The organism is Streptomyces sp. NPDC006879 (genome assembly GCF_042869595.1).
Taxonomy (GTDB): Bacteria; Actinomycetota; Actinomycetes; order Streptomycetales; family Streptomycetaceae; genus Streptomyces.
The window spans coordinates 56,572-169,522 of the sequence record NZ_JBIAGC010000009.1 but is presented as its reverse complement, the minus strand read 5'-3'; the positions used below and the strand labels follow the sequence as shown (position 1 = coordinate 169,522).

The 112,951-nt window shown below is 69.8% G+C and carries 99 protein-coding genes, 2 tRNA genes, 2 pseudogenes and 1 riboswitch (2 of these 104 running past the window's edge); of the genes and pseudogenes, 57 read left to right on the top strand and 46 right to left on the bottom strand.

Annotated elements, in window-relative coordinates; translation table 11 throughout:
* From ACFYMC_RS10390 to moeZ, 7 genes are all read left to right on the top strand, one after another.
* On the top strand, positions 1-719 hold the 3' portion of the coding sequence (locus ACFYMC_RS10390; RefSeq protein WP_388521774.1) for an alpha/beta fold hydrolase. The gene continues 253 nt to the left of window position 1, outside the view; the window shows 719 of its 972 coding nt (coding positions 254-972); its start codon lies beyond the left edge, outside the window; the stop codon is at positions 717-719.
* Between the two features lie 7 nt (positions 720-726).
* Positions 727-2,046 carry a DUF3152 domain-containing protein gene (locus ACFYMC_RS10385; protein ID WP_388521864.1) on the top strand — a complete coding sequence of 440 codons (1,320 nt, stop codon included), beginning with the start codon at positions 727-729 and terminating at the stop codon, positions 2,044-2,046.
* 291 nt (positions 2,047-2,337) lie between these two features.
* Positions 2,338-3,945 carry a DUF3492 domain-containing protein gene (locus ACFYMC_RS10380; RefSeq protein WP_388521771.1) on the top strand — a complete coding sequence of 536 codons (1,608 nt, stop codon included), beginning with the start codon at positions 2,338-2,340 and terminating at the stop codon, positions 3,943-3,945.
* The gene (locus ACFYMC_RS10375) at positions 3,942-5,078 is read left to right on the top strand and encodes a hypothetical protein (protein ID WP_388521768.1); all 1,137 of its coding nucleotides are present in this window, start codon (positions 3,942-3,944) and stop codon (positions 5,076-5,078) included. The genes ACFYMC_RS10380 and ACFYMC_RS10375 overlap by 4 nt, the downstream gene beginning before the upstream one ends.
* Before the next feature lie 171 nt (positions 5,079-5,249).
* On the top strand, positions 5,250-6,233 hold the full coding sequence (locus ACFYMC_RS10370; RefSeq protein ID WP_388521765.1) for an NAD-dependent epimerase/dehydratase family protein: 984 nt from the start codon (positions 5,250-5,252) through the stop codon (positions 6,231-6,233).
* Positions 6,221-6,964, top strand: a complete 744-nt coding sequence (locus tag ACFYMC_RS10365) for a spherulation-specific family 4 protein (RefSeq protein ID WP_388521762.1) — start codon at positions 6,221-6,223, stop codon at positions 6,962-6,964. The genes ACFYMC_RS10370 and ACFYMC_RS10365 overlap by 13 nt, the downstream gene beginning before the upstream one ends.
* A gap of 63 nt (positions 6,965-7,027) precedes the next feature.
* The gene (moeZ, locus tag ACFYMC_RS10360) at positions 7,028-8,206 is read left to right on the top strand and encodes an adenylyltransferase/sulfurtransferase MoeZ (RefSeq protein WP_388521758.1); all 1,179 of its coding nucleotides are present in this window, start codon (positions 7,028-7,030) and stop codon (positions 8,204-8,206) included.
* Positions 8,207-8,397: 191 nt separating this feature from the next.
* On the opposite strand, the gene ACFYMC_RS10355 is transcribed toward moeZ, so the two are convergent.
* The 5 genes from ACFYMC_RS10355 to ACFYMC_RS10335 form a co-directional block, all read right to left on the bottom strand.
* Complete coding sequence (locus ACFYMC_RS10355; RefSeq protein WP_388521755.1) at positions 8,398-9,102, bottom strand: hypothetical protein; 705 nt, start codon at positions 9,100-9,102, stop codon at positions 8,398-8,400.
* 411 nt (positions 9,103-9,513) lie between these two features.
* Positions 9,514-9,957: a hypothetical protein gene (locus ACFYMC_RS10350; protein WP_388521752.1), complete on the bottom strand. Its 444-nt coding sequence runs from the start codon at positions 9,955-9,957 to the stop codon at positions 9,514-9,516.
* Entirely contained in the window at positions 9,954-11,615 is a 1,662-nt protein-coding gene (locus tag ACFYMC_RS10345; RefSeq protein WP_388521749.1) for a hypothetical protein, read from the bottom strand. Before ACFYMC_RS10345 ends, ACFYMC_RS10350 begins: the two co-directional genes overlap by 4 nt.
* A 197-nt stretch (positions 11,616-11,812) precedes the next feature.
* Positions 11,813-13,354, bottom strand: coding sequence for an alpha/beta hydrolase (locus ACFYMC_RS10340; protein WP_388521746.1), 1,542 nt, complete (start codon positions 13,352-13,354; stop codon positions 11,813-11,815).
* A 93-nt stretch (positions 13,355-13,447) separates the two neighbouring features.
* Entirely contained in the window at positions 13,448-16,222 is a 2,775-nt protein-coding gene (locus ACFYMC_RS10335) for a lysylphosphatidylglycerol synthase domain-containing protein (RefSeq protein WP_388521743.1), read from the bottom strand.
* Between the two features lie 188 nt (positions 16,223-16,410).
* On the opposite strand from ACFYMC_RS10335, the gene ACFYMC_RS10330 reads away from it, so the two are divergent.
* The 5 genes from ACFYMC_RS10330 to nudC all read left to right on the top strand — a co-directional run bounded on the left by ACFYMC_RS10330 (position 16,411) and on the right by nudC (position 26,498).
* Positions 16,411-16,743, top strand: coding sequence for an MGMT family protein (locus ACFYMC_RS10330; protein ID WP_388521861.1), 333 nt, complete (start codon positions 16,411-16,413; stop codon positions 16,741-16,743).
* 327 nt (positions 16,744-17,070) lie between these two features.
* Complete coding sequence (locus ACFYMC_RS10325; RefSeq protein WP_388521740.1) at positions 17,071-20,439, top strand: ATP-dependent helicase; 3,369 nt, start codon at positions 17,071-17,073, stop codon at positions 20,437-20,439.
* A 65-nt stretch (positions 20,440-20,504) separates the two neighbouring features.
* Positions 20,505-24,029 carry an ATP-dependent helicase gene (locus ACFYMC_RS10320; RefSeq protein WP_388521737.1) on the top strand — a complete coding sequence of 1,175 codons (3,525 nt, stop codon included), beginning with the start codon at positions 20,505-20,507 and terminating at the stop codon, positions 24,027-24,029.
* Between the two features lie 10 nt (positions 24,030-24,039).
* Complete coding sequence (locus ACFYMC_RS10315; RefSeq protein ID WP_388521735.1) at positions 24,040-25,446, top strand: M20/M25/M40 family metallo-hydrolase; 1,407 nt, start codon at positions 24,040-24,042, stop codon at positions 25,444-25,446.
* A gap of 101 nt (positions 25,447-25,547) precedes the next feature.
* A complete protein-coding gene (gene nudC, locus ACFYMC_RS10310; protein ID WP_388521858.1) occupies positions 25,548-26,498 on the top strand; it encodes an NAD(+) diphosphatase in 951 nt (316 codons plus the stop codon).
* A gap of 115 nt (positions 26,499-26,613) precedes the next feature.
* Here the strand turns inward: nudC and ACFYMC_RS10305 are convergent, their stop codons facing one another.
* Positions 26,614-27,477, bottom strand: coding sequence for an NAD(P)H-binding protein (locus tag ACFYMC_RS10305; RefSeq protein WP_388521732.1), 864 nt, complete (start codon positions 27,475-27,477; stop codon positions 26,614-26,616).
* Positions 27,478-27,517: 40 nt separating this feature from the next.
* Here ACFYMC_RS10305 and ACFYMC_RS10300 point away from each other — a divergent pair, with 40 nt between their 5' ends.
* The gene (locus tag ACFYMC_RS10300) at positions 27,518-27,931 is read left to right on the top strand and encodes a winged helix-turn-helix transcriptional regulator (RefSeq protein WP_388521730.1); all 414 of its coding nucleotides are present in this window, start codon (positions 27,518-27,520) and stop codon (positions 27,929-27,931) included.
* A gap of 208 nt (positions 27,932-28,139) precedes the next feature.
* Here the strand turns inward: ACFYMC_RS10300 and ACFYMC_RS10295 are convergent, their stop codons facing one another.
* A complete protein-coding gene (locus ACFYMC_RS10295; RefSeq protein WP_388521727.1) occupies positions 28,140-28,397 on the bottom strand; it encodes a mycoredoxin in 258 nt (85 codons plus the stop codon).
* 155 nt (positions 28,398-28,552) lie between these two features.
* Between ACFYMC_RS10295 and ACFYMC_RS10290 the strand changes: the two genes are divergently transcribed.
* The 4 genes from ACFYMC_RS10290 to ACFYMC_RS10275 all read left to right on the top strand — a co-directional run bounded on the left by ACFYMC_RS10290 (position 28,553) and on the right by ACFYMC_RS10275 (position 32,073).
* Positions 28,553-30,715: an ATP-dependent DNA helicase UvrD2 gene (locus ACFYMC_RS10290; protein WP_388521725.1), complete on the top strand. Its 2,163-nt coding sequence runs from the start codon at positions 28,553-28,555 to the stop codon at positions 30,713-30,715.
* A 178-nt stretch (positions 30,716-30,893) separates the two neighbouring features.
* Positions 30,894-31,214: a hypothetical protein gene (locus ACFYMC_RS10285; protein WP_388521722.1), complete on the top strand. Its 321-nt coding sequence runs from the start codon at positions 30,894-30,896 to the stop codon at positions 31,212-31,214.
* Positions 31,215-31,384: 170 nt separating this feature from the next.
* On the top strand, positions 31,385-31,753 hold the full coding sequence (locus ACFYMC_RS10280) for a WhiB family transcriptional regulator (RefSeq protein ID WP_388521719.1): 369 nt from the start codon (positions 31,385-31,387) through the stop codon (positions 31,751-31,753).
* A complete protein-coding gene (locus ACFYMC_RS10275; RefSeq protein ID WP_388521716.1) occupies positions 31,750-32,073 on the top strand; it encodes a hypothetical protein in 324 nt (107 codons plus the stop codon). The genes ACFYMC_RS10280 and ACFYMC_RS10275 overlap by 4 nt, the downstream gene beginning before the upstream one ends.
* Before the next feature lie 352 nt (positions 32,074-32,425).
* On the opposite strand, the gene ACFYMC_RS10270 is transcribed toward ACFYMC_RS10275, so the two are convergent.
* Together ACFYMC_RS10270 and ACFYMC_RS10265 are read right to left on the bottom strand one after the other, a co-directional pair.
* A complete protein-coding gene (locus tag ACFYMC_RS10270; protein ID WP_388521713.1) occupies positions 32,426-33,787 on the bottom strand; it encodes an ABC1 kinase family protein in 1,362 nt (453 codons plus the stop codon).
* A 41-nt stretch (positions 33,788-33,828) separates the two neighbouring features.
* Positions 33,829-34,968: a TOMM precursor leader peptide-binding protein gene (locus ACFYMC_RS10265; protein ID WP_388521856.1), complete on the bottom strand. Its 1,140-nt coding sequence runs from the start codon at positions 34,966-34,968 to the stop codon at positions 33,829-33,831.
* Between the two features lie 237 nt (positions 34,969-35,205).
* On the opposite strand from ACFYMC_RS10265, the gene ACFYMC_RS10260 reads away from it, so the two are divergent.
* The 4 genes from ACFYMC_RS10260 to ACFYMC_RS10245 all read left to right on the top strand — a co-directional run bounded on the left by ACFYMC_RS10260 (position 35,206) and on the right by ACFYMC_RS10245 (position 38,960).
* A complete protein-coding gene (locus ACFYMC_RS10260) occupies positions 35,206-35,805 on the top strand; it encodes a M48 family metallopeptidase (protein WP_388521710.1) in 600 nt (199 codons plus the stop codon).
* 145 nt (positions 35,806-35,950) lie between these two features.
* The gene (locus ACFYMC_RS10255) at positions 35,951-37,495 is read left to right on the top strand and encodes a TerD family protein (RefSeq protein WP_388521707.1); all 1,545 of its coding nucleotides are present in this window, start codon (positions 35,951-35,953) and stop codon (positions 37,493-37,495) included.
* An 11-nt stretch (positions 37,496-37,506) separates the two neighbouring features.
* Complete coding sequence (locus tag ACFYMC_RS10250) at positions 37,507-38,187, top strand: AIM24 family protein (protein WP_388521704.1); 681 nt, start codon at positions 37,507-37,509, stop codon at positions 38,185-38,187.
* Positions 38,188-38,204: 17 nt separating this feature from the next.
* Positions 38,205-38,960 (top strand): AIM24 family protein, encoded by a 756-nt coding sequence (locus ACFYMC_RS10245; protein WP_388521702.1) that lies wholly within the window; start codon positions 38,205-38,207, stop codon positions 38,958-38,960.
* Between the two features lie 168 nt (positions 38,961-39,128).
* Here the strand turns inward: ACFYMC_RS10245 and ACFYMC_RS10240 are convergent, their stop codons facing one another.
* Entirely contained in the window at positions 39,129-39,653 is a 525-nt protein-coding gene (locus tag ACFYMC_RS10240; RefSeq protein ID WP_388521699.1) for an NUDIX hydrolase, read from the bottom strand.
* Positions 39,650-41,041, bottom strand: a complete 1,392-nt coding sequence (locus ACFYMC_RS10235) for a zinc-dependent metalloprotease (protein WP_388521696.1) — start codon at positions 41,039-41,041, stop codon at positions 39,650-39,652. Before ACFYMC_RS10235 ends, ACFYMC_RS10240 begins: the two co-directional genes overlap by 4 nt.
* A gap of 194 nt (positions 41,042-41,235) precedes the next feature.
* Between ACFYMC_RS10235 and ACFYMC_RS10230 the strand changes: the two genes are divergently transcribed.
* From ACFYMC_RS10230 to ACFYMC_RS10215, 4 genes are all read left to right on the top strand, one after another.
* Positions 41,236-42,345, top strand: coding sequence for an SDR family oxidoreductase (locus ACFYMC_RS10230; RefSeq protein ID WP_388521693.1), 1,110 nt, complete (start codon positions 41,236-41,238; stop codon positions 42,343-42,345).
* 120 nt (positions 42,346-42,465) lie between these two features.
* Positions 42,466-42,927 (top strand): molybdenum cofactor biosynthesis protein MoaE, encoded by a 462-nt coding sequence (locus ACFYMC_RS10225; protein ID WP_388521690.1) that lies wholly within the window; start codon positions 42,466-42,468, stop codon positions 42,925-42,927.
* A 171-nt stretch (positions 42,928-43,098) separates the two neighbouring features.
* The gene (locus tag ACFYMC_RS10220) at positions 43,099-43,269 is read left to right on the top strand and encodes a hypothetical protein (RefSeq protein WP_388521687.1); all 171 of its coding nucleotides are present in this window, start codon (positions 43,099-43,101) and stop codon (positions 43,267-43,269) included.
* Between the two features lie 87 nt (positions 43,270-43,356).
* Complete coding sequence (locus ACFYMC_RS10215; RefSeq protein WP_388521685.1) at positions 43,357-44,445, top strand: PDZ domain-containing protein; 1,089 nt, start codon at positions 43,357-43,359, stop codon at positions 44,443-44,445.
* Between the two features lie 307 nt (positions 44,446-44,752).
* Here the strand turns inward: ACFYMC_RS10215 and ACFYMC_RS10210 are convergent, their stop codons facing one another.
* Positions 44,753-45,319 carry a PPA1309 family protein gene (locus tag ACFYMC_RS10210; protein ID WP_388521682.1) on the bottom strand — a complete coding sequence of 189 codons (567 nt, stop codon included), beginning with the start codon at positions 45,317-45,319 and terminating at the stop codon, positions 44,753-44,755.
* A 142-nt stretch (positions 45,320-45,461) separates the two neighbouring features.
* Between ACFYMC_RS10210 and ACFYMC_RS10205 the strand changes: the two genes are divergently transcribed.
* From ACFYMC_RS10205 to ACFYMC_RS10185, 5 genes are all read left to right on the top strand, one after another.
* Positions 45,462-48,380: a UPF0182 family protein gene (locus tag ACFYMC_RS10205; protein WP_388521854.1), complete on the top strand. Its 2,919-nt coding sequence runs from the start codon at positions 45,462-45,464 to the stop codon at positions 48,378-48,380.
* Positions 48,381-48,424: 44 nt separating this feature from the next.
* Positions 48,425-48,498, top strand: a tRNA-Met gene (locus ACFYMC_RS10200).
* A 205-nt stretch (positions 48,499-48,703) separates the two neighbouring features.
* Positions 48,704-50,590 (top strand): sel1 repeat family protein, encoded by a 1,887-nt coding sequence (locus ACFYMC_RS10195; RefSeq protein WP_388521679.1) that lies wholly within the window; start codon positions 48,704-48,706, stop codon positions 50,588-50,590.
* A gap of 89 nt (positions 50,591-50,679) precedes the next feature.
* Positions 50,680-50,753: transfer RNA gene (locus ACFYMC_RS10190), tRNA-Met, on the top strand.
* 365 nt (positions 50,754-51,118) lie between these two features.
* Positions 51,119-51,667, top strand: a complete 549-nt coding sequence (locus ACFYMC_RS10185; protein WP_388521852.1) for a hypothetical protein — start codon at positions 51,119-51,121, stop codon at positions 51,665-51,667.
* A 291-nt stretch (positions 51,668-51,958) separates the two neighbouring features.
* Here the strand turns inward: ACFYMC_RS10185 and ACFYMC_RS10180 are convergent, their stop codons facing one another.
* Positions 51,959-52,378: a Fur family transcriptional regulator gene (locus tag ACFYMC_RS10180; protein ID WP_388521677.1), complete on the bottom strand. Its 420-nt coding sequence runs from the start codon at positions 52,376-52,378 to the stop codon at positions 51,959-51,961.
* A 101-nt stretch (positions 52,379-52,479) separates the two neighbouring features.
* Here ACFYMC_RS10180 and ACFYMC_RS10175 point away from each other — a divergent pair, with 101 nt between their 5' ends.
* Positions 52,480-53,973 (top strand): catalase, encoded by a 1,494-nt coding sequence (locus ACFYMC_RS10175; RefSeq protein ID WP_388521675.1) that lies wholly within the window; start codon positions 52,480-52,482, stop codon positions 53,971-53,973.
* Between the two features lie 88 nt (positions 53,974-54,061).
* Here ACFYMC_RS10175 and ACFYMC_RS10170 read toward each other — a convergent pair whose 3' ends face one another.
* A complete protein-coding gene (locus ACFYMC_RS10170; protein WP_388521672.1) occupies positions 54,062-54,454 on the bottom strand; it encodes a cyclic nucleotide-binding/CBS domain-containing protein in 393 nt (130 codons plus the stop codon).
* 219 nt (positions 54,455-54,673) lie between these two features.
* Positions 54,674-55,474, bottom strand: coding sequence for a histidinol-phosphatase (hisN, locus tag ACFYMC_RS10165; RefSeq protein WP_388521669.1), 801 nt, complete (start codon positions 55,472-55,474; stop codon positions 54,674-54,676).
* 86 nt (positions 55,475-55,560) lie between these two features.
* On the opposite strand from hisN, the gene ACFYMC_RS10160 reads away from it, so the two are divergent.
* On the top strand, positions 55,561-56,193 hold the full coding sequence (locus tag ACFYMC_RS10160; protein ID WP_388521666.1) for a TetR/AcrR family transcriptional regulator: 633 nt from the start codon (positions 55,561-55,563) through the stop codon (positions 56,191-56,193).
* Here the strand turns inward: ACFYMC_RS10160 and ACFYMC_RS10155 are convergent.
* From ACFYMC_RS10155 to ACFYMC_RS10140, 4 genes are all read right to left on the bottom strand, one after another.
* Positions 56,169-56,492 carry a DMT family transporter gene (locus tag ACFYMC_RS10155; RefSeq protein ID WP_388521663.1) on the bottom strand — a complete coding sequence of 108 codons (324 nt, stop codon included), beginning with the start codon at positions 56,490-56,492 and terminating at the stop codon, positions 56,169-56,171. The two genes, ACFYMC_RS10160 and ACFYMC_RS10155, sit on opposite strands and share 25 nt — an antisense overlap.
* A 131-nt stretch (positions 56,493-56,623) precedes the next feature.
* The gene (rsgA, locus tag ACFYMC_RS10150) at positions 56,624-57,634 is read right to left on the bottom strand and encodes a ribosome small subunit-dependent GTPase A (RefSeq protein WP_388521660.1); all 1,011 of its coding nucleotides are present in this window, start codon (positions 57,632-57,634) and stop codon (positions 56,624-56,626) included.
* Positions 57,635-57,638: 4 nt separating this feature from the next.
* Positions 57,639-58,976 carry a 3-phosphoshikimate 1-carboxyvinyltransferase gene (aroA, locus tag ACFYMC_RS10145; protein WP_388521657.1) on the bottom strand — a complete coding sequence of 446 codons (1,338 nt, stop codon included), beginning with the start codon at positions 58,974-58,976 and terminating at the stop codon, positions 57,639-57,641.
* A 65-nt stretch (positions 58,977-59,041) separates the two neighbouring features.
* A complete protein-coding gene (locus tag ACFYMC_RS10140; protein WP_388521654.1) occupies positions 59,042-59,758 on the bottom strand; it encodes a M50 family metallopeptidase in 717 nt (238 codons plus the stop codon).
* Between the two features lie 52 nt (positions 59,759-59,810).
* Here ACFYMC_RS10140 and ACFYMC_RS10135 point away from each other — a divergent pair, with 52 nt between their 5' ends.
* The 6 genes from ACFYMC_RS10135 to def all read left to right on the top strand — a co-directional run bounded on the left by ACFYMC_RS10135 (position 59,811) and on the right by def (position 64,883).
* The gene (locus tag ACFYMC_RS10135) at positions 59,811-60,626 is read left to right on the top strand and encodes an SOS response-associated peptidase (RefSeq protein ID WP_388521651.1); all 816 of its coding nucleotides are present in this window, start codon (positions 59,811-59,813) and stop codon (positions 60,624-60,626) included.
* 79 nt (positions 60,627-60,705) lie between these two features.
* Entirely contained in the window at positions 60,706-61,386 is a 681-nt protein-coding gene (locus ACFYMC_RS10130) for an alpha/beta family hydrolase (RefSeq protein ID WP_388521648.1), read from the top strand.
* Between the two features lie 439 nt (positions 61,387-61,825).
* Entirely contained in the window at positions 61,826-62,470 is a 645-nt protein-coding gene (locus ACFYMC_RS10125) for a sigma-70 family RNA polymerase sigma factor (protein ID WP_388521850.1), read from the top strand.
* On the top strand, positions 62,467-62,769 hold the full coding sequence (rsrA, locus tag ACFYMC_RS10120) for a mycothiol system anti-sigma-R factor (RefSeq protein ID WP_388521646.1): 303 nt from the start codon (positions 62,467-62,469) through the stop codon (positions 62,767-62,769). Before ACFYMC_RS10125 ends, rsrA begins: the two co-directional genes overlap by 4 nt.
* Before the next feature lie 337 nt (positions 62,770-63,106).
* Positions 63,107-64,093: a tetratricopeptide repeat protein gene (locus tag ACFYMC_RS10115; RefSeq protein WP_388521848.1), complete on the top strand. Its 987-nt coding sequence runs from the start codon at positions 63,107-63,109 to the stop codon at positions 64,091-64,093.
* 133 nt (positions 64,094-64,226) lie between these two features.
* Positions 64,227-64,883, top strand: a complete 657-nt coding sequence (gene def, locus ACFYMC_RS10110; protein WP_388521643.1) for a peptide deformylase — start codon at positions 64,227-64,229, stop codon at positions 64,881-64,883.
* 140 nt (positions 64,884-65,023) lie between these two features.
* Here the strand turns inward: def and ACFYMC_RS10105 are convergent, their stop codons facing one another.
* The 5 genes from ACFYMC_RS10105 to ACFYMC_RS10085 form a co-directional block, all read right to left on the bottom strand.
* Positions 65,024-66,046, bottom strand: a complete 1,023-nt coding sequence (locus ACFYMC_RS10105; protein WP_388521641.1) for a ribonucleotide-diphosphate reductase subunit beta — start codon at positions 66,044-66,046, stop codon at positions 65,024-65,026.
* Positions 66,046-68,469 carry a ribonucleoside-diphosphate reductase subunit alpha gene (locus ACFYMC_RS10100; protein WP_388521638.1) on the bottom strand — a complete coding sequence of 808 codons (2,424 nt, stop codon included), beginning with the start codon at positions 68,467-68,469 and terminating at the stop codon, positions 66,046-66,048. The genes ACFYMC_RS10105 and ACFYMC_RS10100 overlap by 1 nt, the downstream gene beginning before the upstream one ends.
* A gap of 186 nt (positions 68,470-68,655) precedes the next feature.
* Positions 68,656-68,734, bottom strand: a riboswitch (cobalamin riboswitch).
* A 202-nt stretch (positions 68,735-68,936) separates the two neighbouring features.
* A complete protein-coding gene (locus ACFYMC_RS10095; protein WP_388521636.1) occupies positions 68,937-69,173 on the bottom strand; it encodes a YbdD/YjiX family protein in 237 nt (78 codons plus the stop codon).
* Positions 69,170-71,311 carry a carbon starvation CstA family protein gene (locus ACFYMC_RS10090; RefSeq protein ID WP_388521846.1) on the bottom strand — a complete coding sequence of 714 codons (2,142 nt, stop codon included), beginning with the start codon at positions 71,309-71,311 and terminating at the stop codon, positions 69,170-69,172. Before ACFYMC_RS10090 ends, ACFYMC_RS10095 begins: the two co-directional genes overlap by 4 nt.
* A 193-nt stretch (positions 71,312-71,504) precedes the next feature.
* Positions 71,505-72,275 (bottom strand): GntR family transcriptional regulator, encoded by a 771-nt coding sequence (locus ACFYMC_RS10085; RefSeq protein ID WP_388521843.1) that lies wholly within the window; start codon positions 72,273-72,275, stop codon positions 71,505-71,507.
* A 288-nt stretch (positions 72,276-72,563) separates the two neighbouring features.
* Between ACFYMC_RS10085 and ACFYMC_RS10080 the strand changes: the two genes are divergently transcribed.
* The 4 genes from ACFYMC_RS10080 to ACFYMC_RS10065 all read left to right on the top strand — a co-directional run bounded on the left by ACFYMC_RS10080 (position 72,564) and on the right by ACFYMC_RS10065 (position 77,342).
* Complete coding sequence (locus ACFYMC_RS10080) at positions 72,564-73,853, top strand: extracellular solute-binding protein (protein ID WP_388521634.1); 1,290 nt, start codon at positions 72,564-72,566, stop codon at positions 73,851-73,853.
* Between the two features lie 119 nt (positions 73,854-73,972).
* Positions 73,973-74,992, top strand: coding sequence for a carbohydrate ABC transporter permease (locus ACFYMC_RS10075; protein WP_388521632.1), 1,020 nt, complete (start codon positions 73,973-73,975; stop codon positions 74,990-74,992).
* 35 nt (positions 74,993-75,027) lie between these two features.
* Positions 75,028-75,846 carry a carbohydrate ABC transporter permease gene (locus tag ACFYMC_RS10070; RefSeq protein ID WP_388521840.1) on the top strand — a complete coding sequence of 273 codons (819 nt, stop codon included), beginning with the start codon at positions 75,028-75,030 and terminating at the stop codon, positions 75,844-75,846.
* A 2-nt stretch (positions 75,847-75,848) separates the two neighbouring features.
* Positions 75,849-77,342, top strand: coding sequence for a glycoside hydrolase family 3 protein (locus ACFYMC_RS10065; RefSeq protein ID WP_388521629.1), 1,494 nt, complete (start codon positions 75,849-75,851; stop codon positions 77,340-77,342).
* A 108-nt stretch (positions 77,343-77,450) separates the two neighbouring features.
* Here the strand turns inward: ACFYMC_RS10065 and ACFYMC_RS10060 are convergent, their stop codons facing one another.
* The 4 genes from ACFYMC_RS10060 to nagB all read right to left on the bottom strand — a co-directional run bounded on the left by ACFYMC_RS10060 (position 77,451) and on the right by nagB (position 81,726).
* Complete coding sequence (locus ACFYMC_RS10060; protein WP_388521626.1) at positions 77,451-77,948, bottom strand: Pycsar system effector family protein; 498 nt, start codon at positions 77,946-77,948, stop codon at positions 77,451-77,453.
* Positions 77,932-79,101: an adenylate/guanylate cyclase domain-containing protein gene (locus ACFYMC_RS10055; RefSeq protein WP_388521624.1), complete on the bottom strand. Its 1,170-nt coding sequence runs from the start codon at positions 79,099-79,101 to the stop codon at positions 77,932-77,934. Before ACFYMC_RS10055 ends, ACFYMC_RS10060 begins: the two co-directional genes overlap by 17 nt.
* Positions 79,102-79,272: 171 nt before the next feature.
* Complete coding sequence (locus ACFYMC_RS10050) at positions 79,273-80,163, bottom strand: serine hydrolase (protein ID WP_388521621.1); 891 nt, start codon at positions 80,161-80,163, stop codon at positions 79,273-79,275.
* A 777-nt stretch (positions 80,164-80,940) separates the two neighbouring features.
* The gene (gene nagB, locus ACFYMC_RS10045) at positions 80,941-81,726 is read right to left on the bottom strand and encodes a glucosamine-6-phosphate deaminase (RefSeq protein ID WP_388521619.1); all 786 of its coding nucleotides are present in this window, start codon (positions 81,724-81,726) and stop codon (positions 80,941-80,943) included.
* Between the two features lie 185 nt (positions 81,727-81,911).
* Here nagB and ACFYMC_RS10040 point away from each other — a divergent pair.
* Together ACFYMC_RS10040 and ACFYMC_RS10035 are read left to right on the top strand one after the other, a co-directional pair.
* Positions 81,912-82,968, top strand: a pseudogene (locus tag ACFYMC_RS10040) (SIS domain-containing protein).
* Positions 82,969-83,366: 398 nt separating this feature from the next.
* Entirely contained in the window at positions 83,367-84,836 is a 1,470-nt protein-coding gene (locus tag ACFYMC_RS10035; RefSeq protein WP_388521838.1) for a sensor histidine kinase, read from the top strand.
* A gap of 164 nt (positions 84,837-85,000) precedes the next feature.
* Here ACFYMC_RS10035 and ACFYMC_RS10030 read toward each other — a convergent pair whose 3' ends face one another.
* Both ACFYMC_RS10030 and ACFYMC_RS10025 read right to left on the bottom strand, forming a co-directional pair.
* Positions 85,001-85,258 (bottom strand): WhiB family transcriptional regulator, encoded by a 258-nt coding sequence (locus tag ACFYMC_RS10030; protein WP_003953983.1) that lies wholly within the window; start codon positions 85,256-85,258, stop codon positions 85,001-85,003.
* A 320-nt stretch (positions 85,259-85,578) separates the two neighbouring features.
* Positions 85,579-86,547 carry a diacylglycerol/lipid kinase family protein gene (locus tag ACFYMC_RS10025; protein ID WP_388521616.1) on the bottom strand — a complete coding sequence of 323 codons (969 nt, stop codon included), beginning with the start codon at positions 86,545-86,547 and terminating at the stop codon, positions 85,579-85,581.
* 94 nt (positions 86,548-86,641) lie between these two features.
* Here ACFYMC_RS10025 and ACFYMC_RS10020 point away from each other — a divergent pair, with 94 nt between their 5' ends.
* Positions 86,642-87,076: a hypothetical protein gene (locus ACFYMC_RS10020; RefSeq protein WP_388521614.1), complete on the top strand. Its 435-nt coding sequence runs from the start codon at positions 86,642-86,644 to the stop codon at positions 87,074-87,076.
* A gap of 56 nt (positions 87,077-87,132) precedes the next feature.
* Here the strand turns inward: ACFYMC_RS10020 and ACFYMC_RS10015 are convergent, their stop codons facing one another.
* From ACFYMC_RS10015 to ACFYMC_RS10005, 3 genes are all read right to left on the bottom strand, one after another.
* On the bottom strand, positions 87,133-88,044 hold the full coding sequence (locus ACFYMC_RS10015; protein ID WP_388521611.1) for an RNA polymerase sigma factor SigF: 912 nt from the start codon (positions 88,042-88,044) through the stop codon (positions 87,133-87,135).
* Complete coding sequence (locus ACFYMC_RS10010; protein ID WP_388521609.1) at positions 88,041-88,454, bottom strand: anti-sigma regulatory factor; 414 nt, start codon at positions 88,452-88,454, stop codon at positions 88,041-88,043. The genes ACFYMC_RS10015 and ACFYMC_RS10010 overlap by 4 nt, the downstream gene beginning before the upstream one ends.
* Positions 88,455-88,663: 209 nt before the next feature.
* Positions 88,664-88,924, bottom strand: a complete 261-nt coding sequence (locus ACFYMC_RS10005; protein ID WP_388521606.1) for a UBP-type zinc finger domain-containing protein — start codon at positions 88,922-88,924, stop codon at positions 88,664-88,666.
* Positions 88,925-88,970: 46 nt separating this feature from the next.
* Here ACFYMC_RS10005 and ACFYMC_RS10000 point away from each other — a divergent pair, with 46 nt between their 5' ends.
* The gene (locus ACFYMC_RS10000; RefSeq protein WP_388521603.1) at positions 88,971-90,578 is read left to right on the top strand and encodes a Na+/H+ antiporter; all 1,608 of its coding nucleotides are present in this window, start codon (positions 88,971-88,973) and stop codon (positions 90,576-90,578) included.
* A gap of 25 nt (positions 90,579-90,603) precedes the next feature.
* On the opposite strand, the gene ACFYMC_RS09995 is transcribed toward ACFYMC_RS10000, so the two are convergent.
* From ACFYMC_RS09995 to ACFYMC_RS09965, 7 genes are all read right to left on the bottom strand, one after another.
* On the bottom strand, positions 90,604-91,572 hold the full coding sequence (locus ACFYMC_RS09995) for a 1-aminocyclopropane-1-carboxylate deaminase/D-cysteine desulfhydrase (protein WP_388521835.1): 969 nt from the start codon (positions 91,570-91,572) through the stop codon (positions 90,604-90,606).
* A gap of 62 nt (positions 91,573-91,634) precedes the next feature.
* On the bottom strand, positions 91,635-91,925 hold the full coding sequence (locus tag ACFYMC_RS09990) for an SHOCT domain-containing protein (protein WP_388521601.1): 291 nt from the start codon (positions 91,923-91,925) through the stop codon (positions 91,635-91,637).
* A 32-nt stretch (positions 91,926-91,957) separates the two neighbouring features.
* The gene (locus tag ACFYMC_RS09985; RefSeq protein WP_388521598.1) at positions 91,958-92,446 is read right to left on the bottom strand and encodes a DUF6325 family protein; all 489 of its coding nucleotides are present in this window, start codon (positions 92,444-92,446) and stop codon (positions 91,958-91,960) included.
* A 185-nt stretch (positions 92,447-92,631) separates the two neighbouring features.
* Positions 92,632-93,300 (bottom strand): GAP family protein, encoded by a 669-nt coding sequence (locus ACFYMC_RS09980; RefSeq protein WP_388521596.1) that lies wholly within the window; start codon positions 93,298-93,300, stop codon positions 92,632-92,634.
* Between the two features lie 165 nt (positions 93,301-93,465).
* Positions 93,466-94,056 (bottom strand): N-acetylmuramoyl-L-alanine amidase, encoded by a 591-nt coding sequence (locus ACFYMC_RS09975; protein WP_388521593.1) that lies wholly within the window; start codon positions 94,054-94,056, stop codon positions 93,466-93,468.
* A 357-nt stretch (positions 94,057-94,413) separates the two neighbouring features.
* The gene (locus ACFYMC_RS09970; protein WP_388521590.1) at positions 94,414-95,613 is read right to left on the bottom strand and encodes a globin domain-containing protein; all 1,200 of its coding nucleotides are present in this window, start codon (positions 95,611-95,613) and stop codon (positions 94,414-94,416) included.
* A gap of 136 nt (positions 95,614-95,749) precedes the next feature.
* On the bottom strand, positions 95,750-96,250 hold the full coding sequence (locus ACFYMC_RS09965) for an RrF2 family transcriptional regulator (protein WP_388521587.1): 501 nt from the start codon (positions 96,248-96,250) through the stop codon (positions 95,750-95,752).
* Between the two features lie 220 nt (positions 96,251-96,470).
* Between ACFYMC_RS09965 and ACFYMC_RS09960 the strand changes: the two genes are divergently transcribed.
* The 6 genes from ACFYMC_RS09960 to ACFYMC_RS09935 all read left to right on the top strand — a co-directional run bounded on the left by ACFYMC_RS09960 (position 96,471) and on the right by ACFYMC_RS09935 (position 101,877).
* Positions 96,471-97,880, top strand: a complete 1,410-nt coding sequence (locus tag ACFYMC_RS09960) for a family 2B encapsulin nanocompartment shell protein (protein WP_388521584.1) — start codon at positions 96,471-96,473, stop codon at positions 97,878-97,880.
* Positions 97,881-97,938: 58 nt separating this feature from the next.
* A complete protein-coding gene (locus ACFYMC_RS09955; RefSeq protein WP_388521581.1) occupies positions 97,939-98,976 on the top strand; it encodes a family 2 encapsulin nanocompartment cargo protein polyprenyl transferase in 1,038 nt (345 codons plus the stop codon).
* A 155-nt stretch (positions 98,977-99,131) separates the two neighbouring features.
* Complete coding sequence (locus ACFYMC_RS09950; protein WP_388521578.1) at positions 99,132-100,430, top strand: MFS transporter; 1,299 nt, start codon at positions 99,132-99,134, stop codon at positions 100,428-100,430.
* Positions 100,431-100,443: 13 nt separating this feature from the next.
* Positions 100,444-101,061 (top strand): GNAT family N-acetyltransferase, encoded by a 618-nt coding sequence (locus ACFYMC_RS09945; protein ID WP_388521576.1) that lies wholly within the window; start codon positions 100,444-100,446, stop codon positions 101,059-101,061.
* Between the two features lie 13 nt (positions 101,062-101,074).
* Positions 101,075-101,656, top strand: coding sequence for a dihydrofolate reductase family protein (locus ACFYMC_RS09940; protein ID WP_388521573.1), 582 nt, complete (start codon positions 101,075-101,077; stop codon positions 101,654-101,656).
* Positions 101,657-101,670: 14 nt separating this feature from the next.
* Positions 101,671-101,877, top strand: coding sequence for a hypothetical protein (locus ACFYMC_RS09935; protein WP_388521570.1), 207 nt, complete (start codon positions 101,671-101,673; stop codon positions 101,875-101,877).
* Positions 101,878-101,968: 91 nt separating this feature from the next.
* Here the strand turns inward: ACFYMC_RS09935 and snpA are convergent, their stop codons facing one another.
* Positions 101,969-102,619, bottom strand: a complete 651-nt coding sequence (gene snpA / locus ACFYMC_RS09930; protein WP_388521567.1) for a snapalysin — start codon at positions 102,617-102,619, stop codon at positions 101,969-101,971.
* Positions 102,620-102,831: 212 nt separating this feature from the next.
* Here snpA and ACFYMC_RS09925 point away from each other — a divergent pair, with 212 nt between their 5' ends.
* Positions 102,832-103,788, top strand: coding sequence for a LysR family transcriptional regulator (locus ACFYMC_RS09925; protein WP_388521564.1), 957 nt, complete (start codon positions 102,832-102,834; stop codon positions 103,786-103,788).
* A 58-nt stretch (positions 103,789-103,846) separates the two neighbouring features.
* On the opposite strand, the gene ACFYMC_RS09920 is transcribed toward ACFYMC_RS09925, so the two are convergent.
* From ACFYMC_RS09920 to ACFYMC_RS09905, 4 genes are all read right to left on the bottom strand, one after another.
* A complete protein-coding gene (locus ACFYMC_RS09920; protein WP_388521562.1) occupies positions 103,847-104,809 on the bottom strand; it encodes a zinc-binding dehydrogenase in 963 nt (320 codons plus the stop codon).
* Between the two features lie 85 nt (positions 104,810-104,894).
* On the bottom strand, positions 104,895-106,460 hold the full coding sequence (locus ACFYMC_RS09915; RefSeq protein WP_388521559.1) for an alkaline phosphatase D family protein: 1,566 nt from the start codon (positions 106,458-106,460) through the stop codon (positions 104,895-104,897).
* Positions 106,457-107,041 (bottom strand): phosphoesterase, encoded by a 585-nt coding sequence (locus ACFYMC_RS09910; protein ID WP_388521832.1) that lies wholly within the window; start codon positions 107,039-107,041, stop codon positions 106,457-106,459. The genes ACFYMC_RS09915 and ACFYMC_RS09910 overlap by 4 nt, the downstream gene beginning before the upstream one ends.
* A 237-nt stretch (positions 107,042-107,278) precedes the next feature.
* Complete coding sequence (locus ACFYMC_RS09905; protein WP_388521556.1) at positions 107,279-108,490, bottom strand: NADP-dependent malic enzyme; 1,212 nt, start codon at positions 108,488-108,490, stop codon at positions 107,279-107,281.
* A 527-nt stretch (positions 108,491-109,017) separates the two neighbouring features.
* Between ACFYMC_RS09905 and ACFYMC_RS09900 the strand changes: the two genes are divergently transcribed.
* From ACFYMC_RS09900 to ACFYMC_RS09885, 4 genes are all read left to right on the top strand, one after another.
* Complete coding sequence (locus ACFYMC_RS09900) at positions 109,018-109,989, top strand: ABC transporter substrate-binding protein (protein WP_388521553.1); 972 nt, start codon at positions 109,018-109,020, stop codon at positions 109,987-109,989.
* Between the two features lie 28 nt (positions 109,990-110,017).
* Positions 110,018-110,959: an amino acid ABC transporter permease gene (locus tag ACFYMC_RS09895; RefSeq protein ID WP_388521551.1), complete on the top strand. Its 942-nt coding sequence runs from the start codon at positions 110,018-110,020 to the stop codon at positions 110,957-110,959.
* On the top strand, positions 110,956-111,717 hold the full coding sequence (locus ACFYMC_RS09890; protein WP_388521548.1) for an amino acid ABC transporter ATP-binding protein: 762 nt from the start codon (positions 110,956-110,958) through the stop codon (positions 111,715-111,717). Before ACFYMC_RS09895 ends, ACFYMC_RS09890 begins: the two co-directional genes overlap by 4 nt.
* A 364-nt stretch (positions 111,718-112,081) precedes the next feature.
* Complete coding sequence (locus ACFYMC_RS09885) at positions 112,082-112,762, top strand: CGNR zinc finger domain-containing protein (protein WP_388521545.1); 681 nt, start codon at positions 112,082-112,084, stop codon at positions 112,760-112,762.
* Positions 112,763-112,782: 20 nt separating this feature from the next.
* On the opposite strand, the pseudogene sodX reads toward ACFYMC_RS09885, so the two are convergent.
* Positions 112,783-112,951, bottom strand: a pseudogene (gene sodX / locus ACFYMC_RS09880) (nickel-type superoxide dismutase maturation protease); its annotated part runs 110 nt beyond the window's last position; the annotation flags it as partial.

Here is a 112,951-nt window from a genome sequence, read left to right as displayed (position 1 = left end):
ACCTGCCCGGGTTCGGCGATTCCCCGCCGCCGGCCGATCGGGACTACTCGGTCACCGCGCACGCCCGTGCGGTGATTCGTCACCTCGACGCCAGTGGCCGCGGCCCGGTGCATCTTTGTGGCAACTCGATGGGCGGCGCGGTCGCTACCCGCGTCGCGGCCGTCCGGCCCGACCTGGTGCGCACCCTCACCCTGATCTCCCCGGCCCTGCCGGAGTTGCGGGTACAGCGGTCGGCGGTGCCCACCGCGCTCCTCGCGCTGCCCGGGGCCGCCCCGCTGTTCGCCCGGCTCACCCGGGACTGGAGTGCGGAAGAACGCACCCGTGGGGTGACGGCCCTTTGTTACGGGGACCCCGCACGGGTGACGCCGGAGGGATTTCGGCATGCGGTGGAGGAAACGGAGCGTCGGATGGCACTCCCCTACTTCTGGGAGGCGATGTCCCGCTCCTCACGAGGCATCGTCGACGCCTACACCCTCGGTGGCCAGCACGGACTGTGGCGTCAGGCCGAGCGGGTGCTCGTACCGACCCTGCTCGTGTACGGAGGGCGGGACCGACTCGTCTCCTACCGAATGGCCCGCCGGGCAGCAGCTGCCTTCTGCCGCTCGCGGCTGCTGACGCTCCCGGACGCCGGACACGTGGCGATGATGGAGTACCCCGAGAGGGTCGCCGCGGCCTTCAGGGATCTGCTCGGTGAAGACCAAGACAGTGGCGGGAGCTGAGGTTCGGGTGGGACGACATAGTCGCAAAGGGCCGGTGCCCGAGCCCGGCCCCGCGCCGGTGGCGCCGCAACAGCCGGGGCCCTCGGAGTACCCCACAGCCGGTCCGGGCGGGTACGCGGGCCACGATCCGTACGACACGGGGCGGCAGAGTGCTCGCCTCGCCCCGTACGGGCAGGGCGGCGGCTACCCGCAGGACACGACCGGTGCGATACCGGTGGTGGACGGCTGGGTGGAGCCGGTTCGGGGCGGGCACCCCGAGATCCGTGAGCCCGGAGGTGGTTGGGGCACCGTCGCCGAGACGCCTTCGGGGGACGTCGGATCGGTCTACGGGGACTGGCGTGGCACACCGGTGCGGGCGCCTTCCGCGCCCGCGCCCTTCCCGCGGCCTCGGCGCGAGTCCCCGCCGCCACCCGCCCCGGAGAGCGTCGCCGCTTTCGACTCGGCCTTCGCCGAGCCGGCGGCGGTACCCGGGCCGCGTGCTCCCGTGGAGTCCGGCGTGCCGGCCAGAAGCCGGGGCCGGGGGCGCCTGTACACCGGGATGGCCGCTGCCGCCGTCACCACCGTGCTCGCGGTGGTCGTCGCCCAGCAGGTCGCCAGTGAGGAAGAGGGGCGGCTGAGCGCGCAGAGCAGCAACGCGGGGGAGGGGCGCACGGACGGGGGCCTCACCTCGCGCTCCGATCAGCGGACCGCCTCCGAGGAGGCGCAGTTGGGGACGGCGCCGGTCGAGAAGACCTACGAGGAGAAGCTCGCTGAGAGCAGTTCCATCGACCCCGGACTCAAGGGGTCGGGGCGCTTCGAGGTGGTACCGGGATTCGTGGCGGCGCCGGGTAAGGGGCGGCTAGTGCGGTACCGCGTAGAGGTGGAGGAGAACCTCGGTCTGGACGCGGCGCTGTTCGCCGAGGCGGTCCAGCGCACCCTGAACGACGAGCGCGGTTGGGCACACGGCGGGAAGCTGACCTTCGAGCGGGTCTCCTCGGGTGCGGCCGAGTTCGTGATCACCCTGGCCAGCCCGGGTACCACCGCGCACTGGTGCGCCAAGTCGGGCCTCGACACCACCGTCGACAACGTCTCCTGCGATTCCTCCGCCACCGAGCGGGTGATGATCAACGGCTTCCGCTGGGCACAGGGCTCGGAGACGTACGGCCCGCAGATCGCTGCTTACCGGCAGATGCTGATCAACCATGAGATCGGTCATCGACTTGGCCACGGGCACGTCAATTGCAGCACTCCGGGCGCGCTGGCTCCCGTGATGCAGCAGCAGACCAAGTCACTGGAGATCGGCGGCATCAAGTGTCGCCCCAACCAGTGGGTCTACCCGGGGAACTGAGCAGCCGTAACGGTGTCGCTGCCTCGCCGGGGCGGGGCCACGCCGTGGTCGGGGCGCCACGGGCCCGGATGACCGGGTCGCCGCCGGCGCACTTCGGTGCGCGTGGTCCGGGTGTGCGGTCCTACCGCGATCGAACGCGGCACGGCCGGGAAAGTTACGACTCTTCACCCCTTCCGGTGGCGCGACGGACAACCGTCCATCGTGTTACTCGCGGATCCGCTTGAGTTCTCCCGCAGCAGGTCGCCAGATCGACGGCGGACCTGCACGGAACGGGAGAACGGGGGTGCGCTCATGCGGATCGGACTGCTCACGGAAGGCGGCTATCCGTATGCCGTGGGGGAGGGGTGGCGCTGGTGCGACCGGCTGGTGCGCGGCCTCACCCAGCACGAGTTCGAGGTGTACGCGCTCAGCCGGAGCGCCGATCAGGAGCAGCAGCACCGCCTTGCGCTGCCCCCACAGGTGCGTGCCGTGCGCACCGCCCCGCTCTGGGCCCCCGAGGACGACGGCCGTAGCCATCGACGCTCCACGCGCAAACGGTTCGTGGGCCACTACCGGGCCCTGGCCGTCGGGCTGTGCACCGATTCCGCGGACCGGTTCGCTGACGGCCTGTACGGGCTGGCCCAGCTCGCCCGCGAGGAGGGCGGTCTGTACGCCGCGCTCCGCTCGGAGGTCGCCGTACGCGCTCTGGAGTCGGCCTGCCACGCGCCCGGTGCGCTCCCCGGTGTGCACGCCGCCCAGGTTCCTGACCTCCTCGTCTTCGCGGACCTGTTGGAGCGCGCGCTGCGACCGCTCTCCCTGGACTGGTACGACTCGCTGGGCGAGGTGGACATCTGCCATGCCGCTTCGGGCGGTGTCGCCGCGTTGCCCGGCCTGTTGGCCAAACGCTTCTTCGGGGTTCCGCTCCTGGTCACCGAGTACGGCGTGCAATTACGCGCGCACCACCTCGGAAGCGCTGAACACCCCGATGCCCTGAGCGCCCCCGTACGCGCCCTGCTCGCGGGATTCCACGGCCGGCTCGCGGCCGAAATCTACCGGCAGGCTGACCTCCTCACGCCCGGCAACGGCCACGCCCGCCGCTGGCAGGAGCGCGGTGGCGCTCCGCGCGCGAAGCTCCGCACCGTCCATCCGGGAGTCGAGGCGGACCGATTCGCCACCGTAGGTGAGGCGGCCGACCAGGGCGATCCACACACGCTGGTCTGGGTCGGCAGGGTGGAGCCGGCCAAGGACCTCATCGGTCTCCTGCACGCCTTCGCCGAAGTGCGCCGCCAACACCCCGAGGCCCGCCTGCGGATCTTCGCAGCCCCGACCCACGGTCCGCAGTCACCGACCTATCTCTCCCACTGCCGGGCCCTGGCCGCCCAACTCTTCCCCGATGAGGCCGTGGACGCGACGGCCGTCGGCGAGAACCCGGTCACCTTCGAGGAGATCGGTGGGCCAGATGCGCCCGAAGCCGCGGACGCCTACGCGTCAGGTCGGGTCGTGGTGCTCTCCAGCGTGGTCGAAGGCTTTCCCGTCAGCCTGGTGGAAGCGATGTTCTGCGCACGGGCCACCGTCTCGACGGACGTGGGTGCGGTCTGCGAGGTCATCGGCGGCACCGGGCTGGTGGTCCCCCCACGCAATCCGCGGGCCTTCGCCCACACCTGCCTCGCGCTGCTCCACGATCCAGCGCGCGCCCAACGCCTGGGCGCCGCGGCGCGGGCGCGCGCACTCGAACTCTTCAGCGTGGAACAGAACCTCGCCGCCTTCCGCGGCATGTACCTCGAACTCATCTCGCACAGCCCGGTCCGCAGGGACACCCTTGACGAGACCCCCTTCGCCCACCCGCCCGAGGCCTCCGTCCCCGGTCGCTGGACCGCGGGCGCACCTGACTGGGCCCCGAACCCGGAGGCGACCGTATGACCGACGACACCGCGTTGACTGCCGCACCCCCACACACCAGACCGCTTCCCGCGGCAGACCCTGCCCCCGCCAGCCGCAGGCGGGGCGTCGGAGACCCGGTCAAGGTGCTGATGCACCGTCACCGTGCCTTGTGTGAAAGGGCAGTGGACCCCCTCGAAATCGCCGCCGGGCTCGAAGCGCACGGTCTGACCGACCGTACGGCCGCCCGGTTCCGACACCGCGACGTCTTCTCCCTCGCGGAGGAGCTGTACGCCCGGGTACCGCGCGTGGAACCGAGCCTCGAAGCGAGCGCACCGGCCCACCGTGGTGGCACCCGAAAGGGCGGGAGCCACCCGACTGGCCGTGCCCACCTCCTCGCCCTGCTGCCGGGCGCCCTGGCCCTGCTCACAGCCGCCGCCGTCTGGCTGTCCACCGGCCAGACCCGGCTGTGGACGGGCCTCGGGGGAACACTCGTGGTCCTCGTCACCCTGGTGCCCGCACTACGTGCCGGGCCGTTGCGCTCACCGGCTCAGGGGGGACCGGCCGGCGGAATCTGCGCCTTCGGCCTGCTCGCCTACGCGGTGTGCGGCGACGGGCTCCTCGGCTCGGTGCTCCAGGGCGGCCCGGATCACCTGTGGCGCCCCGAGTTCCGCACCATCACGGCCCTCGTCCTCGCGCTGGCGCCGGCGGTGTGGTGTGCCGGCCTCTTCTCCGCCCTCGCCCGGCGGCGGCTGATCGGCAGTCGGGCGTTGGAGGAGTTCGCCAGCGGGGTGAGGCCACTGCTCCTCACGGTCTGCGCCCTGTACGTCGCGGCGCTGACCGGCCTGCTGTTGTTGGCCGGACGCACCGGAGGCCCACTCACCGCGGGAGTCGCACTGGGAAGCCTGCTCTTCCTCGCGAGGTTGCTGAGCGTCCACGGCTTCTCCGACGCGGCAGCCACCGGCCTCGGGGCGGCCTGCGCCTTCGAAGCGGCTGCCCTCACGGCCGCCCTGGCCAGCCGGGTTCCGGCGCTGTCCTGGGCCGCCCGGCCCGTCGAGGCGCTGACCGAGACGGCTGGCCCCGAAGCGGTGCCCGCCGTGGCGTGCGGGGTGGCGGCTCTGGCGCTGCTGGCCCGGGCCACCACGGCTCTCTCACGGGCCTCCGCCCACCACTGACGGCCCAGCCCCGGTGGTCCCGACCCACCCGGGGCGACCCGTCCCCTCCACCGCTCCCGCGGAGCCGACGCCGTGGGACCCCACCGAGCAAGCCATCACCAGTGACGAAGGAGAACGACAGATGACCGCCCAACCAACCGGCAGGAACCGTCGGCGCGCGGGGGCCGCGCGATGAGGGTGCTGCTGATCGGAGCCAACGGATACCTGGGTCGTTACGTAGCCGACAGGCTCCTCGCCGACCCGGCCGTCCAACTCACCGCACTCGGCCGCGGCGACGACGCCGACGTCCGCTTCGACCTCGCCGCCGGCAGCCCCGGAGCGCTCACGCGCTTCCTCGACGCCGTCCATCCCGGCGTCGTCATCAACTGTGCGGGTACCACCCGGGGCGGTGCCCGGGACCTGACCCGGCACAACACCGTTGCCGTGGCCACCGTCTGCGAGGCACTGCGCCGCAGCGGTTGCGGCGCCCGCCTGGTGCAGCTCGGCTGCGCCGCCGAGTACGGGCCCAGCCAGCCGGGGTCCTCCACCGCCGAGGACGCCGTACCACGCCCTGGCGGACCGTACGGCGTGAGCAAACTCGCCGCCACCGAGCTGGTGCTGGGCTCGGGTCTGGACGCAGTGGTGCTGCGGGTCTTCTCGCCCGTCGGGCCCGGGACGCCGGCGGGCTCGCCGCTCGGCAGGCTGGCCGAGGCCATGCGGCGCGCCATGCAGTCGGGGGACGGCGAGCTCAAGTTGGGCGGCCTCGGGGTGCACCGGGACTTCGTGGATGTCCGCGATGTGGCACGCGCCGTCCACGCGGCCTCGCTCTCGGCCGCCCAGGGGGTCGTCAACATCGGCACCGGTCGTGCGGTTCGGCTGCGCGATGCCGCGGCCGTGCTCGCCCGGGTAGCCGGATACGGCGGTTCCCTGCACGAGCTCGATTCCCCGCCCGCTCGGCCCGGCCTGATGGCTGCGAGCATCGGGGCCCAGCGGTCCGAATCCCCCGGCGAGCACCCCGGCGGCGCCCCCCTGCCCGCGTACCCCTACCCGGACGGGTGTGGAGCCTGGCAGCAGGCCGACGTCCGCACCGCCCGCGATCGGCTGGGCTGGCGACCCCGGATCAACCTGGAGGAGTCCTTGGCGGACATCTGGATGGAGGCGGCGTGCCGCATCTGACCACCCCGGGTGCCCGTCCCGCCGCCACCGGGGCGGGACGGCTCGGCCTGGGGGTGCCCGGTTACGCGCACCCCCTGGTCGCCCCCCTGGAGTGGGCGGAGCTGAGCAGGCCCGGAACGCCCCTGCACTGGGCGGTGCTCGACGTCGCCGACGGGCCGGGGCAGCGCCCTGACCCGCAGTGCCTGGCGGCGACGACCCGGCTGCGCGCCGCGGGTGGGCGGGTGCTCGGACGCCTGGTGATGGGTGACGGGGCGCGGCCCTTCGGCAAGCTGGTCTCCGATGCCCACCGCTTTCTGGACTGGTACCGGGTGGACGGCTTCTACCTGGATCGAGCACCGGCCGGCCGGGAGGGGCTGGCGGAGGTCCGTCGCCTCACGACCACACTGCGGTCGCTGCTGGACCGTTCCCACCTGGTGCTCGGGCACGGCACCCACCCCCATCCCGGCTACGCCGAGATCGCTGACCAGTTGGTCACCTTCGTCGGTTCCTGGTCGGACTACCGGTGGAGCCAGGCCGCCGAATGGACCGCCGAGCACCCGCCCGAGCGCTTCTGCCACTTCGTCCACGGAGTGCCGCGCACCCACTTGGAGGAGGCCGTCAGGGTCGCCCGCTGGCACGGGGCCGGAACCGTCTGGTTCACGAACCGGCCAGCGGGAGCTGATCCATGGGCCGGGATGCCCGCCTACTGGGACGAAATCGTCTCGCGCATCGGACATGGTGTCTCGGAATGAAGGAGGGCGTGGCAGTGTTACGGGGAGAACAACCGTTAAGACTTAACCATCTACGGAGTCCCCGTGTCGCTGCCACCCCTGGTCGAGCCAGCTGCTGAGCTCACCGTTGACGAGGTCCGCCGGTACTCCCGCCACCTGATCATTCCCGATGTGGGGATGGACGGGCAGAAGCGGCTGAAGAACGCCAAGGTGCTCGCCGTGGGTGCGGGCGGCCTGGGTTCACCCGCCCTCATGTACCTCGCCGCAGCCGGTGTGGGCACCCTGGGCATCGTCGAGTTCGACGAGGTCGACGAGTCGAATCTCCAGCGCCAGATCATCCACAGCCAGGCGGACATCGGCCGGTCCAAGGCGGAGTCCGCCCGCGACAGCGTCCTGGGCATCAACCCGTACGTGAACGTGATCCTCCACGAAGAGCGGCTTGAGGCCGAGAACGTGATGGAGATCTTCAGCCAGTACGACCTGATCGTCGACGGCACGGACAACTTCGCCACCCGTTACCTCGTCAACGACGCCTGTGTGCTTCTCAACAAGCCGTACGTGTGGGGTTCGATCTACCGGTTCGACGGCCAGGCCTCGGTCTTCTGGTCCGAGCACGGTCCGTGCTACCGCTGCCTCTACCCCGAGCCCCCGCCGCCGGGCATGGTGCCCAGCTGCGCCGAGGGCGGTGTGCTGGGCGTGCTCTGCGCGTCCATCGGCTCCATCCAGGTCACCGAGGCCATCAAGGTGCTGACCGGCATCGGGGAGCCCCTCGTCGGGCGACTGATGATCTATGACGCCCTGGAGATGCAGTACCGCCAGGTGAAGGTCCGCAAGGACCCCGATTGCGCTGTATGCGGTGAGAACCCGACGGTGACCGAGCTCATCGACTACGAGGCCTTCTGCGGTGTCGTCTCGGAGGAGGCCCAGGAGGCCGCCGCCGGCTCGACGATCACTCCCAAGCAGCTCAAGGAGTGGATCGACGGGGGCGAGGACATCGACATCATCGATGTCCGCGAGGTCAACGAGTACGAGATCGTCTCGATCCCGGGCGCCCGGCTGATCCCCAAGGGGGACTTCCTGATGGGCACCGCCCTGGAGGACCTACCGCAGAACAAGCGGATCGTCTTGCATTGCAAGACGGGTGTCCGCAGTGCGGAAGTTCTGGCGGTGCTGAAGTCCGCCGGTTTCGCCGATGCGGTGCACGTGGGCGGTGGAGTCATCGGCTGGGTGAACCAGATCGAGCCGCAGAAGCCGGTCTACTGAGCCAGGTGTTCCCGCTCCCCGTGGCTCCGGGAGTGGGAACCACCGAGCCGACGGCCCGTCGGATGTGACGGAGACTCAAGGGAACGGCCGCCGTGGAGGTGGCCGTTCCCGCCGCGTTGTGGGCCCGGACCAGGAGCGCTCGACCACGTCGCACCCGCGCACGACGCCAGCAACGGGACGGCCGGAGGCCCTCAGAGGTCCCCTGCGCAGAACCCGCTCACGCAGAAGCGCTCCACCGCGTTGTGGTGGACCTCGACCAGCTCGCTCCGCGGTTGGGCCGGTCCGCGCACCAGCACGCTGTAACGGGTGCCGTCCTCCGCGGTGAAGCGCTGGTCGATGACCCGCTGTGGCCCGAACTCCTGCCCGGCGAAGGTGTACTCGTGCAGGACCGCCCCCCTGGGGCCGGCGCCCGACAGGTCAAGGGCGATCTGTCGGTATCCCTGGCGGTCCTTGGCCAGGTCCACTGCCAGACGCATGGACGTGGCAGGGGTCGGTTCCTCCAGGGTGAACACCTGGAGCGCGGTGTCGCGCGAGGGGGTTCCGTAGAAGACGCTCTGTCGCTCGGTCCAACGCAGCCAACCGACAGGCGTCAGCAGCTGGAATCCGGCGGTGTCCGTCCGCAGCGCGTAGTCCGGCGGAACTGAGGCTTCCGGGGAGGCGGTGGGGCTGGTCGTCGGGGCGGCGGGAGCCGATGGGGACCGTTCCTCTTCCGGGGAGGCGAAGGTTTCGACGGCGGAGGGCGCGGCGGCGTTCTTTCCCACATCCAGGGACGGGCCCGCCGTCGGGGCACCATGCTCGCCCGCTCCGGCGAGGAGCCAGCCGGCGAGTCCGCCGCCCCCGGCGAGGACCAGCACGGCGACCGACACCAGAGCGATCCGGCGACCCTGACCGCTCATCCGCGCCATCGGGACCCGGTGCCAGCCCCGTGCCGCCGCCGACACGGCAATCCCCGCCGTGCCGGAGCCGCTGGCGGGGCCCACCTCCTGGCCGGGGTCTTGCCCAGGGGCCGGGACGGACGGCAGTGGTGGACGGGTGGGTGGTGCGGGCGCTTGGTCGACCGGTTCGGGAGTGGTCGACCCGGTCGATGGAGCAGGCGGCCCATCTGGTGCGTCGACCTCCGGCCGGAAGCCCTCCGGCGGGGGTCCGGGCGGCAGGGCCGGCCCCGGAGCGGTCGGGGCGCGCGGCGGCGCGGCTGGCGTCGGCGGTGCGGGTGCCTCCGACGGCGGTCGCGCGATCGGTTCGTGCGACGGCGCGGGGCTGCGAACCCACTCCTGGCGTTCCTCGTCCCAGTACACGGCGGGACCTCCTCAGCCCAGGAGTTCGGAGAGCGCCTGGGACACGGTTGCGGCGGCTCCGAGTACCGCCGCCGCGCTGCCGCCGGGGCTGAGCCACCGGATGAGGCGCTCCAGTCGGCCGCGTTCACCCTGGCCGCTCTCCTCGATCTCCCGGAGGGCGCCCGCCACCTCGCTCACGCCTTCTTGGTCGGGGGCCAGCAGCGCCAGCTGTGCCCGCAGTGCGGCCATCTGCTGGAGTAACTCCTCGGGAACCCGGAGCAGTTCGTCCGCCGCTGCCGACTGCAGGCGCGCGCCGCGCCCCACCGCACTGCCACTGACCGGCCCGTTCACGGCGGTGGCACCCGAGCCGACGGCCGCTGCGCCGTTGGTCATGGACCCGATGATCATGCTTCCGCCGGAAGCCGACATACTGCCCGGCTCGCGCCGGGCCCGCTCCTCGTCTCCGGTTCCGCTCATGCCCTGCTCCCTCCGTTGTTCACGGCGTACGCGTCTTTGCCCGTGGCCACCGCTCCGCCGCTCATCTCGCCGATGAACACGCTGCCCTCGGAGACGTTGATGATCTGCTGCTGGAACTCGTCGGTTTCGAAGCCCTTGACTCGCAACGCCTCCCGGGTGCCGCTCGCGATCCGGTCCTGGATGGTCTTCAGGTAGCGGCTGACGTCCATCTCCTGGAAGAGCGAGAGTCCGGCGGCGCTGCCCAGTTCGCGTACCGAGGCCTTGGGGCCCTCAGAGACCGAATGTCTCGGGGCGGCCAGCCAGGTGCGGTAGGTCGAGCCGATCGTCCGGCCCAGACTGCTGAGCGCACTGAACAGCGCCAGCGGGCTGTCCACCAGGGTTCGCACCACGGTTCGGGCGACGGTGTTGCGCCGCGGGTCCTCCAGGTCCTCCAGGGCCCGGAAGTCGGCTCGTACCGGAGGCAGCACATGCGGGACCACCTCCAGCACCAGCATGCCCCCCTGGGTGTGTACCCGGACCAGCACCGTGAGGACGACCTGTTCGTTCCAGGCGCCGACACGCACGCGCAGGAAGTGCCTGCGGCCCTCGCCGCCCTCGTTGACCGAAGTGAGTAGGTGCTCGTTGACGGTCGCCGCGTCCCGAGGCACCTCGGCCCGGTGAACGCCGCCGGGCACGTAGACGAACTCGTCGACTTCCAGGCTCCGCAGCCGGTCCCGGCTCTGGCCGTCGACTGCCGAGACCCGCAGCGCTTCCAGGCGCGGCCGGATCAGATCGACCACGTCCCGCCCGGTCAGGGTCGCAGCGCCCTGGGGGCCCTGCTTGCTCCGCTTCAACTCGATCGCGAACGACCACGGCTTGTGCGGTTCTCCGGCGCCCAGGAACGGTTCGAAGGGGTCGTAGATGTTCAGCAGTGAGTGCTGTTCGCGCACGATCGCCCGGCTGATGCGCTGGTAGCGGCCGTTGTCGGGCACCTCCACCTGTGGCGCGGTCCGGAATACCGACCGGCTCAGGCCGGTGCGCGCCAGGCGTTGGAGCTGGTCGCGCCGCCACCAGCCGGGCAGGGCGAGCAACACGGGGAAGATGAGGTCCAGCCAGGCCCGGCCTTCGCCGTTGGAGATGTGGTCCGTGACGGACAGGAAGTAGAAGAGGAAGGCCATCGGGGTCAGCAACATGAGGTAGCGGATCAGGTATCTGACCAGCCTGTTGCGAGGTCGCTCCCGCAACCAGGCGCGCGCCGCCCTGCTGAGCCAGAACAGCACGCAGCAGCCCAGGTAGAGGACGGGTGCACCGAGGTCCAGGTCGGGTGCCGTGGGCTCCGAGGACCCGAATGAGGAGGAACCTGAGGAGCGGTCGGTCGAGGTCGTGAGGTCGGAGCTGCTCGGAGTGCCCAGGAGGAAGAACATGATCCACAGGGCCAGCACCGCCGCGGAGGCGATCAGTTCCCGGTTCCTGGCCAGGACGGCGTGTGCGAGGACGGATGCGGCGTCGACGCCGAGGGAGGGGGCGACCGGGCGCTCCTCGTGTTCGACGAGTTCTTCCAGGACTCGGTCACGGAACTCCTGGTCGAGGTGGACTCCGGCGCACAGGAGCCGGGTGGCCTCGGTCCGCGCGTGTAGCCGTGGATCGGTGACGGGCCCAGGTTGGTGCGGTAGTGCCATGCGTTCCCCCGGTAAATGTCTGTGGCAGACGCAAGTTAGCGGCTGGGAGGCGCAGCGACAGGGCGCAAAGGGGGATCACTTGATGCGCGAAGCAAGGTGAGTGCAACCAGTTACGCAAGATCGAATACGGCTTACGGGGGCGACTCCATCAGCGGCGTGCTATTAGCCCCTGAGCCAAGTTCAGGGCCGACTCCGCCCTATCCGCAGACCGTTCCGGCTGTCGGCACCTTCCCTTCCAGTAGGTAGCCGTCCACCGCCTGCCGTACGCAGGGATCGCCACTGGTGTAGGCGCCGTGTCCTTCGCCGCGGTAGGTGAGTTCCACGCCCACCCCCGGCCCCAGCCGCTCCACCATCTTGTGGGCCCCCTCGTACGGCGTGGCCGGATCTCCCGTCGTGCCGATGACCAGGATCGGCGCCGCGCCCGGCGCGCTCACATCAGGGGTCTCCCAAGCGCCCGGCACCGGCCAGCCGGTGCAGCTCATCAGCGCCCAGCCGAGGAACTCGCCGAAGACCGCGGATGCCTTCTCGAACTCCGGTAGCCGCGCCTTGGTCTGCGGCATGCCGTAGCGCTCCTTGTAGTCGGCGCAGTTGATGGCCGCGTTCGCCGCGCCTTGGTTGCTGTAACTGCCGTCCTGATTACGGCCGTTCATCAAATCGGCAAGAGCCAGCAGGAGCTGGCCGTTGCCGCCCTCCGCCTCGTCGAGCCCCTGCTCCAACAGCGGCCAGAGCTCCTTGGAGTACAGCGCCTGGGCGATCCCCGTGGTCGCGGCGGTCTGGGTGAGCTTGCGGTCTGCGATGCCGGGGATCGGCTCCGCGTCCAACTGTTGCTGTAGGGCGATGATGTTGTCCTGGATCTCCTTGACGGTGCTGCCCTGCAGCCGGCACTCGTCCCCCCGGTCCACGCAGTCCTGCGCCCAGTTGTCGAGTGCCAGCTGGAAGCCCTCGGCCTGCCCCAACGCGCCTTGTGACGCAGTCTTGGTGGGATCGACCACGGCGTCGAAGACCGCACGGCCCACGTTCTGGGGGAAGAGGTGCGCGTAGACGCCGCCGAGCTCCGTGCCGTACGAGATGCCGAAGTAGTGCAGCCGGTCGTCGCCCAGCACCTGACGCATCAGGTCCATATCGCGGGCCGCGTCGAGGGTGCCCACGTGCGGCAGCACCTCGCCGGAGTTCGTCTCGCAGGCATCGGCGTACTTCCTGATGCTCTCGGTGAAGGCCTGCTCCTCCGCGGGGGTGTCCGGGGAAGCGTCCTGCGCGTAGTAGACGTCCAACTGCTGGTCGTCCTCGCAGCGCACGCCCGCGCTGCGACCGACCCCGCGCGGATCGAAACTCACCAGGTCGTAGCGCTCCCGAAGCCCCTCGAACTCCTCGCCGAAGCCGGGCAGGGTCGCCACCCCCGAGCCTCCGGGCCCGCCGAAGTTGAAGACCAACGAGCCGATGCGGTTCTCCTCGTCCTTGGCCCGGGCCCGGATCAGCGCGAGTTCGATGGTCTCCCCGCCCGGGTCCTCGTAGTCCAGCGGCACGTCCATCGCCGCGCACTCCCACTCCTGCGACGGGGCGTTCCCGCCTCCCTCGGCGGTGGACGGAGCGGGGCAGGTGCTCCAGTCGAGCTTCTGATCGGCGAGGTCCCTACCCGCGTCTTGGCCACCGTTCGAGCAGGCGGCACCGCCGCCCACCAGGGCAGCTGCGAGGAAGGCAGCTACGGCGGCCCGGTGAGCGCGGAGCAGGGTTCTCGACATGACCCCATCCTCCGTCCGGGGCCCCGGCGCCGCCGGTGGGGAGCGGCCATGTGGGCGTAGCCGCCGCGGCCCCTCCACCTCGGGCACCGTTCCTCAGAGCGAGCCCTTGCGGGTCAGGTGGTTGAACGACAGCCATCCGGGCAGCACCGGCAGCCAGAAGGTCATCGCCCGGAACAGCAGCACCGCGGAAAGCGCGATCTCCTTGTCCACGCCCACCGCGATCAGACCGAAGGTCAAAGTGGTCTCCACGGCTCCGACACCACCCGGCGTCGGAGCCGCCGACCCCAGGGCGTTGCCCGCCAGGAAGACCACCGCGATGCTCGCGTAGCTCACCGAACCGCCACCGCCGAACGCACGCACCGAAGCGTCCAGGCACATGACGAAACAACCCGTGAGCAACAGCATGCCGCCGATGCCGGTGAGCAGCTTCTGCGGACGCTGGAGCACGTCGAGCATGCGCGGCACGACGCCGGCGAACAGGGCCCGCACCCGGGTGGCCACGAACTTCCGCAGGAACGGGATCGCCGTCACCACCAGCACCAGGACCGCCGCGGTCAACAGCCCGGCGATCACGGTTCGGGACGGGGTCATCGACGGGGTCTTCTCGGTGCCGGTCAGGTAGCCGAACGCCAGCAGCAGCAGGATGTGGCTCGCCAGGCCGAACAGCTGGGAGGCGCCGACGCTCGCCACCGCCAGTCCCGGTCGGACCCCGGAACGCTGGAGGAAGCGGGTGTTCAGCGCCACACCGCCGACCGCGGCGGGGGCCACCAGCTTCACGAAGGAACCAGCCACCTGCGCCAGTACCGTCTTCGGGAAGGACACGCGCTCGGGTACGAAACCGAGCAGGCTCATCGCCGCCGCGAAGTAGCTGAGCGCCGAGAAGGCCAGTGCGACGGCCACCCAGCCCCACTCGGCGTCGCCGATCACCTGGGCGAAGTCGATGTGCGTGAGCTGGGACAGCAGGAAGTAGGCGGCGAACGCACCCGCGATGAAACTCACCAGGGTCCGCGGACGGACCCGCTCCAGCCGGGCCGGTTCCACTGGAGCCTGTGGTCTGATCAGCAGGACCTGACGTCGGATCTGGCTGAGCAGGTCCTCTTCCCTCGCCTCCTCCAGCGCCTCGTCCAGCGCCCGCTTCTCGGCCCGTTTCTCCGCCTTCTCGGCCCGCTTGAGCGCCTTTTCGCCCGGCACGACCGGCTGTCCGGACGGGGACCGGCCCCCCGATTCCTCACGTGCCTCTTTGGTCGAACGGGAGGCACCCAGCACCGCCTCGCGCTCGCGCTGCGCCCGCTCACGGGCCAGCCTGCGCAAGGTCGCACGGGTCGACCGGCTGAGCGCGATCGGCTGGAGCAGCGGCAGGCAGTCCGCCACCGCGTCGGGGCCGAGGACGTCCACGGCAGCCGCCACGCTTCGCTCCGCGCCGACCCGCAGCCCGAGGGTGGTGAGCAACTGGGCGATGTCCATGCGCAGGACCAGGTCACCGGCGGCGATCTCGCCGCCGCGCAGATCGGTGAGGATCACCCTGCCGGAACGATCCACCACCAGGGCGTCACCAGTCAGCCGACGGTGGGCGATCCGCCGTGACTGTAGGGCCCTGACCTGTTGCCAGGCACCGCGCACCAGATCGTCGGTGATCTCCTCGTCGGGGATCGTGTCGAGAGTCTGTCCGCCCAGGTGCTCGTACACGAGCATCACCGCGTCCGGGCCCAGCTCGGAGGTGGCGATCAACTTGGGCGCGTTCGCCCCGGCCGCGATGGCCGCGTAGGCCAGCAGCGCCTCCTGCTCCAACGCCTGGCGCAGGGACTGGAGGCTGCGGCGCGTGGTGATTCCGCGCAGGGTGAGTCGTCGCCACACCCGGTAGAAGAAGCCCTGGGCCTGCTGCTCACGGTCCACGACCGTCACGTCGAGGGGTGGCCCGTCCTCCAGGGTGACCAGGTAGCGCCGCCCCCGGTCGTTCTGCTCAGCCAGGTCCACCCGCTCCTCCGCGCGCCGGGTGGCCACCGGCGCGAACCCGACCCGTCGCAGCCCCGCCAACAGGTTCTGACCGGTGGGGCGCACATTGGGGGAGCCGACCGCGTACAGGGTGCCGTAGGCGACGCTCCACCCGATGAGCACCGTGAGGACGATCGAGAAAGGCGTGGTGTAGCCGCCGACCAACATCGCGAAGGCGTCGAGCAGCAGCACCACCCAAAGGATCACCCGCCAGCGTGGTCGGCGGGTCATGCCGACCGCAGTCATGTAGGCGATGACCGGAGCGAGGTAGCCGTGCACGGGATCGGTGTAGCCGCCGCCCCCGCCCGCCGTCTGGGTCAGCGCGTCCCGGATGGTGGCCGAGGCACTGCGCGCCACCCACAGGTCCGCCGCCAGGGTGACACCATGAGCGAGGACGGCGGCGAGTACGCCGTCCGCGATGCGCAGCCCGTCGCGCTTGATCAGTCGCTCGATGGCGAAGGCGACCGGAACGAGCAGCACGGCGATGCTGGACACCAGCCCCGCCAGTTTGATCAGCATGTCCGGTGCCTGGCCGGTGCCCTTGCTGATGTCCTGCTCCAGCCCCACCGTCGTGCCGTGCGCGAAGGCGGCGATCGCCAGCACGACGGCGATGCCGAGTGTGCCCACCAGCAGCCGCACCAGATCGGAGGGTCGGTGGACGCGGGCCGCTAGCAGCGGCTCGTCGACCTCCACCGCGTCCGGGTCCACAGCGGACGGCTGTTCGTCGGCGGTGACGGACGTCACCTCGGACTCAGCCGGTGCCGGTAGCGGAGCACCGGCCTTCGGCGCGCTCGACGAAGCGGCGTCCGAGTCCGCCTGCGGACCGGGTTCGGACGCGCCGAGGCCAGGCGTGGACTCCGCAGCGGAAGGATTCACATCCTGCTCCTTCGCCGTCGCAGCCGCCTTGGCCGTCTCTTCTTGATCTCGTATCACCGCTCACCGCCCGGCAAATGGTGGCACGGACCGACGGGAGCGGAAGGCATCAGGGTCGCCCGACAAGGCGTGCGATGTCCGACCGCCGTCTTGCGCAACGCGCTCACGGGCCGTCCACGGCATGCGGCACCATGGGGCGAATGGAGTTGGAGCTGCCGGAGTACGCGGAACGGGTGCTGGATGCGGTGGAGCGGATTCCGCCCGGCCGGGTGATGACGTACAAGGACGTCGCCGAATGGCTCGGGGAGGGCGGCCCCCGACAGGTGGGCCGCGTGATGGCCCTGTACGGCGGGCCGGTGCCCTGGTGGCGGGTGGTCCGTTCGGACGGCGTCCTGTTGGCCGGCAACGAACTGCGTGCGCTGGAGCACTACCGCATCGAAGGCACTCCGCTCCGGGAAGCCGGTCGCACGGCTGAAGGGCACCTGCCCCGCCTTGACATGAAGCGGGCCCGATGGGCTGGCTAGGTCCGTCCCGGGCGGTCCGCTCCGGCCCGCGGCGCAAGGCGGGCGCGCGTCCACTGGCGGGCGCCCGGGCCCGGTGCCCGTGGCCGGCCGCGGCAGCGGAGATGCGGTCATCCTCACACCCTTCAGCTTCCGCCATTCGGCAGCCGTACGGGAGATCGGTGTCCGCAGCAGGGGACCGGATGGCGTAGCGTCGACGGGTCCCGCCCCGTCACCCGGCCGGGTGAGAGCACTCGGCAAGCCGCCCACCGCACTTTCCCCCGCCGACGCGCGCAGGTCCCTGCGCGGTGGCGCCACCACCACCTCGACCCACCAGGACCGGCGAACCACGTGAGCACCTCCACTTCCACCCGTCGTACGCGGCCCCAGGGCGCGTACCGACTGGTGCGCGCCGCGCCGACGCTGAGGGACCTCCCTGTGCTGGACGCACCACAGCGCGCCGTGGTTGATCACGCGCGGGGACCGCTCCTGGTGCTCGCCGGTCCCGGAACCGGGAAGACGACCACCTTGGTGGAGGCGGTCGCGGCCCGGGTGGAGGCGGGCACCGACCCGTCCCGGATCCTCGTGCTCACCTTCAGCCGCAAGGCCGCCGTGGAACTACGCGACCGCACCACCCTCCGGCTCGGTGGAGCGCGCTCCCCACAGGCCACCACCTTCCACTCCTACTGCTACGCGCTGGTGCGCGCCCATCAGGAAGCCGACCTGTTCGCCCAGCCGTTGCGGCTGCTGTCCGGCCCGGAGCAGGACGTGGCCGTACGCGAGCTGCTCGCGGGCCAGGTGGAGCTCGGCGGCATCCGTTGGCCCGACGAACTACGGGCCTGCCTGACCACCCGCGGATTCGCCGACGAGGTGCGGGCGGTACTCGCCCGCACCCGGGAGCTGGGGCTCTCACCCGAGGAACTGGCCACTTTCGCGCGGGCCATCGGACGGCCCGACTGGATGGCGGCCTCCCGTTTCCTCGCCGAGTACCTGGACGTACTGGACCTCCAGGGCGTCATCGACTACGCAGAGCTGGTGCACCGGGCGGTACTGCTCGCCGAGCGCCCGGCGCTCGACCTGGCCGCCCGCTACGACGCGGTGTTCGTGGACGAGTACCAGGACACCGACCCCGCGCAGGTCAGGCTCCTGCGTGCGCTCGCCGGCGGTGGGCGCACCCTGGTCGCCTTCGGTGACCCCGACCAGTCCATCTACGCCTTCCGCGGCGCGGACGTGAACGGGATCCTCGACTTCCCCGAGTCCTTCCGCCAGCTCGACGGCACACCGGCGCCGGTCGCGGTCCTCGACGTTTCGCGACGCTCCGGCGCGACACTGCTCGCCGCCACCCGACAGCTCACCGCCCGGATGCCCATGGCGCGGCTGCCCGCGGAGAAGGTCCGGGCCCACCGGGCGCTCACCCCGGTACGCCCCGGTGGCACCGTGGAGGCCTACACGTACCCGACCGCCGGCGCCGAACTGGACAACATCGCGGACATCCTGCGCCGCGCCCACCTGGAGGACGGGGTGCCGTGGCGGGACATGGCCGTCCTGGTCCGCGCAGGTGGGCGCACCATCCCCTCCCTCCGGCGGGCCCTGACGTCCGCGGGCGTTCCGGTGATCACGGACGCCCAGGACGCCCCGCTGCGCCACGAACCGGCGGTCGCCCCGCTCCTTCTCGCGCTACGGACCGTCGCCGCGGCCCTCGACCCCGGCCCGGGCGACCCTCCACCGGTGACCGCGGCACCCACTGGTTCCGGCGAGCCGTCCGAGGCACCCGAGCCGTCCGAGGCGCGCGCGCGAACCGACGCGTGGATCGATGCCGACACCGCGCTCAGCCTGCTCGCCTCGCCGCTCGGTGCCATGGACAGCTCCGACCTGCGTCGACTCGGCCGAGCCCTGCGGGAGGAGGCGCGCACCGCGGGGGAACGGACCCCGGCTCCCTCCGACGTGCTCATCGCCCGAGCACTCGCCGAACCCGAACGGCTGGTCGCCCACGACTCCGCCTACGCCCAGGCCGCCCACCGCCTCGGTCTGCTGCTGCGCCAGACCCGGGAGGTCCTGGCCGGCGGCGGCACCGCCGAGGACGCCCTGTGGGTGCTCTGGGACGGCACCTCATGGCCGGGTCGCCTGGAGCGCAACGCGCGCCGCGGCGGCCCGGCCGGCCGGAACGCCGACCGCGACCTCGACGCGGTCTGCGCACTCTTCGACACCGCCGCCCGTGCCGAGGAACGCAGTGGCGGTCGGGGCGTGCTCAACTTCCTCGAAGAGGTCGCGGCCCAGGACATCGCCGCCGACACGCTCACCCGCGGCGCCGCCCGCCCCGAGGCGGTCCGCCTGATGACCGCCCACCGCGCCAAGGGCCTGGAATGGCCCCTCGTGGTCGTCGCCGCGGTCCAGGAAGGCCTCTGGCCAGACCTGCGCCGCCGGGGCTCCCTCCTCGAAGCCGACCGGATCGGCCGCGATGGCCTGGCCGAACCGCTGCCCCCGGGGGCGCTGCTGTCCGAAGAGCGCCGCCTGTTCTACGTGGCCGCCACCCGCGCCCGCGAAAGACTCGTACTGACCGCGGTCAAGGCCCCCGCGGAAGACGGTGACCAGCCCTCCCGTTTCCTGCGTGAACTCGGGGTCGAGCCGAAGGACGTCACCGGTCGCCCCCGGCGCCCGCTCGCGGTCTCCGCGCTCGTCGCCGAACTGCGCGCCACCACCGTCGACCCCGCGGCCTCCACCGTGCTGCGGGACGCGGCGGCCCGCCGGCTGGCGCGCCTGGCCGCGCTGAGTGATGAGGACGGGCAGCCACTGGTCCCGGCCGCGCACCCGCACCGCTGGTGGGGCCTGTACGAGCCGACGCACACCAGTGCGCCGTTGCGCGATCCGGGCCAGCCCGTCACGCTTTCGCCCAGCGCCCTGACCCTGCTCACCGAGACCTGTTCCCTCCAGTGGTTCCTGGCCCGTGAAGTGAAGGCGGACGCCCCCGCCACCACCGCGCAGGGCTTCGGCAACGTGGTGCACGTCCTCGCCGACGAGGTCGCCTCCGGCCGGACCCCCGCCGATCTCGCCGTACTCATGGAACGCCTGGAATCGGTCTGGGACGCCCTCGCCTTCGACGCGCCGTGGAAGTCCCGCCAGGAGAAGGACAACGCCCGCGCCGCCCTGGAACGTTTCCTGCGCTGGCACGTCTCCGACCGCGCCGGCCGCACCCCCGTAGCCTCCGAACAGCCCTTCGACATCACCCTCGGTGCCGGCGGTCACGAGATCCGCATCCGGGGTTCCATGGACCGGGTGGAGGCCGACCCGCAGGGCCGGGCCTACGTGGTCGACTTCAAGACCGGCAAGTCCGCGCCCTCGACAGCCGAGGTCGCACGCCATCCGCAGCTCGCCGTCTACCAGCTCGCCGTACGCGAAGGCGCGGTCGACGAGGCCTTCGCCGGACTGCGGCCCACCGCCGCGGGGGCCGAGCTCGTCCAGTTGCGGCAGGGGGCGGCGCAGCGCGACGGCGGTGACACGGTCCCCAAGGTGCAGGCCCAACAGGCACTGCCGGCGCAGCGGTCCGAAGCGGCGCCGGGCGCGGACGCGGAGGGAGCCGACTGGGTCGGCGACCTCCTCGCCAACGCGGCCGGTCGAGTCCTCGACGAGCGCTTCGCCCCGGCCACCGGCCGGCACTGTTCGCACTGCTCCTTCCGTAGCTCGTGCAGCGCCCTGCCGGAGGGCCAGCACCTCCTCGAATGAGTCCGGACACAGGAAGAACCACAGGTCAAGCACAGGTGTCAGCGGCAGCGGCTAGCCTTTTGCCCGTGTCCGCTCCTCTCACCGACCCCGAGCAGCTCAAGGAGCTCCTCGGCATCCCCTTCACCCCCGAGCAACTGGCCTGCGTCACCGCTCCGCCCGCGCCACAGGTCATCGTGGCCGGAGCGGGATCGGGCAAGACCACGGTGATGGCGGCCCGGGTGGTGTGGCTGGTCGGCACCGGCGAGGTCGCTCCCGAGCAGGTGCTCGGCCTCACCTTCACCAACAAGGCCGCCGCCGAGCTCACCGAGCGGGTCCGTGCCGCTCTGGTCCGCGCCGGGATCACCGACCCGGACCCCGCCTCGGAGTCCACCGGTGGCGAGCCGCGGATCTCCACCTACCACGCGTTCGCCGGGCAGCTGCTCACCGACCACGGGCTGCGCATCGGCCTGGAGCCCAGCTCCCGGCTGCTGGCCGACGCCACCCGTTTCCAGTTGGCGGCCCAGGTGCTGCGCGAGGCCCCCGGCCCGTACCCGGCCCTGCTGAAGTCCATCCCCGACCTGGTCAGCGACCTTCTCGCGCTGGACGGCGAACTGTCCGAGCACCTGGTCGAGCCTGCGGCACTGCGCGCCCACGACCAGGAACTCCTCAAGGCCCTCTCCGGGGCCAGACTCACCAACCAGGACCTGCGCAGGGTTCCCCAGACGGCAGCGGCCCGACTGGAACTGCTCGACCTCACCGAGCGCTACCGCCAGCAGAAGCGCTCCCGGGACCTCCTCGACTTCAGCGACCAGATGGCGTACTCCGCCGAGCTCGCCACCACCCGCCCCGAGGTCGGCCGCATCCTGCGCGAGGAATACCGGATCGTCCTGCTCGACGAATACCAGGACACCTCGGTCGCCCAGCGGCTGCTGCTGTCCGGCCTGTTCGGCGGCGGCACCGGGCACGCCGTGACCGCGGTCGGCGACCCCTGCCAGGCGATCTACGGTTGGCGAGGCGCGTCCGTGGCCAACCTGGACGACTTCCCCGAACACTTCGCGCACGCCGACGGCCGTCCGGCCACCCGCTACGCGCTCAGCGAGAACCGTCGCAGCGGCGGGCGCCTGCTGGACCTCGCCAACGGCCTGGCCGCACCGCTGCGGGCGATGCACGAGGGCGTCGAGGCGCTGCGCCCCGCGCCGGGCGCCGAGCGCGACGGCCAGGTCCGGTGCGCCCTGCTGCCCACGCACGCCGAGGAACTCGACTGGCTGGCGGACTCCCTGGCCCACCTGGTGCGCACCGGCAAGGAACCCGGCGACATCGCGGTGCTGTGCCGCACCGCCGGAGACTTCGCCGCCATCCAGGCCGCGCTGGTGGCCAGGGAGGTCCCCGTGGAAGTGGTGGGGCTCTCCGGCCTACTGCACCTGCCCGAGGTGGCGGACCTGGTCGCGGTCTGCGAGGTGCTTCAGGATCCGGGGGCCAACGCCGCGCTGGTCCGGCTGTTGGTGGGACCCCGGTGGCGGATCGGCGCCCGCGACCTGGCGCTGCTCGGGCGCCGGGCCCGCTCGCTCGTCCGGCACGAGCGAGCCGGGGAGGGCGAGCAGGACCCGGACCACCGGCTGGCCGAGGCGGTCGAGGGCGTGGATCCCGCCGAAGTCATCTCCCTCGCCGATGCCCTGGACCGCTTCTTGGACGGCGAAGGAGCCGGCGGTGACACCCTGCCCTTCTCTGCCGACGCCCGGGTGCGCTTCGCCCGGTTCGCCGCGGAGCTCCGCGATCTGCGCAGGTCGCTGGCCGACCCCTTGATGGACGTGCTGCACAGGGTGCTGTCGACCACCGGCCTCGACGTGGAGCTGGCCGCCTCGCCGCACGCCTTGGCGGCCCGGCGGCGGGAGACGCTCTCCGGGTTCCTCGATGTCGCCGCCGGGTTCGCGGCCTTGGACGGCGAGGCGAGCCTGCTTGCCTTCCTGGCGTTCTTGAGGACCGCCGCGCAGTACGAGAAGGGGCTGGACCATGCCCTGCCCGGCGGGGACAACACGGTCAAGGTGCTGACGGCGCACAAGGCGAAGGGCCTGGAGTGGGACGTGGTGGCCGTTCCCGGTCTGGTGCGCGGTACCTTTCCGAGCGATCAAGGGCGTGAGGCGTGGACCGCCCAGCCCAAGGTCCTGCCGCATGTGCTGCGTGGCGACGCGGCGACGCTGCCGGCGGTGGCCGCCTGGACCGCGACGGGCCTGCGTGACTTCAAGACGTCCATGTCGGCCCACCAGGCCACCGAGGAACTCCGCCTGGGGTACGTCACCTTCACCCGCCCGCGCTCCCTGCTGCTGGGATCCGGCCACTGGTGGGGCCCTTCGCAAAAGCGCCGTCGCGGTCCGTCGGACTTCCTCGACGCCCTCCACGCGCACTGCGAGGCCGGTCACGGGGAGATCGAGGTCTGGGCACCGGAGCCGGCTGCCGAAGCGGAGAATCCGTCCCTGACCGAGGCCGTCGCGGACCGTGCCTGGCCCCTGCCCTTGGACGCCACCTCGCTGGCCCGCCGCCGCAAGGCCGCTGAGACGGTGCTGGCCCACCTGGACGGGCTTGCGTCACAGACCGCCATGTCGACGCCCTCCGCGCCCACCGCCCCGGAGGGCGCGGAGGGCGCGGAGGAGGAGTACCTGTGGCCCCCGGACTGTGAGGAGCCCGCCTACGACGAGCCCGCCTACGAGGATCCGGGTGACGGGGACCCATGGGCTGCCGTGGATTCCCGCCCCGATGGGGGACCAGCACCGGCACCGGCGCCGCAAGCACCCCTCGGCGCTCCACCCGCCGTCGGTCATCGGCCCCGACTCCCTCCCGCGGTCGAGCGACCGTCGGCGGGCGCCGGCGAACCTCTGACACCTGAGGAAAGCCGTACCGTCGCCTCTTGGGACCAGGACCTGGACGCCCTCGCGGGGGAACTGCGTCGGACCCGGGCCTCCGTGCGCGAGGTGGAGCTGCCCGCTTCGCTGTCCGCCTCGGACCTGCTGCGGATCGCCGCGGATCCGCAGGCCTACGCCCGTGAGATCGCCCGTCCGATGCCGCGCCAGCCCCAGCCTGCGGCGCGCCGCGGCACGCGCTTCCACGCCTGGGTGGAGTCGCGGTTCCAGGAGGTGCCGCTGCCCTGGCTCGACCCGGAGGAGCTGCCCGGCGCCGAGGCGGAGATCGCCGACGAGCAGGACCTGCACGCGCTGAAGGAGGCCTTCGAGCGCACGCCCTACGCCACCCGCACCCCCTACCGCCTGGAGACGCCCGTCCAGCTCACGCTCGCGGGCAGAGTGATCCGCGGGCGGATCGACGCCGTCTACCGCGAGGGGGAGGGCGCGCAGGCCACCTACGAGGTCGTGGACTGGAAGACCGGCCGCGCCAGCACCGCCGACCCACTCCAACTCGCGATCTACCGCTTGGCCTGGGCCGAGGAGCTCGGGATCGACCCGGAGCGGGTCCAGGGGGTCTTCCTGCACGTCCGCAGCGGGGAGACGGTGCGACCGAAGGGGCTGCCGGACCGTGCCGCGCTGGAACGCCTCCTCACCGGCGAGTCCGCCGGACCAGCGCAGTCCCCGGACCCCGACAACGGCTCCACCGGGGGCGGATAGGCTCCTGGGCATGAGCGAAACCCCGGACAGCGCCGTCCGTACGTACATCGACACGCACCGTGCCGCTTTCCTCGACGACCTCGCCGAGTGGCTGCGCATCCCGTCCGTGTCCGCCGAGCCCGAGCGCGCTCCGGAGGTCCGCCGCAGCGCCGAATGGCTGCGGGACAAGCTCAGGGAGACCGGTTTCCCGGTCGCCGAAATCTGGGAGACCGCCGGCGCGCCGACGGTGTTCGCCGAGTGGCCCAGCGAGGACGCGGCAGCGCCGACCGTCCTCGTCTACGGGCATCACGACGTGCAGCCGGCCGCCCGCGAGGACGGCTGGCACACCGACCCCTTCGAGCCCGTCATCAGTGCGGACGGAAGCCGCATGACCGCGCGGGGCGCGGCCGACGACAAGGGGCAGGTGTTCTTCCACACCCTCGGGGTTCGGGCCCATCTCGCCGCCACCGGCCGCAGCACGCCCGCCGTGCACCTGAAGCTGCTGATCGAGGGTGAGGAGGAGTCCGGCTCCCCGCACTTGCGTCCCCTCGTCGAAGCACGGGCCGAGCGCCTGCGCGCCGACGCCGTGATCGTCTCTGACACCGGCATGTGGTCCGAGACCACCCCCACCGTCTGCACCGGCATGCGGGGCGTGGCCGACTGCGAGATCGAGCTGTACGGGCCGGACCAGGACATCCACTCGGGTTCCTTCGGCGGTGCGGTGCCCAATCCGGCCACCGTCGCCGCCCGTCTGTTCGCCCAGATGCACGACGCCGATGAGCGGGTGACGATTCCCGGTTTCTACGACGGGATCGAGGAACTGACCGACACCGAGCGCGCGCTGATCGCCGAGCTGCCGTTCGACGAGTCCGAGTGGCTGCGCACCGCGAGGTCGTACGGCACCTCGGGCGAAGCCGGGTACTCCACGCTGGAGCGGGTCTGGGCGCGTCCGACCGCGGAGCTCAACGGTATCGGGGGCGGCTACCAGGGGCCGGGCGGGAAGACGATCATCCCGGCCAGCGCCCAGCTGAAGATCTCCTTCCGGCTGGTCTCGGGGCAGGACCCGTACCAGGTGCAGGCCGCAGTCAAGGACTGGGTCATGGCTCGGGTCCCGGCGGGAATCCGGCACGACATCACCTTCGGTGCGCCCACCCGGCCGTGCCTGACGCCGCTGGACCATCCGGCGTTGCAGTCCGTGGTCCGTGCCATGGGCCGGGCCTTCGGCCAGAAGGTGCGCTACACCCGGGAGGGCGGATCGGGGCCCGCGGCGGACCTCCAGGACGTCCTGGGCGCGCCCGTGCTGTTCCTGGGCATCTCGGTGCCGTCCGACGGGTGGCACTCCGTCAACGAGAAGATCGAACTCGACCTCCTCTTCAAGGGCGTCGAGACCACCGCCTACCTGTGGGCCGACCTGGGCTCGCACTGGACACCCGCCTGACCCCGGAAGCGGCCTGGGCCCTTGACCCCGCCGCTTCTGGGTAGCCGCGCCCGCACGCGTACCGTCCACATCCACCGGGGGAGTTGGAAGCACCTGTGAGCATCTCGATCGAACACGGCGATCTCGTCGCCGACCGTCCTCTCGCGCTCTGTGTACCGAGCGCCATCGACCGTGCGGCCCACCACCGCCTCGACGAGGCCTGGCTGGCCGCCGCATGGAGCCACCCGACGACCCGGGTCTTCGTGGTCTCCGGCGGCCAGGTCCTGATCGACGACACCGCGGACGGCGGTTCGGAGCTGGTGATGACACCGGCCTTCGAGGCTCCTCCGACCGAGACCCACCGGTACTTCCTCGGCACGGATGCGGAGGGCGTGCGCTATTTCGCGCTACAGAAGGACTCGCTGCCGGGCCGGATGGACCAGTCCGCGCGCCCGGCCGGACTGCGCGAGGCCGGGCTGCTGCTCTCCCCTCGCGACGCCGGACTCATGGTGCACGCGGTCGCCCTGGAGAACTGGCAGAGGTTGCACCGCTTCTGTTCCCGCTGCGGCGAGCGCACCGTGGTGGCGGCGGCCGGGCACATCCGTCGCTGTCCGGCCTGCGGCGCCGAGCACTACCCGCGTACCGACCCCGCGGTGATCATGCTGGTCACCGATGCCGAGGACCGTGCCCTGCTCGGTCGGCAGGTGCACTGGCCCGAGGGCCGTTTCTCCACGCTGGCGGGGTTCGTCGAGCCGGGGGAGTCGATCGAGCAGTCCGTGATCCGTGAGGTGTGGGAGGAGGCGGGTGTCACGGTCGGCGAGGTGGAGTACATCGCTAGCCAGCCCTGGCCGTTCCCGTCGAGCCTGATGCTGGGTTTCATGGCCCGGGCCACCTCCGACGAGATCAACGTGGACGGCGAGGAGATCCAGGAGGCGCGGTGGTTCTCGCGCGATGAGCTGAGCCGGGCCTTCGAGACGGGTGAGGTCCTGCCGCCCGGCGGCATCTCGATCGCCGGGCGGCTCCTGGAACTCTGGTACGGCAAGCCGCTTCCGCAGCCGCGTTCCGCTTCGTAACCGGGCGACCGCCCGTGGTGGCATCCGGTCGGGCTTTCCGCCCCGCGCCCGCTGCCGCCGGTTGCGGGCCGGCCGTCCTTCCGCGGCGGCCGGCCCGACTTCCGTCGAGGTAGTTTCAGCCGGCCCCGGCGATGACCTCAAGCGCTGGTCGGGGTGCCCGCCCGAGGAGATCGCGCAGCTCGGTTCCGGTGCGGCCCAGGAAGCCGGCGGCGATCGCCGAGTAGGTGCCGATCAACATCGGCACCTGGAAGGGCGGGGTGCCGGCTGCGGTGAACAGATCTCGGACCGCGGCCAGCTCCAACGGTGCGTAGCTGACCCGCTCGCCGTGGGCCCGGGCCAGCTGCTGGCCACCCACGGCATGTTCCCCGACCAGCTCGTAGGTGCGTCCAGCGTGCTCGGGGGCTTCAGTCACCACCCGGACCGCGGCCTCGGCGAGGTCTTCCCGCGTGACGGCCGCGACCTGGCCGTCGGCCAGGGGCGCGGTCAGTATGCCGTCCGGGGAGGGGGCCGTGATCTGGGCGATCAGCTCGGCGTAGAGACCGTTGCGCAGGATCGTCCAGTCCATGGCGCTCTGCTGCAGCCGGCGTTCGGTCCATCGGTGCGGCAGGGCATACGGCAGGTGGTCGCCGGCGGCAGTGAGGCTGGTGTACACGACATGACTCACTCCGGACCGCTCGGCGGCTTCGATGGCACGTTGGTGGCGGGCGATGACGCAGTCGTCCTCGCCGTGGCCGGCGGAGATCAACAGCAGCAGTCTGACGTCTGCGAAGCCCGTGTCCAGGGTGCGCGGATCGTCGAAGTCGACCGCGCGGACCGGAAGCGCCGTGTGGAGGCGGTCCGGGGCGCGGGTTCCCAGCACCACGTCGGTGCGTTCGGACAGTCGCGCTGCGATCAGTGAACCGAGGGCGCCTGCGGCGCCGGTGACCAGGATCAACGGAAGTCTCCCCGCGGGTAGGTTCTCTTCAGTAACCAGCAACATGCTGCGGGGCTGAGGGGCAACGGCGAAAGAAGGCACTTCGATGTCAGTGAGGCACACGGAGGTAACCAGCGGGTCGGTCGTCACCTGCGGCGATGAGCACGAGGACTGTGGGATCCGCGAGGTCCTGGACCGGATCGGCGACAAGTGGTCCGTGCTGGTCGTGGTCGAGCTCGCGCAGGGCATGCGGCGGTTCCGTCAGCTCCAGCGTGCCGTTCCCGGTATCTCCCAACGCATGCTGACACTGACCCTGCGCCGCCTGGAACGGGACGGGTTGATCAGCAGGACCGTGCGGCCGACCGTCCCACCGCAGGTCGAGTACGAGCTCACGTCGACCGGTCACAGCCTCACCCACTTGGTGAGGGCCCTCGCTGACTGGTCCGCGGAGCACCGGGCGGCCATCGGGCAGGCCCGGCGCGAGTGGGACGAGGCGAACCCCGGCTCTTCGATTCGCTGAGGGGCGGGGGCGACGATCCGTCTCTGAGCGCGCCTGTCTACCGCCGGCTCTGATACGAGGCTCCGTTCGTGCTTCCGCTTCGGCTTCCGTTTCGCTTCCGCTTCGGCCCCGGTGGCGTTCTGGAGGCGAAAGCGGTGCCGGGCAGCATCACGCCCCGCCGGGAGCGGCCCGCCGGGGCGTGTGTGGTGGAGCGCGCCGTGGCGCCCGGTCAGACGGCGAGTGCCTGCTTGACCTGGGCCAGTGAGGGGTTGGTCATGACGGACTCGGAGCCCGAGGTGGCGATGACCTTGACGGTCGGGACCGTCTGGTTGCCGCCGTTGGCCTTCTCGACGAACGCCGCCGAGTCGGGGTCCTGCTCGATGTTGATCTCGGTGTACGCGATGCCCTCGCGGTCCAGCTGGCTCTTCAGCCGGCGGCAGTAGCCGCACCAGGTGGTGCTGTACATCGTCACAGAACCCTGATCCATGGTCGTGCGCTCCTCTTGGTACGGGAAGGTGGGGCAGTTCCGAAGTCTCGAACGCGCGGCACCCGGCAAGCATTCCCGGTGCTCTCATAGGAAGAAGGCGGGACGCCTGTGGACAACTTTCCCTTCGCCCCCGGTGGACCTGAGAGCATGGCGGGGTGACAGCAGCAACGCACTCCTCTTCCTTCCCGGCCGCCGCAGAATCGCCGGACGCCGTGCTCGCGGGCCTCGACCCCGAGCAGCGTGAGGTGGCCACCTCGCTCAGCGGCCCGGTGTGCGTGCTCGCGGGAGCCGGGACCGGCAAGACCCGGGCGATCACCCATCGGATCGCATACGGGGTGCACGCCGGCGTCCTCCAGCCGGCCAGTGTGCTCGCCGTCACCTTCACCCAGCGGGCGGCCGGCGAGATGCGCGGTCGTCTGCGGGGACTGGGAGCCGGCGGGGTGCAGGCCCGCACCTTCCACTCAGCCGCGCTGAGGCAGCTCCAGTACTTCTGGCCGAAGGCCGTCGGTGGTGAGTTGCCGCGGTTGGTCGAGCGCAAGATCCAGCTCGTCGCCGAGTCCGCCGCGCGCTGCCGGCTCCGACTCGACCGCAATGAGCTGCGCGATGTCACCGGCGAGATCGAGTGGTCCAAGGTCACCCAGACCGTGCCGGCCGACTATCTGGCCGCCGCGGTCAAGGCCGGGCGCGAGGTCCCGCGGGACGCAGCGGAGATCGCGCAGATCTACGGGCTCTACGAGCAGCTGAAGCGCGATCGAGGCATGATCGACTTCGAGGACGTGCTGCTGCTGACCGTGGGAATCCTCCAGGACCGCTCGGACATCGCCGACCAGGTCCGCCGTCAGTACCAACATTTCGTCGTCGACGAGTACCAGGACGTCAGCCCGCTCCAACAGCGCCTGCTCGACCTCTGGCTCGGTGACCGTGACAGCCTGTGCGTGGTCGGCGACGCGAGCCAGACGATCTACTCCTTCACCGGGGCCACCCCCGACCATCTACTCAACTTCCGCACACGCCATCCCCAGGCCACCGTGATCCGCCTGGTCCGCGACTACCGGTCCACGCCCCAGGTGGTCCATCTGGCGAACGGCCTGCTCAGCCAGGCCCGCGGCCGGGCCGCCGAGCACCGGCTGGAGTTGCTCTCCCAACGCGAGCCCGGTCCGGAGCCCACCTTCACCGAGCATTCCGACGAGCCCGCCGAAGCCGAGGGCGTGGCCCACCGCATCCGCGAGCTCATCGCCACAGGCGTGCCCGCCGGCGAGATCGCCGTGCTCTACCGGATCAACGCACAGTCCGAGGTGTACGAGCAGGCCCTCGCGGACGCCGGGGTCCCGTACCAGTTGCGTGGTGCCGAGAGGTTCTTCGAGCGGCAGGAGGTGCGCCGGGCCATTCAGGCGCTGCGCGGCGCGGCCCGCTTCGGCGGCAACGATCCGCTTCTGGAAGAGGTCGTGGACCTGGCCTCCCAGGTCCGTGCGGTCCTGAGCGGCAACGGCTGGAGCACGGAACCGCCCGCGGGCTCCGGAGCCGTGCGCGACCAGTGGGAGTCCCTGGCCGCCCTGGTGCGCCTCGCCGAGGACTTCGCTCGGGCTCGTCCTGGGGCCGCCCTGGCGGACCTGGTCGCCGAACTCGATGAGCGCGCCGCGGCTCAGCACGCTCCGACGGTCCAGGGCGTCACCCTGGCCTCGTTGCACGCGGCGAAGGGCCTGGAATGGGACGCGGTCTTCCTGGTCGGGCTGAACGAGGGCATGGTCCCGATCACCTATGCCAAGAGCGACGAGCAGATCGAGGAAGAGCGCCGCCTGCTGTACGTGGGCGTCACCCGGGCCAGGCTCCATCTGCACTTGTCCTGGGCCATCTCCCGAGCTCCGGGGGGTAGGGCCTCCCGGCGTCCCAGTCGGTTCCTGAACGGCCTGCGGCCCGGCTCCTCCGCTTCCGGTAGGGGCCCGGCGGGTCCCGAGGGAGGAACACGCAAACGCGGCAGGCGCGGACCGGTGCAGTGCCGGGTGTGCGGCAAGACACTGACCGACGCCGGTGAGATGAAGCTCATGCGTTGCGATGGCTGTCCCTCGGACATGGACGAGGGCCTTTACGAGCGACTGCGTCAGTGGCGTTCGGGCCAGGCCAAGGAGCTCGGCCAGCCCGCGTACTGCGTCTTCACGGACAAGACGCTGATGGCCATCGCCGAGGCGGTGCCCGCCAGCGAGGGAGAGCTCACGATGATCTCCGGGGTCGGCGGTCGGAAGCTGGACCGGTTCGGAGCCGATGTTCTGGCGATCTGCGCAGGCGAGGAGCCTGCGGAGGAGGGGTCTGACGATGCGTAGAAACTCGTCAGAAAAATAGTTTGCGCATGCCCCGCGAATCCCCATAGGTTCTTAACCACGGGGAGAGCGGCTTCTTCGAAGCCCTGCCTTCGTGCTCTACTGAGCTGTACTTATCCGAATACGCATGGGACAGGCCCCAGGGCCACCGTCCCCGAGACGCCGAGAGGAGGCGAGACCAGTGACCAGCTTCAAGACCTTCACCAAGATGACCGATCGCTCGGTTGCCGCCTCCTGCCTGCTCGGCCTCTCCACCACTGCCTCGACCCGTGGCACCGAACTGTTCTCCGTGATTCCCGCTGGCAGCCTGGCGTCCCTGGCCTGCCTGCCGCCCAAGCGGGAGCGCAATGAACGACCGACCCAGGCACCGGTGGCAGTAATGGCGGCACAGGCTCTGGTCTATGCCCCTGCGGCAGCCGGTGCCGGATTCCCGAAGCAGACGACGCAGCACCACACGATGTGGGCCTTCCGTGGGCTCGAACCCTGGAGTGATCCAGTCTGATCGCCTGATCAGGCCGGCGCCTTCAGGGCCGCGGAACCCAACCGGGATCCGCGGCCCTTCTGTTTGTCCCCGACCGGGGCTACGGAACGAGGGCCCGGGACGAAGGACCCGGTACCAGCCGAACACCGGCCTCACCTGGCCGGACCGAAAAGACGAGGAACAAAACCACCGTGCAACTCGAAGCGCACGCCCCGTCCGTACCGCTCGCCCAGACGATCTCCCCGCCCGCAGTTCCGGAGGACCACGCTTTGACCCCGCTTACGGCGCTCACCGCGCTCGACGACGCCATCGAAAACCTCGGTGTACCCGTTCCCTGCCGTTCCTACGACCCGGAGGTCTTCTTCGCCGAGTCTCCGGCCGACGTGGAGTACGCCAAGTCGCTCTGCCGGACCTGCCCGCTGGTCGAGGCCTGCCTCGCCGGCGCCAAGGAGCGCCGTGAGCCTTGGGGCGTCTGGGGTGGCGAGCTCTTCGTGCAGGGCGTCGTCGTTGCCCGCAAGCGGCCCCGTGGCCGCCCGCGCAAGAACCCGGTCACGGCATGAACGCCACCGGCACGATCGATCGCCCTCATACGCACGAACCCCTGAAGCAGGCCCCGATGACCCTTCCCATGATCGAGCCCTCCGGCTCCGTGATCGCAGACTTCACCACCACCGGCGCGAACACCTCGCGTCAGAACAGGACCCGCGAGATGCAACTCATTCCAGAAGCCCTGGCACGTGCGCATATGCACGAACGCATGCGTGAATCGGATGCGGAGCGTCGTGCCGTACGCCTGATCGCCGCGCGTCGTATGCAGCGTCGGGCGGAGCGCATGTCGCTGCGCGCCCGCCGCGCGCTGGCGATGGCCGTCATGCAGTAACCGAACGGCAGGCGCCCCCCAGGGACCGCCCTGGGGTACTCGGTTGTCTTTCGTGGGGGTCGGGCCGTACGGTCCGACCCCCACGGGGCGTTGCTACCGGGCAGCGGCGAGCGTGCGGAGCTATCGTCGGTGGGTGGACGAGCAGACTCCTGACCCAACTCGGCGGGGTGGCGGAACTGACACCGTGATGTGCTTCCGCTGTGCCACCGCCTCCCCGACTGAGCCGCCTCCGCCTACCTGGGTGTGCTCGGTTGAGAACGGCAAGCGATGTTACTTCTGTGAAGCCTGTTCCCGAGCCCATCTACGCGCCATCGAAGGGCGCCTGGACTCCGCCTGGTGGTAACCCAGCCCCTCACCCTTCCAAGACTCCCTCCGCGAGCGGCGCCGCGCCGAACCCCGGGAGCCACTCCTCAAGCTCTTCGCGTAGCCGTACCGTCGCACCCAACTGGCACAGCACCCCGATCGTGCTCAATGTGACACGGTGGATGAGCAGGTAGGACGGGGGCAGATTCAGGCGCTTCGCCAGCTGAGAGGCAGGGGAGCGCGGGTCGGCAACCCGGGCCGCCTGGCTGCGCATCCAGCTTCGGGAGAACGTGAACTCCGCCACAGCCGCAGGCTCGATGATCGGCCTCAGATAGTCCAACACGGCGTCCGGATCGAGTTCCACGGACTCCTTGACGAACCCCTCCGCACACAACCGCTCGTACACCGAGCCCGCATCGCCGTCCAGCGTGAGGCGCAGTGATCGGCCGATTGTCTCCGGTAGGCCGTCAGGGAGGCGGTCGACGGTTCCGAAGTCGAGGACACCCAGCCGAGCCGTCTCGTGGCGCCCGTCGGGGCCGACCAGCAGCCGGAAGTTGCCTGGGTGCGGGTCGGCATGCAACAGGCCGGTGCGCGCTGGGCCGGAGAAGAGGAAGCGCGCGAGCAACTGCCCGGCCCGATCGCGCTGCTCCTGGCTGCCTTCAAGTATTACTTCGGCGAGCGGTATGCCGTCCATCCATTCGGTGACGAGCACCTGCGGTCCGACCTGGACCACATCAGGGACGAACACGTCCGGGTCGTCCGCGAACAGGGCCGCATGAGCCCGCTGTGCCTCCGCCTCCAAGAGGTAGTCGAGTTCCTCCGCAACTCGCTCACGGAGCTCCAAGATCAGCGGCTTGATGTCCATACCCGGGATCAGTGGTCCGAGCATCTTGGCGAAACGGCCCAGTTGGGTCAGATCCGACAGCAGCGCCTCGCCTGCTCCCGGGTACTGCACCTTCACGGCGACCGCCCGGCCGTCGTGCCACACAGCGCGGTGCACCTGTCCGATGGAAGCGGCTGCAGCGGGCTTGTCCTCGAACTCCCTGAACAGGTCCCGCCAGTGCGGGCCCAGACGTTCTGCGAGCAGCTGGTGGACGGTCCCGCTTGGCATGGGAGGGGCCGCTTCCTGGAGTTTCGTCAGCGCGGCCCGGTAGGGGCCGGCGATGTCCTCAGGTAGAGCGGACTCGAAGACGGACAGGGCCTGTCCGAACTTCATCGCTCCGCCCTTGAGCTCTCCGAGCACCTTGAAGAGCTGCTCCGCTGTGCGCTGTTGAAGTTCTCTTGCCACCAACTCCGCTGATTTGCCGCCGATTCGCCTGCCCAGCCCCCAGGTGGCCCGACCCGCGATGCCCAAGGGCAGCGCGGCCAACTTCGCGGTACGAGTGACCGCTTTCCGGGGAAGATCCGACATGCGCCCCTCCAGTTCCCAGGCAGCCGCGCCGCGGTCGGCGGCTACGTGGCCATTGTGTCCTGTGACGTCGGCAAGTTGGACTCCTTCTTCTCCTGGAGTCCTGCCGCTGCCCCACAGGGACACTGGGCGTGCGGTCGCAGGGGAGTGGAACGCCAGTCGAGTACCGGCAGCGTCACTTCCCAGCGGGCTCCGGTGGAAGCCGGCAGATCCCCGTCCAGGAAGGCCAGTGCGTGTGCGGCGGCAAGCCCGGCCACAGCGGCGGCCAGCGCGAGATCGCAGGCGGGCGCCGGTCTGGATCGCGGGAGCCGCCACTGCACCAGCATCCGGGCCCACGCCTCGTCTTGGTCTTGGCGTTCTCGCTCCACACAGCCCGCGCAAGCCGTGCCGCCGGGGAGGACCAGTGGCCCGACCATCCCGGTGGCTTCCAGAACTCCCGCGTAGAGGTGAGGGGTGCCCGCGGCGATCCACCCTTCGGCCGCCGCCGTCTCCGGTGCGTATGCACCGAGCCCGTCCCTGGGCGCGACCACCACCAGGGCGGGGCCGTGCGGGGTGCCCGATCTGGACTCCGTGGTGGCCCGAGCCGACGGCCCGGGCGAGGCCTCCCGGACCGAACGGTGGGCTGCCGGGCCCCTCAGCTCACCGAGGGATCGGGCGGAGAGCCCGCCGGGTGCCACGTCGGCGGGCTCCACGCGCCCGCCGTCCAGGACCTCCACGTGCCCGATCCCGGCACCCGAGAGGAGGGCGGCGATCACGGCGCCGACCCGGCCTGCCCCCCGCACCTGCACCCGTATGGCGCTGCGGGCCGCAAGAGTCCGCAGAGCGCTCCCCGGCTCGGGTCTCATCAGGGAGAGTGAGGCGAGATCGGGACGCAATCGGTCAAGCGTCTCGGAATGTTCGCGCAACGCCTGTGCGGCGGGACCGCCCCGAGTGAGGTCCTCCACCAGCCCGGCCCGGGCCAGGCCGCGCACGAGGTCGTCGGCCCGACCCTCGCAGAGATTCAACGCGCGGGCCTCGGCTCGGAGCATCGACATGCCCCGGGTGCCGTCCAGGGAGCCGAGGAAGCAACCCGCGCCCGGGTCCAGCGGTCCCACCGTGATCGCGTGCGCCGGAGTGATACCGCACTGCACCGTGTTCAGATCCCGCCAGGCGCGCCGTAGTGCGGGCTTCATCATCGGATACATCTTCCCCACCCCTTCCCCGTCCCAGCCCGTGCGGCGTGCCCGGGCCATCGCCATCGGAGCGTTCCTGCCCCACCTCCGCAGCATGCCCGGGTCTCAGAAGATCTGCCCGGAGTTATCCACAAGAGGTGCCATTTCCTCTTACTAGTCATATTTGGGTTGTTCGGCATGGCGGGCTGATCGCCGCGGAAGGGGGCGGGAGTCGGGACTTCGGCCAGGGCGAGGGGGTACCGTCGAGGCGTGCCCGCCGACCCCTCCCGCCGCTCCACCCCGCCGCTGCGCAGTGCGACCGGCCAGTCGCCCCGTAAGAACACGGCATCGAGCGCCGTCGAGGTGCGCCGGAGCGCGCGCCGGCGCCGCACCGTATCCGCATACCGTGAAGGTGACCGGACGATCGTCCTCATCCCGGCCCGGATGTCGGAGGCCGAAGAGCAGCGCTGGATCGCAGTGATGCTGGACAAGCTCGCGGCTCAGGAGAGCAAGAGGGTCCTCGGTGATGACGAACTGAGCGAGAGGGCGGCACGTCTGTCAGGGCAGCACCTCGGCGGTCGCGCGCGTCCTCGGTCGGTGCGCTGGGTGACCAACCAGAACACCCGCTGGGGTTCTTGTACTCCGGCGGAGGGCAGCATCCGCCTCTCGCACCGCCTTCAGGGGATGCCCGAGTACGTCGTCGACTACGTGTTGTTGCACGAACTCGCCCACCTGCTGGTACCCGGGCACGGGCCGGACTTCTGGCGGTTGCTGGAGGGGTACCCCCGCACTGAGCGGGCCCGCGGCTACCTTGAGGGGGTCGTGGCCGCCGACCGGTTGCCCCATGTGCCCACCGCCCGTGGCGAGTAGGGGTGCTTGCCATCGAGGCAGAGGGGCAACCATCCCCGTGACCGGAGTGTTGTGTACCGGGTCGGTACCAGCGTCGCCTCCGGCCTCGTTCCGGCGTTAGCCTGGCGCGAATACATCAGCTCCGGGATGGGGGACGGGCTTCCGCATGGCGAGGGAATTCCAACGCGGCCACAAGGCCAAGGTCAGTGATCTGACCGCCGGTACGGACCTGTACGTGGGCGTGCAGATCTCGGCGCCGGGAGTCACGTTCGACATCAGTTGCTTCGGCCTTGATGCGGATGAACGACTGTCGGACGACCGGTACTTCATCTTCTTCAACCAGCCGAAGTCCCCGGAGGAGTCCGTCCAACTCCTCGGGACGCAAGCCGGCGACACCGAGTCGTTCCGAGTGACGCTGGACCGGGTGCCCGAAAACGTCCACCGACTGTCCTTCACGGCGACCGTCGACGGCGGCGGGCAGATGTCTCAGATCGCTCCGGGCTACATCAGGATCGTGGCCGGCGGCGAGGAGGTCGTACGGTACTCCTTCACCGGATCGGAGTTCAGCACCGAGCGCGCCGTGATGTTGGGCGACTTCTACCTCAAGGACGTCTGGCGCTTCGCTGCCGTCGGACAGGGGTTCGACGGCGGGCTTGAGGCGCTGCTCAAGAACTTCGGCGGTGAAGTGGCCGAGGAGGAACCGGCTGCCGCGGCCCCACCGCAGGCCGCTGCCGCTCCTGCCTTCGCCGTGCCGGGCTTCGCCCCGCCGCTCCAGCCGGCGGCTCCGCAGGCCGTGTCACCGCCTCCAGCTCCCTCGCCGCCGGCACACCCCGCTCCGGCTACGGCGCCGGTCCCGCCCCCTGCGCCCGCCGCACCCGTGCAGACGCCCACGTACCCGCAGGCGCCGGTCCCGGCGCCGTACGGGCAACCCGTGCCTGCGGTGCAACAGCCTCCCTTCGGGCAGGCGCCGGCGCCCTTCCCCGGGCAGCACACGCCGCCCGTCCCCGGAGGGTTCCCGCAACAAGGCGGCCCCGCCCCCCAGCAGGCCGCTGCCGGGCTGGCCGCCGCGCTCGCGCCGTACAAGGAAGCGGCCACCGGTGTGCGGTGGACACCACAGAACCAGCAGCTCATGCGGGTCGACCTGGGCGTCGGAGGTCAGGCGGTCCTGGCCCGACAGGGCAGCATGGTGCTGTATCAAGGCAAGGTCGACTTCAGCTACAAGTCGGCGGGGTTCGCAGGCCGGATCGTGGGCAACGCCACCGGCCAGGAGATGCAGCTGATGCGCTGTACCGGCCGCGGGCAGGTCTTCTTCGCCGAGGACGCCACTCACCTGCACTCGGTCGAGTTGCAGGGTGACGCCCTGTGCGTGTCCGCCGAGAACGTCCTCGCCTTCGACGAGTCCCTCCAATACGAGGTCCGCCGCATCGAAGGACACGGCATTCCCGGTGGAGCCCTGTTCACGATGCAGTTCCAGGGAACCGGAACCGTCGTGGTCAAAACGCACGGCACCCCGGTGGTGCTCCCCGTGACCCCCACGACCTTCGCCGACAGCAACGCCGTCGTCGCCTGGTCCGCGGGATCACAGGTGATCCTTTCCAGCCAGGTCCGACTGCGCCGCAACGCCTATCCGGGCCACAGCGGGGAAACCGTGAACCTCCAGTTCCGCGGCGCCCCCGGCAATTTCATCGTCGTCCAGCCCTACGAGGTCTGAGGGAGCCCGTCATGAACCAGCAACTCGCGGGCTACGTCCCGACCCCCGTCGCGGCCCGCATGGAGAACCACGGCAGCAGCATGCTGAAGGTGGCCATGCAGAGCGGGCAGGACCTCTTCGCCCGCTCCGGCTCGATGATCGCGTACGAGGGATTCATCCAGTACGAACCCAACCCGCCGGCGGTGCGGCAGCTGGCCTCGCAGTGGATCACGGGGGAGTCGGCGCCCCTGATGAAGTGCAGCGGCGACGGCCTGCTCTACCTTGCCGACTACGGTGCGGACGTGGTGGTGATCAACCTGAACGACGACTCGCTCTCCGTCAACGGCACCAATCTTCTTGCCTTCGACGCACACCTGCGCTGGGGCGTGGAGAAGGTCAAGGGCCTCGCCAAGTTCGCCGGCCAGGGGCTGTTCAACGTCCAGGTCTCCGGTACCGGCTGGGTGGCGCTCACTTCCCGCGGGACGCCAATCGTCGTTGACTGCGGTAGCGGTGAGGACGAGACCTACGTGGATCCCGACGCGCTCGTCGCCTGGTCTCCGAACCTCAAGGTCAAGGGCAAGCGGAGCTTCAAGGCGTCCTCGATGATCGGACGCGGCAGCGGAGAGGCCTACCAGATGGCCTTCTCGGGCCAGGGCATCGTCGTCGTACAACCGAGCGAGGACAGCACCGACCGGCTTCGGGCCCGGGGCTGAGGGAGCGGACACACACCATGCAAAGTGCACTCTTCAGTCACACCGAGAACCCTTCCCAGGACCGGTACGCCGTACAGAACCCGCAGTTGCTGCGGGTGGCCCTCACCGGCTCTGACGACGTCCTGGCCCGCAAGGGCGCCATGGTGGCCTACCAGGGGCTCGTCGACTTCGACGGCGAGTACCAGAGCAGCAGCCAGCAGCGGGCCCGCGCACACACAGGCGAAGGCCTGGACCTGATGCGGTGCTCGGGGCAGGGCACGGTGTACCTGGCCAACCTCGCCCAGTACGTGCACGTCCTCGACGTGACCAGCGAGGGGCTGACGGTCGACAGCAACTACGTCCTTGCCCTGGACTCCACGCTGAACACCGAGGTCATCGCCGTGGACAGCCAGTACGGAATCTCGGGCACCGGCAAGTACCAGTTGAACATCAACGGCCACGGCAAGGTGGCGCTGATGACGTCCGGTCAGCCGCTGATGCTCCAGGTGACCCCCGAGAAGTACGTCAACGTCGACGCCGACGCCATCGTCGCCTGGTCCTCCGGGCTCCGGGTGCAGATGCAGGCCCAGACGCATTCAAGCGGAGTCTGGCGCCGCCGGGGCAACACGGGCGAAGGCTGGGAGCTCAGCTTCCTGGGCCAGGGGTTCGCCCTCGTACAGCCCAGCGAGGTGCTACCGCCCCAGAATGCCCAGATCGGATCGGGTGCGCGCGCCCAGTTCGGCGTGGGACAGCAGGGCGCCTACGGGCAGAACCAGAACAACGCCTGGAGCTGAACAGGGCCGGCCGGGTCTTGGTCGGTGCGTGAGCCCGCCCTGGCCCGGCCGAATCGGCTCTCTCCCGGTGTCCGCACCGCACCTCACGAGGCGCCGGCCAGGCCGGAACCGCGCCCTTACGCATCCGGGCGGGCAGCACGGCCACCCACCCGGTGCGCGGGCCGAGGATCACACGCGCTGGAGGGTCTGCTCCAAGAGTCGGACCACCGAGGCGTCGGCGACCTCAGGAACCTCCTCGTAGGAGAACCAGCGCAGGTCGAGCGACTCCTCACTGATCCGGGCCCGGGATCCGGCCGGGGCCAGTGCCGCGTACTGCACGTCCAGATGCCAATGGCAGGGCGAGGGGATCGGATGGCGATCGAGCCGGACCGGCCCGCCCGGCAGGAGCACCAGACCTTCGGAAATGCCTGACTCCTCGCGGGCCTCCCGCAGCGCCGCGCCCTCCAGCGTGGCGTCCTCGGGCTCGCAGTGGCCCCCCATCTGGAGCCACAGCTTGAGCTTTCGGTGCAAGGTCAACAGGACCCGTCGGTTCTCCGGATCGATGACCAGCGCGCTGGCGGTGAGGTGGCCCGCTCCGCAGGCCTTCCACATGGCGTCAGGATGGGCGCCGAGGTGGTCCAGATAGACCTGACGCAGCTCGTGCTGGTCCGGGTACGTCCGCAGCACCCGACACGCGTCTTCGTGCAGGTTCACTTCTCCGGGTCGCCCTTGCCCTCGCCCGCGGCCCCACCGTCGTCCTCGCGCTTCTGCGCGGCCTCACCCAGCATCTTGTCGAGCTCGGAGAAGTCCAGCTGCTCGCGGTGGACGAACCCGTCCGGGTCGTTCAGATCGGAGGCGGTGGGCAGCATGTCCGGGTGCTCCCACAGCCCGTCCCGGCCGTCCACTCCTCGGGCGTCGGTGAGCGAAGCCCACAGCCGCGAGGCGTCACGCAAGCGGCGCGGTCGCAGCTCCAGGCCGATCAGCGTGGCGAAGGTCTGCTCGGCCGGGCCGCCGGAGGCCCGGCGCCGGCGCAGCGTCTCCCGCAGGGCATCGGCGGAGGCCAGCCGGGGCTTGGCGGCCTCGTGGACCACCGCGTCCACCCAGCCCTCCACCAGCGCGAGGGCGGTCTCCAGACGTGCCAGCGCAGCCTTCTGCTCGGGTGTGTCCTGCGGCTGGAACATGCCGCCCTGCAAGGCTTCCTGGAGCTGCTCGGGGTGGGTCGGATCCAGCTGGCCGACCACGTCCTCCAGCTTGGAGGTATCGACCTTGATTCCCCGGGCGTAGCCCTCGACCGCTCCGAACAGGTGCGAGCGCAGCCACGGTACATGGGCGAAAAGCCGCTGGTGGGCCGCCTCGCGCAGCGCCAGGTACAGCCTGACTTCCTCAGAAGGGACACTGAGGTCCTTGCCGAGGGCCGCGACGTTCAGCGGGAGCAGCGCAGCCTTGCCGGCGGGGCCCAGCGGGAGGCCGATGTCGGTGGAACCGACCACCTCGCCCGCGAGGACGCCCACGGCCTGGCCGATCTGCTGACCGAACATGGCCCCGCCCATGGAGCGCATCATCCCCAGCAGCGGGCCTGCCATGGCCTGCATCTCCTCGGGAAGCACATCGCCCATGGCCGCTCCGACGCGCTCGGCCACCGGATCGACCAGCTCGCGCCAGACCGGCAGCGTGGCCTCCACCCACTCGGCGCGGCTCCAGGCGACCGCGACGGAGGCGCCAGAGGGCAGCGAGGTGACGTCGTCCAGCCACAGGTCCGCCAGCCGCACGGCCTCCTCGACGGCGGCCCGCTCGGCGGGGCCGGTGCTGGAGTCCTTGACGCCGTCAGCGGTGCCCCGGGCGACGGTCTGCCGGGCGATGTCCTTGGCCATGTCCCAGTTCACGGGACCGCCCTCGTAGCTCAGCATCTGCCCCAGCTGCTGGAACGCGGCACCAAGATCGTTCGGGTTCATCGACCCGAACATGGCGGCGAAGGGATTGTCGCCCGCGCCGGGGCCGAAGCCGAACGGACCGCCGGGACCCTCGCCACCGGGCTTGCCCTTGCCGTCGCCGTCCTCCGGCTCCTCCGGCGGAAGACCGAATCCGAATGGGGTGTCACTCACGGGTTTCCTCGGCTCGTAGGGCCACCGGCATCGACGCCGGCGGCGGTTGCCCGACAACACCACCCAGCGTAGACACCTGGGCCCGCATCCGGGCTCGGTGCTCCGCCGACTCCCGGCCTGCGGCAGGATGGACGTCACCTGGTTGGTACGCGTCACTGCGCGTGCCTACTGAAGACAACCGCTGGAGACGCCCGGTGAGTTCCCCAGATCCGCACGTTCGCGTAGCGCGAAACAGCTCGGCCCCGGCCGCCCGTGGCCCCGTCATCGCGGTCACCGGCGCCGCTTCCGGCATCGGCGCCGCCCTGGTGGCGCGCCTGGCCGAGTCCGACGAGGTCAGACAGGTCCTCGCGATCGATGAGCGGCGCGGAGAGTGTGCCGCCGCGCAGTGGCACGTCCTCGACGTGCGGGATCCCGCGATCGCCGAGAAGCTGCGCGGCGCAGACGTGGTCGTGCACCTGGCCTTGGACCTCGACCTGGAGAGCGATCCGGCCTCCCGCACCGCCTACAACGTCCGCGGCACCCAGACCGTACTGACCGCCGCCGCGGCGGCGGGGGTGCACCGTGTGGTGCTGTGCACCTCGGCGATGGTCTACGGAGCGTTGCCGGACAACGACGTTCCGCTCTCCGAGGACGCCGAGCTGCGCGCCACCGCGGAGGCCACCGGCGTGGGCGACCTGTTGGAGATCGAGCGTCTGGGCCGGCGCGCGCCCCGCGCACACCCGGGCCTCAACGTGACCGTCGTACGTCCCGCGACCCTGGTGGGCGGCACGGACACGGCGCTGACCCGGTACTTCGAGTCACCGCGGCTGCTGGTCGTCGCGGGCTCCCGACCCTCCTGGCAGTTCTGCCACGTCGAGGACCTGGTGAGCGCGCTGGAGTACGCGGCCCTGGAGAAGGTCGAGGGAGAGCTCGCGGTGGGCTGCGAGGGATGGCTGGAACAGGAGGAGGTCGAAGAGCTCAGCGGAATCCGCCGCATGGAGCTGCCCTCCGCGGTGGCGCTCGGCGCGGCAGCGCGTCTGCACCGGATCGGACTGACACCTTCGCCCGCCGGTGACCTCGCCTACACCATGCACCCGTGGGTGGTGAGCGTCGGAGGACTGCACGACGCCGGCTGGCGGCCCCGCTGGACCAACGAGGAGGTGCTCGCCGAGCTCCTGAAGGAGGTGGCCGGCCGGCACACGGTCGCGGGTCGGCGGCTCGGGCGCAAGGACGCCACCGCCGCCGGTGCGGCGGGTGCCACGGTCGCGCTGCTCGGCACGGCGGCGCTCGTCCGGCGGGCGCGCAAGGCACGCCGTCGCATCTGAAGCAGGGGCTGCGTCCGGTCGCCCGTCCGCCGGCTCGTAGGAGGCTCCATACGGGCAACCCTTAGCCCCGGTCGAAACGGCTATTCCACCCGGTCCACGGCGTGCGGCACGATGGACCACATGGCACTGACCTTTGACCACCCCGGTGAGCGAGCAGCGGCGGACCCCATCCGGCTGCTCGAAATCCGTGAGACCCCGCTCTCCCTCGACGAGGTCTTCAAGGCGGTCGGGGACGACGCCGCCGGCGGCACCGCTCTGTTCGTCGGGACCGTGCGCAACCACGACGGCGGAGCGGACGTGGACGCGCTGGGCTACTCCTGCCACCCGACGGCCGAGGCCCGGATGCGGCAGATCGCCGCGCGCGTGGTGGCCGAGTTCCCCGTCCGCGCCCTGGCAGCCGTCCACCGGGTGGGCGATCTGCGGGTGGGAGATCTCGCCGTGGTGGTCGCCGTGTCCTGTCCGCACCGGGGGGAAGCGTTCCAGGCCTGCCGAAAGCTCATCGACGACCTCAAGCACGAGGTCCCGATCTGGAAGCACCAACGGTTCTCGGACGGCACCGAGGAGTGGGTGGGCGCCTGCTGAGGCCACCTGTCGGAGGGCTCCGGGGTGCCCGCGGGAGGGCCGGGCGGCGCTTCGGCGGGCCCTGACCGGGACCGTTGGGGCCTCATCCGATTTGCGTAACCCGCCTCCTGATAAGAGCGTTGTAGCACCGAGAACCCAGGCGCTCACGATCAAGGGGTAGGGAGGATCGGAATGGCCTCACTTGCATGGCTTCTGATTCCGTCGTTCGCTGCCATCGGAGCCGCGATATGGGGCGGCTGGGCCGCCCGCGATCGCACCTCCGGTGACATATCCGAGCTCGCGGGCTACGCCCGGTTCCGCGAAGCGATGGAGAAGACGCCCTCCGGTTCCGACGCCGTCTGATGCGTCCCGGGGAAGGTGTCCCTGCGCAACCCCCTTACGGCCCGGCCCCACAGGCCCCTTCACAGGCACGTCCCGTACTGTCGTTCCATGCCACGGCGCACCGCGACGATGCTCGCTTCCACCCTGATGCTGTTCGCGCTGCTCTGTGTGGGGCTGTTCATGAAGGTCCCGTACTCCGAGATGAGCCCGGGGCCGACCGTGAACACCCTGGGAGAGGCGAGGGGCGAGGCGGTACTCCAGATCTCGGGTCGCAAGACCTACCCCACCAGTGGTCACCTCAACATGACGACGGTCCGGGTCACCGGGGCCGACTACGAGATGAACCTGCTGGAAGCCGTCTTCGGCTGGTTGTCCCACGACAACGTCGTGGTCCCGCACGAGAACCTCTACCCGGGCGGGAAGACCGAGGAGCAGTCGACTCAGGAGAACGCCGAGGAGTTCAGCCAGTCCCAGGAGAGCGCCAAGGTGGCGGCGCTGCGCCAGCTGGACATCCCGGTGACCGCCCGCGTGATCGTTTCCTCCGTGGTCAAGGGGGCTCCCGCGGAAAACAAGCTGCATGCCGGTGACGTCATCCGGGCCGTGGACGGCCAGCCGGTGACCAAGCCGGCGGACGTAGCCGCGCTGGTCACCAAGCACCAACCGGGTGAGCAGGTGAGCTTCACCATCGTGCCGGCCGCGGCGGCAGCCGCCGCGGAGAAGGAGCACAAGGAGGCCACCCGCACCGAGGAGGTCGTGATCACGACCAAGAAGTCACCGGAGACCGGTCGGGCGATCGTCGGCATCCGGGCCGGGACCGACCACACCTTCCCCTTCCAGGTCGACATCAACCTCGCCGATGTCGGCGGTCCCAGCGCCGGCCTCATGTTCGCCCTGGGCATCGTGGACAAGCTGACGCCGCAGGACCTGACCGGGGGGAAGTTCGTGGCCGGCACGGGCACCATCGACGACGCGGGCAAGGTCGGACCGATCGGTGGCATTCAGCTGAAGACGATCGGGGCGCGCGATGCGGGCGCCAGGTACTTCCTGACCCCGCAGGAGAACTGCGCGTCCGCGGCAGCCGACGTCCCCGACGGGTTGACCCTGGTGAAGGTCGCCACCCTCAAGGAGGCGGTTGCGGCCTCGCAGAAGATCGCTGCGGGGGACACGGCGGCGCTGCCGCGCTGTACGGCCTCCTGACCGAACGCCCCGGTGGCCGGCCTCACTGGCATACCGAGACGACCAAGCGCCACCGGTGCCGCGACCGGGAAGGCGCACCGCTCGGTGCGCCCGGCGGGGCACCGGATACCGCGGGCCTTCCGGTGAACCCTCCCGGTCACAGCACCAGGGCGGCCCGCCGTACCCGGCGGGAGCGGGACGACGGTCACGGAGCCTCGCCGCGTTGTCGAGTGGCCCGAACACACCCGGTGGCAAGGGCGGCCTTCTGCCTTGTGACGCACCGCATCTGACGCGGCACGCCGATCCACCGGGTTTTGCCGGACAGTCCTCAGTTGAAGGTCGCGGCGAGCGCTTCGGCCAGTCCCGGCACCAGGTCCGAGCCGGTCAGCACCTCGGTCGAGGAGTCCTTCTCACGCAGCCGCACGGCCGATTCACGGGCCCCGTCGCGCAGGACCGCCACCGTCATCCGCACCTCCTGGCGCTCCGGATGCCGGGCCACCCATTCGGTGAGCCGGGCCTCGTCCAGGCCTTCGGGGACGGTGGCCTCGGCCGAGGGCGGCAGCATCAGCCGCTCCAGGGTCAGGGCGCAACCGGCCACCGCGTCGGGCCAGGCGATGGTGCCGAGGAACTCGTCGAGGGCGGTGCCGGCGGGCAGTTCGTCCTGCTCGACCGGGGTGAGCGAGGCGGTGGCCTCAGCGGGGCCGTCCAGACCGAGTTGGGCGGCGAGCTGGGGCTCCTGGGCCCGCAGCTTCGCGGTGTCGACGAGGGCGAAGAGGCGGGCGGGCTGGTCCCAGCCGAGCCCGGAGGCGTACTCGTCGATTTCGAGGACGGCCCGGGTCAGGGGGCTGGCCGCCATGGGCGTGCCGGAGGGGGAAACGTTGGACATGGACAACATCCTGCCTCCTTTCGGTCTCAGTTCGGGATTCGGCCCCACTTCGGGAACTGAGTAAAGCGTCAGTAAGTTGCAACAGTGGGCCCTACGATCGGGGGCCCAAAAGACACACTGCGACTTCGAGGTGCGCACCTTGGCTTTCCAGATGCCGGACCGCGGCGGAGGCCCTTCCGGGCCACGGATGAGAGTCGGCCGCCCGTCCCGGCGCGCCCGGACCCTACTGATGACCTTGGGCGTCCTGGCCGTCCTGGCCATGGCGTTCATCATGTTCGCCGGGTTCTGGACCGACTGGCTCTGGTACCGGTCGGTGGACTACTCGTCGGTGTTCACGACCACCCTGTGGACCAAGATCGGCTTGTTCGCCGTCTTCGGGCTGCTGATGGCGGGAGCGGTGGGCCTGAACATCTGGCTCGCGCACCGGCTGCGGCCACCGCTCAGCGCCATGTCGTTGGAGCAGCAGAGCCTCGACCGCTACCGGATGAACATCGCGCCCTACAAGAAGTGGCTGCTGCTGGGCATCTCCGCCCTGGTGGGTCTGATCGCGGGCGCCTCGGCGGCCGGTCAGTGGCGCACCTGGTTGATGTGGGTCAACGGCGTTCCGTTCGGTACCCGCGACCCGCAGTTCAACCTGGACGTGGCCTTCTACGCCTTCGACCTGCCCTGGTACCGCTTCCTGCTGGGATTCGGCTTCGCGGCGACCATCTTGTCGCTGATCGCCGCCGCCCTCGTGCACTACCTGTACGGCGGGCTGCGCGTGACCAGTCCCGGCGCCCGGGCCACCGCCGCCGCGACCGGACACCTGTCGGTGCTGCTCGGGGTCTTCGTCTCGTTGAAGGCGGTCGCCTACTGGCTCGACCGGTACGGGCTGGCCGTGAAGTCCAGTGACTTCAAGGCCGCGGACAACTGGACGGGTCTGCGCTACGTCGACGCCAACGCCTACCTGCCGGCCAAGACGATCCTCTTCTGCATCGCGGCGATCTGTGCGGTGCTGTTCTTCGCCACCCTGTGGCGACGCACCTGGCAGCTGCCCGTGATCGGCTTCGGGCTCATGGTGCTCTCGGCGATCCTGATCGGCGGGCTCTACCCGGCGATCGTGCAGAAGTTCCAGGTTCAGCCGAACGAGCAGGCCAAGGAATCCCCGTACGTCAACAAGAACATCGAAGCCACCCGGGACGCTTACGGGATCAACGATTCCGAGGTCACCGAGTACGACGGGGTCAGCAAGGTCAGCGACAAACAGAAGCTGCGCCAGGACGCCGCCACCACGGCCAGCATCCGCCTGCTCGACCCCAACATCGTCTCGCCGGCCTTCAAGCAGCTCCAGCAGATCAAGGGCTACTACGCTTTCCCGCCGACCCTGGCGGTAGACCGCTACAAGGGCCAGGACACCGTCATCGGGTTGCGTGAGCTGAACCTGGCGGGCATCCCCAAGAACAACTGGATCAACGACCACTTCCGGTACACCCACGGTTACGGTGTGGTCGCCGCGAAGGGCACCGAGGTCACCAAGGGCGGCGACCCCGTCTTCACCGAGTCGAACCTGCCTTCGGTGGGCGAACTCGGCGAGTTCGAGCAGCGGATCTACTACGGCGAGCAGACCAAGCAGTACTCGATCGTCGGGGGCCCGCAGACCGAGCTGGACTACTCGACCGACGACGGCGAGAAGACCACCACCTACAAGGGCAACAGCGGGGTCAACCTCAGCAACCCGCTCAACCGGGCCGCTTACGCGCTCGCCTTCAGCGAGCCGCAGATCCTGTACTCCGGGGCGATCGGGGAAGGCTCCCGGATCCTCTACAACCGAACGCCGAAGGAACGCGTCGAGTCGGTCGCGCCCTGGCTCACCATCGACGGCGCGCCCTACCCGGCGGTCGTCAACAAGCGGGTCCAGTGGATCGTCGACGCGTACACGACCACGAACGGCTACCCGTACGCCTCGCGCACCACCCTCGGTGACACCACCGCGGACTCGCTGACCAACAGCCAGCGCGCCGTGGTCGCTCAGGAGAACCAGGTCAACTACATCCGCAACTCGGTCAAGGCCACCGTGGACGCCTACGACGGCACGGTCCGGCTCTACCAGTGGGACACCCAGGACCCGGTGTTGAAGACCTGGATGAAGGCATTCCCCGGGACGGTCCAGCCGAAGAGCGAGATCACCCCGGAGTTGATGGAGCACATCCGCTACCCGCAGGACCTCTTCAAGGTCCAGCGCGAACTGCTGACCCGGTACCACGTGACCGATGCGCAGACCTTCCTCAGCGGTAGCGAGGTGTGGGCGGTCCCCAACGACCCGACCACCAAGGTCGTCAACGCGGTTCCGCCGTACTACCTGTCGATGAAGATGCCAGAGCAGAAGAACCAGGTGTTCTCGCTCACCACCACCTTCACGCCCAACGGCAGGGACAACCTCAGTGCCTTCATGGCGGTCAACGCGGATCCGACGACCTCGGAGTACGGGAAGATCAGAATCCTGAAGCTGCCCACCAGCGGCTCCGTGGACGGCCCCAAGCAGGTCCAGAACCGCTTCAACTCACAGCCGGCCATCGCCGAGTCCATCAACATCCTCAGCCGGGGCGACTCGCAGGTGGTGTACGGAAACCTGCTGACCGTGCCGCTGGACGGCGGGATGCTCAACGTCGAGCCGGTGTACGTGCGTGGTGGCGGCCTGAAGTACCCACTGATGCGCAAGGTCCTGGTCACCTACGGAGGTGCTACCGCCTTCGAGGACACCCTGGACAAGGCGCTCAACGTGGTGTTCGGTGCCCAGGCCCCCAGCCAGCCGACCCAGCCCGATGAGGGCACCGCCCAGCCGCCGAACGTGGCTGATCCCACGGTGAAGCAGGCACTGGCCGATGCCCAGAAGGCCCTTGAGGACTCCGACAAGGCCCTGAAGGCCGGTGACTGGACGGCGTACGGCAAGGCGCAGGACGAGCTGGCCGCTGCGCTGCGGCGTGCCGCCGAAGCTGAGGCCAAGACGGCCACCCCGAACCAGGGCTCCAGCGCTACGCCGCCGGCCGGCGAGGGCGCGAAGCCGGAGTCGGGAGCTGCGCCAAAGGACTGATGAAAGGCTTCTCCCCGCGCCGTGGTACGGTTGCATCACAACGACGCGGGGTGGAGCAGCTCGGTAGCTCGCTGGGCTCATAACCCAGAGGTCGCAGGTTCAAATCCTGTCCCCGCTACTGAAGAGGAAGGCCCGGATCCATTGGATCCGGGCCTTCCTCATGCCTGCGGTCATATGCCGGTTTTCCTGACTCTCGCTCGTGTGGGGGTGGTTGAGTGGCCGACGTGTTTCACTTGTCACTCTGTGGGCATGTCGACAAAACGCTGTAGAGACCTCTCTGGCTGCGGTATACCAGGTGTACCCGGGTTGCAGGTGGTGCGACGATGGGATTTATGGGGGACAGGTCAACTCTGCTGGAGACAGGGCGGTTTGTGCGGGCGGAAGTAGAAGTAGCGGCGGCGGGGGCCGTCAAGACCACGGGTGTCGCGCTGGCAGCGGGCGCCGACCGCGTCGACCCCGCATCCGCTGAGGTCGCTGACGCGATCGTGGCCGAGGCGGCGGACACCGACGCCGAGGTCGAAGCCCGCCACCGCCGTGCCGCCGACGCCGGGGATGCCGGCTCCATGAGCGTTCTGGGTGCACTGCTGCTCCGCCGTGGAGAGCTCGACGCCGCCGAACCCTACCTGCGCGCCGCGACCGGGGCGGGGGACCGTGCCGCCGCCAACAACCTCGGTGTCCTGCTCCACCAGCGTGGCTACCCCGAAGAGGCGGCAGGTTGGTGGCGCATCGCCGCCGTCGCGGGTTCCGCCGCCGCGGCCCATGCGCTCGGCCGTCACCACCGTGAGCGCGGCGACGAGCCCGCTGCCGAGTACTGGCTGCGCCAGTCTGCGGAATCCGGCCACACCCTGGGTGCCCATGCCCTCGCCGACCTGCTGGAGCACCGGGGTGACGCCGGCGCCGGGCGCTGGCTGAGGGTCGCCGCCGAGCGGGGCCACCGCGAGGCTGCGTACCGGCTCGCCCGCCACCTGACCAAGACGGTCAAGGGAGAGGGGAAGGCCGAGGCCGCGATCGAGGCGGAGCAGTGGTTCAGGCAGGCTGCCGCCAGGGGTCATCGACTGGCCGCGCTGCGTCTGGGCACCCTCCTGGAGGCCCGCGGGGAGCTGAAGGAGGCAGGTCGTTGGTACCTGACCTCCGCCAAGGACGGCGAGGCGCGCGCGGCCTGCGCCCTCGGCTTCCTGCTGCGCGATGCGGGCGATGAGGACGGCGCCGCCACCTGGTGGCTGCGCGCCGCGACCGACGGCGACGGGAACGCGGCCAACGCTCTGGGCGCGCTGCACGCGGCCCGCGGCGAGACGCAGACCGCCGAACGTTGGTACCGGGCGGCCATGGACGCCGGCGACGACAACGGCGCCTACAACCTGGGGCTGCTCTGCGCTGCCCAGGACCGAAACCAGCAGGCGGAGCAGTGGTATCGGCGGGCGGCCTACGCCGGGCACCGGGAGGCGGCGAACGCGCTGGCCATCTTGCTCCTGCAGGTCGGGGACGCGGCCGGTGCCGAGCCCTGGTTCTCCAAGGCCGCCGAAGCGGGCAGTGTCGATGCGGCGTTCAACCTCGGCATCCTCTTCGCCAGTCGTGACGAGGACCGCACGGCCCTGAAGTGGTACGAGCGGGCGGCGGCTGCCGGGCACACCGACGCGGCCCTCCAGGTCGGGATCGCTCTGGTGCGCGACGGTGAGGAGCGCGCCGCTGAACGCCACCTGCGGTGTGCCGCGGGCGGTGGCAGCGCCGAGGCCGCCTTTCGGCTCGCCTCTCTGCTGGAGTCGCTGTCCCCGCCGACGGACCCGGTGGGCCTTGGCGAGTCGGTGGCGGAGAAGAGTGAGAGCGAGGAATGGTACGAGCGTGCCGCCGAGGACGGGCACCGCCGGGCCCAGGTGCGCGTGGGCATGCTCGCGGCCTCCCGTGGCGATCTCGGAACGGCTGAACGCTGGTACCGGGAGGCGGCCGAGGCGGGGAGTCGCAACGGCGCCTTCAATCTCGGACTGCTGCTGGCCCGAGAGGGTAACGAGCCGGAGGCGGCGCTGTGGTGGACCAGGGCGGCGGTGGCTGGCCATGGCCGTGCGGCGCTGCGGCTGGGCCTGCTCGCCGCCCGCCACGGAGATCTGACTGAGGGGCAGAAGTGGTGTGCCCGCGCCGTGGAGCTGGGCCCGGCCGAGGTCGCCGAGCGGGCCGCGAAGCTGCGGGAAGCGCTGCAAGAGGAGCTGACGGCCTGACCGCCGCAGGAGTCATCCTCATCCTGTTCATGGCGGGGACCTATTGGTTTGCGCTGGTCGGGGGCGTCCCGTAAGGTTGGGTTCATCGCCGCGGGGTGGAGCAGCTCGGTAGCTCGCTGGGCTCATAACCCAGAGGTCGCAGGTTCAAATCCTGTCCCCGCTACTGAAGAGGAAGGCCCGGATCCAATGGATCCGGGCCTTCCTCGTGTGTGAGGTGTGCGGGCCACATCGCCGACTCGGTTGCCGCGGGGTGTTGAGCGCGCGTTTCTCGTTTGGATCGCGTCCGAAACCGAAGGCCGACCTGGGCTGAGGGCCTTGCACGTCCGCGACGGGCCCTGTCAGTCGAGTCCTCGGCCGCCGTGCGGGACGCGCTCGTGCCCGGTCGACCGTCCGGCATCCGGTCGGCCCCCACCTTGCCGGAGTGCGGCATGCCGGCAGTCGGCGACGTCGGTATAGCGTGGCGAGCACAGCCGGTGTCGGTGCCGGCCGGGGCGGATGCGTAGCGAAGGGAGGGGTGCGTTGTTCTTCGTGGCCTGGGGGGTGTTCGCGACGGCCTTCGGCTGGATCGTCGCGACGGATTTTCGCGGAGCTGCTCACCGCTTCCACGCGTTGTCCCTGGCCGTCCTGCCGTTCGGCGGCGCCGGCGTGCCAGTGGTGGGCGTCGGCTTCTTCCGCTTGCTGGCCGGGGTGTTCGCCCTGGCCGGTCCGGCCGTCCTGGCCAGCGGGCTGCTGGATGTGTGGCGGGGCGGGGCGGGGTCGGACGGTCTGTCGCCGGTTCCGCTTTGGTCTGTCGCGGTGGAAGCCGCCGTCGTCGGTGTCCTGTTTTGGAGGGCATGGCGGCGTTCTGGCGTACTGCGCCGTGAGTGGGATGCCGGCCATGGCCCGAGGCGGGCCGCTGTCGCCGGTCTCACCACGGCGGTCGTCGTCTTCGTCGTGGTGTGGGGCTTCGGCTGGGGGGCGTGGGCGTTGGCCAGCTGGTTGGCTGGTGGCCTCTGCGGGATCTTCCTGCTGCTGGGCGATCGACCGGGTGGCTCGCCGACCGGCGTGGCGGCCTCTGCGGGTTCGTCGGATTCCTGAGCGGTTTCGTCAGGTCGGGTGCCCCATCCGCCTGTGTGTCGTTGGCTGACCCCGCTGGGGGCGCCAGCACGAGCGGCAGGCCGCGTCAACGGCCGCGCGGTGAACCGCACGGGCAGCGCAGCATCGTCGAGCGCAGTGTCGACCGCTTGAAGTGGCGGCGGGGAACTGCCCTTGCCCGGGGTAGGGTCGCGGTCTTCCGCTCGGCCGGACTCCAGGTGCGCGCACCTTCCACTGCTCCGCTACGGGACGGGCTTGAGGTGGTTCACGAAGCAGCCGAGTGCCCGACGGCTCTTACGGGCTGGTGGCGCAGTGCGGGCACAGGCCTCGGTAGGTGACCTCGACGCCGGAGATCGTGAAGCCGAACCGCTCTGAGTCCGGAAGGTCGGACAGGGGGTCGCCGGCCGGGTGCACATCGCGAATGGCTCCGCACTGGGCGCAGACCAGGTGCTGGTGCGGCTGGTGCGCGTTGGGGTCGTAGCGCTTGGCCCGGCGGTCCGTCGAGACTTCGAGGACCTCGCCGAGAGTCACGAGCTCGCCCAGCGTGTTGTAGACCGTCGCACGGGAGATTTCCGGCAGTTTGGCCACAGCGCGTGCGTGTACTTCGTCGGCCGTCAGGTGCACGTGGTCCCCGTCGAGCACCTCGGCCACGACACGCCGCTGTGCGGTCATGCGCCATCCGCGTCCGCGAAGTCGTTCCAGCAGGTCACTCATGGGAGTCAGCCTAACAGCGAGGGGAGCCAGTTCCCGAACCGGTGTGGACTTGGATGCTTACTTGACTTAGACAAAGTCCATCGTAGGATCGAGTACGGCAAATGCCAAGGACAGGACCGGCAGGCAAGACGCAGGAGGCGCACGTGACGCAGGGACCGCTCACCACGGAGGCCGGAGCCCCGGTTGCCGACAACCAGAACAGCGAGACCGCAGGCCTCGGCGGTCCAGTTCTGGTCCAGGACCAGCTGCTGCTGGAGAAGCTCGCGCACTTCAACCGCGAGCGCATTCCGGAGCGGGTGGTGCACGCCCGTGGAGCGGGTGCTTACGGCACCTTCACCCTGACCCGGGACGTCTCGCAGTGGACCCGAGCCGCGTTCCTGTCGGAGGTCGGTAAGCAGACGGAGACGTTCCTGCGCTTCTCCACCGTGGCGGGCAACCTCGGTGCGGCCGACGCGGTCCGCGACCCGCGGGGCTGGGCGCTGAAGTTCTACACCGAAGAGGGCAACTACGACCTCGTCGGCAACAACACCCCGGTGTTCTTCATCAAGGACGCCATCAAGTTCCCGGACTTCATCCACACCCAGAAGCGCGACCCGTACACCGGTTCCCAGGAAGCGGACAACGTGTGGGACTTCTGGGGACTTTCCCCCGAGTCCACCCACCAGGTGACCTGGCTGTTCGGGGACCGCGGCATCCCGGCCTCCTACCGCCACATGAACGGTTACGGCTCGCACACCTTCCAGTGGAACAACGCGGCCGGCGAGGTCTTCTGGGTCAAGTACCACTTCAAGACCGACCAGGGCATCAGGAACCTCACCCAGGCCGAGGCCAACAGGCTCGCCGGTGAGGACCCCGACTCGCACCAGCGTGATCTGCGTGAGGCCATCGAGCGCGGCGACTTCCCGACCTGGACCGTGCAGGTCCAGATCATGCCCGCCGCCGAGGCGGCCGAGTACCGCTTCAACCCGTTCGACCTCACCAAGGTCTGGCCGCACGAGGACTACCCGCCGATCGAGATCGGCAAGCTGGAGCTCAACCGCAACCCGGAGAACGTCTTCGCCGAGGTCGAGCAGTCCATCTTCAGCCCGGCCCACTTCGTGCCCGGGATCGGCCCGTCCCCGGACAAGATGCTCCAGGGGCGTCTGTTCGCCTACGGCGACGCCCACCGCTACCGCGTCGGAATCAATGCCGACCACCTGCCGGTGAACCGTCCGCACGCGACGGAGGCCCGGACCAATTCCCGCGACGGCTTCCTGTACGACGGCCGCCACAAGGGCACCAAGAACTACGAGCCGAACAGCTTCGGCGGCCCGCACCAAACGGACCGGCCGCTGTGGCAGGCCACCCCGGTGACCGGAGGTACGGGCAACCACGCCGCCCCCACGCATCGGGAGGACAGTGACTTCGTGCAGGCGGGAGACCTCTACCGCCTGATGTCCGAAGCCGAGAAGGGGCGCCTGGTCGAGAACCTTGCGGGCTTCATCGCCAAGGTCTCCCGGGACGACATCGCCGAGCGCGCGATCGGCAACTTCCGGCAGGCGGACGGTGACTTCGGCAAGCGGCTGGAGGCTGCGGTCCAGGCCCTGCGCGGCTGAATCACGCGTGTGCCGTAGCCGGCGGGCCGGAACTCCCTGGTGGGTTCCGGCCCGCCGGCGCGGCTCTGCGCAGCGCCAGACCGCGGATTCAGACCGTCACGCCGCTGCGGGCCGGAAGCCAGCTGCGGACGATGTCGCGGACCGAGACGATGCCGACCGGGCCGCCGTCGTCGAGCACGACCAGGTGTCGGAAGCCCCCTTTGGTCATGGCCCGGGCCGCCTCTTCGAGGGTGCACATAGGCGCGGCGAAAACGACGTCGTTGGTCATGTGGGCCCCGACCGTCTCAAGATCTGGGTTGTGGCCCGCGCCGATTGAGTCGAGGATGTCGCGCTCGGTCAGGATGGCGATCCCGCTGTGCTCGGGGTCGAGGACGACGGCTGCGCCCACTCTCCGGCCGGACATCAACTGGGCTGCCTGTCGAATGGTGTGGGCTGGGCCGAGCGTGAGGATCAGCGTGCTCATGGCGTCACGGACGAGCATCGAGAGAGCCACCTCCTAGGGCGATTCCCCGCCGCCGGGAATGCGTCTGGAGCGCACGAGAAATGCTTCACAAATGCACAAGCGGCGGGATCCTCAGGATTGCACGAACACTCAGGGTCATCAAGGGTGCACGTACGGTGCTGCCGGTCGTGTGGGCGCACTTCGCCGGAGCAGAGGGCTCATGAAGCCCGGCGAAGCCACGGATTCGCGGTATGGCGCTCAGGCGCGCGGACCGAGGTGGCCCAGCAGATCCGAGTGGAGCAGACCGTTCGAGGCCGCCGCATCGCCTCCGTCGACTCCGTCCACGCCCGCCAGACTGGTGAAGCGGCCACCTGCCTCCTGCACCACGATGGCGTTGGCGGCCATGTCCCAGAGCGAGAGCTCCGGCTCCGCGCACATGTCCACCGAGCCCTCGGCGACCATCATGTACGACCAGAAGTCGCCGTATCCGCGGGTCCGCCAGCAGGCGCGGGTGAGGTCCAGGAAGCCGTCGAGCCGCCCGCGTTCCTCCCATCCGCTCAGGGAGGAATAGGCGAAGGAGGCGTCCGCGAGGCGGCCGACCTTCGACACCCCGATCCGGCTCGCGGAGGTCAGTGAGCGGCCGGTGTAGGCGCCCCGCCCTTGCGCCGCCCACCAGCGGCGTCCCAGAGCCGGCGCCGACACCACTCCGAGAACCGGCCGGAAGCCGTGTTCGCCCTGCACCATCAGGGAGATCAGCGTGGCCCAGACCGGCACCCCGCGCACGTAGTTCTTCGTCCCGTCGATGGGGTCGACGACCCAGCGGCGCGGGCCGCTGCCCTGCACCCCGTACTCCTCACCGAGGATCGCGTCCCGGGGGCGGGCGCGCTGCAACTGGCTGCGGATGATCTCTTCGGCGGCCCGGTCCGCCTCCGTCACCGGCGTCATGTCCGGCTTGGTATCCACCTTCAGGTCCAGCGACTTGAAGCGCTCCATCGTCGTGGCGTCGGCGGCGTCTGCGAGCACGTGGGCAAGGCGGAGATCATCGTCGTAGTCGAGCATGGCCGAACAGTATCGCGGGGCCCATTGACAGCCCGCCGAGGCCCGTCAAGTCTGGCAGGCGCGGGGAAGCGATGCGGGAGGCGATGATGCCGACAGCACGGGAGTCCTTGCTCGATGCGGCCCATCTGGCGATAGCGGCACATTCCTGGCCGAAGGTGCGGATGGTGGAGGTCGCAGCCGTGGCCGGGGTATCCAGACAGACGCTCTACAACGAGTTCGGCGGCAAGGACGGACTGGCCAGGGCATTGGTACGGCGCGAGACCGACATGTTCCTGCGCGGGGTGGACCAGGCTCTGGCGGCGGCGGAGCACCCGCGCGAGCAGATGACGGCGGTAGTCGAATGGACCGTACGAGCCGCCCGCGCCCACCCGCTGGTGCGGGCCCTGCTCACCGGCTGTTGGGACAGCCGACTGCCCACGCCCCAGCCGGTACGGCCACACGCCCCGGCGCTGGTGCCGGCCCAGCGGCGGGCCGACGCCGGAGTGCCCTCACCCACGGAGCTGTCCCTGGCGGTGCGCGACCGTCTGGCCCACGCGCTGAACTGCGGGCAGGACGGACTGCGGCACTGCGAGTTGGTGGTCCGGCTCGCCCTGTCCTACGTCGTGGCGCCGCCGGGAGGGGGCGCCACGGAGGAGGGGATGGGTGAAGGGGCCTTCCGTGTCCTGTTCGGCCCCTGGGACGGCGAAGCGACCGATCACTGCGCCGATCCGGAGAGTTGAAGCCCGATGACCCCGACGATGACCAGCGAGATCGAGACGATTTTCAGCGTGGAGACGAGGTCGCCCAGGAAGATCATCCCGTAGATCGCGGTTCCGGCTGCGCCGATTCCGGTCCACACGGCGTACGCCGGGCCCACGTCCAGTTTGCGCAGCGCGAGGGTGAGGAGGCCGAAACTGCCGATCGCGAAGGCAGCGAACGCGACGGTGGGCCAAAGACGCGTGAAGCCGTGGGAGAGCTTGAGGCACACGGCGAACCCGGTTTCCAACAGCCCGGCGACCACGACCAGCAGCCACGCCATGATGAATGCCTCCCCGCATGTTCGGTGACTGCCCCGTGTGGTCGGTCTGTCCTCGCTCACCTGATTCGGCGCCCTGGACCAGCCACTCTCAACGCGACTATGCATTTACCAGACACGCCCGGCGGCAAACGTCAGTCTCCCTCACGCCTTTCGCGTGTCGCGAGCAGCCGGCGCAGCGAGTACAGCCGGGCCGGATCGGCATGCCCCTCCTCGACCCAGGCATCCAGCGCGCACTCCGGCTCGTCGTGACTGCACGCCCTCGGGCACCCCTCAGTGCCGGGGACCAGGTCGGGGAAGGCGTGGATGACCCGGGAGGCGTCGATGTGATGCAGCCCGAAGGAGCGCACGCCCGGAGTGTCGATCACCCAGCCGTCCCGTCCGGGCAACGGCAGGGCCAGCGCCGAGGTGGTGGTGTGCCGACCTCGTCCGGTCACCGCGTTGACGTGTCCGGTGGCGCGCTGCCGGTCCTCTGCGACCAGGGAGTTGACCAGGGTGGTCTTGCCCACTCCGGAGTGTCCGACGAAGGCCGTCACCCGGCCTTCCAGCCGGTCCCGGACGCGGTCGGCGGCGTCTCCGGTCGCAAGCTGCTCCCGGTTGGTGACCACGTAGGTCACCCCGAGGGTGGCGTAGGTCTCCAGCAGCTTGTCCGCTGAGGCCAGATCGGACTTGGTGAGTACCAGCAGCGGTTGGAGCCCCGCGTCGTAGGCCGCCACCAGGCACCGGTCGATCATTCGGGGCCGGGGCTCGGGGTCGGCCAGCGCGGTGACGATGGCGAGCTGATCGGCATTGGCGACCACCACCCGCTCGAAGGGGTCGTCGTCGTCCGCGGTGCGGCGCAGAACGGAGCTTCGCTCCTCGATCCGGACGATCCGCGCGAGGGTGTCCTTGCGTCCCGTCAGGTCGCCGACGATCCAGACCCGGTCGCCGACCACGGCGGCCTTGCGGCCGAGCTCCCGGGCCTTCATCGCCACGATCGTGCGGTCCCCGACGAGGCAGGTCAGCCGGCCACGGTCCACGGTGAGCACGAAGCCTTCGGAAGCGTCCTCGTGCTTGGGCCTGATGCTGGTCCGTGGGCGGTTTCCCTTGCGGTTGGGGCGGACGCGGACATCGTCCTCGTCGGGGTTCTTGCCGTACCGGCGCATGGTTCTACGCTCCCGATCCCGCGAGCATCTCGGTCCACATCCGCGGGAAGTCGGGCAGGGTCTTGGCCGTGGTCGCGACGTTCTCGATCTGCACGCCCGCCACCGCCAGGCCGATGACCGCACCAGCGGTGGCCATCCGGTGGTCGTCGTAGGTGTGGAACACGCCGCCGTGCAGCCGGCGCGGGCGGATGTGCAATCCGTCCGCGGTCTCCGTGACGTCGCCGCCGAGCTCGTTGATCTCCTTGGTGAGCGCGGCCAGCCGGTCGGTCTCGTGCAGGCGCAGGTGGGCCACCCCGCGCAGGGTCGAGGGGGAGTCGGCCAGTGCCGCTACAGCGGCGATGCCCGGGGTCAGCTCTCCGACCTCGCTCAGATCCACATCGATGCCGTGGATCTTGCCGCCACCGGTGAAGACGAGGCCCGCGTCGGTGAGCTCGCAGGTGCCACCCATCTCGGTGAAGATCGTTCGCAGCGCGTCACCAGGCTGGGTGGTACGGCTCGGCCAGTCGGGGACGGTGACGGTGCCGCCGGTGATCAGTGCGGCGGCCAGGAAGGGCTGCGCATTGGACAGGTCGGGCTCCACGACGAGGTCGCGGCCCCGCACCGCACTGGGGGAGACCCGCCACACGTTCGCCTCGCCCCCTGACTCGGGGGTGTCGACCTGGGCGCCGGCGGCGCGCAGCATCTCCACCGTCATCCTGATGTGCGGCAGCGAGGGCAGGGTGCTCCCCACGTGCCGGACCTCCACGCCGTTGTTGAAGCGGGGGGCCGATAGCAGCAGCGCGGAGACGAACTGCGAGGAAGAGGAGGCGTCGATCTCCACGGTGCCGCCCTCCAGGGCGCCACCACCGAACACCGTCATCGGAAGGGCGCCGCGGTTGTCGTCGTCGATCCGGGCACCGAGAGCGCGCAGGGCAGAGATCACCTGGCCGAGGGGGCGCTCGTACGAACGCGGGTCGCCGTCGAAGCGAATGGGCCCGTCCGCGAGGGCTGCCACCGGCGGCAGGAAACGCATGACCGTGCCCGCGTTGCCGACGTCCACGGTGGCCGGCCCGTGCAGTCCGGCAGGGATGACCCGCCAGGCCTCCCCGTCCTCGCCGGCGGCGGAGCTGGAGGAGACGGTCTCCTCGATCCCCACTCCCAGCGCGCGCAGCGCGTCCGACATCAACTGCGAGTCACGCGAGCGCAAGGGCCGGCGCACCCAACCCGGCTCGGCGGCGAGCGAGGCGAGCACCAGGGCGCGGTTGGTGACCGACTTGGAGCCCGGCACGGTGACGGACGCGTCGACGGGGCTGGTGGCGTGCGGAGCGGGCCAGAGAGCAGGCAGCGCGGGGGTCTCGGTCATGGCCCTTACTTTAGTGCCCTACCCACCCGGCAGATCTTGATCATGGCCCCTGGGTCAGGTCCGTCTCACAGTCCGAGCAGCCATCGCCCGCCGCCCAGCAGGGAACACAGGGCCACCGCGTGGAAGAGGAACAACCACATCGCGGGATGAACGTGGGTCAGACGTCCGAGCTGGTCGGCGTCGGAGTCCGGGGCGCCCCCGTGCCGGCGCTTGGCCTGGAGCTCGAAGACCGGCCGGACCCCGCCGATCAGCAGGAACCACACCACCGCGAAGGCGAAGGCGGCCTGCACCTCGCTGTTGGCCAGCCAGGACACCAGCAGGAAGGTGCCGCCGGTCAGGAGCACGGTCAGGGCGCCGTAAGCGTTGCGGATCATCATCAGCATCGCCACGAGCAACGCGGTCGCCACCCACAGCAGCAGGGTGATGCGGTGGGCCGACAGCAGCCAGGCCCCGCCCAACCCCAACAGCGACGGGGCGGTGTACCCGGCCGCCGCCGTCAAGATCATGCCAAGGCCAGTGGGCCGACCGCGGCTGACGGTCAGCCCGCTGGTGTCCGAGTGCAGTCGGATCCCGTCCAGCCTTCGCCCGGTCAACAGGGCCACCAGGCCGTGGCCGCCCTCGTGGGCGATCGTGATCGCGTTCCGGGAGATCCGCCAGAGCGGACGCGGGGCCACGGCGGCCAGGGCGGCGACCGCGGTGGCGATCACCAACCACTGGGCGGGAGCGGTCTGTATGCCGGTGAGGCGGTCCCACAGGCCGTCCAGAGTCGTACTTCTGTCCATTGAGTGGCCGGATCCTTGGGGGCTAGGGGGCGGAGGTGGCAGTCTGGCACCTATGTGCGGACGGTATGCGGCCAGTCGGCGGCCGGAGGAACTGGTGGACGTCTTCGGCGTCGAGACATGGGAACCGAAGGAGACGCTGGCACCCGACTGGAACGTGGCACCCACCAAAGAGGTGTACGCGGTGCTCGACCGTCCCTTGAAGGACGCCGCCGGCCCGCGTCCGGTTCGCCAGCTGCGCGTCCTCAAGTGGGGTCTGGTTCCCTCCTGGGCCAAGAACCCCGAGGGCGCCGCCCGAATGATCAACGCGCGGGCGGAGACGCTGCACGAGAAGCCCTCCTTCCGGCGGCCCTTCGCCCAGCGGCGTTGCCTCATCCCGGCCGACGGCTACTACGAGTGGGTGACCGGATCGGACGAACGGCAACTGGAGGTGGAGGGCAAGAAGAAGCGCGCCCGCAAGCAGCCGTACTTCGTCACCCCGGCTGACGGCTCAGTGTTCGCCATGGCGGGGATCTACGAGTTCTGGCGGGACCGGACGTTGCCGGACGCCCACCCCCTGGCCTGGTGGGTGACCTGCTCCGTGATCACCACGGAGGCGGAGACCACCCCGTTGGCGGTGTCCCCTGCCGAAGGCCCGAGGGCGCTGGCGGACATCCATCCGCGGATGCCGTTGATGCTCACCCCCGAGCGATGGGACGCCTGGCTCGACCCGAGCCGAACGGATCCCGAGCTGCTTCGAGGGCTGCTCGACCCCCCGCCGGGCGGGCTGATGCGGGCGTTCGCGGTGTCGAGCGCGGTCAGCAACGTCCGCAACAACGGGCCGGAGCTCGTCGAAGAGCTGGCCGCGCCAGAGGTGGGAACACTGTTCTGAGCCCTGACGGCGCCGTCGGGAGACGGTGGCGAGCGGGGCGCTGCCCGCCCGTCTCCGCAGCGGCCGGCAGGATGGGGACATGACCTCCTCGGCCTCCGACCCGGAGCACCCCGCCACTCCCGACCGCCGCGAGCTCGTCGAAACACCCGCCGGTCCTGCCCGAATCACCTGGTACCCCGCGCCAGACGCCCATCTCGTCCTGGCCTTGGGACACGGTGCCGGCGGCGGCATCGAAGCTCGCGACCTGAAGGCTCTGGCGGGGGCGCTTCCAGCCCACGGTGTGAGCGTCGCCTTGGTGGAGCAGCCCTGGCGGGTGGCGGGCAAGAAGGTGGCTGCGTCCGCCCGGGTGTTGGACATGGGTTGGCGAGCGCTGTGGCCAAGTTTGACCGCCTCGGCTGTGCCGGTGGTGGCCGGCGGGCGCAGTGCCGGGGCCCGGGTCGCCTGTCGTACCGCCGCGGAGGTCGGTGCACATGCGGTGCTCGCACTGGGTTTCCCCCTCCATCCGCCCGGCAAGCCGGAGCGGTCCAGGGTGCAGGAGCTGATCGGGGTCGTCGCCGAGGGGCTGCCGGTGCTTGTGGTGCAGGGGGAGCGGGATCCGTTCGGGCGTCCGCAGGAGTTCGGGCCGGGGCGGTTCGAGATGACCGCGGTTCCCTTCGCCGATCACGGCTTCGCCGTGCCCAAGCGGGCGGCCGTCGGGCAGCAGGAGACCTTGGAAGTGATCACGAGCGCGGTGGGGCGGTGGCTCGGCGCGCTGCGCTGAGCAGGGCCGGCAAACCCGCCCGCGCGATGCCGGCGGCGAGGTTTCGCGCCCGGCGTACCCCTGGCGGTGGAGCGGCCCGGTCGCAGTTGCCGTGCGCTGCGAGCCGGCCGGCGGAGCGCCGGGGTGGGCGCTGGACGCTGCCGCCGTCCGTCCCGCCCGCTCCCGTAACGGGTCCTGCTCGAAATGCCCCGAGGCCCTGGGAATGCGAGGCAGAGAGCCTCTGTTGTGCCTGGTGTCGGAACGTGAAGGTACTCGCATCAGGAAGAGGGAACGCATGGCCGCGACCATCTGCCCCGACCGTCACCAGGCCTCTGACCTGGAGTGGACGGTGCTCGCGGCACCCCGGAAGGCGTCGGTTCGGGCGGCAGAGGGCCAGGAGGGTCGACTATTCTCCGATTCGAGCGGGTCCGCCCACGGTCCCGCCACGGTGTCGGAGGAGGTGGGTCCTGTCACTGGGACCGACGAAGGCCACGCGGAGGAGACGACCGCCGAGCGAAATGCGCGCTTCGAGCGGGACGCCCTCGGCTTCCTCGACCAGATGTATTCGGCTGCGCTGCGGATGACGCGTAACCCGGCCGATGCGGAGGACCTCGTGCAGGAGACCTACGCGAAGGCGTACGGCTCCTTCCACCAGTTCCGTGAGGGAACCAACCTGAAGGCCTGGCTGTACCGGATCCTGACCAACACCTTCATCAACTCGTACCGCAAGAAGCAGCGCGAGCCGCAGCGCTCCGCGGCCGAGGAGATCGAGGACTGGCAGCTGGCCCGCGCCGAGTCGCACATGTCCACCGGCTTGCGTTCCGCCGAGTCACAGGCCCTGGACCACCTGCCGGACTCCGACGTGAAGGAAGCGCTGCAGGCCATCCCGGAGGAGTTCCGGATCGCCGTGTATCTCGCGGACGTGGAGGGCTTTGCGTACAAGGAGATCGCGGACATCATGGGTACACCCATCGGCACGGTCATGTCGCGACTGCACCGTGGCCGCCGTCAACTCCGCGGCATGCTGGAGGACTACGCGCGGGAGCGCGGACTGGTCCCCGCTGGGGCGGGAGAGTCGAACGACGCGAAAGGCTCGGGGTCATGAGCTGCGGAGATCCGCATGAGACTGATTGCTCTGAGGTCCTGGACCACCTCTACGAGTTCCTCGACCACGAGATGCCGGACAGCGACTGCACCAAGTTCGAAACCCACTTCGGAGAGTGCAGTCCGTGCTTGGAGAAGTACGGACTGGAACAAGCGGTCAAGAAGTTGGTGAAGCGCTGCTGCGGTTCGGACGACGTGCCGACCGACCTGCGTTCCAAGGTGATGGGCCGGATCGAACTGATCAGGTCCGGACAGGCCGTCCCCGAGCACGACGTCACAGCGACTCCCAACGAGACCTGAAGCAGGTTTTCCCCAAGCAGTTCTTCCCCACGGGCCCCGCGAACCAGAAGGTTCGACCGGGGCCCGGGCGCGATGTGGCGTCATGGCGGTTTGCTGGAACCGTTCGATCCCGCGCCGGCGGTGCTCAACCGCCCCCGGACCGCACCCGGCTCCCGGTCGTCCCGTGTGCCCCCTGACGGGCCGGCCCCGCTGGTGTGTACCACCCGGCCCCTCACCGGTCCCCGACGCCGGGGGCTCCGAGGTAACCCATGGGTAATGAGCGGGCGGGGAAGTGGGCATGGTTGGATGCGAAGAGAGAGTGTCCACAGCAACCGTGCAGGACCGGCAGGCGGGAATCGTGAGGATCTTCGGGAAGGTACGGCATCGGCCATCCGCCTCGTGGCGGCAGGCCACCGACCGCGCGTTCACGCTGATCGGCGACGGCCGGTACGAGGACGCGGGCGCGCTGCTTACCCGGGCGGCCGACCTGGAGCCCTGGCTTTCGGAGTCCTGGTTCAACCTGGCTCTGCTGCACAAGTTCCGGCACGACTGGGAGCAGGCGCGTGCCGCCGGACTTCGGGCCGTTGCGCTGCTGGACCGGGAGGCCGGCGCCCCCGACTGGTGGAACGTGGGGATCGCCGCCACCGCCCTGCAGGACTGGCCGCTCGCCCGTCGGGCCTGGCAGGCATACGGACTGAGGGTGCCCGGCGACCACTCCTCATCCGGTGAGCCCACCGGCATGGACCTGGGGAGCGCCGCAGTCCGGCTCTCGCCCGAGGGTGAGGCGGAGGTGGTCTGGGGGCGCAGGCTGGACCCGGCCCGCATGGAGGTGCTGTCCATCCCGCTGCCCTCCTCCGGGAGGCGCTGGGGTGAGGTGGTGCTGCACGACGGGGTACCGCACGGAGAGCGGGTGACGGCGGCGGGGCCCGCCTACCCGGTGTTCGACGAGATCGAGCTGTGGGCTCCCTCACCTGTTCCCACCTGGGTGGTCCTGCTCCAGGCGGCCGGTGAGGAGGATCGGGACGCACTGGAACAACTCGCCGCAGACGCCGGATTCGCCGCCGAGGACTGGTCCTCTTCCGTGCGGCTGCTGTGCCGCATCTGTTCGGAGAGCCGGATGCCCAGCGGTGAGGGCGACGAGGAGCACCAAGACCCACACGACCACAGCGAGCCGGGTCACCCGGGCCCGTTGGGGCACCGGACCGCCGGCTCGGGTTCACTCTGGGTGGCCGAGCGCGAATGCGGCATCGCCGCCCCGGCCGGGTTGGTGCGCGGCCTCTTGGACGGTTGGGTCGCCGACAGCCCCGACACCCGTGAGTGGCGCGACCTCGAAGAGGTCTGCTGACCCTGCTCGCCGCCCCGGGGTCAGCGCCCGCCCTTTCCCCGGCGAGGATCGCGTACCCGCGGCCCGGCAGCCCGCCACCGACTAGGCTGTACCGGCACACGCAGCAGGATTTCAGGGAAGGCGTACGGCGGACATGGCGCAGCAGGGGACCGACGAGCAGGTCGACGAGACCACCGGGGCCGTAGGGGCGAACGACGGCTTCGTCGTGGACACGCAGGACTGCGAGGCCCGTGAGCTCGCCCATCGCGAGCGCGGTACGGCGCGCCCCATCACCGTCGTGGGAAACCCGGTGCTCCACCGGGAGTGCCGGGAGGTCACCGAGTTCGATGAGAAGCTCGCCGCGCTCATCGACGACATGTTCGCCAGTCAGAAGGCCGCCGAGGGCGTGGGACTGGCCGCCAACCAGATCGGCGTGGACCTGAAGGTCTTCGTCTACGACTGCCCCGATGACGAGGGTCTTCGCCACACCGGCGTGGTCGTCAACCCAGTCCTGCTGGACCTGCCCGCTGACCAGCGCATCCTCGACGACTCCAACGAGGGCTGCCTGTCGGTTCCCACCGCCTACGCCTCGCTAGCCCGTCCGGACTACGCGGTGGTGCACGGCCAGGACGCCGAGGGCAACCCGATCAAGGTACGTGGCACCGGCTACTTCGCCCGCTGCCTCCAGCACGAGACCGACCACCTGTACGGCCGTCTCTACATCGACCGGCTCTCCAAGCGCGAGCGCAAGGACGCCCTGCGGCAGATGGCCGAGGGCACGCCGCGCTACGAGACCGTGCCGAACGACTGACCCGTTTCCTGCCCCGAGCCGTGTTCCGCACTGGCTTGGGGTGTTCGCAACAGGCGTTGCGGCCACACCGCGCGAACCGCAGAGGGCGGGACCGTCGACAGACGGGTCCCGCCCTCTGCGCGTTCTGGACCAGGGCAGCCCTAGAAGTCCTCGTCCAGGTCGACCGTGCCCTCCACGGCGACCTGGTAGGCGGACGGGCGCCGCTCGAAGAAGTTGGTCAGCTCCTGCACGCCTTGCAACTCCATGAAGGAGAACGGGTTCTGCGAGCCGTAGACCGGCGGGAAGCCCAGGCGCACCAGGCGCTGGTCAGCCACGCACTCCAAGTACTCGCGCATGGACTGGGTGTTCATGCCCGGCAGGCCCTCCCCGCACAGATCGCGGCCGAACTGGAGCTCCGCCTCCACAGCCTCCTTGATCATGTCGGTGACCTGCTGCTGGAGCTTCTCGTCGAACAGCTCCGGCTCCTCCTTGCGGACCGTGTCGACGACCTCGAAGGCGAAGTTCATGTGCATGGTCTCGTCACGGAACACCCAGTTGGTGCCGGTGGCCAGGCCGTGCAGCAGACCACGGCTGCGGAACCAGTACACGTAGGCGAAGGCCCCGTAGAAGAACAGGCCCTCGATGCACGCGGCGAAGCAGATCAGGTTCAGCAGGAAGCGACGCCGGTCCGACTGGTCCTCCAGCCGCTCGATCTTCTCGACCGAGTCCATCCACCGGAAGCAGAACTGGGCCTTCTCGCGGATGGAGGGGATGTTCTCCACGGCGGCGAAGGCGGCGGCGCGGTCGTCCGGGTCAGGCAGGTAGGTGTCCAGCAGGGTCAGGTAGAACTGGACGTGCACGGCCTCCTCGAACAGCTGGCGCGAGAGGTACAGCCGCGCCTCGGGGGAGTTGATGTGCTTGTACAGCGTCAGCACCAGGTTGTTCGCGACGATCGAGTCACCCGTGGCGAAGAACGCGACCAGACGGCCGATCATGTGCTGTTCGGCCGGCGTCAGCTTGCCGAGGTCGGCGACGTCCGAATGGAGGTCGACCTCCTCCACGGTCCAGGTGTTCTTGATCGCGTCCCGGTAGCGCTCGTAGAAGTCCGGGTAGCGCATGGGGCGCAGGGTCAGCTCGAAGCCCGGGTCGAGCAGGTTCTTCACGGAGTTGCTGGGGGTGGACATTACTGGCAGGCCTCGCAGGACTCGGGGTTCTCAAGGGAGCAGGCGAGCGCGTCGGCGTCGGTCGCCGCCTGCTGTACGGGGATGGTGGCCGTGGCTGGGGCGGAGCCCTGGGCGGCGCGGGCGATCCGGGTGGCAGGGCGGGAGCGCAGGTAGTACGTGGTCTTCAGCCCCTGCTTCCAGGCGTAGGCGTACATCGAGCTGAGCTTGCCGATGGTGGGCGTCTCCAGGAACAGGTTCAACGACTGGCTCTGGTCCAGGTACGGGGTGCGGGCCGCGGCCATGTCGATCAGCGAACGCTGCGGCAGCTCCCAGGCGGTCCGGTACAACGCCCGGACCTCGGCCGGGATCCAGGAGAAGCCCGCCACCGAGCCGTTGGACTCGCGCAGCGCCTCACGGGTCTGCGTGTCCCACACGCCCAGCTCCTTCAGCTCGGCGACCAGGTAGGAGTTCACCTGGAGGAACTCGCCGCTGAGAGTCTCACGCTTGAAGAGGTTGGAGACCTGCGGTTCGATGCACTCGTAGACGCCGGCGATGGAGGCGATGGTCGCGGTCGGCGCGATCGCGAGCAGCAGAGAGTTGCGCATACCCGTACGCGCGATGCGGGCGCGCAGCGCCTCCCAGCGCTCCGGCCAGTTGTTCTGGACCCCGTAGTGGTCGGGGTGCAGCACGCCTCGTGCCGTCCGGGTCTGGGCCCAGGCGGGCAGCGGGCCGTGACGTTCGGCGAGGTCGGCGGAGGCCTCGTAGGCGGCCAGCATGATCCGCTCGGAGATCTTCGTGGACAGGGCCTTCGCCTCGGGGGAGTCGAAGGGCATCCGCAGTTGGAAGAACACGTCCTGGAGGCCCATCGCGCCCAGGCCCACCGGGCGCCAGCGCGCGTTGGAGCGGCCGGCCTGCTCGGTCGGGTAGAAGTTGATGTCCACCACGCGGTCGAGGAAGGTCACGGCGGTGCGGACGGTCCGGTCCAGCCGCTCCCAGTCGATGGGCTCCTGCCCGTCGGCGGCACCGCGGTTGACGAAGGAGCCGAGGTTGACTGAGCCGAGGTTGCAGACCGCGGTCTCGCCGTCGTTGGTCACCTCGATGATCTCGGTGCACAGGTTGGAGGAGTGGACCACCGTGCCCGGTTCAGCGGTCTGGTTCGCCGTGCGGTTGGAGGCGTCCTTGAAGGTCATCCACCCCTGGCCGGTCTGCGCCAGGGTGCGCATCATGCGCCCGTAGAGGTCACGGGCCGGCATGGTCTTGCGGGCCAGGCCAGCGGCCTCCGCCCGGTGGTAGGCGGCGTCGAACTCCTCACCCCACAGGTCGACCAGCTCGGGCACGTCGGCCGGCGAGAACAGCGACCACTGGGCGTCGGCGTTGACCCGGCGCATGAACTCGTCGGGCACCCAGTGCGCCAAGTTCAGGTTGTGGGTACGGCGCTGGTCCTCACCGGTGTTGTCACGCAGCTCAAGGAACTCCTCGATGTCGGCGTGCCAGGTCTCCAGGTACACCGCGGCGGCGCCCTTGCGGCGGCCTCCCTGGTTCACGGCGGCTACCGAGGCGTCCAGGGTCTTGAGGAAGGGGACGATGCCGTTGGAATGGCCGTTGGTCCCGCGGATCAGCGAACCACGGGCGCGGATGCGGGAGTAGGAGAGGCCGATGCCGCCGGCGTGCTTCGAAAGACGCGCGACCTGGTGGTAGCGGTCGTAGATCGAGTCGAGCTCGTCCAGCGGGGAGTCCAGCAGGTAGCAGGAGGACATCTGCGGGTGCCGGGTACCGGAGTTGAACAGGGTCGGCGAGGAGGGCAGGTAGTCCAGCCGGCTCATCAACTGGTAGAGGGAGGCCACCTCGTCCACGGCGCGCGGGCTGTCGTCCTCGGCCAGACCGCAGGCCACCCGCAGCATGAAGTGCTGCGGGGTCTCCACGACCTGTCGGGTGATGGGGTGGCGCAGCAGGTAGCGACTGTGCAGGGTGCGCAGCCCGAAATACCCGAAGCGGTCGTCAGCGCCCTCTGCCAGGGCGTTGGCGACCAGGGCGTCGAGCCGGGCCGCGTGCTGCGCGACGAACGCGGCGGTGCGGTCGGCGATGAGGCCCTCCCGGTGGCCCACGGCCACCGAGCCGGAGAAGGACACCGCTCCCTGGCCGGCGGCCTCTTCGGCGACGGCCAGGGTGAGCAGACGGGCGGCGAGCCGGGAGTAGGCGGGGTCCTCGGAGATGAGCCCGGCAGCTGCTTCGGTGGCCAGCGCCCGCAGTTCGCTCTCGTCGGCCGACGCGCTCCGGCCGCGCAGGGCGGCGGCTGCGACTCGGCCGGGGTCGGCGTCGGGGAGGTCGGCGGTGAGGTCGGTGAGAGTGCGCAGCAGGGTGGTGCCGGGGCCCTCCGTGACGGCTCCCACAGCGGTGGGGTCGGTGTCGGACGCGGCTCGCGGTGCGGAAGGCGCGATGGTCACGGGGTGGGCTCTCCCTCGCTCGGCTCCGGATGACTCGGAGGCGGGGCACGGGGGAGCGCGTGCGGACGTACCTGACGAGGCCCCCTCGGGGCGGGCAGCCGGTACTTCGCGCAGCGTCCGCCGGCCCACCGCGAGGCCCGGACGAAATCGGTACCCGGTTCGGTCGACCCGGGTACGCCGTCGGCAGGTCCTCGGACTCCCGGCATACGCAAGAGCGCACACGTCATACCGTTGCGGGACAGTTCCGGATTCACACCGGATTCCCCTGCGGCGACAGCGAGGATGAGCATACATGTGGGGGCCTGTTGATGCGTTACCCCCCACATGTTGTGTCGCGCGTGGCGACGCACCGTCTCACGTCGTACCTCTGCGCTACTGCTGGGCGGTCCCGCCCGGTGGGGCGACCGCCGAAGAAGAAGGGCTCCGCCTCTCCGGGACGGGAGACGGAGCCCTTCTTGGGACGGGACTCAGCAGCAGCGGAAGCCCTCGCGGGGGTCGCCCTCGCGGGCGTCGGTGCGGGCGCGTTCGAAGGCGCGCCGGGTGAGGGCCCTCGCGCCCGGGTCCTGACGGTGCACATGGGCAAGGTAGTGGTCGTAGGCTGCCTCGCCGGTGAACTCGTGCACGTACCAGCGCACTCGGGAGAGCACCTGCCGCAGACTCCGCAGGGGGCTCAGGGCTGTGGGGCGGGGGTCGAGGGGGCTCATGCGGACACGTATTCCTTCGGCTGGCCGCCTTGGGGTCCCAGGCCCGCGGCGGCGAACTCGGCTCTCTCCCGTTTGCTGGGGAAGAGGCCGTCCGGCGCGAGGAAGGCGGAACGGACGTAGGGTGCTTCGGCTAGCTGGACGGTTTCGGGGCTGCTGATGGCTTTGAAGCAGGTCCGGGCGGCGTCGGCGAGCACCACGATGATCAGGAGTGCGAAGAATGCCGAGAGCACTCCGTCCACCGTGGAGTTGGTGACCACGGTGTGCATGTCGGCCATGGTCTTGGCGGGGGGCAGGATCTGGTCGGCGTCGATGCCCGCCTGGTACTTGTCCCGCTGTGCGAAGAACCCGACCCGGGGATCGGCGGAGAAGATCTTCATATAGCTGGCCGTGAGCGTCACGGTGGCGTCCCACGCCAGCGGGACGGCCGTCACCCAGGCCCACTTCAGCCGACCCGACTTCACCAGCAAGGTGGTGCACACCGCCAGGGCGACGGCGGCGAGAAGTTGGTTGGCGATGCCGAACAGGGGGAACAGCTGGTTGATCCCGCCCAGCGGGTCGTGCACGCCCACCCACAGGAAGTAGCCCCAGCCGCCGACCACGAAGGCGCTGGCGAGCCATACGCCGGGCTTCCAGCTCACCTGGCGGAAGGGCCGGTAGAGATTGCCGAGGGTGTCCTGGAGCATGAAGCGACCCACCCGGGTACCGGCGTCCACGGTGGTGAGGATGAACAGGGCCTCAAACATGATGGCGAAGTGGTACCAGAAGGCCTTCATGCCGGCGCCACCGAGGACGGCCGAGAAGATCTCCGACATTCCGAGCGCGAAGGTCGGTGCGCCGCCGGTACGGGAGAGCAGGCTGGTTTCCTCGACGTCCTTGGCTGCCTGGGCGAGGGCCTCGGGGGAGATGGTGAAGCCGAGACCGGTCACTGCCTGGGATGCGGCTTCCACGGTGGTCCCCACGACGCCGCCGGGGGAGTTGATGGCGAAGTAGAGGCCGGGGTCGATGATGCAGGCCGTGATCATGGCCATGATGGCGACGAAGGACTCGGTCAACATGGCGCCGTAACCGATCATCCGGACTTGCGTCTCCTTCTGGATCATCTTCGGGGTGGTGCCCGAGGAGACCAGGGAGTGGAAGCCGGAGAGTGCTCCGCAGGCGATGGTGATGAAGACGAACGGGAACATCGAGCCGGCGAACACCGGGCCGTCACCACGGCCGGCGAACTCGGTGACCGCGTCCATCTTCAGCGTGGGCATCGCGATGACGACTCCCAGGGCCAGCAGACCGATGGTGCCGACCTTCATGAAGGTGGAGAGGTAGTCGCGGGGGGCGAGCAGCATCCAGACGGGCAGCACCGAGGCCAGGAATCCGTAGCCGATCATCCAGATGACCAGGGTGCCCGGCTCCAGGGTGAAGGTGTCGGCCAGGGAGGACTCGGCCACCCAGCCGCCGGCGACGATGGCGAGCAGCAGGAGCGCGACACCGATGACGGATACTTCGGTGATCCGTCCGGGCCGTAGGACGCGCAGGTAGACGCCCATGAAGAGGGCGATGGGGATGGTCATGCCGATCGAGAAGACGCCCCAGGGCGAGTGCGCCAGCGCGTTCACGATGACCAGGGCCAGCACCGCCAGCAGGATGATCATGATGGCGAAGACGGCGACCAGGGCGGCTGCGCCGCCGACCGGTCCGATCTCGTCCCGGGCCATCTGGCCGAGGGAACGGCCGTCGCGGCGGGTGGAGAAGAACAGCGTGACCATGTCCTGGACGGCGCCGGCGAAGATGACTCCGACGACCAGCCAGATCGTGCCGGGCAGGTAGCCCATCTGTGCCGCGAGGACCGGTCCGACCAGCGGGCCCGCGCCGGCGACCGCGGCGAAGTGGTGGCCGAAGAGCACCCGTCGGTCCGTCGGGTGGAAGTCGACACCGTTGTCGAGGCGTTCGGCCGGCGTCGCCCTGCTCCGGTCCGCCCGCAGCACCCGGTACTGGAGGAAGCGCGCGTAGAAGCGGTAGGCGATGGCGTAGGAGCCGAGCGCGGCGGCGAGCATCCAGGCCGCGGAGACTTCTTCGCCCCGGGACAGGGCCAATAAGCTCCAGCCGGCCGCACCCACCAGGGCGACCAGGGACCACAGGGCGATCGACTTCGGCGTGGGGCGCCCGGAACCCTCCTCGGGCGCCCCGTGCTCGGTCGTGTCGGTCTTCTTGGTCACTGCCGGCTCTGTCACGGCTCTCGTCCCCTCGTAGGTCACCTGTGCAATGTGCACGGAATCTACGGTGGTCACCCGGGCGAGCGTAAGACCCCGTCAGCGTCGTCGGTGCGCAGTCCGCCAGTCAGCGCCCACTGGTTGGTCTTTGGAGCCGGGCCACGAACTTGTAACGATCCCCGCGGTAGACGCTGCGCACCCATTCGACGGGTTCACCGTTGGCGGCGAGAGAATGGCGGGAGAGCATCAGCATGGGCAGTCCGACGTCGGTTCCGAGCAGGCCTGCCTCGCGGGGTGTGGCCAGCGAGGTCTCGATGGTCTCTTCGGCCTCGGCGAGGTGCACGTCGTACACCTCCGCCAGGGCGGTGTAGAGGGAGGTGTACTTGACGAGCGAGCGTCGGAGTGCGGGAAAGCGCTTGGCGGACAGATGAGTGGTCTCGATGGCCATGGGTTCGCCGCTGGCGAGCCGCAGCCGCTCGATGCGCAGGACGCGTCCACCGGTGGCGATGTCCAGGAGTCCGGCCAGGGTGTCGTCGGCCGTGACGTAGCCGATGTCCAGCAGTTGCGAGGTGGGTTCGAGGCCCTGTGCCCGCATGTCCTCCGTGTAGGAGGTCAGTTGAAGGGCCTGGGAGACCTTGGGTTTGGCGACGAAGGTCCCCTTGCCTTGGATGCGCTCCAGCCTTCCCTCGACGACCAGTTCCTGGAGCGCCTGGCGCACCGTGGTGCGCGAGGTGTCGAATTCGGCCGCGAGCGTGCGTTCCGGCGGGACCGGCGTGCCCGGTGGCATGGTTTCGGTCATCGCGAGCAAATGCCGCTTGAGCCGGTAGTACTTGGGGACGCGTGCGGTACGGTTCGCCGTCCCGCTCTCGCCTTCCGTGGCTGTCCCTTCGGTGGCCATCGCCGACCGCCTTCCCGACTCCAGTTTTGCTGCCGTCACCGGCTCCTCCGTCTTTGTGCGGTCACATCGTGACACGGGCCGGAGCACCGATGCGGCCCCTCCCTGAGGTGTCGGTCCGGTAACGGACGACCACCTCGTTCATTACACCCTTGACACCCCTAAAGGTCTAGGCCAAGCTCCGATTACTGGTCTAAACCAATCTGGAGACCGGGTCCCAGCCCCACGGACAGTACTGGCGTATGTCACCGCGGCGGGCAGGGGAGTGCAGGCATCCCTGAGGAGGGTGGCGTGAAGCGCAAGCTCATCGCGGCGGTCAGTGTCGCGGGCATGATGGTCGGAGTTGCGGCCTGTGGCAGCAGCGACGACAAGGGCAGCAGCGAGCCCAAAGCCGGTGGCGAGAAGACCCTGACGGTCTGGGTCATGGACGGCTCCGCCCCGGACGCCTGGATGGCCGAGGTGAACAAGGAGTTCGAGGCCAAGCACGAGGGCGTCAAGGTCAAGGTCGAGAAGCAGCAGTGGAACGGCATTCAGGAGAAGGTCACCACCGCTCTCTCCGAGAACTCCCCGCCCGACGTGCTGGAACTCGGTAACACCCAGACCGCTGGCTACGCGGTCACCGGCGGTCTCGCCGACCTGACGGCGGACAAGGACAAGCTGGGCGCCGCCGCCTGGAACAAGGGCATGCTCTCGTCCGCCGAGATGGACGGCAAGCTCTACTCGGCCCCGTGGTACGCCGCCAACCGCGTCGTGATCTACGACAAGAAGGCCTACGCCAAGGCAGGCGTCACTCCGCCCAAGACCCGCGACGAGTGGATCGCCGGCCTGGAGAAGCTGAAGGCCGCCGACGCCAAGACCCAGCCGATCTACCTGCCGGGCCAGAGTTGGTACGTCCTCGCGGGATTCGTCTGGGACGAGGGCGGCGACCTCGCCGTCAAGGACGGCGACAAGTGGAAGGGCACGCTCGGCACCGCCGAGGCCGCTTCCGCGATGGACTTCTACAAGAAGCTCCAGTCCTTCTCCACCGCTCCCAAGGACAAGGACGAGGCCTCCCCCCAGCAGTCCACGGACGTCGTTCCCAAGGGTGGCGTCGCGTCCTGGATCGGCCTCGGCTGGGAGGCCGGCGGCGCGATCGACGCCATCAAGAAGGCGGGCGGGGAAGCCGACTTCGGCTACTTCCCGATCCCGGGCAAGACGGCCGACAAGCCGGGCTCCGTCTTCTTCGGCGGCTCCAACCTCGCCATCGCCGAGCGCTCCGCCAACAAGGACCTCGCCAAGGAGTGGCTGGCCCTGGCTGCCGGCAAGGAGCAGATGACCAAGTACAGCGCCGCTGTCGAAGGCGCGCTGTTGCCGAACCAGGACGACGCGCAGTTCAAGCCGGCCGCCGGTTCCTTCGCCGAGGCCATGGCCGCGGCTGCCCCCGCGGGCAAGATCACTCCGGTCACCGCGGGCTGGGCGAACGTCGAGACGCTCCCCAACCCGATCAAGGAGTACATGACCAAGGTGCTCAAGGGTGAGGACGCCAAGAAGGCCGGCGAGGCGGCCGACAAGGAAATCACCGAGCGCATCAACAAGCAGTAGCAGCGCGACCAGCACCACAGGGCGGTAGCCCGCAGTCAGTCCGCAGTAATCGCACCCGGGGGTGCGGCCGGTGGCCCATCACCAGCCGTGCCCCCGGTGTCAACCGCGAGGAATAAGACATGACCGTGCATTCCCAGGGGGCGGGCGTCGCCGCTCCAGAGGACGCACCACGGAAGTCCGCCGGACGGCAGGACGACCCGCCGCCCTCCGGTCCGAGGGAAAACCTTCAGTCTCCTCGCGGCAGACGTTCCCTGCCGTCCGGGCTGACACCGTACTTGCTGGTCGCCCCAGCCGTTCTCAGCCTTCTGGTCCTGCTGCTCTATCCGCTGGTCCGCAACGTCATCCTGTCGTTCCAGGACGTCAACCGGAAAGAGCTGATCCAGCGCAAGACGCCCTTCAACGGCGTCAAGAACTACACCGAACTGCTCGGCGACCCGGACTTCTGGACCGTCGTCGTACGCACCTTCGCCTTCACCCTGGCGAACGTCGCGCTCATCATGCTCATCGGCAGCCTGATCGGCCTCCTGCTCAACCGCCTCGGCAAGAAGATGCGGCTGGTGCTCTCGCTGGCCCTGGTGATGGCCTGGGCCATGCCGATCGTGGCCTCGGTCACCGTCTTCCGCTGGCTCTTCGACGAACAGTTCGGCGTGGCCAACTGGATCATGCGGGTCTGCGGATTCGCCGGCTACGACCAACACAACTGGCTGGAGACCGGATTCTCCACCCTGGTCATCGTCACCGTCCTGGTGGTCTGGGGCTCCGTGCCCTTCGTGGCGCTCAACATGTACGCCGGGCTGACCACGGTCGGGGCCGAGCTCTACGAGGCCGCCCGGATGGACGGCGCGAACGGCTGGCAGACCTTTTGGAACGTGGTCTTCCCGAGCCTGAAGCCGTTCTTCCTGATCACCACCTTCCTAGAGGTGATCTGGGTCTTCAAGGCCTTCGTCCAGGTCTACGCCATGAACCAGGGCGGACCCGACCGGGCCTCCGAAACCCTTCCCGTCTACGCCTACGTCGAAGGCTCTGCCCAGGGCCACTACGGCCTGGCGGCAGCGATCTCCGTACTGACGATCCTGATGCTCGTCGTCGTCATGTCCTTCTACTTCCGCCTGATCCTGAAGCAGGAGGAGGAGCAGTGAGCAGCAACGTCTCCCAGGTGCGCAACCGCAAGCCGATCCGGCCGGGCACCGTGGCCAAGAACCTCGGCGCCCTTGCGATCGCGGCCGTCTTCGTCTTCCCCGTGTACTGGATGTTCTCCTCCGCACTGAAGCCGCAGGCGGAGATCCTCACCAAGGACCCGGTCTTCTTCTTCGTTCCCACGTTCGAGAACTTCGGGACCGCGACCGGCGCGGACAACTTCTGGACCTTCGCCCAGAACTCCGTGATGGTCACCGTCTGCGCGGTGGGCCTCGCCCTGCTGGTGGCGCTCGGCGCGAGCTTCGCCATCGCCCGCATGACCTTCAAGGGGCGCAAGGGCCTGGTGCTCGGCGTGATGATGGCCCAGATGGCCCCCTGGGAGGTCATGGTCATCGTGATGTACATGATCGCTCGGGACGGTGACTGGCTGAACAGCCTCCCACTGCTGACCCTCATCTACTTCGTGATGGTCCTCCCCTTCACCATCTGGACCCTGCGTGGCTTCATCGCGGCCGTCCCGGTCTCCCTGGAGGAGGCCGCCGCCATCGACGGTTGCACCCGCGGGCAGGCCTTCCGCAAGGTGATCTTCCCGCTGCTCGCCCCCGGTCTGATGTCCACCTCGCTCTTCGGCTTCATCACCGCCTGGAACGAGTTCGCGATGGTCCTGATCCTGAACAAGGACGTCGAGGCGCAGACCCTTCCCCTCTGGCTGACCACCTTCCAGACCGCGTTCGGCAACGACTGGGGCGCCACCATGGCGGCCTCCTCCCTCTTCGCGGTACCGGTGCTGATCGTCTTCCTCTTCCTCCAGCGCAAAGCCGTCGGCGGGATGACCGCCGGCGCGGTGAAGGGCTGACCATGACTGTGCTCGCACACCCCACCGACACCCTCACCCGGGATGCCCTGGCCGTGCTCCAGCCCGGGTTCGAGGGGACGGCGGCCCCTGACTGGGTGCTGCGCCGGATCTCCGAGGGACTCACCTCCGTGGGCCTGTTCGGACGCAACATCCACTCCCCCGAGCAACTCGCCGCGCTCACCGCGCAGCTGCGAGCCGAACAGGACGACGTCCTCGTCGCCATCGACGAGGAGGGCGGCGACGTCACCCGTCTGGAGGTCCTCACGGGTTCCTCCTTCCCGGGAAACCTGGCACTGGGCGCGGTGGACGACGTCGACATGACCCGGGAGGTGGCCCGCGAGCTCGGCCGCCGGCTCGCCGAGTGCGGGGTCAATCTGAACTGGGCGCCGTCCGCCGACGTCAACTCCAACCCGGACAATCCGGTGATCGGTGTCCGCTCCTTCGGCTCGGACACGCACCTGGTCGCCCGGCACACCGCTGCGTACGTGGAAGGCCTCCAAGCTGCCGGCGTGGCCGCATGCACCAAGCACTTCCCCGGCCACGGCGACACCAACGTCGACTCCCACCACGCGCTGCCCCGCATCGACGTCTCCCCCGAGGTCCTCTACGCCCGCGAGCTGGTGCCCTTCAGGGCGGCCATCGCGGCCGGCACCAAGGCCGTCATGAGCGCCCACATCCTGGTGCCGACCCTCGACCCGACCCGCCCCGCCACCCTCAGCCCGCAGATCCTCACCGGCCTGCTGCGCGAGGAACTCGGCTACCAGGGCCTGATCGTCACCGACGGCGTGGAGATGAACGCCATCGCAGGCACCTACGGCATCGAGCGCGGCAGCGTTCTGGCGATCGCCGCCGGCGCCGACGCGATCTGTGTGGGCGGAGGGCTCGCCGACGAGGGCACCGTGCTGCAACTGCGAGATGCGCTGGTGGGCGCGGTCCGCTCCGGCGAGCTCCCCGAGGAACGCCTGGCCGATGCGGCGGCACGGGTCCGCCGCCTCGCCGAGTGGACCGTGCGGGCCCGGGAGTTCCAGGTGGCCGCGGCACCGGGAATCGGCCTGGCCGCGGCCCGACGGGCCGTGCAGGTGACCCGCGCGGACGAAGAGCACGGCAAGCCGGTGGACCGCGTGTACGTGGCGACGCTCAGTCCGGTGGCGAACGTCGCGGTCGGCGCTGACACCCCGTGGGGCACGGCCGCCGAACTCGCCGCGCTCCTGCCCGGCACCGAGACCGGCTCGTACGGAGAGGCCCCCGCGGCCGAGGTGGCGGCCGAGGTGCTGCGGGCCGCCGGCGATCGGACGGTCGTCGCCGTCGTCCGCGACGCCCACCGCCACCCTTGGATGTCCGAGGTGTTGGACGCCCTGCTCGCGGCCCGCGCCGATACGCTCGTGGTCGAGATGGGTGTTCCGCAGGCCGGACCGCGCGGTGCCCTACACGTCGCCACTCATGGCGCGGCCCGCGTGTGCGGACAGGCCGCCGCGGAGGTCATCGCCCGAGGGTGAGCGGGTGGCCGTCTCATGGCGGTCGCCCCCTGAAGCCGGTTGAAGGCCGGGCCCCGGCGGGGGTCCGGCCTTCAACCGCATCCTGGCCGTGCCCGGACGCGCCGGCGCTCAGTGGAGCGCGTCGAACAAGGTCGCCCCGGCGATCAGAACCAGGGAGAGGCCCAGCAGGTCAACCGCCCGTGCGATCAGCCGGTACTTCCTGGTGGCGAGTACCGAGAGCGCTATCAGCTGGCTGCACCGTTCGAGGTGGGCGTCCTGAGTCGAGGACAGGTGGGCCACCAGGTCGGCGGGCCGTCCTTGGTACTGCGCGTAGTAGGCGAAGTAGGCAGGTCCAGCGAGGCGGGAGACGCCGACCGGCCGGACGCAGTAGAGCAACTGGCCGAGGCTGCAGGCGAGCGTCACGATCCCCGCCCAGGCGGCCCATTCGACACCGTTCCAGAGGGCGAAGATCCCTGCCGAGCGGACGACGAAGGTGGCGACGACGCCGGCAGCGATCGCGGAGAACAGCGCGAGGAGGGTGGCGGCCTTGTGGTCGGCACGGCTGAGCTCGGTGCGGACCTCGATCAGGGCCGCCTGGGCCTCCGCCGGCTCAGGGGCCGTCGTCATGGGCGGCGTTCGCGTTCGTGGTCAGGACCTGTCCCGAGATGCCGCGGTGGTTGTGGCGCACCTCCAGGGAGACCGGTTGGCCTGCCCGGTGGTCCGCCGCGCCATCGCCGAGGAAGACGAAGACGCTCTGCCGGTTGCCCCGGCTGTCGAGGACGTCCACGAAGGCGAAACCCTTGTGGGCGAGCACCCGCTGGAAGGTCCCGTCGATGGTGTGGCCCTCCTGGACGCAGCACCCGGCAACGGGTCGCTGCCCTTCCTTGAGTGGTGGGAGCGGGATGAAGCGTACGGACTGCCCCTCGGTGAGTTCGCCCTCGCCCACGATGAAGCGGCGGTCGACGTAGTGGTCGCCGTGGTCCGCCGCACCGATGAACCCCCGCCCCTGATCGCCGTCCCAGTGCTTGACCACCCCGTCGAGGGTCTGCTGGGTGGGCGGTGGCGCCGGCGGGGAGCTCTGGGCCTGGACGGGTAACTGCGCGTTGGTCTGGGCTCGGTCGATCGCCTCGGTCAGCACCGTGTTCTTCACACCGAAGGGCTTCCGGTGCCAGATGATCTCGCGGTACTTGATGGGCTTGGCGAAGCCCTTCAGATCGACCTTCTCCTCGGCCGAGAGGTAGTCGTCGGGGGAGTACTCAAGGACCCGCCCCATCTCGGAGGAGACCCGGCTCATGTTGGCCGAGACCACGGTGGCGCTGTCCACCCAGATCGCCTGGGGGGCGCCGGCGCTGCACAGCCGGGAAGCGAGGTCGGCCACCGACCCGATGTAGTCCAGTCCGCCGCCCGGCGCCTCGTACTCGACCACCCGGCCGGTGGCGATGCCGATGGTGGCCTGACAGTCGTTGAGGACCCCGCTGTTGTTCTCGGAGCGGAGCATCTCCTGGATCAAGATGGCCGCGCAGATCGCTTCGGCAGCGCGCTCCCCGTCGAAGGCGGCCAGGGTGCCGTCGCCCAGGTACTTCACCACGGTGCCACCGTGCTTGGCGACCGCCTCGGCGGTGATGTCGAGGAACTTCCCGATGGACGGGAGCCATCCGACCTCGCCGAACTTGCCCTTCATCTCGGTGGAGCCGGAGAGGTCGGCGAAGAGGATGACGCGGTAGGGGCGGTCGGGGTTCCTGAGTGCTTCCTGGAACAGGGTGAAGTGATCAGTTTGCAAGTCATGCCCCCCATGAAGTTGCCGTGCTCGCCCGTGCGGAGGGACGAGGTCCGGGCCACGATTCTAGTGACCCAACTCACGTTTGGGGCTGGACTTGCTGAAGTGGGGGAAGCGGTCGCAGGTCGCCCGGTCGGGCCGGGAGGCTCGATGTGGCCTCTATCTTGGGGGGTTTCAGCTGCCGCCCGTCAGAGCCTCGACTGCCGTTGTCGTGGTCCGCTCGATGAGGGAAACTCCCGCCTCTTGGGTGGCCTGGCGGTCGGTGAGGACGGCCACAAGCAGGGTGTGGCCGCCGTGTTCGACCATGCCGATGCTGTTGACGACCCACAGATGCGTGGTCTCCCGCGGTAGCCAGCCGTTCTTGAGCGCGAACGAACCCGCGGGGGAACTCGCAGCGCTGACGCCCCAGTCATGTTCCTCAAAGACATTGCTCATCAACGACCGCGCGTACGCGCGGGACTCGGCGGTCAGCGGTGAGTCCTCGGTGAAGACACGTCTCAGTAGGGTCAACTGGTCGAGGACCGTGGTGCGGGTGAGCCCCCACACACCACGCTGTCCCGCATGCGCCGGACTGAAACCGAGTCGCCGGTTGGCGGCGTCCAGGCCCTGGCGCCTGCCTATCTCGATCCAGAGTTCCTGCGCCGCGACATTGTCGCTGAAGCAGATCATGGCGGCGGCGCGGCGCTGCTGTTCGGTGGTGAGGGGGGTCCCGTGGTCCTGTGCCCGTAGGAGCAGGGCGGCCAGGATGTCCACTTTGATGATGCTGGCGGAGACGAAGCGCTCCTCGATCGAGCCGTGAGTGACTGAGTGTCCCGTGGTGAGGTCCTCCACCGCGAGTGCGTAACGACCGTCGCGCGGCCCTACCTCATCGAGCGCCGAACGTGCGGCCTGCACCGGGTCCGCGGCACCCGTCGAGTCCGACGGGCTCCCGGATGGCGCCGCAGCCGGGTCGGGTCTTGACGTGGGTGGCCTGGCGTCGGCGCCCTTCAGCGCGTGGACATATGCGCTGACGACGAGTGTCGCGCTCAGCAAGAGGAGCGCGGTGTTTCGTCTGCGGTGCTTCACGGGGGTTCTCGCTTTCGAGCGGGTGGACCACTGGGGGTATGCCGGAACCAGGGCGGGTGTCGTGCGGCGATTCCGGGTGCCTGGCGGTTTTCGAGTCTTCTTCAGCGCGGCCTTCCAGGGCTGTCCCTGTATGCGCGCCGTGGGCCTCTCGCTCACTCCCACCCTAAAGTGATCAGTTCCGGACTTTCCGATTCCGAAATTCGCCGGGATCGGGGCGTGTGTGAAGTCGAGCCGGGGTGACCCAGTGCTCACACCGCGCTCCCGTAGCCCCCCGAGCGGCCTTCCTCGGGCCCCTGGCCGCGCCGAACCGGCTGGCTACGGGCACGCGGGTTAGGCGAGGTCAGCCCAAGCGGAGGGCGGGACCACCGAATGGCTACCAGCCCCACTGCGGGCGTGCGCAAAGTGATGGAATTCGCTACTCCCCTTCAGGGTCTACTTTTATTGACGTGCTGCCTCATGGTGGTGAGCGTACTTATTGGTGGACCTTGGTCAAGCTGTGAATTTGGGGCGGGGAAGGGGCCGGGTTTCTTTCACTCAGGAACCGATTGCTCCATGTGGCCGTGGTGGTTGATTCCTGCGAATTGACCGGGTTCGCGTTCACACTGTGTGTTATTTCCGGGTGGGCTCAATCACTCCCCGGTGCGGTCCATGGCGTCGCGAGAACGCGGCCCGGTCGGGACGGGAGGACGTCACCGCACACCACTGCGCCCCGCCGAGCGTGCTCGGCGGGGCGCAGTGGTCAGGTCGAAGCCCGCGTGGGCGTCCTTTCGGCCGTGGTTACAGCCCTTGCCAGCGAGGCTTGTTGGCGTAGGTGTGACGGAAGTAGCCGGCGAGCTTCAGCCGAGACGCCGCGGCCTCGTCGACGACGACGGTGGCGTGGCGGTGCAACTGGAGCGCTGAGGCCGGGACCAGGGCGGAGAGTGGGCCCTCGACCGTCTGAGCCACGGCTTCGGCCTTGCCTTCCCCGGTCGCGAGCAGGACCAGGTGGCGCGCGTCCAGGATGGTGCCGATGCCCTGTGTGATGACGTGGTGCGGTACCTGGTTGACGTCGCCCTCGAAGAAGCGGGCGTTGTCGATCCGGGTCTGTTCGGTGAGCGTCTTGATCCGGGTGCGGGAGGAGAGCGAGGAGCAGGGCTCGTTGAAGCCGATGTGTCCGTCGGTGCCGATGCCGAGCAGCTGGAGGTCCACGCCGCCGGCCTCGGTCAGGGCCCGGTCGTAGGCCTCGCAGGCGCCCTGCACGTCGTCGGCGGATCCGTCGGGGCCCGTGAAGGAGGACTCGTCCAGGCCGAGTGGTTCGACGACCTCGCGCAGGACCACGGAGCGGTAGGACTCCGGGTGGTCGACGGGCAGGCCCACGTACTCGTCGAGCTGGCAGATCCGGGCGCGGGAGGCGTCGACCTCGCCTGCTCGGACCTTGGCGGTCAGTGCCTGGTAGATGGGCAGCGGGGTCGAGCCCGTTGCGACACCGAGCAGGGCGTCGGGCTTGCGGCGGAGCAGGGCGGCCATGGCCTCTGCGATGAGTTCGCCGCCCGCCTTGGCGTCCGGGACGATGACAACTTCCACGCTGGGCCTGCCGATCTGTGTGGAGTGGGCATATGTGGTATAGACCAATCTAGCAGAATGGCGTCCCCGTGGGGGAGCCCGCGCGGTGCTGGGGTGACCGCCCCGAAACGGGGTGGGTCCCGGTGGCGGCCCGCGGCGCGGGGTGGTCGACTACCCCCATGGTCGAAGCCGACGAGGAGACCCGCATGTCCGAGGATCGTGAACGCCCCGGTCGGATGATGGCGGGGGAGATCGCCGAGCAGCCGGCGGTTGGAAAGACTCCTCACCGAGGGGGCGCCCCTGATCCGCGCCACCGCCGAAGCGGTGGCCGCTCGCAAGCCCCGTTTCGTCCTGCTCGCCGCCAGGGGCACCTCCGACCACGCCGCCCTCTACGCCAAGTACCTCCTGGAGGTGCGTCTCGGCCTGCCCTGTGGGCTGAGCTCGATGTCCACCACCACCGCCTACGCGGCTCGGCCCGACCTCAGTGACGTCCTGGTGGTCACGGTGAGCCAGTCCGGGGGTTCTCCGGACCTGGTTGCCTCGGCCCAGGCGGCCCGAAGGGCCGGGGCGGTCACCGTGGCCGTCACCAACAACCCCGACTCGGCGCTGGCCGCCGTCTGTGAGCACCACATCCACGTCCTCGCCGGTCCCGAGCGCGCCCTGCCGGCCACCAAGACGTACACCGCCTCCCTGCTGGCCCTGTATCTCTTCGTGGAGGGGCTGCGTGGGGTGGACGGCGCCGACGCGGCCCGGTCCCTGCCGGCCCTCGCCGAGCAGATCCTCGCCCGCCACGCCGAGGTGCGGGCGCTGGCGGCCCGTTACCGCTTCGCGGAACGGATGGTCATCACCTCCAGGGGCTTTGGGTATCCGACGGCCAAGGAGGCCGCCCTGAAATTGATGGAGACCTCCTACATCCCGGCGCTGTCCTATTCCGGGGCCGATCTGCTGCACGGGCCGCTCGCGATGGTGGACAACGTCTTCCCGGTGATCGCCGTCGTCACCGAGGGGCGGGGAGGCGAGGCGCTGCAACCAGTGTTGGACCGTCTGCGGGGGCGTGGGGCTGACCTCTTCGTCGTCGGCCCCAGGGCTCAGGTCGAAGCCGCCTCGGCGGGATTCGTCCTGCCCACGCAAGGGGTGGGCGAGGAGCTTCAGCCGATCCTGGAGATCCTGCCGCTCCAGCTGCTCGCGCATGAGGTCACCGTGGCCCGAGGTCAGGACCCTGACGCGCCGCGGGCCCTCGCCAAGGTCACCGAGACGCGCTGAGGGCTCGGGCAGCCGTGGTGCCGCACGGAATTCGCACCTCGGCTTCGGGGCGTATCCCGCAGGGCTACCGTCGCGTATCTTGGACGAAGCAACGGAAGTTTCCCGCTGCACATGGATGGACAGAACCAATTGGTCTAGTCCACAATGCAGATGCTGAGAATAAGACGTCCGCCCTCCCCGCACAGGAGGGTGGATCGAGGTGAGCCGCGTGTTCTGCCCTGACCGCGCAGGCCCCTCCCACCGGCTGCCGGGACCGCACACCCGCCGGCCGATGCACTCCGGGCTGCGGTGCCGGACGGGCTGAGGGTCCCGTCCCGGCGCCGCGGTCAGGGGAGGCGTCGCGGAACTCCTTTTCCGGGCCGTACCCGTGCACGGGTACGCTCGCACTCGTGCCCTCCATGAACGAGCTAGTCCGCCAGCACACCGCTCTCAGCGACACCGACCTGGAGTGGCTCCACATGCTGGTGTCGGAGTGGCAACTGCTCTCCGACCTCTCCTTCGCGGACCTCGTGCTCTGGGTTCCCACCCTGGACGGCACCCGCTACGTCTCCGTGGCCCAGATGCGGCCCAACACCGGCCCCACGTCCTACCAGGACGACATGGTCGGCCACCTCGTACCGAGGGGGCGCCGACCGTTGCTGGACGCCGCACTGGACGAGGGGCGGATTGTTCGCGAGGGCGATCCCGAGTGGCGCGAGGAGGTCCCGGTAAGGGTGGAGTCCATTCCCGTGCGCAGGGAGGGTCGAGTGCTCGGCGTCATCGCCCGCAACACCAATCTGTTGACGGTGCGGACCCCGAGCAGGCTGGAGCTGACCTATCTGCAGTCCGCCTCCGACCTTGCCCAGATGATTGCCTCCGGAGCCTTCCCCTATCCGGGACAGCAGGCCGACCGTGATGCCTCCCCGCGCGTCGGGGACGGCCTGATCCGGCTGGATGCCGACGGGGTCGTCACCTATGCGAGCCCGAACGCCCTCTCCGCCTACCACCGGCTGGGCCTGGCCTCGGACCTGGTCGGCCAACACCTTGGCCAGTCCACGGCCGAACTCGCCCCCGCCCGCGGGCCGGTGGACGAGGCGCTGGTGAAGCTCGCCAGCGGTTGGGCACCACGGGAAACCGAGGTGGAGGGCAACGGGGGAGTGATCCAGCTGCGGGTCATTCCGCTCAAGCCCAAGGGCATCCGGATCGGTTCCCTCGTGCTGTGTCGGGACGTCACCGAACTGCGTCGGCGTGAACGGGAACTGATCACCAAGGACGCCACCATCCGGGAGATCCACCACCGGGTGAAGAACAACCTCCAGACGGTGGCTGCGCTGTTGCGCCTCCAGGCTCGCCGAATGGACTCGGATCAGGGGCGGGAGGCGCTGGGGGAGGCCGTGCGACGGGTCGGTTCGATTGCGATCGTGCACGAGACGCTCTCCCAGAACCTCGATGAGCGGGTGGAGTTCGACGAGATCGCCGACCGGGTCATCGCGATGGTCGCGGAGATCTCACCCGGCAAGGTCGGCTGCCGGCGTACCGGACGCTTCGGGATCCTGGACGCGGAGGTCGCCACTCCGCTGTCGATGGTGCTCACCGAGATCCTGCAGAACGCCCTGGAACACGCCTTCGCACCAGGGGAGTACGGCACGGTCGAGGTGATCGCGGCGCGTAGCGGAACGGGCCGGGAGGAGGGTCGGCTGAAGATCACGGTGCAGGACGACGGCTGTGGCCTTCCTGCTGGATTCGACCCTCAGAGCGCCGGAAACCTGGGTCTTCAGATCGTGCGCACCCTGGTTGAGGGGGAGCTCGGCGGAACGTTCGACATGGTTGCCGGTGCGATCCGTGGCACCAAGGTGATCCTCGATATTCCGGTGCCCGGGCAGAAGTAGTCCAGGTGCCCACTTACGGGACGGCTCCTGGGGCGGCAAGGAATTCGAGGGCCGGAGCACAGCACTGAGCCCCGGACCGATGATTCGGTCCGGGGCTCAAGAGCACGTTGCTGAGCGCTTGTTGAGGTTCTACGCGCTGCGGCTATCGAGGCTCAAAGTCGGCTTCAGGCGCTGGCGTTGCGCGCCCGGTTGCGGGCGGCGCGGCGCTTCATGGCGCGGCGCTCGTCCTCGCTGAGGCCACCCCAGACGCCGGAGTCCTGACCGGACTCCAGCGCCCACTGCAGGCACTGCTCCATCACGGGGCAGCGACGGCAGACGGCCTTGGCTTCCTCGATCTGCAGCAGCGCAGGACCGGTGTTGCCGATAGGGAAGAAGAGCTCGGGGTCTTCTTCGCGGCAAACGGCGTTGTGACGCCAGTCCATGGCTGCTCCATCTCCTTGGTATTGCGGGCACGTTGCTTGTGAATGTGAACGCTTTCACGAATCCCCCCGCAAGGGAAGGGCGAACACCCCGGTTGGCCGGAGCGGTCCGTGATTCGTGGAAGGGTTCTGGCGATCGCATGGGTGCCGGGTTGTGCGGGCTGTCCCGATCGCCATGTAGAGATTCGCAAACCTCGGACGGGGATACAACCCCTTCCGGAAAGTTTTTTTTGATTCATCGGTGTCGACTAGGTCACAGCCGTACTTCTATGGGGTGGATCCCAGCCTAAACGTTCGACTGAAAGGACTAAAGGCCCTTCCGCTCACACAATCACACGCAGTGCACGGCGTACGCCTGTGAACGTCACGCTGGTACGCAGTCCTAGGTGATCGCCGTCCATCTGGAATGGAAGCGGAACCTTCGAATGCAAGGTGAAGTCGGTCAGATCGTGCAGAGATACCGCATGCTTGCCCCGCGGGCCGCGCTCAGGAGTCGAGGTCAGCAGCTGCGTGGCGTAACGAGCCACCGCCGCGGTTGACATCCGGTCCAAAGCCAGTACGTCAAGTGCGGTATCGAAGGACGCCTCCGGGGAGGCGTACACCGGGCGGTTGCCGAGGTACGTCCAGGGCGAGGTGTTGCAGATTATCGACAGCACCAGATCCGTCACCGGGTCCTCGCCCGGTCGCTCCAGTGTGATCGTGCCGTTCCTGCGGTGCGGATCCTCGAAGAACTGTCGGACCACCTGTCGTACATACAGTGCATGCGTCGAACGTTTGCCGCGCTCCCGCTGCTGCTCCACCCGGCCCACGACGCCCGCGTCGAAACCGAGTCCGGCGCAGAAGGTGAACCAGCGCGGCGGCGCCTGCTCGTCCACGGTGCCGACGGTGCCGGAGGCGAGGCCGAGTCCCACCGTCCGTTCCCGACGTTCCCGCAGTGCGTCCAGCAGTGCGCCGGTCGCCTCCACCGCGTCATTGGGCAGCCCCAGCGCGCGGGCGAAGACGTTCGTGGATCCACCGGGAACCACGGCCAAGCCCGGCAGCCGGTCCGGATCGGGGCCGCCGTGCAGGAGGCCGTTGACCACCTCGTTCACCGTGCCGTCACCGCCGAGCGCCACCACCAGCTCGATGTCCGCGCTCTCCGCGGCCCGCCGCCCCAGGTCCCGAGCGTGTCCGCGGTACTCGGTGGTCACCGCCTCCAGCTTCATCTCGCTGGCCAGCGCATGGATCAAGACATCGCGCGTGCGCGCACTGGTGGTGGTAGCCGCCGGATTGACCACGAGGAGTGCACGCATGTGCAGCAGACTACCTACCGGCAGGTACCTGGCCCATACCGGATCTCTGAACCGGTCGATCCGGCGCCGGCGTGCCGACGGCTACCCTGCTGGGGTGAGTACCGAGCAGACCCATGCCCAGCACGCCGCGCCCAACAGTCCCGTACCGGCCCGGCTGATCGCCGCCGCCGCGCTTACCGCGCTGGAGGGCCTCGCTCTGGCCGGCCTCGGCGTCTACCTGTTGGTGATGGGGCTGCTCGGTGACCCCGATTCCCCGCAGCAGGCGGAAACCGGTGGTGTGACCCTGCTGGCGCTGGCCCTGCTGCCGCTCGCGGCGGCGCACGGACTGAGGCTGCGCCGCCGTTGGGCACGCGGTCCTGCCCTGATCACCCAACTGATGGCCGTCCCGGTCTCCTGGACCCTGATCGACACCGGCGGCGGCGTACTGGCCGGCGGAATCGCGTTGGCCGCAGCTGCGCTCACGGCGCTCGTACTGCTGGTCAGCCCGACCACCACGCAAGCCCTCGGCGCCGGGCCGCGGGGCGCTTGAAGCGCTTCCCGGCGCGAGGCGGGCGGAGCGCGCCTGCCTCGCCCCTCGGGTCCTTCCTACTCCTCGACGAGGAGCTTCTCGCGGAGCTGGGCGAGCGTCCGGGCCAGCAGCCGGGAGACGTGCATCTGTGAGATGCCGACCTCCTGAGCGATCTGGGACTGGGTCATGTTCCCGAAGAACCTGAGCAGCAGGATCCGTTTCTCTCGGGGCGGAAGCCCTTCCAGCAGCGGCTTGAGGGACTCCCGGTACTCGACGCCCTCCAGCGCCTCGTCCTCCGCGCCCAGGGTGTCGGCCACGGCCGGGGACTCGTCGTCGGTGTCCGGAACGTCCAGCGACAGCGTGCTGTAGGCGTTCGCCGACTCCAGCCCCTCCAGCACCTCCTCCTCGGAGATCCCGAGGCGTTCCGCCAGTTCGTGAACGGTGGGTGAGCGTCCGTGTTGCTGGGAGAGCTCCGCGGTCGCCGTGGTCAGCGCGAGGCGCAGCTCCTGGAGGCGACGGGGCACGCGTACGGCCCAGCCCTTGTCGCGGAAGTGACGCTTGATCTCACCGACGACCGTGGGGGTGGCGTACGTGGAGAACTCGACGCCACGGTCCGGGTCGAATCGGTCCACCGACTTGATCAGGCCGATCGTGGCGACCTGGGTGAGGTCGTCCAGGGGCTCGCCGCGGTTGCGAAAGCGCCGCGCCAAGTGCTCGACCAGCGGCAGGTGCATCCGCACCAACTGGTTGCGCAGCTCCGAACGCTGCGGTGACCCCTCGGGGAGCTCGCGCAGTTCGACGAACATCGCCCGCGCGCCACTTCGATCACGTGGATCGTGGCGCCGGTCCTCGTGGTGCTGGTGCTCGTTCTCGCTCATGGGGCCCGCCCGTCGCTCCGCCGAGTCCAAAAGGCCGTCATCCGCCGGGTGTGGCCGGGCGTGCTGCTCCGGAACGCCCCGGTCTCGTACTGGACTGTCCCCGCCGCTCACGCCGGACCGGGTCCCGCGCCGCGCTGTTTGTAGAGGCTGATGCTGACCGTCTGGTCCTCGGCGACCTGGGAGTCGACCTTGCCGGCCAGCGCGGAGAGCACCGTCCAGGCGAAGGTGTCCCGCTCGGGCGCTCGCCCGTCGGTGGTCGGGGCCGAGACGGTCACCTCAAGGGAGTCGTCCACCAGCCTGAAGACGCACGAGAGGACGGAGCCGGGCACGGCCTGCTGGAGCAGGATCGCGCAAGCCTCGTCCACTGCGATGCGCAGGTCCTCGATCTCGTCGAGGGTGAAGTCCAAACGTGCAGCAAGGCCGGCCGTAGCCGTCCGCAGCACCGACAGGTAGGCACCCGCAGCCGGCAGCCGGACTTCCACGAAGTCCTGGGTCCCGGGCTCGCCTGCGATCTGGGACACCCTCACCTCCAAGGTGGTACGAGCTCTGTTCGCCGGTGACGCTATCGCGATCCACGGCGCCGTGTCGCGGCGCCCCCGCGCCCCCCGCCGGCGACTGTCACTGATGGTAAGCCCATATGCACGCTCAGTGGCTAGGGGTCTGTGGACCCAAATGCTGACCGGACGGGCCCAATTGTGCGCGTAGCGGCCCTGCGGGACAGGCCTTGGGTTCAGACGATCGAGGAGTCCACGTAACACCACCGCCAGGTCTCGCCCGGTTCGAAACTGCGCATGACGGGATGACCCGTCTCCAGGTAGTGAGCCGTCGCGTGTCGGTGCGGAGAGGAATCGCAACACGCCACGTGCCCGCACCACAGGCACATACGAAGCTGGACCGGGTGACTCCCGCGCGCCAAACACTCGGGGCAGGTCGCCGCACGCGGCGCCGGCTCGGGGTGGGGGAGTTCGGGAACGTGCAGGCACTCGTCCATGATGGCCAGGTTACGACGGCTCGCGACGGAGACGGGGTCTTTGCCGATGGAGGTAGCGCAGCTGATCGCGCTGGTGGCGGGCAGCGCCGCCATCGCAGGCGCGGCGAGGCGGGGACCCGTCCCGGCCCCGCTGCTGCTCGTGGCCGCGGGGCTCGTCGCTTCGTACCTCCCCGGGGTTCCGGAGTACGAGCTGGATCCGCACATCGTGCTGCCCCTGTTGTTGCCCCCGTTGCTCTACACCGCGGCCGTCGACAGCTCCTACCTGGACCTGAGGGCGAACATCAGACCGGTGGCGTTGCTCTCGGTCGGTTACGTGCTCTTCGCGACCCTCGCCGTCGGGTACGCCGCCCACCTGCTGGTGCCGGACCTCTCACTGACCGCCGCGCTGGTGCTCGGTGCCGTGATCGCGCCACCGGACGCCGTGGCGGCCACCGCCATCGCCCGGAAGCTCGGGCTGCCCCACCGGATCACCACCATCCTCCAGGGCGAATCCCTGGTGAACGACGCGACCGCGATCACCGCCTACAAGGTGGCGCTGGCCGCCGTCGTCGGTGAGAGCGCCGGCTGGACCGGCGGCATCGTCGAGTTCCTGGTGGCCTCGGTGGGCGGAGTGGGCGTCGGTCTCCTGCTGATGGTTCCGCTGCACTGGCTGCGCACTCATCTGAGGGAACCACTGCTCCAGAACACCCTCTCGTTGCTGATCCCCTTCGTGGCGTACGCGGCGGCGGAGCGGGTGCACGCCTCCGGGGTCCTCGCGGTGGTGGTCGTGGCGCTCTACCTGGGGCACCGGTCCTGGCAGGTCGACTTCGCGACGCGGCTCCAGGAGGCGGCGGTCTGGAAGATGGTCGCCTTCATCCTGGAGTCCGTGGTGTTCGCACTGATCGGCCTCCAGCTGCCGGTGGTGCTCGCCGGCCTCGGCGAGTACGAGGGCCTGACCGCACTGTGGTCCGCACTCGTGGTGTTCGTGGCGGTGGTGGTGGCCCGTTTCGTCTGGGTCTTCCCGGCGACGTTCCTCCCGCGGGCGCTGTCCGCACGCATCCGCGCGCGTGAGCCCGACACCACCTGGAAGGCACCCCTGATCGTCGGCTGGGCCGGCATGCGCGGAGTGGTCTCGCTGGCTATCGCCTTCTCGATCCCTATGACCGTGGACGAGGCGGCCGGCGGCGGCCCCTTCCCGTCCCGGAACCTGATCCTCTTCCTCACCTTCACCACGGTGATCGCGACCCTAGTGGTCCAGGGGCTGACCCTGCCGCCGCTGATTCGGGCACTGCGCCTGCCCTCACGGGACCCGCAGGCCGAGACGCTGGCAGAAGCGCAGGCACAGAACGAGGCCTCCCAGGTGGCCGAGGCGCGCTTGGAGGAACTCCTGGCCGATGAGCGCAACGCGCTGCCGCAGCCGCTGGAGCAGCGGCTGCGCACGGTGTTGGAGCGCCGGCGCAACGCGGTGTGGGAACGTCTGGGCGAGGGCAACCCGCTCACTGGCGAGTCCGCGGACGACACCTACCGACGGCTGTCGGGCGAGATGATCGCGGCGGAGCGCGAGGTGTTCGTGGAACTGCGTGACGCCCGGCGCATCGACGACGAGATGATGCGGGTGCTGCTGCGGCGGCTGGACCTGGAAGAGGCCGCTGCCTATCGAGAGCGGGGCGACTGAGGCCGGGGCCCTGGACGGCCGGGGATCACGGCGAGCCGGTGATGACCGCTGCCACCGTGCTGCCCGGCGCGAGCGCGCCCTCCCTGGCCATAGTCGTCAGCCCGTAGAGCAGTTTGGCCACGTAGATCCGCTCGATGGTGATGCCGTGGCGCTCGCCGAACTCCGCTGCGAAGGAATCGAGTTCGGTGGGGACCCGGCCGTATCCGCCGAAATGGAAGCGGTCGTCCAGGCTCCACTCGCCCCGGCGGCTTCCGAATGTCTTGCACTGGAGCGCCGTGACTTCGGCATCCAGAAAGCCGCCCTTCAACACCGGTATTCCGAGCGCCTGTTGGTGTGCATCCAGGCCCGCGGCGAGGCCGGCCAGCGTCCCACCGGTACCGCATGCGACACCCACCAGGTCCGCGCGCCCGCGCAGTTCGGCGCCTAGCTCCTCGCAGCCGCGGACGGCGGCCGGATTGCTGCCGCCCTCCGGGATGACGAATCCCCCGGGCGCCCCGGCCTCCGTGAGGAGCTCTTCCAGGACGCGGGGATCGGCCTTGTGGCGGTACCGGTGCCGGTCGGTGAAGTGCAGCCGCATCCCGTGCGCCGCGCAGCGGGTGAGCGAGGGGTTCAGGGGCCGCTCGGCCAGCTCCTGTCCGCGGACGATGCCGACCGTCTCGAAGCCCAGCAGCCGCCCGGCAGCGGCGGTGGCCCGCAGGTGGTTCGAGTAGGCCCCGCCGAAAGTCACCAGGGTGTGGTGCCCGCGCTCGGCCGCGATCCTCAGGTTCGGGGCGAGTTTGCGCCACTTGTTGCCCGCCGGGTGGAGGTCCACCTGGCCGAGCGCCTCCGGGTCCCAGAGCAGAGTGGAGTGGATCAGGTCATCCCGCTTCAGCAGCAGTCGCACGCCTCTCCTCGCGAAGCGCTCGTCATGGACCTCGTGCAGGGGAGAGGGAGGCCGGGGCCGTAGCAGGGCGTCAATGTCAACGGGGTGCCTCACCGGACCATTCTCGGCCAGCGGGCTGCTCACCGTAACCAGGGGCTCCGTCGACGCGGCCCCGAGGCGCCGTACCCGCGGCTTCAGCCGAGGATCCGGCGCTTTTGAGCCTCGAACTCCTGCTCGCTCAGGATTCCCTGGTCCTTGAGTTCGCCCAACTGCTTCAGCTGCTCGATCTTGTTGTTCATGTCCTCTCCGGCCGGGGCGGGCGGCGGCGGGGGCGGGGGCGGCGCTGCGTACTGCGGGGCCGGCGCCTCCTGCTGCCCCTGCTGGGCCCAGCGGCCGGCTTGCCGCCGGGAGACCCGGTTGGATACGGCGGTGGCGGTACCGGCGACCACGGCGGTGCGGGCGACGCCACGGAGAAGGCCTGGCATGGGAGCTCCCTACGAGGGGGGACGGGGCTGGGTCACCCGGTCGGGTCGGTGTCGGAGGCCCCCGGTGAGTCCTCGCTCGCGTCCAACGAGGCCAGCAGGGCCTGAACGGGGATGCGGCCACCGGCGACCAGTTGGGCGCCGCTGCGGCGCATGGCCCGGGCGAACGGGGCTGCCCACAGGTTCTCGTACACCAGGATTCCGGCGGAGTTCCCCGGATCGAGGACGGCGCCGGCCTCGTCCAGGTCGTCCTGACCGAGGAGGCCGGTCGAGACGCCCTCGAACAAGGTCAGGTCGATACCGTCGTCCTCGGTGGTCTCCGTCACCTTGAGCGCGGTCACGCTCCCGTCGAGGTCCTTGCGGACGAAGAGCAGGTCCAGGATGCGGATGATCCCGCGATCGACCAGATCGAGGAGCAGGGGGAAGCCCTCTCCGGTCATCCGGTTTCCGGGGAACTCGACGATCAAGTAGTCGACGGGCCCCATCTCTTCGATCTGCTCGGCCGTTTCGAAATCTACGCTCATGGCCACTCCTGGCAAGCAGCTCGGCGGCTCGGCTGTTCGACGGCCGGACCGCCGTCCGGCATCGGCGGGGGAGGGATCTTCTTCTCAATTGCACCACCGGTAGCGGTGCTGTGCACATCGCGCGGGGCGCTGGAGCGTTCTGGCCCGGGAGAGCGAGCCGGACCCGTCCTCGGGGGGCCGGGGCGTCAGCCGGTGAGGCCGTAGATGGCCTTGGCGGTCAGCCACAGTCCGAGGAAGAGGCAGATGCCGACGATCGCCTGGTCCTTGTGACCCGCCATCCAGCTGCGCAGTGCCCGCAGCCGGAGTGCGGCTGCGTCGGGGGCGATCAGCGTGTAGACCTCGGCGGCCAGCAGGCTACCGGTGGCAAGCAGGCAGAATCCCAGCAGGGCCGCGAAGGAGTACGCGTGCGAGAGGTCGGCGTCGACCACGGTGACGGCGCCGGCGGCGACCAGCCCCCAAGGTTGCAGGAAGACCGCGAGCCCAGCGGCGGACCAGGGGGTGAGCCGGTTGAGCCGGGACTCCGCCGGCTCGTTCGAACTCCCGTGCGGGGGCTGCGAGGAACGGCTGGCGACGAAACGTCGGCGGCGGATCTCGCCGTAGCCGACCAGTCCCACGCCGATGGTGAGCTTGGCCGCCAGCGCGGCGGTGGAAGGCGGAGAGCGCGGGGCGGGGGGCTCACCGCCGGTCGCCAGCATCACCAGGGCGATCACCGCCACCAGGCACGCCAACCAGGCGAGGATGAAGGCCAGTCCGTTCCAGGTCCCGCGGGTGGCGGAGATCACCAGCACGAAGGCCATGATGGGCAGCGGGTCCAAGGTGATGGCCAGTGCGACGAGGAGCAGGTCAAGGACCATGGCGCCTCGATCCGCCCGCGCCCGGCGCCCGCCGCCTTCCGCCGGCGGAGCCCACGGGACCCCTGCCTGTGGTCGGTCGGCTCACCCGTCCAGGGTGGTCCGGTCGAGCCGCCGGGCGCAAACAGAGTGCCGGAGCCCGCCGGGTGTGCCCCGGCCGCCCGGGGGCTACTTCAGCCGTTCGTGGATGCGCCCGCGCAGCCAGTCCATGGTGAATCCGGCCGGGTCGATCTTTCCGGGCTGCCACTCCCGGTGGCCGATGACGGACCGGGAGTTCCAGCCGTGGGCGCGGCACACCGCAGCCGCGGCCCGCTCGATCGCGGTGAGTTGCACGGGGGGCCACGGGTCCTTTCCGTCACCGAGGTTCTCGCACTCGAATCCGTAGAAGTGTCGGTTGCCGTCGGTGTTGCGCTGGTCGTCGTGTGGTAGGAGTCGCTCCGCGATGACGGCGCGCAGCACGTCGCGGTCGCCCGATCCGGCGTGGTTGGCGCGGCCGTAGCCGACCAGGTGGACGGTGCCGTCCTTGGCGATGACCCCGTGGCACAGCGGGCCCGGCAAGGTGGCGTATCCGTTCCGGCAGATGCGGACCGTGGCGGCGGTGCCGCGGGTGACGGTGTGGTGGATCATCACTCCGTGGACCGGGCCCCAGGGCCCCTTGTGGTTGCGGTTGTGGGTGCGCCAGCCGTGGGTCTCGATGACGTGGAGCCCCTCTTCCCGCAGCGCCGAGAGGAATCTCCCGGCCGACATGGGTGCGGACATGGCCGCCTCCTCCGTGGGTACCGGCGGCCACCCTCTGTGACCGCCGCCTACTCCGGGATCTACCGGAATTAGCCCTTCCGGGCTAGCCTCTTCGCACACTGTGCGAGTTTATCCAGTCACCCTCAGTGAGGGGTTGGCGAGGTGGTGTCAGCGGTCGGCCGAGGTGGTGGCGCCCGGTGTTTAGGGCCCCGCGGGGCCCGGCCGCAGTCGGGCAGGCTGTCCGAAAGGTGGGGTAGCCCTCGGCTTTGCGCCCGATTTTCCGGCTTGTTTTCGGCCGTGGTGCGAGGTGGTGCGGAGGGGCCCGCGGGCCGGCGCGCGGACCCCACCGCGGGGTCGGGTCGCGGGTTGGAACGAGTGTCAGGCCCCGGCCAGCCACAGGTCCGGACCGAACACCTCGTAGTGGATGTCGGCGGCCGGCACCCCCTTGGCCAGGAGCTGTCCGCGGATCGCCCGCATGAAGGGCAGTGGGCCGCAGAGGTAGGCCACCGTTCCCTTGGCGATCGGGAGCGCGCTCAGGTCCACCAACCCGGTGCGGTCATCCGGATGGCTGGAGTCGGCGACCGGGTTCTCGTACCAGAAGTGGGCGGCGCCGTCGTTGAGCTTGTGGGTCAAGGCGGCGTGGTCGGTGCGCAGCGGGTGGTCGGCCTGGGAGCGGTCGCCGTGCACCACGGTGACCGGCGCCCCGTACTCCGTCTCCGCTAGGTGCGCCAGCATGGACAGCATCGGGGTGCAGCCGATTCCCGCCGAGGCGAGCAGGAGCGGGCTGCCGGTGTCCCGGAGCACCAGGTCTCCGTACGGTGCGGACAGGTGCAGTCGGTCTCCGATGCGGACGCGGGCGTGCAGATGGTGGGAGACCTCGCCGTCCGGGCCGCCGCCGCGGATGCGCTTCACGGTGATGGTGCGGACCGGAGAGCCCGGGGAGTTGGACAGGCTGTACTGGCGGATCTGCCGGGCGCCGTCGGGGAGTTCCACCTGCACCGAGACGTACTGGCCGGGGCGGTGAGCGGGTGCGGGGGAGCCGTCGGCCGGCGCGAGCGTGAAGGTGGTGCAATCGGCGGTCTCCTCCGTACGGTCGATGACCGTCCACTCCCGCCAGGTCTGACCGACGGTTGCCTGCCGCTCGGCGCGCAGTCGCTCCTCGATGCTGATCAGGGCGTTGGCCATGAGCCAGTACACCTCGTCCCATGCCTCGGCCACCTCCGGTGTGATCGCTTCGCCGAGGACCTCGGCGATCGCCGCGAACAGGTGGTGGTGGACGATCGGGTACTGCTCGCGGGTGACGCCGAGGGAGGCGTGCTTGTGGGCTATGCGGGAGAGCATGACGTCGGGGCGGGTGTCGGGGTGGTCGATGAGGTGGCCGGCGAAGGCCGCGATGGAACCGGCGAGGGCCTGCTTCTGGATCCCGGCGGCCTGGTTGCCCCGGTTGAAGAGGTCGCGGAGCAGTGCGGGGTGGGCTTCGAACAGATTTGCGTAGAAGAGTTCGGTGATCTCGCCGATCGCGGCCCCGACGGCCGGCAGGGTGGCGCGGACGGTCATTTCTGACTTGTGGGACAACATGCAGATTTCTCCCCTGCTGTGCGGGCGTAATTGGTATCTCTAATACATATTCAATGCCGTGAGGGTTCCCCGTCGCGGTGCGGTCGGGAACCGTCAAGTGGTGGGTCGTGCTCCGTCAGGTGCGGGGCGGGATCTGTCAGCTCGCCCCGATGTCGCCGTGGGACCGTCTCGGCCCCGTGCTCGGTCGGAACTGCGGGGACCCTGGTGCGCCACCGGCGATCCCGAGGAGGAGTGGCCCGGTCGGGGTGGTGACGAGTTCGCCCACCGTCAGCGGGTCCAGTGTGGCGAAGAACGCCTCCTGGGCGCGGCGCAGCGCGCCCCGCAGGATGCATGCCGAGCGCAGGGGGCACGGGGTGGCCCCCTCGCATTCGACCACGTCACCCGCGCCTTCCAGTTCGCGGGCGAGTTCGCCGACGGACGCCGCCCGACCGGCTGCGGTCAGCGCGAGTCCGCCGCCCCGGCCCCGACGGGCCTCGATGAGGCCGAGGTGCTGGAGCCTTGCCACCACCTTGGCGGTGTGGGTGTACGGGACCTGCATGACGGTGGCCACCTCGCGGGTGGTGGGTAGGTCCGTCTCCTCGACGGCCAGCCGCATCAGGACGCGCAGGGCCAGGTCGGTGAATCGCGTGAGCCGCATGGGTGTAACCGTAGAAACATTGCATCCAAGATGCAAGTTAACTCTGAACATGCCGGGTTGCGCTCAGCCATGTGGGGGATCCATGAGGCTGCCCAAGTACGGTCCGACTAGTCCCACCCATTTGTGTAATAGTCGTGTCACTCCCTGTCCTGGAAGGCTTCCTCACGCAGCTCACCGGCTGCAGATCGCAGATCCATGCGTGATCGAAAGGGAATGCCACATGTCGGTCCAGACCGGTTCCGAGGTTCGCGAGGGGCAGCAGTCGCAGCGCAGCCTGGGTACCGCAGCCGCACGGAACCTGGCCACCACCACCAAGTCCGCGCCCCAAATGCAGGAGATCACCTCGCGGTGGCTGCTGCGGATGTTGCCCTGGGTGCAGGTGCAGGGCGGCACCTATCGGGTGAACCGTCGGCTCAGCTACTCCGTCGGGGACGGGCGGGTGACGTTCATCAAGACCGGTGACCGGGTGCAGGTGATCCCGGCCGAGCTCGGCGAACTTCCCGCCCTGCGCGGCTACGAGGACGTCGACGTGCTGGAGGAGCTCGCCCAGCGCTGCCAACAACGCGACTTCACGGTCGGAGAGGAGCTCACCTCCTTCGGCAGCGAGGCGGACCAGGTCTTCCTGCTCGCCCACGGGCGGGTCGACAAGGTGGGGCCGGGCCCCTACGGGGACGACGCCGTTCTCGCCACCCTCGCCGACGGCGCGTACTTCGGTGACCAGAGCCTCACCGAGGAGGGGGCCATCTGGGAGTACACCGCCCGAGCCGCCACCTCCGGCACCGCGCTCGTCCTCTCCCGCCAGGACTTCCTGTTACTCGCTGACCGGGTGGAGTCCCTGGCCCGACACGTGGAGCAGGTGCGCGCGCTGCCCGCCCAGCGCACCAACAAGTACGGAGAGGCGGCCATCGACCTCTCCTCCGGCCACGTCGGAGAAGCCGCCCTGCCAGGTACCTTCGTCGACTACGACGCTCGCCCCCGCGAGTACGAGCTCAGCGTCGCCCAGACCGTGCTGCGCGTTCACACCCGCGTCGCCGACCTGTACAACCAGCCGATGAACCAGACCGAGCAGCAGCTGCGGCTCACCGTCGAGGCGCTGCGTGAGCGCCAGGAACACGAACTGGTCAACAACGCCGAGTTCGGGCTCCTCAGCAACTGCGATTACGACCAGCGTATCCAGCCCCACGACGGCGCTCCCAGCCCGGACGACCTCGACTCGCTGCTCGCCATGCGCCGCGGCACCAAGATGCTCCTGGCCCACCCCAAGGCCATCGCCGCCATCGGACGCGAGCTGAACAAGCGCGGCCTCTACCCCGACTCGGTGGACGTGGCGGGCAACCACGTGCCCGCTTGGCGCGGTGTCCCGATCTTCCCGTGCAACAAGATCCCGATCAGCGACGCACGCACCACGTCGATCATCGCCCTGCGAACCGGGGAAGCCGAACAGGGCGTCATCGGGCTGCACCAGACCGGCATCCCCGACGAGATCGAGCCGAGCCTGTCGGTCCGTTTCATGGGCATCAGCGAACAAGCGATCATCTCCTATCTCGTCACCGCCTACTACTCGGCCGCGGTGCTCGTGCCGGACGCCCTCGGTGTCCTGGAGAACGTCGAGATCGGCCGCTGGAGCTGAGGCGGCCGACAGCCAGGGGAGCATCGAGAGACCGGAGAGGACAGCGCACACCTTGGCCATGACCGAATCCGCCACTGACGGACACGAGGCAGCGGCCCTGCTGGAGCGGACCAGGAGCAGCGTCAACCCAGAGCTCCGGCGGGCCGTGGAGAGCCTGCCCGCCACCATGCGGCGGGTGGCGATGTACCACTTCGGCTGGGAGGCGGCGGACGGCGCCCCCACCGCCAGCCACGCGGGCAAGGCGATCCGTCCCGCACTGGTACTCGCGGCCGTACGGGCCCTCGGGGGCCCCGCCGGCGCGGACGACCCGGTGGTTCGTGCGGCTGCGGCCGTGGAACTCGTGCACAACTTCACGCTGCTGCACGACGACGTCATCGACGAGGACACCCAGCGGCGCGGACGACCGACCGCGTGGACCGTCTTCGGCACTGCGGACGCGATCATCACTGGTGACGCCATGCTCTCGCTCGCCCTCGGGCTCCTCGCCCAGGACCCCCACCCCGCATCCCGGCAGGCAGCCACCCGGCTCACGGCCTGCGTGATCGAACTGTGTGCCGGGCAGCAGGCGGACTGCGCCTTCGAGGAGCGCCCGGAGGTCTCCCTGGCGGAATGCCTGGAGATGGCCACGGCCAAGACCGGGGCGCTGCTCGGTTGCGCCTGCGCCATCGGCGCGCTGTACGCGGGGGCCGGGGCGGAAGAGGTCGACGCCATGGACGCCTTCGGGCGGGAAGCCGGCCTCGCCTTCCAGCTGATCGACGACCTCATCGGAATCTGGGGCGATCCAGAACACACCGGTAAGCCGGCGGGCGCCGACCTGGCGGCCCGCAAGAAGTCCCTGCCGGTCGTCGCCGCCCTCACCTCCGACACCCCGGCAGGGCGTCAACTGGCCGAGCTGTACGCCGGACCGATGTCCCGGGCCGATGTAACCCCGGCCGCGGAGGCGGTGGAGCGGGCCGGCGGACGGGACTGGGCGCAGGCCCAGGCGGCCGACCGGATGGGTAGGGCCCTCCAGCAACTCTCGCGCGCCGTACCGGACCTCGGGGCGGCGGGAGGGCTGCTCTCGCTGGCCGAATTCGTCACCCGGAGGACGATGTGAGCCACCGGCCACAAACCGTCCGGCCCCCGCCGGCGCCCTGACCGTTCGGGCGCCGGCGGGGTGACCCAACGGGGCGACGGGCACCCCGCCGGAGCCCGCCACTCGGTACTCAAAAGTGCCTGGTGGTGGGCCCTTCGGCTGTCTAGCGTGAGCGCATGCCCCTTCGCGTACTCCCGCCCGCCGGCCCGGCGCGCACGCTCGCCGCAGCCCAGTTCGTCAACTCCCTCGGCGACGGGGCGTACTACGTCACTTCGGCCCTCTACTTCACCCGTGTGGTGGGACTGCCGCCCGAGCGGATCGGTCTGGGGCTAACCCTTGCCTGGGGAGTCGGAGCGCTCGCCGGAGTGCCGCTTGGGCACCTGGCTGACCGGCGCGGACCACGCACGGCCGCGGTCCTGCTGGCGATCGCCACCGCGATCTCGGTCACCGCCTTCTTGTTCGTCCGCTCCTTCCTGCCCTTCCTGGTCGCCGCCTGCTTCTACGCCGCGGCCCAGACCGGCCTCGCCGCGGCACGCCAAGCGCTCCTGGCCGCACTGGTGCCACCCGCCGAGCGCACTTCGGTGCTGGCCTACCTCCAGTCCACCCTGAACGCCGGCCTCGCCGTGGGTGCCGCCCTCGGCGGTGTCGCCCTCCACCTCGGTTCCCGACAGGCGTACTTCGGGGTCTTCCTGTTGGACGCCACGGCCTTCCTGCTGTGTGCCGGCATGCTGCTCCGACTGCCCGCCGCCGCAGCGGTCCCCGCCGGCACCGAGCAACCCCGCAGCGCCGACGGCGGGGGACTGGAGGTGTTGCGCGACCTGCCGTATGCCGTGGTCACCTTCTTGAACATGGTCCTGATGTTGCGGATGCCCCTCATCAGCCTGGCCATCCCGCTGTGGATCGCTGATCGGACCGAGGCGCCCGGCTGGACCGTGTCATTGCTGCTCATCTTGAACACGGCCGCCGTGATGCTCTTCCAGGTCCGCACCGCCCGTGGGGTGCGCGATCTGCGCACCGCCACCCGCACCGTGACCCGTGGCGGCTTCCTGATGCTGATTTCCTGCGCGGTCTTCGCGCTGACCGCGCTGGCCGGGCTGCCCGCCTGGGCGGCGCTCGCCCTCCTGGTGGCCGCGGCCGGGGTACAGGCGGCCGGCGAGATGATGCAGTCGGCAGGCGCCTGGCAGATCAGCTTCGATCTGGCGCCGGCCGGCCGGCACGGGCAGTACCAGGGGTTCTTCGGAAGTGGAATTCCGGTGGCCCGGATGCTAGGCCCGCTGCTCCTCACGACGCTCATCGTCAGTTGGGGGGTACCGGGCTGGCTGCTCCTGGGCGTGCTCTTCCTCGCGGCGGCGGCCGGGATGCGCCCCGCCGTGGCCTGGAGCATGCGGTCGATTGGCCGGAAGCAACCAACTCTAGTATCAGGGCGGCAGGTTGAAGCGGAGCCGGCAGAGGTCCGCGATCCGCAAGAGGCGTGAGGGAAGGACGGCTGTGGGAATCCAGATTCGCCAGGCGGGGGAGGCCGACCGCGCGGCGGTCACCGCGCTGCTCGACGGAGCGTTCCAGAACGACCCGGTCAGCAGCTGGGTGTTCCCCGACGAGACGCACCGGCGAGCGGTGCACAGCCGGTTCCTCGGCGTCTTCGTCGACGTCACCCTCGCCGAGGGCAGGATCGACCTCGCCACGGACGGTTCCTGCGCGGCCCTGTGGCTCCGGGTCCCGGCCGGCGAGCCGGAACACGAGGACGGGGTGCCGGCACGGATGCGCGCGGTGGCCGATCCCGACAACGAACGGTGCGAACTGGTGGGGCGGCTGACCGGTGCCGTGCACCCCACCGCCGAAGAACACGAGTACCTGCTGATGATCGCCGTATCGCCCGAACGCCAGGGGCAGGGGCTGGGCACCGAGCTGATCCGTCCGGTACTGGAGCGCTGCGACCGCGAGGGCACCCCCGCCTACCTGGAAGCCAGCAGCGCCCGTAGCCGCGGCCTGTACGAGCGGCTCGGATTCGAGTTCACCGGCGTCACCGTCGACCTGCCCGAGGGGCCACACATGTGGCCCATGTGGCGAAAGCCCGGCCACGGCGACGGCCCGTCGCCCGCGGCGTGACACAGGAGCCCCCGTGCGCAAACTGACCTACTTCATCGCGTGCTCCCTGGACGGGTTCATAGGCGACCCCACGGGCGAGGCTGAGTTCTTCAACGACCACCTGGACGCCGAGCTCATCGCGTACCTCAAGGCGCAGTGGCCGGAGACCCTGCCGACCCATGTCCACGGCCCGCTCGGACTGGGGCCCTTCGAAGCCCGCCGCTTCGACACCGTCATCCAGGGCCGCAACACCTACGAGTGCGCGCTGAAGGCGGGGATCACGAGTCCGTACGCGCACCTGCGCCAGTACGTGGTCTCCCGGAGTCTGGCGCAGTCCCCCGATCCGGCGGTGCAGATCGTCTCAGCGGATGTGGCAGCCCGGGTCCGGGAACTCAAGGCCGGGGACGGGCTCGACATCTGGCTGTGCGGTGGTGCACAGCTGGCGGGGGAGCTGGTGGAGGAGATCGACGAGTTCGTCCTGAAGACCTATCCGGTCTTCCTCGGCAGCGGGATGCCGCTTTCCACCGCCGGATTCGGGCGGCGGAAGGTCGAGCTCACCGACGTCCGTGCCTTCGCGGGTGGAACTGTCGTCAGCTCGTACCGGCGGCTTCGCTGACCTACCGTGGAGACATGCGCGAAACGGAGCGGGAGCGGATGACACCCGCGCCCGATGCCGGGCTGAGCTGCCCGAGCTGTGGAAGGCACGTCGGGACCGTGGTGCACCGCCGCAAGGTCCTCGGCGCGTTCGTGCCCGAATGGCGGGCCGGCCCGTGCCGTAACCCCGAGTGTTCGGCGTACGTCCCCGAGGAGCGGCCGGCGGGCAACGAACCGGGCTGACCGCCCCCCTCGCTGGCAGCCGGGCGAGCAGGAGCCGACTGCCCGTGCACCGGGCGTCGGCCCCTGGGCGATCAGTGGGGATGGGGCGGTGTCAGCGGGCCAGGCTGGCTGTGGCGGCGGCGAGCCCGTAGCGCCACAGCTGGTCGACCCTGGAGCGCTCGTTGTAGTTCGGGTAGGCGTTCTGGCAGGAGGTGCCGGGGCCACCACCCGACATCAGCTCGCTGCAGGGGCCCGAGTAGTGGTCGGGAAGACCGAGCACGTGACCGGTCTCGTGTGAGGTCACCCGGGTGGAGTTGTACTGCTGGTTCTGCCGGTAGTCGAGGAAGATGTAGCCCCGGCCGTGGCCGTCGGTGCTGGCGTACGAACCGCGGGAGTCGTTGCCCTCGTAGTAGGCGAAGTCGTAGCCGCTGCTGCTCTCGACCAGACGCACGTTGCTCACCGAGCCGTTCCAGATCTGGGTGCTGGCAGCGATCTGGTTGCGGAAGCTGGGTGCGTAGCGGGCGTTGTAGCGCACGGTGACCGAGAGGGCGCCCGGGTTGGCGGCGCGCTTACTCGCCACCGACTTCATGACCGCCTGGAAGAACGCCTTGTTGGCTTCCACGTTCTCGCGGGAGGTCTCGTAGGCGCGGTACGAGGAGGGGCCGGCGGAGGGTGCGGCGGCGACGGCGGGGGTCGCGACACCAAGGGCGCTCAGCCCCAGACCGAGTATGGAGGCGAGCGCGGCGGCGCGGAATCGGCGCATGGGGGCTCCTTCGAAGAGCTCGTGGGGGTGCGGCCTGGGTAGGGCCGCTCACCGGAGTGTGGAGGAGGCGGAGCGCCCGGCGGATGATGCCAGCGCCCGATAACGCGGGACTATCGACGAGGAACCGCAAGCGCCAACTGCCGTAAAAATGGCGGAATTCTATGCGTCATTAGTGGCTGGTGCGGCCTGGGGGGCCGCTCTACCCTCGGGGCATGGAGCTGGAAGTGAGGCACCTTCGCGCGCTGTGCGCCATCGCCGACACCGGAAGCCTCCATAAGGCTGCTCGTCAACTAGGCGTCAGCCAACCGTCGTTGACCACGCAACTGCAGCGCATCGAGAGGGCTCTGGGTGAGGAGTTGTTCCTGCGCGAGCGCACCGGCTGCACTCCGACGCTCTTTGGTCGCACGGTCCTGGGACGGGCCCGGCCACTGGTCGACGGGATGAGCGAACTGATCGCGGAGGCGCGGGCCGCGGCGGAAAGGTCAAGTGCGGACGGACCGCGGTTGCGCATCGGCTCCACCGCCAGCAGGGCGTTGCCCGGTTGGTTGCGGAGGTTGCACCGCAGGCTTCCGGACACCGAGACCTCTTTGCGGGTGGACGTCTCGGCGAACGCCCTGCTTCGCAGGGTGGCCGACGGCGGGCTGGACGTGGCCTTCGTCCACGAAGTGGAGGGCTGTCCTCTCCGGGTGCCGCCCGAAGTGGAGTTACGCGTGCTGGTCGAGAGGGAACCGCAGTTCGTCTCGATGGCGGCCGACCATCCGGCGGCCCGGCACCCGGTGGTCGAACTCGCGGACCTCGCCGGCGACCGCTGGATGGTGGACCCCTCGGTGGACGGCGAGTGGGAGGGACTGCGGCGGGTCCTGACCACGGCCGGCTTCAGCCCCTCCTTCCTGCACGGCGACTACCACACGGCCGCCTCACTCATCGTCACCGGCGAGGCGGTGGCGCCCTGCCAGCCGACCTCAGGGCCGCGCGAGGACATGGCCATTCGCCCGCTGGCGGGGGACCCCCTGGCGGTACGACTGCTGTTGGCCTGCGCGCCCGGCGCACCGGGCCTGTGGGAGGTCTTCGCCGACCTGCGGGCCTCCTACCGTGACGCGGCCCTGGCCGCCGCGCCCTATCGCAGGTGGCTCTCGCACCACGGCAGCCCGCTCCTGATGGCGGCTTGACCGGATCACGGGGGCCGGCGCCCGCCGTGGTCGCCCGGCGTCAGGGGGCCCCGTCGGCTCAGACGGTCAGCACGACCTTGCCGAACAGGTCACCGGATGCCAGCTTCTCGAAACCCTGCCGGGCCCGGTCCAGCGGTAGCACCTCGTCGATCACCGGGCGCACTCCGGTGGTGGCGCAGAACGCGAGCAGGTCCTGGAGTTCGTCCTTCGTGCCCATCGTCGACCCGACGACCTTCAGCTCCAGGAAGAAGATCCGGGTGAGCTCGGCGTGCGCGGGGCGGTCGCCGCTGGTCGCTCCCGAGATGACCAGGGTTCCACCGGGGCGAAGCGATTTCACCGAGTGGGACCAGGTGGCCGCGCCCACCGTCTCGATGACCGCGTCGACCCGCTGCGGCAGCCGTGCCCCCGGCTCGTGCGCTTCCAGGGCGCCCAGCTCCAGGGCGCGCTTGCGTTTGGCCTCGTCCCTGCTGGTGGCGAACATCCGGAGTCCGGCAGCCCGGCCCAGCACGATCGCCGCCGTCGCCACCCCACCGCCGGCGCCCTGGACGAGCACCGAATCACCGGGGCGGACGCCGGCGTTGGTGAAGAGCATCCGGTACGCGGTCAGCCATGCCGTGGGCAGGCAGGCGGCCTCCTCGAAGGTGAGCTCGGCTGGTTTGGGCAGCACGTTCCACGCCGGTACCGTCACCTGCTCGGCGAAGGTCCCCTGGTAGCGCTCGGTGAGGATCGACCGCGGCTCGTTTGGCCCGACTCCGTGGCCGCTCTGGCCGATCACCGAGTGCAGGACCACCTCGTTGCCGTCCTGGTCCGTTCCGGCCGCGTCGCAGCCGAGGATCATCGGGAGTTTGTCCTCGCCGAGTCCCACCCCGCGCAGCGACCACAGGTCGTGGTGGTTGAGGGAGGCGGCTTTGACGTTCACGGTGACCCAGCCGGGTCGGGGCTGTGGCGCAGGTCGTTCGCCCAGTTCAAGGCCGGTCAACGGCTGGGCACGGTCGATTCGGGCGGCATAGGCAGCGAACATGCCCCCGAACATAGGGCGGACGCGTGCCCCACCGGAACCGCCGCCCGGTGTGACACGCGTCTACCGTCGATCGGTCCGCTGGCCTTCAGAGGTCCCTGCGGTACTGCGCAGGAGAGTTCTTCGTGGCCGGGTCCTCGTACGATCCGGGCTGCCCGCGGTCCACGTGGAAGGTGGTCAGGGTGGAGACCGGGGACTGTGGGTCGCGCCGGTCGGCGATCACCTTCAGGTGCGCCGAGAGCCGCTGCGGGGTGACCTCGTAGACGTCGTACCCGTAGCGGTTGCCCTCGAAGTACTTCAGGTGGGGGTTCGCCCGGCCCATCACCGGCCCGTTGGTGCGGTTCCAGTCCGCGGAGTAGCCGCCGGAGGTCACGGAGTGGGCGGTGAACTCGGTGCCGATCACCGGCGAGGAGGTGTTGTCGAAGTCCGGGCGGATGTCGTCGACGAAGGCCGAGTGCCAGTCGCCGGTGAGGACCACGAGGTCTTCCATCCCGGTGTTGTGCACGTGGTTGAGGACCTCCTTGCGCTCGGCGAGGAACCCGTCCCACTGGTCGGTGAACATGTACGAGCCGCCGGGCCGGGAGCGTAGCTGGCTCAGCATGATCGAGTTCGCCCAGATGTGCCAACTGTCGGGCGCGGCACTGATGTTCTGTTTGAGCCAGGCCTTCTGTCCCGCACCCAGGATCGTGCCCTGCGCGAGGTTCTGCGCCGAGCGGTGGGAGCGCAGGTCGAGCACCGTGAGTTCCAACAGGTCGCCCCAGCGACGCACCCGGTGAATCTCGGGGTCGGGCAGGCCCGCCCCGCCGGAGGCGGTGGCGTCCCGGTGCGGCAGGTGCTCGTACCAGGCCTGGTAGGCGGCCGAACGCCGGCTGAGGAAGGGGGCGCCGCCGCTCGTGCCGCTGTAGTCGTTGGCCACCTCGTGGTCGTCCCAGGTCAGGAACCATGGGTGGGCGGCGTGCGCGTCGCGTAGCGAGGGGTCGCCCTTGTACAGCGCGTGCCGGCGGCGGTAGTCGGCGAGCGTGTAGGTGGCCGGGGCGTCGTGGTCGCGGACGTGGTCCCCGTACACCGGACCGTGCTCGTAGATGTAGTCCCCGAGGTGGATCACGAAGTCGAGGTCCTCGGCGGCGATGCCCCGGTGGGCCGCGTAGTAGCCGTCGTGGAAGGCCTGGCAGTTGGCTGTGGCGAAGCGGGCGGAGGAGAGCGGGCCGAGCGGCGCCGTCTTGGTGCGGCCGACGCGGCTGGTGCGGCCCAGGGCCCGGAAGGCGTACCAGTACCGGGTGTCGGGGGCGAGGCCCCCCACCGCCACGTGCACGCTGTGGCCGAGCGTCGCGGAGGCCGGATGGGTGCCGCGGGCCACGACCCGGCTGAGGTCCGGGTCCTCGGCCAGGACCCAGGTCACTTCGACGACCTCGTCCAACGGCTGCTCGGCGGCGAGTGGTTCGGGTGCGAGACGGGTCCACAGCACCACCGAGCCGGGCTGGGGGTCGCCGGAGCCGACGCCGAGGGTGAAGGGCGCCGGGTCGTAGACGGCCCCGAGGGCCTCGGCGGCTGAGCGCGCCTGAGCGGGGGAGAGGCCGGCGCTCAGCGGCCAGGCGAGGTTGAGGGCCCCGGCGGCGCCGGCGGCCTTGAGCAGGTTGCGTCGGTCCAGTTTCACGCCCGGCCCCCAGGGGTGTTCGAGGTGGTCAGTACGAGGCTGATGGCGTCCGCGTAGCCGTCGTTGGAGGTGCCGCCCGCCCGGGTGAAGTCCAGGCGGACTCGGGCGGTGCGGGCGCCGGGGGGCACGGTGCTGTGCGCCCGGCGCTCCAGCAGGGCGGTGCGGGAGGACCGTTCGCCGGCGGTGACCGGACCCAGCACGGACAGGGCCAGCGGCATGCCCTTGGCGTCGCGGAACTCGGCGGTCAGCCGGACTCCGTCCTCCTGGCCCAGGTAGCCGCCCAGCCAGCCCGTGAGCGCGTAGCTCACTTGGCCCGAGTCGACGGCGGCGCGTCCGGTGGGCCCGTCCGCGGGCAGGTCGAGGTCCTGGACGAGGGAGGTGTGGGGGCTGTTGCCGCCGGAGAAGAACCGGCTGCCGCGTTGGGCCGGGCCGGGGTCGGAGGGGGTGGGGTACCCGCCGCCGAGGCTGTAGTTCACCAGGGCGGGGGCTCCTTGGGCGAGCGTCCATCCGGTCACCGAGGTGACCGGGGTGGCGCTGCCGCCGGGTCCGCTCTCCGCGTCGCCGTTGACGACCAGATTCACAAATGCCTCCTGCTGGAGTGGATTTGGCGTGCGCATCACAACAGGGTGGTGTGAACCCTCGGCGTCGGGGACCAGAACGGGGTCTTTCCGGCCCGCGGGCCCTTCGGGCGGGCTCGTACGCCAGCAGGCGCCGGACGGCTGTCGGGCCGGGGTCGGGCGGTGGCCGGGGCGAACAGGCGAAAGGGCCGCACCCGTCCTCGTGACGGGTGCGGCCCTCGTGAACCGCAGGGGTGCCGCTCAGGCGCGGCGGGCGACGCCCTCCGCGCGGGCAGCCGCGGCCACCGCGTTGCTCACCGCGATCGCCACCCGCTCGTCGAACGGGGAGGGGATCACGTAGTCCGCCGACAGTTCGTCACCGACGACACCGGCGATGGCGTCGGCAGCGGCGATCTTCATTCCTTCGGTGATGCGGGAGGCCCGCACCCTCAGGGCACCCGCGAAGATGCCGGGGAAGGCGAGGACGTTGTTGATCTGGTTCGGGAAGTCGCTGCGACCGGTGGCCACCACCGCCGCGTACCGGTGCGCGATGTCCGGGTGGACCTCCGGATTGGGGTTCGCCATCGCGAACACGAACGCGTTCTTGGCCATCGAGGCCACCGCGGGCTCGGCGACCGTACCGCCGGAGACGCCGATGAAGACGTCGGCACCGGCGAGGGCGGTCTCCAGCGAGCCGCTGAGACCGGTCCGGTTACTGATCTGCGCGATCTCCCGCTTGGCGTCCGTCAGGACCTCACGGTCCTGGGAGACGACGCCCTTGCGGTCGGTGACGCAGACGTCGCCGATGCCGGCCTCCAACAGGAACTTGGCGATGGCGATGCCCGCGGCGCCCGCGCCGGAGATGACCGCGCGCAGGTCGGCGAGGGTCCGACCGGTCAGCCGTGCGGCGTTGCGCAGTGCCGCCAGCGTCACGATCGCGGTGCCGTGCTGGTCGTCGTGGAAGACCGGGATGTCGAGCCGCTCCTGGAGCTTGCGCTCGATCTCGAAGCACCGCGGGGCCGAGATGTCCTCCAGGTTCACTCCACCGAACGAAGGCGCCATGCGCACCACGGTGTCGACGATCTCGTCCGTGTCCGTGGTGGCGAGCGCGATCGGGACCGCGTCCACGCCCCCGAACTGCTTGAACAGGATGGCCTTGCCCTCCATCACCGGGAGGGAGGCTTCGGGCCCGATGTCGCCGAGCCCGAGCACGGCGGTGCCGTCAGTGACGACGGCGACCACATTGGACTTCCAGGTGTACTCGTGCACCAACTCGGGCTGCTCGGCGATGGCACTGCAGACCTTGGCGACGCCCGGCGTGTAGGCGAGGGACAGGTCGTCCTTGTCGCGGACCGGGACGGTGGCCTGCACGGCCATCTTCCCGCCGCGGTGGAGCGCGAATGCTGCATCCGGACCTTCCGGACCGTTGTCCGTGACGCTGTCGCTGCGAGGATTGACGATCTCCGCTGCCACTTCTTGACCCCTTAAGTCTTCATTGTTTGAGGGTGGCCACTCCTGGATGAGGGGTGGGCGGGCACCGCGTTCGTTCTCCGGCCCGGCGGGAGTGGTGTCGTCCCACCGGTACGGAGAGGAGGTTCGTACGCGCGGGCGCGCCGCACACGCGCCCTGAGCCCCGGATGAGGGGTGTAACGATCCGTTCTACCTGAAGAACACTCGGTCAGACGAGTCGATTCCGTCTCAACTCTAGGTCAAATGTCCGATTGCCCGGAAAAGTGAAGGTGGGTGTGTCGGTCCGCCAAAGTGAGAGGAAAAAAGTAACGCAAATTAGCCTTGACACAGCAGAAGTTTCGGTGGTGCAGCCCAAGCTCCGCAGTGATGTTGGGCAACCTGGGGCACCTGTTATCCGATTTTGACCTGGCAAGCCGTCCGGATTCGTGCGTCCGAATGGCAAGATGCCGTAATCACATGAGGTCGCGACACTCGAAGATGTGTGCCCGACCGTTTTCGGCCGCTTTCCACCCTGCCGGAGGAACCAGCTCATGACCGCAAGCACCACCCGTCGTACGACCACCGCCCGGTCCAAGATCGCCGCGGTCGGCGCGATCGCGGTCACCAGCGCCCTGCTCCTGACCGGGTGCGGCGACCAGACCGACAGCGCCAACAGCAACACCGCCGCTTCCCCGGAAGCCGGCAAGTCCAGCACCGCCCCGCTCTTCGACAAGCTGCCGAAGAAGATCCAGGACGCCGGTGTCATCAAGGTCGGCACGGACGCCACCTACGCTCCGATGGAGTTCAAGCAGGGCGAGCAGATCGTCGGTGTCGACCCCGACATCGCGGCGGCCCTCGGTGCCCAGCTCGGCGTGAAGTTCCAGTTCACCTCCGGAACTTTCGACACCCTGCTGGGCTCGCTGCCGACCGGACGCACCGACCTGGTGATGTCGTCGATGACGGACACTAAGGCTCGCCAGGAGGGCCTGGACGACCAGGGCAAGAAGACTGGCAATGGCGTTGACTTTGTCGATTACTTCAGTGCCTCCACCGGCATCTTGGTCAAGAAGGGCAACCCGCAGAACATCCAGTCCCTGGATGACCTGTGCGGCAAGAAGATCGCGGTCCAGCGCGGCACTACCTATGAGCAGGCCGCCAAGGACCAGGCCGCCAAGTGCAAGGCTGACGGCAAGGGCAACCTGGCCATCGAGTCCTTCGCTACCGATGCCGAGGCGCAGACCCGGGTCAAGGCAGGTGGCGCCGTGGCGGACCTGAACGACTCCCCGGTTGCCGCGTACATTGCGAAGACGGCGGGCGGTGGCAACGACTTCGAAGCAGTTGCCAACAAGTCCGACGCTGGTCTCTTCGGTATCGCCATCGACAAGAAGAACACTCAGCTGCGGGACGCTCTCGTCGCCGCACTGGACGCGACGATCGCAGACGGCACCTACAAGGCAGCCCTGGACAAGTGGGGCGCCGCGGACGGCGCGGTCACCAAGGCCTCCGTCAACGCCGGCTCCTGATCGCGCGCAGTTCTGAAGGGCAGTCGCTGTGACTGACAAGCTCGACAAGGTCCCCGCGGGGGCGGGTAACCCGCCCCCCGGCCCCGTCCCGCCGGAGGATATCCGCGCCATCCCCGTCCGGCACTACGGACGCTGGGTCAGTGGTTTCGTCGCCATTGCCCTACTCGTGACCTTGGGCTTCGCCTTCGGGCAGGGCAACGTCCGCTGGGCGACGGTGCCGGAGAAGCTCTTCGCCCCCAGCATTCTGAGCGGTCTGTGGAACACGATCCTCATCAGCGTCGCTTCGATGGTGCTCGGCCTGGTGCTCGGTGTGGTCTTCGCCGTCATGAGGCTCTCCAAGAACCCGGTGACCAGCACTATCTCGTGGCTGTACATCTGGCTCTTCCGGGGGACGCCGGTCTACGTTCAACTCCTCATCTGGTTCAACCTCGCCCTGATCTTCCCGGTGCTCAACCTGGGGTTCTACAAGGACGAGATGACCGATGTCATGACCCCCTTCCTGGCCGCCCTCCTGGGTCTGGGCCTTAACGAGGGCGCGTACATGGCGGAGATCGTCCGGGCCGGAATCCAGTCAGTGGACGAGGGGCAGACCGAGGCATCGCATGCTTTGGGCATGTCCCAGACCAAGACCATGCGGCGAGTCGTCCTGCCGCAGGCCATGCGGGTGATCGTGCCGCCATCCGGCAACGAGTTCATCAACATGCTGAAGACCTCCTCTCTGGTGATCGCCGTGCAGTATCCGGACTTGCTCAGGGCTGCACAGGACATCGCCTCGACTTCTTTCGCGGTCATGGAGATGTTCTTCGTTGCCTCCATCTGGTATCTCACCCTGACCAGCGTGTTCAGCGTCGGTCAGTACTATCTGGAGCGTTACTACGCGCGCGGTTCCACGCGTAGCCTGCCGCCCACGCCGTGGGAGAAGGTCAAGAAGACCCTCGGCACGTTCCGACGTCCGGAGGTGGCCAAGTGACGGCCATGGTGAAGGCTGAGGGCGTCCACAAGTCCTACGGCGCTGCGCACATCCTTCGGGGCATTGACCTCGAAGTGGCCCCGCGGGAGGTGTTCTGCCTGGTCGGTCCGTCCGGTTCCGGTAAGTCGACCTTCCTGCGCTGCATCAACCATCTGGAGCAGATCAACGCTGGTCGCCTCTATGTGGACGGCCATCTGGTGGGCTACCGGCAGAAGGGCGACAAGCTCTACGAGCTGAAGGACAGCGAGGTCGCGGCTCAGCGCCGGGACATCGGCATGGTCTTCCAGCGTTTCAACCTGTTCCCCCACATGACTGCGATCCAGAACGTCATGGAGGCGCCCGTCCAGGTCAAGGGCGAGTCCAAGGCCGTGGCACGGGAGAGGGCAGTCAAGCTGTTGGACAGGGTGGGCCTCGGCGACAAGGGTGGCAACTACCCCTCCCAGCTCTCCGGCGGCCAGCAGCAGCGCGTCGCCATCGCCCGCGCGCTGGCGATGGAGCCGAAGCTGATGCTCTTCGACGAGCCCACTTCGGCCCTGGACCCGGAGCTGGTCGGTGACGTCCTGGACGTCATGCGAGACCTCGCCGAGTCCGGAATGACCATGATCGTCGTGACCCACGAGATGGGCTTCGCCCGCGAGGTGGGTGATTCGCTGGTCTTCATGGACGGTGGCGTCGTGGTCGAGTCCGGCAACCCGCGCGATGTCCTGGGCAACCCCCAGCACGACCGGACGAAGGCGTTCCTGTCCAAGGTGCTCTAGCGCCGGTTCGGGTGGCGTTCGCGCCGGCCAGTGCTCCTTGGGTGCGGGCTTCGAACGGCGCTGAGCCAGGACCGGTCAGCGGGGCGATGTGCGCCCAGCGTGGCCCGCCGTAGCTCACGAGCCGGCGCCCCGGCCAGCAGCGTGAGCTGGGGTGCCCGCTTAGCCGCAGGGGCGGTACGGAACTTCCGTACCGCCCCTGCGGCGTTGTCGGCGGGCCCGGGCTCAGGGCGGTGGCCGGGGACGCGGTGGCGGTGGGTCGTGCACGGCGGTGCTGAGGAGGGGCCACACGTAATACCCTCGAAGTGGATGTAGCCGTTACCTGGTGTCACCGTTGCCCCCAGAAGCCTGCCCGTAAGGACTACGAGTGGAACTGGCCCATTACTCCGACTATGCCGTACGTCTGGTCAACAGCGAGTCTCCGACCCGCGGCAAGGACACCCTGACGTCCGTGCAAGCCGTCCGTGAGCTCCTCGGCGAGGACTCCAGCGCAGCCAGACGGGCCACGGACGGCGACGTGACCCGTCTGCGCGCGGTACGTGCGCGGCTGCGGGCGGTCTTCGAGGCGGCCGACGCGAGCAACGGAGGCGACCAGACGCTCGCCGTGGACCTGCTGAACTCGCTGCTGCTGGAGTACCCCGTCAGTCCGCAGATCTCCGGCCACGACTACCTCGACGAGGAGGGTCGTCCCCGCTGGCACATGCACCTCGCCGAGTCCGCGTCCAACGTGGCCGCCGGCTTCTCCGCGATCGCCTGCATGGGCCTGGCCTTCCACCTCACCGAGCACGGGGCGGACCGTCTGGGCCTGTGTCAGTCCGCGCCCTGCCGCAACGCCTACCTGGACACCTCCACCAACCGCTCCCGACGGTACTGCTCGGACAGGTGTGCCACCCGGGCCAACGTCGCGGCCTACCGGGCTCGCAAGCGGCTGGAGGGCGACCGGTCCGAGGGCACCGGCCGCAGTGCCGAGAGCCTGGACAGCGCGCGGGAGACCCGGGCGGCGAACGGGAGCCGGCCGGTGCGTTCCGGCGGCCCCGGCGGGCGGTAGCGCAACCAGACCCGCGCGAGCACCAACTCCTGCGGCACCACGCCGTAGTCCGTGCTGTCGCCGCCCGCGAAGGAGTTGTCGGCCAGGACCCACCACCCCCCCGCCCGGCGTTCGACGGCACGCTTGACCACCAGGAGGTCCTGCTGGAACGGGTGACGCAGGATCACCACGGCACCCGGGCGGACCGGA

Excerpts from the sequence above, each read along its gene's own strand:
- ACFYMC_RS10380 (WP_388521771.1), top strand. The coding sequence starts at position 2,338 with ATGCGGATCGGACTGCTCACGGAAGGCGGCTATCCGTATGCCGTGGGG.
- ACFYMC_RS10375 (WP_388521768.1), top strand. The coding sequence starts at position 3,942 with ATGACCGACGACACCGCGTTGACTGCCGCACCCCCACACACCAGACCG.
- ACFYMC_RS10370 (WP_388521765.1), top strand. The coding sequence starts at position 5,250 with ATGAGGGTGCTGCTGATCGGAGCCAACGGATACCTGGGTCGTTACGTA.
- ACFYMC_RS10355 (WP_388521755.1), bottom strand. The coding sequence starts at position 9,102 with ATGAGCGGTCAGGGTCGCCGGATCGCTCTGGTGTCGGTCGCCGTGCTG.
- ACFYMC_RS10350 (WP_388521752.1), bottom strand. The coding sequence starts at position 9,957 with ATGAGCGGAACCGGAGACGAGGAGCGGGCCCGGCGCGAGCCGGGCAGT.
- ACFYMC_RS10345 (WP_388521749.1), bottom strand. The coding sequence starts at position 11,615 with ATGGCACTACCGCACCAACCTGGGCCCGTCACCGATCCACGGCTACAC.
- ACFYMC_RS10340 (WP_388521746.1), bottom strand. The coding sequence starts at position 13,354 with ATGTCGAGAACCCTGCTCCGCGCTCACCGGGCCGCCGTAGCTGCCTTC.
- ACFYMC_RS10330 (WP_388521861.1), top strand. The coding sequence starts at position 16,411 with ATGGGGCGAATGGAGTTGGAGCTGCCGGAGTACGCGGAACGGGTGCTG.
- ACFYMC_RS10315 (WP_388521735.1), top strand. The coding sequence starts at position 24,040 with ATGAGCGAAACCCCGGACAGCGCCGTCCGTACGTACATCGACACGCAC.
- ACFYMC_RS10305 (WP_388521732.1), bottom strand. The coding sequence starts at position 27,477 with ATGTTGCTGGTTACTGAAGAGAACCTACCCGCGGGGAGACTTCCGTTG.
- ACFYMC_RS10300 (WP_388521730.1), top strand. The coding sequence starts at position 27,518 with ATGTCAGTGAGGCACACGGAGGTAACCAGCGGGTCGGTCGTCACCTGC.
- ACFYMC_RS10295 (WP_388521727.1), bottom strand. The coding sequence starts at position 28,397 with ATGGATCAGGGTTCTGTGACGATGTACAGCACCACCTGGTGCGGCTAC.
- ACFYMC_RS10275 (WP_388521716.1), top strand. The coding sequence starts at position 31,750 with ATGAACGCCACCGGCACGATCGATCGCCCTCATACGCACGAACCCCTG.
- ACFYMC_RS10270 (WP_388521713.1), bottom strand. The coding sequence starts at position 33,787 with ATGTCGGATCTTCCCCGGAAAGCGGTCACTCGTACCGCGAAGTTGGCC.
- ACFYMC_RS10265 (WP_388521856.1), bottom strand. The coding sequence starts at position 34,968 with ATGTATCCGATGATGAAGCCCGCACTACGGCGCGCCTGGCGGGATCTG.
- ACFYMC_RS10255 (WP_388521707.1), top strand. The coding sequence starts at position 35,951 with ATGGCGAGGGAATTCCAACGCGGCCACAAGGCCAAGGTCAGTGATCTG.
- ACFYMC_RS10250 (WP_388521704.1), top strand. The coding sequence starts at position 37,507 with ATGAACCAGCAACTCGCGGGCTACGTCCCGACCCCCGTCGCGGCCCGC.
- ACFYMC_RS10245 (WP_388521702.1), top strand. The coding sequence starts at position 38,205 with ATGCAAAGTGCACTCTTCAGTCACACCGAGAACCCTTCCCAGGACCGG.
- ACFYMC_RS10225 (WP_388521690.1), top strand. The coding sequence starts at position 42,466 with ATGGCACTGACCTTTGACCACCCCGGTGAGCGAGCAGCGGCGGACCCC.
- ACFYMC_RS10220 (WP_388521687.1), top strand. The coding sequence starts at position 43,099 with ATGGCCTCACTTGCATGGCTTCTGATTCCGTCGTTCGCTGCCATCGGA.
- ACFYMC_RS10215 (WP_388521685.1), top strand. The coding sequence starts at position 43,357 with ATGCCACGGCGCACCGCGACGATGCTCGCTTCCACCCTGATGCTGTTC.
- ACFYMC_RS10210 (WP_388521682.1), bottom strand. The coding sequence starts at position 45,319 with ATGTTGTCCATGTCCAACGTTTCCCCCTCCGGCACGCCCATGGCGGCC.
- ACFYMC_RS10205 (WP_388521854.1), top strand. The coding sequence starts at position 45,462 with ATGCCGGACCGCGGCGGAGGCCCTTCCGGGCCACGGATGAGAGTCGGC.
- ACFYMC_RS10195 (WP_388521679.1), top strand. The coding sequence starts at position 48,704 with ATGGGATTTATGGGGGACAGGTCAACTCTGCTGGAGACAGGGCGGTTT.
- ACFYMC_RS10180 (WP_388521677.1), bottom strand. The coding sequence starts at position 52,378 with ATGAGTGACCTGCTGGAACGACTTCGCGGACGCGGATGGCGCATGACC.
- ACFYMC_RS10175 (WP_388521675.1), top strand. The coding sequence starts at position 52,480 with ATGCCAAGGACAGGACCGGCAGGCAAGACGCAGGAGGCGCACGTGACG.
- ACFYMC_RS10170 (WP_388521672.1), bottom strand. The coding sequence starts at position 54,454 with ATGCTCGTCCGTGACGCCATGAGCACGCTGATCCTCACGCTCGGCCCA.
- hisN (WP_388521669.1), bottom strand. The coding sequence starts at position 55,474 with ATGCTCGACTACGACGATGATCTCCGCCTTGCCCACGTGCTCGCAGAC.
- ACFYMC_RS10160 (WP_388521666.1), top strand. The coding sequence starts at position 55,561 with ATGCCGACAGCACGGGAGTCCTTGCTCGATGCGGCCCATCTGGCGATA.
- ACFYMC_RS10155 (WP_388521663.1), bottom strand. The coding sequence starts at position 56,492 with ATGGCGTGGCTGCTGGTCGTGGTCGCCGGGCTGTTGGAAACCGGGTTC.
- rsgA (WP_388521660.1), bottom strand. The coding sequence starts at position 57,634 with ATGCGCCGGTACGGCAAGAACCCCGACGAGGACGATGTCCGCGTCCGC.
- aroA (WP_388521657.1), bottom strand. The coding sequence starts at position 58,976 with ATGACCGAGACCCCCGCGCTGCCTGCTCTCTGGCCCGCTCCGCACGCC.
- ACFYMC_RS10140 (WP_388521654.1), bottom strand. The coding sequence starts at position 59,758 with ATGGACAGAAGTACGACTCTGGACGGCCTGTGGGACCGCCTCACCGGC.
- ACFYMC_RS10135 (WP_388521651.1), top strand. The coding sequence starts at position 59,811 with ATGTGCGGACGGTATGCGGCCAGTCGGCGGCCGGAGGAACTGGTGGAC.
- ACFYMC_RS10130 (WP_388521648.1), top strand. The coding sequence starts at position 60,706 with ATGACCTCCTCGGCCTCCGACCCGGAGCACCCCGCCACTCCCGACCGC.
- rsrA (WP_388521646.1), top strand. The coding sequence starts at position 62,467 with ATGAGCTGCGGAGATCCGCATGAGACTGATTGCTCTGAGGTCCTGGAC.
- def (WP_388521643.1), top strand. The coding sequence starts at position 64,227 with ATGGCGCAGCAGGGGACCGACGAGCAGGTCGACGAGACCACCGGGGCC.
- ACFYMC_RS10105 (WP_388521641.1), bottom strand. The coding sequence starts at position 66,046 with ATGTCCACCCCCAGCAACTCCGTGAAGAACCTGCTCGACCCGGGCTTC.
- ACFYMC_RS10095 (WP_388521636.1), bottom strand. The coding sequence starts at position 69,173 with ATGAGCCCCCTCGACCCCCGCCCCACAGCCCTGAGCCCCCTGCGGAGT.
- ACFYMC_RS10085 (WP_388521843.1), bottom strand. The coding sequence starts at position 72,275 with ATGGCCACCGAAGGGACAGCCACGGAAGGCGAGAGCGGGACGGCGAAC.
- ACFYMC_RS10075 (WP_388521632.1), top strand. The coding sequence starts at position 73,973 with ATGACCGTGCATTCCCAGGGGGCGGGCGTCGCCGCTCCAGAGGACGCA.
- ACFYMC_RS10065 (WP_388521629.1), top strand. The coding sequence starts at position 75,849 with ATGACTGTGCTCGCACACCCCACCGACACCCTCACCCGGGATGCCCTG.
- ACFYMC_RS10060 (WP_388521626.1), bottom strand. The coding sequence starts at position 77,948 with ATGACGACGGCCCCTGAGCCGGCGGAGGCCCAGGCGGCCCTGATCGAG.
- ACFYMC_RS10035 (WP_388521838.1), top strand. The coding sequence starts at position 83,367 with ATGAACGAGCTAGTCCGCCAGCACACCGCTCTCAGCGACACCGACCTG.
- ACFYMC_RS10030 (WP_003953983.1), bottom strand. The coding sequence starts at position 85,258 with ATGGACTGGCGTCACAACGCCGTTTGCCGCGAAGAAGACCCCGAGCTC.
- ACFYMC_RS10025 (WP_388521616.1), bottom strand. The coding sequence starts at position 86,547 with ATGCGTGCACTCCTCGTGGTCAATCCGGCGGCTACCACCACCAGTGCG.
- ACFYMC_RS10005 (WP_388521606.1), bottom strand. The coding sequence starts at position 88,924 with ATGGACGAGTGCCTGCACGTTCCCGAACTCCCCCACCCCGAGCCGGCG.
- ACFYMC_RS10000 (WP_388521603.1), top strand. The coding sequence starts at position 88,971 with ATGGAGGTAGCGCAGCTGATCGCGCTGGTGGCGGGCAGCGCCGCCATC.
- ACFYMC_RS09990 (WP_388521601.1), bottom strand. The coding sequence starts at position 91,925 with ATGCCAGGCCTTCTCCGTGGCGTCGCCCGCACCGCCGTGGTCGCCGGT.
- ACFYMC_RS09985 (WP_388521598.1), bottom strand. The coding sequence starts at position 92,446 with ATGAGCGTAGATTTCGAAACGGCCGAGCAGATCGAAGAGATGGGGCCC.
- ACFYMC_RS09980 (WP_388521596.1), bottom strand. The coding sequence starts at position 93,300 with ATGGTCCTTGACCTGCTCCTCGTCGCACTGGCCATCACCTTGGACCCG.
- ACFYMC_RS09975 (WP_388521593.1), bottom strand. The coding sequence starts at position 94,056 with ATGTCCGCACCCATGTCGGCCGGGAGATTCCTCTCGGCGCTGCGGGAA.
- ACFYMC_RS09970 (WP_388521590.1), bottom strand. The coding sequence starts at position 95,613 with ATGTTGTCCCACAAGTCAGAAATGACCGTCCGCGCCACCCTGCCGGCC.
- ACFYMC_RS09965 (WP_388521587.1), bottom strand. The coding sequence starts at position 96,250 with ATGCGGCTCACGCGATTCACCGACCTGGCCCTGCGCGTCCTGATGCGG.
- ACFYMC_RS09960 (WP_388521584.1), top strand. The coding sequence starts at position 96,471 with ATGTCGGTCCAGACCGGTTCCGAGGTTCGCGAGGGGCAGCAGTCGCAG.
- ACFYMC_RS09955 (WP_388521581.1), top strand. The coding sequence starts at position 97,939 with ATGACCGAATCCGCCACTGACGGACACGAGGCAGCGGCCCTGCTGGAG.
- ACFYMC_RS09950 (WP_388521578.1), top strand. The coding sequence starts at position 99,132 with ATGCCCCTTCGCGTACTCCCGCCCGCCGGCCCGGCGCGCACGCTCGCC.
- ACFYMC_RS09935 (WP_388521570.1), top strand. The coding sequence starts at position 101,671 with ATGCGCGAAACGGAGCGGGAGCGGATGACACCCGCGCCCGATGCCGGG.
- snpA (WP_388521567.1), bottom strand. The coding sequence starts at position 102,619 with ATGCGCCGATTCCGCGCCGCCGCGCTCGCCTCCATACTCGGTCTGGGG.
- ACFYMC_RS09925 (WP_388521564.1), top strand. The coding sequence starts at position 102,832 with ATGGAGCTGGAAGTGAGGCACCTTCGCGCGCTGTGCGCCATCGCCGAC.
- ACFYMC_RS09920 (WP_388521562.1), bottom strand. The coding sequence starts at position 104,809 with ATGTTCGCTGCCTATGCCGCCCGAATCGACCGTGCCCAGCCGTTGACC.
- ACFYMC_RS09900 (WP_388521553.1), top strand. The coding sequence starts at position 109,018 with ATGACCGCAAGCACCACCCGTCGTACGACCACCGCCCGGTCCAAGATC.